The sequence below is a fragment of the Caballeronia udeis genome, from assembly GCF_044909315.1.
GTDB classification, from domain to species: Bacteria; Pseudomonadota; Gammaproteobacteria; order Burkholderiales; family Burkholderiaceae; genus Caballeronia; species Caballeronia udeis_A.
Genome location: NZ_JBIYEB010000002.1, coordinates 56531 through 171873, shown reverse-complemented (window position 1 = coordinate 171873; position 115343 = coordinate 56531). Strand labels below are relative to the sequence as shown.

General features: G+C 62.3%; 91 protein-coding genes and 1 pseudogene (2 of these 92 running past the window's edge). 53 read left to right on the top strand and 39 right to left on the bottom strand.

The genetic code is table 11. The features are described from left to right. On the top strand, window positions 1-936 hold the 3' portion of the coding sequence (locus ABH944_RS03560; protein ID WP_404604549.1) for a cytochrome P450. 282 nt of this gene lie to the left of the window's left edge; only the last 936 of its 1218 coding nucleotides appear in the window; its start codon lies beyond the left edge, outside the window; its stop codon occupies window positions 934-936. A 41-nt stretch (window positions 937-977) separates the two neighbouring features. Here the strand turns inward: ABH944_RS03560 and ABH944_RS03555 are convergent, their stop codons facing one another. From ABH944_RS03555 to ABH944_RS03545, 3 genes are all read right to left on the bottom strand, one after another. Then, window positions 978-1271 carry a BrnA antitoxin family protein gene (locus ABH944_RS03555; RefSeq protein WP_404604550.1) on the bottom strand — a complete coding sequence of 98 codons (294 nt, stop codon included), beginning with the start codon at window positions 1269-1271 and terminating at the stop codon, window positions 978-980. Then, on the bottom strand, window positions 1228-1524 hold the full coding sequence (locus tag ABH944_RS03550; RefSeq protein ID WP_404604551.1) for a BrnT family toxin: 297 nt from the start codon (window positions 1522-1524) through the stop codon (window positions 1228-1230). Before ABH944_RS03550 ends, ABH944_RS03555 begins: the two co-directional genes overlap by 44 nt. A gap of 227 nt (window positions 1525-1751) precedes the next feature. Then, window positions 1752-2711, bottom strand: a complete 960-nt coding sequence (locus tag ABH944_RS03545; protein ID WP_404604552.1) for a LysR family transcriptional regulator — start codon at window positions 2709-2711, stop codon at window positions 1752-1754. 132 nt (window positions 2712-2843) lie between these two features. On the opposite strand from ABH944_RS03545, the gene ABH944_RS03540 reads away from it, so the two are divergent. The 8 genes from ABH944_RS03540 (at window position 2844) to ABH944_RS03505 (ending at window position 15042) form a co-directional block, all read left to right on the top strand. After that, window positions 2844-3860 (top strand): zinc-binding alcohol dehydrogenase family protein, encoded by a 1017-nt coding sequence (locus ABH944_RS03540; protein WP_404604553.1) that lies wholly within the window; start codon window positions 2844-2846, stop codon window positions 3858-3860. Between the two features lie 176 nt (window positions 3861-4036). Beyond that, on the top strand, window positions 4037-4621 hold the full coding sequence (locus ABH944_RS03535) for a DUF6013 family protein (RefSeq protein WP_404604554.1): 585 nt from the start codon (window positions 4037-4039) through the stop codon (window positions 4619-4621). 212 nt (window positions 4622-4833) lie between these two features. Further along, window positions 4834-5751 carry a non-homologous end joining protein Ku gene (gene ku / locus ABH944_RS03530; RefSeq protein ID WP_404604555.1) on the top strand — a complete coding sequence of 306 codons (918 nt, stop codon included), beginning with the start codon at window positions 4834-4836 and terminating at the stop codon, window positions 5749-5751. A gap of 66 nt (window positions 5752-5817) precedes the next feature. After that, a complete protein-coding gene (gene ligD / locus ABH944_RS03525; RefSeq protein ID WP_404604556.1) occupies window positions 5818-8718 on the top strand; it encodes a DNA ligase D in 2901 nt (966 codons plus the stop codon). 613 nt (window positions 8719-9331) lie between these two features. Beyond that, window positions 9332-9931, top strand: coding sequence for a biliverdin-producing heme oxygenase (locus ABH944_RS03520; RefSeq protein WP_404604557.1), 600 nt, complete (start codon window positions 9332-9334; stop codon window positions 9929-9931). Next, window positions 9928-12429, top strand: coding sequence for an ATP-binding protein (locus ABH944_RS03515; RefSeq protein ID WP_404604558.1), 2502 nt, complete (start codon window positions 9928-9930; stop codon window positions 12427-12429). Before ABH944_RS03520 ends, ABH944_RS03515 begins: the two co-directional genes overlap by 4 nt. Window positions 12430-12500: 71 nt before the next feature. Continuing rightward, the gene (locus tag ABH944_RS03510; protein WP_404604559.1) at window positions 12501-12965 is read left to right on the top strand and encodes a response regulator; all 465 of its coding nucleotides are present in this window, start codon (window positions 12501-12503) and stop codon (window positions 12963-12965) included. A 136-nt stretch (window positions 12966-13101) separates the two neighbouring features. Further along, window positions 13102-15042 (top strand): hybrid sensor histidine kinase/response regulator, encoded by a 1941-nt coding sequence (locus tag ABH944_RS03505; protein ID WP_404604560.1) that lies wholly within the window; start codon window positions 13102-13104, stop codon window positions 15040-15042. A 40-nt stretch (window positions 15043-15082) separates the two neighbouring features. On the opposite strand, the gene ABH944_RS03500 is transcribed toward ABH944_RS03505, so the two are convergent. Both ABH944_RS03500 and ABH944_RS03495 read right to left on the bottom strand, forming a co-directional pair. After that, a complete protein-coding gene (locus ABH944_RS03500) occupies window positions 15083-15895 on the bottom strand; it encodes an ABC transporter permease (RefSeq protein WP_404604561.1) in 813 nt (270 codons plus the stop codon). Further along, window positions 15892-16572 (bottom strand): ABC transporter ATP-binding protein, encoded by a 681-nt coding sequence (locus tag ABH944_RS03495; protein WP_404604722.1) that lies wholly within the window; start codon window positions 16570-16572, stop codon window positions 15892-15894. The genes ABH944_RS03500 and ABH944_RS03495 overlap by 4 nt, the downstream gene beginning before the upstream one ends. 201 nt (window positions 16573-16773) lie before the next feature. Between ABH944_RS03495 and ABH944_RS03490 the strand changes: the two genes are divergently transcribed. From ABH944_RS03490 to ABH944_RS03445, 10 genes are all read left to right on the top strand, one after another. Next, window positions 16774-19152 carry an AsmA family protein gene (locus ABH944_RS03490; RefSeq protein ID WP_404604562.1) on the top strand — a complete coding sequence of 793 codons (2379 nt, stop codon included), beginning with the start codon at window positions 16774-16776 and terminating at the stop codon, window positions 19150-19152. 241 nt (window positions 19153-19393) lie between these two features. Further along, entirely contained in the window at window positions 19394-19666 is a 273-nt protein-coding gene (locus ABH944_RS03485; protein WP_062083854.1) for a helix-turn-helix domain-containing protein, read from the top strand. After that, window positions 19663-20940: a type II toxin-antitoxin system HipA family toxin gene (locus tag ABH944_RS03480; protein ID WP_404604563.1), complete on the top strand. Its 1278-nt coding sequence runs from the start codon at window positions 19663-19665 to the stop codon at window positions 20938-20940. The genes ABH944_RS03485 and ABH944_RS03480 overlap by 4 nt, the downstream gene beginning before the upstream one ends. A gap of 568 nt (window positions 20941-21508) precedes the next feature. Then, a complete protein-coding gene (locus tag ABH944_RS03475; protein ID WP_404604564.1) occupies window positions 21509-23134 on the top strand; it encodes a methyl-accepting chemotaxis protein in 1626 nt (541 codons plus the stop codon). 42 nt (window positions 23135-23176) lie between these two features. Continuing rightward, window positions 23177-23644 (top strand): chemotaxis protein CheW, encoded by a 468-nt coding sequence (locus tag ABH944_RS03470; protein WP_404604565.1) that lies wholly within the window; start codon window positions 23177-23179, stop codon window positions 23642-23644. After that, window positions 23641-25215: a CheR family methyltransferase gene (locus ABH944_RS03465; protein ID WP_404604566.1), complete on the top strand. Its 1575-nt coding sequence runs from the start codon at window positions 23641-23643 to the stop codon at window positions 25213-25215. Before ABH944_RS03470 ends, ABH944_RS03465 begins: the two co-directional genes overlap by 4 nt. After that, entirely contained in the window at window positions 25208-26062 is an 855-nt protein-coding gene (locus ABH944_RS03460) for a chemotaxis protein CheW (protein WP_404604567.1), read from the top strand. Before ABH944_RS03465 ends, ABH944_RS03460 begins: the two co-directional genes overlap by 8 nt. Continuing rightward, the gene (locus tag ABH944_RS03455; RefSeq protein WP_404604568.1) at window positions 26059-28437 is read left to right on the top strand and encodes a hybrid sensor histidine kinase/response regulator; all 2379 of its coding nucleotides are present in this window, start codon (window positions 26059-26061) and stop codon (window positions 28435-28437) included. Before ABH944_RS03460 ends, ABH944_RS03455 begins: the two co-directional genes overlap by 4 nt. A gap of 26 nt (window positions 28438-28463) precedes the next feature. After that, the gene (gene cheB, locus ABH944_RS03450) at window positions 28464-29480 is read left to right on the top strand and encodes a chemotaxis response regulator protein-glutamate methylesterase (protein WP_404604569.1); all 1017 of its coding nucleotides are present in this window, start codon (window positions 28464-28466) and stop codon (window positions 29478-29480) included. 34 nt (window positions 29481-29514) lie between these two features. Then, window positions 29515-30642 (top strand): diguanylate cyclase, encoded by a 1128-nt coding sequence (locus ABH944_RS03445; protein WP_404604570.1) that lies wholly within the window; start codon window positions 29515-29517, stop codon window positions 30640-30642. Window positions 30643-31910: 1268 nt separating this feature from the next. Here the strand turns inward: ABH944_RS03445 and ABH944_RS03440 are convergent. The 3 genes from ABH944_RS03440 to ABH944_RS03430 are packed head-to-tail and all read right to left on the bottom strand — an operon-like array spanning window position 31911 to window position 37770. After that, window positions 31911-33386, bottom strand: a complete 1476-nt coding sequence (locus ABH944_RS03440) for an efflux transporter outer membrane subunit (protein WP_404604571.1) — start codon at window positions 33384-33386, stop codon at window positions 31911-31913. Then, window positions 33383-36610, bottom strand: a complete 3228-nt coding sequence (locus ABH944_RS03435; protein WP_404604572.1) for an efflux RND transporter permease subunit — start codon at window positions 36608-36610, stop codon at window positions 33383-33385. Before ABH944_RS03435 ends, ABH944_RS03440 begins: the two co-directional genes overlap by 4 nt. Then, window positions 36607-37770 (bottom strand): efflux RND transporter periplasmic adaptor subunit, encoded by a 1164-nt coding sequence (locus tag ABH944_RS03430; protein ID WP_404604573.1) that lies wholly within the window; start codon window positions 37768-37770, stop codon window positions 36607-36609. The genes ABH944_RS03435 and ABH944_RS03430 overlap by 4 nt, the downstream gene beginning before the upstream one ends. 325 nt (window positions 37771-38095) lie before the next feature. On the opposite strand from ABH944_RS03430, the gene ABH944_RS03425 reads away from it, so the two are divergent. After that, complete coding sequence (locus ABH944_RS03425; RefSeq protein WP_404604574.1) at window positions 38096-38716, top strand: TetR/AcrR family transcriptional regulator; 621 nt, start codon at window positions 38096-38098, stop codon at window positions 38714-38716. A gap of 55 nt (window positions 38717-38771) precedes the next feature. Here ABH944_RS03425 and ABH944_RS03420 read toward each other — a convergent pair whose 3' ends face one another. The 4 genes from ABH944_RS03420 to ABH944_RS03405 all read right to left on the bottom strand — a co-directional run bounded on the left by ABH944_RS03420 (window position 38772) and on the right by ABH944_RS03405 (window position 43802). After that, the gene (locus ABH944_RS03420; protein WP_404604575.1) at window positions 38772-39014 is read right to left on the bottom strand and encodes a DUF2795 domain-containing protein; all 243 of its coding nucleotides are present in this window, start codon (window positions 39012-39014) and stop codon (window positions 38772-38774) included. A gap of 56 nt (window positions 39015-39070) precedes the next feature. Next, a complete protein-coding gene (locus ABH944_RS03415; RefSeq protein WP_404604576.1) occupies window positions 39071-39346 on the bottom strand; it encodes a hypothetical protein in 276 nt (91 codons plus the stop codon). Window positions 39347-39630: 284 nt separating this feature from the next. Beyond that, window positions 39631-41367, bottom strand: coding sequence for a ClcB-like voltage-gated chloride channel protein (locus ABH944_RS03410; protein WP_404604577.1), 1737 nt, complete (start codon window positions 41365-41367; stop codon window positions 39631-39633). Window positions 41368-41468: 101 nt separating this feature from the next. Next, the gene (locus tag ABH944_RS03405) at window positions 41469-43802 is read right to left on the bottom strand and encodes a heavy metal translocating P-type ATPase (protein WP_404604578.1); all 2334 of its coding nucleotides are present in this window, start codon (window positions 43800-43802) and stop codon (window positions 41469-41471) included. An 80-nt stretch (window positions 43803-43882) separates the two neighbouring features. Between ABH944_RS03405 and cadR the strand changes: the two genes are divergently transcribed. Further along, window positions 43883-44314, top strand: coding sequence for a Cd(II)/Pb(II)-responsive transcriptional regulator (cadR, locus tag ABH944_RS03400; RefSeq protein WP_404604579.1), 432 nt, complete (start codon window positions 43883-43885; stop codon window positions 44312-44314). An 87-nt stretch (window positions 44315-44401) separates the two neighbouring features. On the opposite strand, the gene ABH944_RS03395 is transcribed toward cadR, so the two are convergent. The 3 genes from ABH944_RS03395 to ABH944_RS03385 all read right to left on the bottom strand — a co-directional run bounded on the left by ABH944_RS03395 (window position 44402) and on the right by ABH944_RS03385 (window position 47218). After that, window positions 44402-45205, bottom strand: coding sequence for an aldo/keto reductase (locus ABH944_RS03395; RefSeq protein ID WP_404604580.1), 804 nt, complete (start codon window positions 45203-45205; stop codon window positions 44402-44404). A 44-nt stretch (window positions 45206-45249) separates the two neighbouring features. Next, window positions 45250-45984, bottom strand: a complete 735-nt coding sequence (locus ABH944_RS03390) for a glutathione S-transferase (RefSeq protein WP_404604581.1) — start codon at window positions 45982-45984, stop codon at window positions 45250-45252. 157 nt (window positions 45985-46141) lie between these two features. Next, on the bottom strand, window positions 46142-47218 hold the full coding sequence (locus tag ABH944_RS03385) for a YeiH family protein (protein ID WP_404604582.1): 1077 nt from the start codon (window positions 47216-47218) through the stop codon (window positions 46142-46144). A gap of 108 nt (window positions 47219-47326) precedes the next feature. On the opposite strand from ABH944_RS03385, the gene ABH944_RS03380 reads away from it, so the two are divergent. From ABH944_RS03380 to ABH944_RS03345, 8 genes are all read left to right on the top strand, one after another. After that, entirely contained in the window at window positions 47327-48217 is an 891-nt protein-coding gene (locus tag ABH944_RS03380) for a LysR family transcriptional regulator (protein ID WP_404604583.1), read from the top strand. A 214-nt stretch (window positions 48218-48431) separates the two neighbouring features. Then, window positions 48432-49235, top strand: a complete 804-nt coding sequence (locus tag ABH944_RS03375) for a sugar phosphate isomerase/epimerase family protein (RefSeq protein ID WP_404604723.1) — start codon at window positions 48432-48434, stop codon at window positions 49233-49235. A 65-nt stretch (window positions 49236-49300) separates the two neighbouring features. Beyond that, the gene (locus ABH944_RS03370; protein WP_404604584.1) at window positions 49301-50302 is read left to right on the top strand and encodes a sugar kinase; all 1002 of its coding nucleotides are present in this window, start codon (window positions 49301-49303) and stop codon (window positions 50300-50302) included. Window positions 50303-50375: 73 nt separating this feature from the next. Next, window positions 50376-51671, top strand: a complete 1296-nt coding sequence (locus tag ABH944_RS03365; protein ID WP_404604585.1) for an MFS transporter — start codon at window positions 50376-50378, stop codon at window positions 51669-51671. A 55-nt stretch (window positions 51672-51726) separates the two neighbouring features. Further along, entirely contained in the window at window positions 51727-52695 is a 969-nt protein-coding gene (locus ABH944_RS03360) for a 2-hydroxyacid dehydrogenase (RefSeq protein ID WP_404604586.1), read from the top strand. 78 nt (window positions 52696-52773) lie between these two features. Then, the gene (locus ABH944_RS03355) at window positions 52774-53844 is read left to right on the top strand and encodes a LacI family DNA-binding transcriptional regulator (protein ID WP_404604587.1); all 1071 of its coding nucleotides are present in this window, start codon (window positions 52774-52776) and stop codon (window positions 53842-53844) included. Window positions 53845-53864: 20 nt separating this feature from the next. Further along, window positions 53865-54692, top strand: a complete 828-nt coding sequence (locus ABH944_RS03350; protein WP_404604588.1) for a YhfC family intramembrane metalloprotease — start codon at window positions 53865-53867, stop codon at window positions 54690-54692. A 1-nt stretch (window position 54693) separates the two neighbouring features. Next, window positions 54694-55062, top strand: coding sequence for a DUF3022 domain-containing protein (locus ABH944_RS03345; protein WP_404604589.1), 369 nt, complete (start codon window positions 54694-54696; stop codon window positions 55060-55062). A 61-nt stretch (window positions 55063-55123) separates the two neighbouring features. Here ABH944_RS03345 and ABH944_RS03340 read toward each other — a convergent pair whose 3' ends face one another. Together ABH944_RS03340 and ABH944_RS03335 are read right to left on the bottom strand one after the other, a co-directional pair. Continuing rightward, entirely contained in the window at window positions 55124-55561 is a 438-nt protein-coding gene (locus ABH944_RS03340; RefSeq protein WP_404604590.1) for a PGDYG domain-containing protein, read from the bottom strand. A gap of 180 nt (window positions 55562-55741) precedes the next feature. Beyond that, window positions 55742-56269, bottom strand: a complete 528-nt coding sequence (locus ABH944_RS03335; protein WP_404604591.1) for a Spy/CpxP family protein refolding chaperone — start codon at window positions 56267-56269, stop codon at window positions 55742-55744. Between the two features lie 351 nt (window positions 56270-56620). Here ABH944_RS03335 and ABH944_RS03330 point away from each other — a divergent pair, with 351 nt between their 5' ends. Together ABH944_RS03330 and ABH944_RS03325 are read left to right on the top strand one after the other, a co-directional pair. Continuing rightward, window positions 56621-57082, top strand: a complete 462-nt coding sequence (locus tag ABH944_RS03330) for an Lrp/AsnC family transcriptional regulator (protein WP_097263371.1) — start codon at window positions 56621-56623, stop codon at window positions 57080-57082. Between the two features lie 173 nt (window positions 57083-57255). After that, window positions 57256-58365: a saccharopine dehydrogenase family protein gene (locus ABH944_RS03325; protein WP_404604592.1), complete on the top strand. Its 1110-nt coding sequence runs from the start codon at window positions 57256-57258 to the stop codon at window positions 58363-58365. A 44-nt stretch (window positions 58366-58409) separates the two neighbouring features. Here ABH944_RS03325 and ABH944_RS03320 read toward each other — a convergent pair whose 3' ends face one another. Continuing rightward, window positions 58410-59708, bottom strand: a complete 1299-nt coding sequence (locus ABH944_RS03320) for a cation:proton antiporter (RefSeq protein WP_404604593.1) — start codon at window positions 59706-59708, stop codon at window positions 58410-58412. A gap of 348 nt (window positions 59709-60056) precedes the next feature. Between ABH944_RS03320 and ABH944_RS03315 the strand changes: the two genes are divergently transcribed. Continuing rightward, window positions 60057-60953, top strand: a complete 897-nt coding sequence (locus ABH944_RS03315; protein WP_207912582.1) for a LysR substrate-binding domain-containing protein — start codon at window positions 60057-60059, stop codon at window positions 60951-60953. On the opposite strand, the gene ABH944_RS03310 is transcribed toward ABH944_RS03315, so the two are convergent. From ABH944_RS03310 to aldA, 4 genes are all read right to left on the bottom strand, one after another. Next, window positions 60920-62584 (bottom strand): GMC family oxidoreductase, encoded by a 1665-nt coding sequence (locus tag ABH944_RS03310; RefSeq protein ID WP_404604594.1) that lies wholly within the window; start codon window positions 62582-62584, stop codon window positions 60920-60922. The two genes, ABH944_RS03315 and ABH944_RS03310, sit on opposite strands and share 34 nt — an antisense overlap. A 29-nt stretch (window positions 62585-62613) precedes the next feature. Next, on the bottom strand, window positions 62614-63831 hold the full coding sequence (locus tag ABH944_RS03305) for a mandelate racemase/muconate lactonizing enzyme family protein (protein WP_404604595.1): 1218 nt from the start codon (window positions 63829-63831) through the stop codon (window positions 62614-62616). Beyond that, entirely contained in the window at window positions 63828-65159 is a 1332-nt protein-coding gene (locus ABH944_RS03300) for an MFS transporter (RefSeq protein ID WP_404604596.1), read from the bottom strand. Before ABH944_RS03300 ends, ABH944_RS03305 begins: the two co-directional genes overlap by 4 nt. Window positions 65160-65234: 75 nt before the next feature. Continuing rightward, window positions 65235-66659, bottom strand: a complete 1425-nt coding sequence (gene aldA, locus ABH944_RS03295) for an aldehyde dehydrogenase (RefSeq protein ID WP_404604597.1) — start codon at window positions 66657-66659, stop codon at window positions 65235-65237. A gap of 237 nt (window positions 66660-66896) precedes the next feature. Here aldA and ABH944_RS03290 point away from each other — a divergent pair, with 237 nt between their 5' ends. Continuing rightward, window positions 66897-68294, top strand: a complete 1398-nt coding sequence (locus ABH944_RS03290) for an FAD-containing oxidoreductase (RefSeq protein WP_404604598.1) — start codon at window positions 66897-66899, stop codon at window positions 68292-68294. 1 nt (window position 68295) lies between these two features. Here the strand turns inward: ABH944_RS03290 and ABH944_RS03285 are convergent, their stop codons facing one another. Then, window positions 68296-69039: an enoyl-CoA hydratase/isomerase family protein gene (locus ABH944_RS03285; RefSeq protein ID WP_404604599.1), complete on the bottom strand. Its 744-nt coding sequence runs from the start codon at window positions 69037-69039 to the stop codon at window positions 68296-68298. A gap of 321 nt (window positions 69040-69360) precedes the next feature. Here ABH944_RS03285 and ABH944_RS03280 point away from each other — a divergent pair. Further along, window positions 69361-69522 (top strand): annotated as a pseudogene (locus ABH944_RS03280) (CoA transferase); the annotation flags it as partial. Between the two features lie 57 nt (window positions 69523-69579). On the opposite strand, the gene ABH944_RS03275 reads toward ABH944_RS03280, so the two are convergent. The 4 genes from ABH944_RS03275 to ABH944_RS03260 form a co-directional block, all read right to left on the bottom strand. After that, on the bottom strand, window positions 69580-70860 hold the full coding sequence (locus ABH944_RS03275; protein WP_404604600.1) for an MFS transporter: 1281 nt from the start codon (window positions 70858-70860) through the stop codon (window positions 69580-69582). A gap of 14 nt (window positions 70861-70874) precedes the next feature. Next, window positions 70875-71960, bottom strand: coding sequence for a hypothetical protein (locus ABH944_RS03270; protein ID WP_404604601.1), 1086 nt, complete (start codon window positions 71958-71960; stop codon window positions 70875-70877). A 156-nt stretch (window positions 71961-72116) separates the two neighbouring features. Beyond that, window positions 72117-72683, bottom strand: coding sequence for an ankyrin repeat domain-containing protein (locus ABH944_RS03265; RefSeq protein ID WP_404604602.1), 567 nt, complete (start codon window positions 72681-72683; stop codon window positions 72117-72119). A 38-nt stretch (window positions 72684-72721) separates the two neighbouring features. After that, a complete protein-coding gene (locus ABH944_RS03260; RefSeq protein WP_404604603.1) occupies window positions 72722-72856 on the bottom strand; it encodes a hypothetical protein in 135 nt (44 codons plus the stop codon). A 316-nt stretch (window positions 72857-73172) separates the two neighbouring features. Here ABH944_RS03260 and ABH944_RS03255 point away from each other — a divergent pair, with 316 nt between their 5' ends. The 6 genes from ABH944_RS03255 to ABH944_RS03230 all read left to right on the top strand — a co-directional run bounded on the left by ABH944_RS03255 (window position 73173) and on the right by ABH944_RS03230 (window position 78565). Next, window positions 73173-73808 carry a DUF938 domain-containing protein gene (locus ABH944_RS03255; RefSeq protein WP_404604604.1) on the top strand — a complete coding sequence of 212 codons (636 nt, stop codon included), beginning with the start codon at window positions 73173-73175 and terminating at the stop codon, window positions 73806-73808. 388 nt (window positions 73809-74196) lie between these two features. After that, window positions 74197-75336 (top strand): Rieske 2Fe-2S domain-containing protein, encoded by a 1140-nt coding sequence (locus ABH944_RS03250; protein ID WP_404604605.1) that lies wholly within the window; start codon window positions 74197-74199, stop codon window positions 75334-75336. A 101-nt stretch (window positions 75337-75437) separates the two neighbouring features. Next, window positions 75438-75701: a hypothetical protein gene (locus ABH944_RS03245; RefSeq protein ID WP_062083764.1), complete on the top strand. Its 264-nt coding sequence runs from the start codon at window positions 75438-75440 to the stop codon at window positions 75699-75701. 599 nt (window positions 75702-76300) lie between these two features. Continuing rightward, window positions 76301-76597 carry a hypothetical protein gene (locus ABH944_RS03240; protein ID WP_404659288.1) on the top strand — a complete coding sequence of 99 codons (297 nt, stop codon included), beginning with the start codon at window positions 76301-76303 and terminating at the stop codon, window positions 76595-76597. A gap of 2 nt (window positions 76598-76599) precedes the next feature. Continuing rightward, window positions 76600-76914, top strand: a complete 315-nt coding sequence (locus tag ABH944_RS03235) for a hypothetical protein (RefSeq protein WP_404604725.1) — start codon at window positions 76600-76602, stop codon at window positions 76912-76914. 4 nt (window positions 76915-76918) lie between these two features. Beyond that, window positions 76919-78565, top strand: coding sequence for a PepSY-associated TM helix domain-containing protein (locus ABH944_RS03230; protein ID WP_404604607.1), 1647 nt, complete (start codon window positions 76919-76921; stop codon window positions 78563-78565). A 140-nt stretch (window positions 78566-78705) separates the two neighbouring features. Here ABH944_RS03230 and ABH944_RS03225 read toward each other — a convergent pair whose 3' ends face one another. Further along, window positions 78706-80961 (bottom strand): TonB-dependent receptor, encoded by a 2256-nt coding sequence (locus ABH944_RS03225; protein ID WP_404604608.1) that lies wholly within the window; start codon window positions 80959-80961, stop codon window positions 78706-78708. 373 nt (window positions 80962-81334) lie between these two features. Next, window positions 81335-82024 (bottom strand): FadR/GntR family transcriptional regulator, encoded by a 690-nt coding sequence (locus tag ABH944_RS03220; protein ID WP_404604609.1) that lies wholly within the window; start codon window positions 82022-82024, stop codon window positions 81335-81337. Between the two features lie 303 nt (window positions 82025-82327). On the opposite strand from ABH944_RS03220, the gene ABH944_RS03215 reads away from it, so the two are divergent. The 7 genes from ABH944_RS03215 to ABH944_RS03185 all read left to right on the top strand — a co-directional run bounded on the left by ABH944_RS03215 (window position 82328) and on the right by ABH944_RS03185 (window position 89345). Then, complete coding sequence (locus tag ABH944_RS03215; protein WP_404604610.1) at window positions 82328-83884, top strand: sugar ABC transporter ATP-binding protein; 1557 nt, start codon at window positions 82328-82330, stop codon at window positions 83882-83884. Continuing rightward, window positions 83877-84905 carry an ABC transporter permease gene (locus ABH944_RS03210; RefSeq protein WP_404604611.1) on the top strand — a complete coding sequence of 343 codons (1029 nt, stop codon included), beginning with the start codon at window positions 83877-83879 and terminating at the stop codon, window positions 84903-84905. The genes ABH944_RS03215 and ABH944_RS03210 overlap by 8 nt, the downstream gene beginning before the upstream one ends. Window positions 84906-84990: 85 nt before the next feature. Continuing rightward, entirely contained in the window at window positions 84991-85935 is a 945-nt protein-coding gene (locus tag ABH944_RS03205; protein WP_404604612.1) for an ABC transporter substrate-binding protein, read from the top strand. Window positions 85936-86168: 233 nt separating this feature from the next. After that, window positions 86169-86729, top strand: a complete 561-nt coding sequence (locus ABH944_RS03200; RefSeq protein ID WP_404604613.1) for a YceI family protein — start codon at window positions 86169-86171, stop codon at window positions 86727-86729. A 49-nt stretch (window positions 86730-86778) separates the two neighbouring features. Beyond that, window positions 86779-87363 (top strand): YceI family protein, encoded by a 585-nt coding sequence (locus ABH944_RS03195; protein WP_404604614.1) that lies wholly within the window; start codon window positions 86779-86781, stop codon window positions 87361-87363. Window positions 87364-87664: 301 nt separating this feature from the next. Then, a complete protein-coding gene (locus ABH944_RS03190) occupies window positions 87665-88531 on the top strand; it encodes an NmrA family NAD(P)-binding protein (protein ID WP_404604615.1) in 867 nt (288 codons plus the stop codon). A 61-nt stretch (window positions 88532-88592) separates the two neighbouring features. Further along, a complete protein-coding gene (locus ABH944_RS03185) occupies window positions 88593-89345 on the top strand; it encodes an SDR family oxidoreductase (protein WP_404604616.1) in 753 nt (250 codons plus the stop codon). Window positions 89346-89488: 143 nt separating this feature from the next. Here the strand turns inward: ABH944_RS03185 and ABH944_RS03180 are convergent, their stop codons facing one another. The 10 genes from ABH944_RS03180 to ABH944_RS03135 all read right to left on the bottom strand — a co-directional run bounded on the left by ABH944_RS03180 (window position 89489) and on the right by ABH944_RS03135 (window position 107246). Further along, window positions 89489-94360 (bottom strand): cellulose synthase subunit BcsC-related outer membrane protein, encoded by a 4872-nt coding sequence (locus ABH944_RS03180; RefSeq protein WP_404604617.1) that lies wholly within the window; start codon window positions 94358-94360, stop codon window positions 89489-89491. Further along, on the bottom strand, window positions 94354-95502 hold the full coding sequence (gene bcsZ, locus ABH944_RS03175; protein ID WP_404604726.1) for a cellulose synthase complex periplasmic endoglucanase BcsZ: 1149 nt from the start codon (window positions 95500-95502) through the stop codon (window positions 94354-94356). The genes ABH944_RS03180 and bcsZ overlap by 7 nt, the downstream gene beginning before the upstream one ends. Window positions 95503-95563: 61 nt before the next feature. After that, complete coding sequence (bcsB, locus tag ABH944_RS03170) at window positions 95564-98155, bottom strand: cellulose biosynthesis cyclic di-GMP-binding regulatory protein BcsB (RefSeq protein WP_404604618.1); 2592 nt, start codon at window positions 98153-98155, stop codon at window positions 95564-95566. A gap of 1 nt (window position 98156) precedes the next feature. After that, on the bottom strand, window positions 98157-100367 hold the full coding sequence (gene bcsA, locus ABH944_RS03165; protein WP_404604619.1) for a UDP-forming cellulose synthase catalytic subunit: 2211 nt from the start codon (window positions 100365-100367) through the stop codon (window positions 98157-98159). Continuing rightward, entirely contained in the window at window positions 100364-101152 is a 789-nt protein-coding gene (gene bcsQ, locus ABH944_RS03160; protein ID WP_404604620.1) for a cellulose biosynthesis protein BcsQ, read from the bottom strand. Before bcsQ ends, bcsA begins: the two co-directional genes overlap by 4 nt. Next, on the bottom strand, window positions 101149-102093 hold the full coding sequence (bcsP, locus tag ABH944_RS03155; protein WP_404604621.1) for a cellulose biosynthesis protein BcsP: 945 nt from the start codon (window positions 102091-102093) through the stop codon (window positions 101149-101151). The genes bcsQ and bcsP overlap by 4 nt, the downstream gene beginning before the upstream one ends. Before the next feature lie 186 nt (window positions 102094-102279). Beyond that, window positions 102280-102735, bottom strand: coding sequence for a cellulose biosynthesis protein BcsD (gene bcsD / locus ABH944_RS03150; RefSeq protein ID WP_062087248.1), 456 nt, complete (start codon window positions 102733-102735; stop codon window positions 102280-102282). Window positions 102736-103695: 960 nt separating this feature from the next. Beyond that, window positions 103696-104673 (bottom strand): alpha/beta hydrolase, encoded by a 978-nt coding sequence (locus ABH944_RS03145; RefSeq protein ID WP_404604622.1) that lies wholly within the window; start codon window positions 104671-104673, stop codon window positions 103696-103698. A gap of 358 nt (window positions 104674-105031) precedes the next feature. Then, window positions 105032-106360, bottom strand: coding sequence for a helix-turn-helix domain-containing protein (locus ABH944_RS03140; protein WP_404604623.1), 1329 nt, complete (start codon window positions 106358-106360; stop codon window positions 105032-105034). A gap of 454 nt (window positions 106361-106814) precedes the next feature. Next, on the bottom strand, window positions 106815-107246 hold the full coding sequence (locus ABH944_RS03135; protein ID WP_404604624.1) for a YqaA family protein: 432 nt from the start codon (window positions 107244-107246) through the stop codon (window positions 106815-106817). A 146-nt stretch (window positions 107247-107392) separates the two neighbouring features. On the opposite strand from ABH944_RS03135, the gene ABH944_RS03130 reads away from it, so the two are divergent. The 6 genes from ABH944_RS03130 to ABH944_RS03105 form a co-directional block, all read left to right on the top strand. Next, window positions 107393-107740, top strand: coding sequence for a YciI family protein (locus ABH944_RS03130; RefSeq protein WP_404604625.1), 348 nt, complete (start codon window positions 107393-107395; stop codon window positions 107738-107740). Between the two features lie 172 nt (window positions 107741-107912). After that, window positions 107913-108329, top strand: a complete 417-nt coding sequence (locus ABH944_RS03125; protein ID WP_404604626.1) for a YciI family protein — start codon at window positions 107913-107915, stop codon at window positions 108327-108329. Between the two features lie 45 nt (window positions 108330-108374). After that, a complete protein-coding gene (locus ABH944_RS03120) occupies window positions 108375-108782 on the top strand; it encodes a VOC family protein (protein ID WP_404604627.1) in 408 nt (135 codons plus the stop codon). Then, window positions 108737-110089, top strand: a complete 1353-nt coding sequence (locus ABH944_RS03115; protein WP_404604628.1) for an RNA polymerase sigma factor — start codon at window positions 108737-108739, stop codon at window positions 110087-110089. Before ABH944_RS03120 ends, ABH944_RS03115 begins: the two co-directional genes overlap by 46 nt. Window positions 110090-110222: 133 nt before the next feature. Beyond that, window positions 110223-114587, top strand: a complete 4365-nt coding sequence (locus ABH944_RS03110; RefSeq protein WP_404604629.1) for an Lhr family helicase — start codon at window positions 110223-110225, stop codon at window positions 114585-114587. A gap of 513 nt (window positions 114588-115100) precedes the next feature. Continuing rightward, window positions 115101-115343, top strand: the 5' portion of a protein-coding gene (locus ABH944_RS03105; protein ID WP_404604630.1) for a helix-turn-helix domain-containing protein. 825 nt of this gene lie beyond the right edge of the window; 243 of the gene's 1068 nt are visible here — the first part of the coding sequence; the start codon lies at window positions 115101-115103; the stop codon falls past the right edge of the window.

Below are 115343 nucleotides of genomic sequence, written 5' to 3'. Positions count from 1 at the left end.
CGCCACACGCGCGTGCGCAAACTGATCGCGGGGGCGCTGACCGCGCGTGCGATCGCGGCAATGGAACCGGGTCTCGTGAGTCTGGTCGACGGCCTTCTTGACCAGGCTGCGGCACGCGGCGAGATCGATTTGATCGATGATTTCGCTTCTGCAATTCCGGTTGAAGTGATCGGCAACCTGCTCGACGTGCCGCACGACGAACGCGCGCCATTGCGTGACTGGTCGCTGGCGATTCTCGGCGCGCTGGAACCTGCGCTGAACGTGGAGCAGGAAGCGCGGGGCAACCGCGCGGTGGCGGATTTCATCGACTATCTGGTGACGCTGGTTGCGCGGCGTCGTGCGCATCCTGGCGACCCGCAGCACGACGTGCTGACGCGGCTGATTCAAAGCGAAGCCGATGGTGAGCGCCTCGACGAAGCCGAACTGCTGCACAACTGCATTTTTATCCTGAACGCGGGGCACGAGACGACCACCAACCTGATCGGCAACGGCATTGTGCTGCTGGCGCAATGGCCGGAGCAGCGAACGCGGTTATTGGCCGATCCGGTGTTGATCGAAAGCGCGATCGAGGAATGCTTACGCTACGAAAGCTCGAACCAGCTTGGCAACCGGATAGCGACGGCGGATACGCAGATTGCCGGGATACCGGTGGCGCGCGGGACGCCGGTGACGCTGTGCATCGGGGCGGCGAATCGCGACCCGGAGCAGTTCGAGGCGGCAGACCGTTTCGATATCGCTCGCGAACCGAACCGGCATCTTGCGTTTGGCTTTGGGATTCACCAGTGCGCAGGGTTGTCGCTGGCGCGGCTGGAGGCGCGTATTGCGATTGGGAGGTTTGTTGCGAGGTTCCCGAATTACGGGCTTGCGGGGGAGCCGGTGCGAGCTTTCCGGGCGCGGTTTCGAGGATTTGTGAAGGCGCCGGTGAGGGTGGGGTGAGTTGAGGGCGCCCTTACCGGCACGCCTTAACTCACCTAGGTTCAGCGCATCAATCCATGCGATTTCGCGTAATCGCGCAAGGCCGCATTCATCCGCGTTTGCCAGCCTTCGCCTTGCGCTTTATAAGCGTCGACCACATCGGGGTCGATGCGCAATTTGATCGGCAACTTCGGGTTTTCCAGTTTCGGCCGTCCGCGCGGGCGCAGGATTTCCGTTGCCCGCTCGTGCCCATAAAGCTCTGGCAAAACCTCCGATGCCGGTCGTGCACGGGCGAATTCCGCCTCACCCCATTCAGGGTTCTCGTCCGGCACTTCTTCCTTGTTCTGCTTGTTCATACCGCTTTACCTCACGAAGGTTTGCCTTTCTTAAACTAATAACGTGAATCCTGTTGCCGCGTGGCGTGAAAACCAGCATGTGTAGCCGGTCGGCTATTAAACCGAGAGCCTGAAACCGGCGTTCGACATATATGCTGCGACAGTCTTCAACGATCAAAGCACTCGACATGACAAAGTCGCGGACCGCTTCGAACGACAGGCCTCGCGCCTCGATATTTGCTTCACTCTTTGGAACGTTATAGGAAATGCCCATGAATAATGTACCCCCAAAAAACGGTGAGTACAAGGATTATTTGTACACCCAAAATTTATAAGCGCTGCTGGCTGAAAAACCACAACCCTGAGGACAGCAAGAGGAGTTGCCGAAGGGCGCAGACGCGCCGGTCGAGCCTGCGGCAATTCGTCATTGCACTGCAATAGTCCCGCTACGCCAAAATTTTAAGAATACGCAAATTCTTATTTGCATTTACGGGATGGAGGCTACCGCATCACTCTCTGCGGATCGACATCCCAGTAAGGCGGATCGCCGAAATGCTCCGTCAGGAAATCGATGAACGCCGTTGTTTTCGGCGGGACGAAAGCACGGCTCGGGTACACCGCCCAGATCGCCACCGTTTCCGCGAGCGGGTAACTATCGAGCACAGCCATCAACTCGCCGCTGTGCAGGAACGGCGCCACGCTCCACGTCGATTTCAGCCCGATACCCATCCCGGCAAGCAATATGTCGCGAATAACCTCGCCGTTGTCCGTGTCGACCCGGCCGGACACGCGCACATCGATGATCCCGGCCGGCGTGACGAACGCCCAGTCTCGCTGTCCGGACAGGACGGCGCACTCGTGTTGCGCGAGATCGGCGGGGTGGCGCGGCGTGCCGTGCTCAGCGAGATACGCGGGAGACGCGCACAACACGCGCCGGTTGCTGGCGAGTTTTCTCGCGACGAGCGTCGAATCCTTCAATGCTCCAATACGCACAGCCAGATCAATGCCTTTATCGACGAGATCGACGATCTGGTCGGTCAGGCGCAAGTCCAGGCTCACACCCGGATAGCGGCGCAGGAATTCGGGAATGACCGGCGACACATGCTGACGCCCGAGCGACGAGGGCATGGTCACGCGCAAACGTCCCTGGGGTTGTTCGAACGCGCGTCCGACCGAGGCACGCGCGGCATCGGCGGCGTCGAGCAGGGCGCGGGCGCGCTCGACGAAAATTTCGCCTTCCTGCGTAACACTGATGCGCCGTGTCGTCCGATGCAAAAGCCGCGCGCCAAGCTGCCGCTCGAGTTGCGCGAGCCGGGCGCTCGCCACGGCGGCGGACAACCCGAATTCCCGTCCCGCCGCCGACAGATTCGATAGAGCCGCCGCCCGCACGAACAGTGCGACGTCCAGCAGGTCAAGCTGCGTCTTGTAGGGCAATTCGCTTTGCGCGTCTATTTTCGTCATTTTCTTGATTATCAATAAAATGTTTCAGCAATTATGAAGGTTTCACGAGAAGCTGAAATTCCTTAACATCGGGTCCATGCATTGCAATCCGACACCTACCGACGCCTGATACCCCCTTTGAGGAGCTATTTCATGAAAGCGATTGCCCTGACCCGTTACCTGCCCGTCTCGAACCCGGAATCGTTGACGGACGTGGAGATCGACAAACCCGCGCCGGCCGGCCGTGATCTGCTGGTGAAGATTGAAGCGATCGGCGTGAATCCCGTCGATACGAAGGTGCGTGCGCCGAAGGACAAGGTCGAAGAAACGCCGCGTGTCCTCGGTTGGGACGCGTCGGGCGTGGTCGAAGCGGTTGGCCCGGACGTGACGCTGTTCAAGGTGGGGGACCCCGTCTTTTATGCCGGCAGCATTACCCGGCCGGGTTCGAACAGCGAGTTCCATCTGGTCGATGAACGTATTGTCGGCGTGAAGCCTGCCTCGCTCGATTTCTCGCACGCAGCGGCATTGCCTCTGACCACGATCACCGCATGGGAGGCGCTGTTCGACCGAGTGGGCGTATCGGCGGAAGGGCATGACGCGGGTAAGTCCGTGTTGATCGTGGGCGGCGCCGGCGGCGTGGGGTCGATCGGCATCCAGCTCGCGAAGAAAGTGGCGAAGCTGAAGGTGATCGCGACTGCGTCGCGGCCGGAATCGGCGAAGTGGGCGACCGAACTGGGCGCGGATCATATCGTCGATCATTTCGGCGACATGCCGAAGCAACTGAAGGATGCAGGCTTCGAGCAAGTGGACTACGTGCTGATCTTCAATGACACGGACAAACATTTCCCTGCCGCTGCCACCGTCATCGCACCGCAAGGGGGCATTTGCACGATCGTCGAAAACGGCAAGCCGATTGCCGTCGAATTGCTGAAGGCGAAAAGCGCCGCGTTCCATTGGGAATTCATGTTCACGCGCTCGATGTTCGGTACGCCGGACATGATCGAACAACACAAACTGCTCACGGAAGTGGCGCGACTGATCGACGCAGGCACGATCAAGACGACGCTTGGCCGCGATCTCGGCAAGATCAATGCAACGAACCTGCGGGAAGCGCACCGGCTGCTGGAAGAAGGGCGCGCGATAGGCAAGCTGGTGCTGACCGGGTTCTGATTCGCCCGGCGTTTCGATCGGCCAATCCATTGCAGGTTGCACGCGCGCCACGGGTTTCCCATGAGAAGCCCGCGGCGCGCGTCGCGCTAGACTGTTCGCGCCACACGCGCGGCGAGGCCACCCCGGCGCCGTTGCTGTATGCCCGGCGTGACGGCTGCACACGGAGGGGTTTTCGCATGATCGATCGTTCGGGTTTTGTTCAGGTTGGCCGGTCAGCGCAAGGTCGTCTGATTGCCGCAAGCGCCGTGATGGCGCTGCTGGCTTGCGTGGTTGAACCGGTGGCTCATGCGACACCCAGCATCAAGGTGCTGTCGGAAGTCGCCTACGACGGACCGATCAAATACACGGTGAAGATGGCGTCGAAGAACTGGGGCAGTGCGCAGGAAACGCGCACGATCCGCTCAGGCCAGACGGATGACTTCTCGTGGCAAAGCAAGCCTGCCGGCGGTTCGCAGAACGTCCCGGATGCATGCCCGGACGTGGACGCCATCCGCAATGCAAGCGGCACGACGGTGCGTCAGGTGAAGATCCGTTTCGCGGCGGTGGTCGCGAATAGCGGGGACGCCGACGTCCAGTTGAGTTTCCAGGGCCACGCGCCCCGACCGGCCACCGCCATCACCGTGGGCGGCAAGAAGCTTCAATGCCCCACCGATAACTTCTTCAGCCAACTGGTCCATTTCACGATGCCCACCGGCGGCGCCGAAAAGAGCGTCACGCTCAGCGACGGTACCAAACTCACCATCAGCGCGAGCCGCAAGTAACGTCTCGTCCGGCGAGTTTTACGTTTCGCACCGGTGTTCGAGGGCGGGGCGGCGATAGTCCGCCGCCCCGCCTTGGTCGGCGCGCGCCTGTCCCATCTGGCACGTTTTCTGCAACGTAATAGCGGCCACGCGTTTATCTGCGCGTGTTAACCGGTGTTAGCCGTTTATCCCGTCACGCCGTCAGAGAGGCTCTCCGGCAAAGGTCATTCGCGATGCCACACATGATCTGGAAAGGCGCGATCAGCTTCGGGCTGGTCCACGTCCCCGTGCAGCTTTATCCGGCGACGCAGTCGGAGAAGGTCGGCTTTAACCTGCTCGACAAGCGCTCGATGGACCCTATCGGCTATAAGCAATTCAACAAGAACACGGGCAAGGACGTCACGCGCGAGAACATTGTGCGGGGTTTCGAGTATGAGAAGGGCAAATACGTCGTGATGAGCGACGCCGAAATTCGCTCGGCGAATCCCGAATCGACGCAGACCGTGGACATCGTCGCGTTCGTCGAAGCGCCCGAAATCTCGTTTCTTTCCCTCGATACCCCGTATTACCTCGCACCCGACCGCAAGGGCGAGAAGGTGTATGCGTTGCTGCGCGATGCGTTGAAGGCGTCGGGGAAAGTGGGCATAGCAAACGTCGTGCTGCACAACAAGCAGCATCTGGCCGCGTTGATTCCGGTCGGTCCGGCGCTGGCGCTCAACACCTTGCGCTGGGCGGACGAAGTGCGTCAGTTCGACGAGTTCAAGTTCCCCGATGAGAGCTCGAAGAAGGCGGGGGTATCGCCGAAAGAACTGGAGATGGCGCAGCGCTTGATAGACGACATGACCGAGACATGGGACCCGCAGGATTATCACGATACGTTCCGCGAAGACATCATGGCGCTCGTCAACAAGAAGGTGAAGGCAGGAAAGACCGAGGAGGTGTCGGAGGTTGAAGAAGGTGAGCCGCGCAAGGCGTCGGCGGAGATTCTCGACTTGTCCGAATTGTTGAAGCGCAGTCTGAAGAAGGACAAGCCCGCAAGACACGGCGCCAAAGGCAGCAATAGCGCCGTCGATGACCCGTCTGAAACCGAAGCCGCGGAGCCGGCGGCCAAACCCGCGCGCAAGACGGCAACGCGCCGCAAGCGTGCTTGACGTTGTCGTAACGCGTTGAGCCGGGCGTTAAAACACGACCCACGCACCAGGAAAAGCGATCCGCCGATGGCCGATAAACTGGAAACCTATCAGCGCATGAGGCGCTTCAACCAGACGCCCGAGCCATCCGGCCAGACGGCGGCGAGGGCGAAGCGCGCGTCGAAGAAGGCTCAGGCAAGCGCGCTTTCGTTCGTCATCCAGGAGCACGATGCCCGACGCCTTCATTACGATTTTCGTCTCGAACTCGACGGTACGCTGAAGTCCTGGGCGGTACCGAAAGGGCCGAGTCTCGATCCGTCCGTGAAACGGCTGGCCGTGCATGTGGAAGATCATCCGATCGACTACGGTTCGTTCGAAGGCGATATTCCCGAGGGAAATTACGGTGCGGGCAGCGTGATCGTGTGGGATCGCGGGACGTGGGAACCGCAGTCAGGGAGTATCGACGAGGCCCGCGAAACCTATGCGAAGGGCAAGCTCAAGTTTGTCCTGCACGGCGAAAAGTTGCGGGGCGGCTGGACGCTCGTGCGCAGCAACATGCGCGGCAATGGCGATAAGGAGCAATGGCTGCTGATCAAGGAACGCGACGACGAAGCCCGCAACGAAGCCGACTATGACGTGCTGCTCAAGCAACCCGGCAGCGTGATGAGCGATTCACTTGGCGCACGCACGAAGAGCGGTGAAGTACGCGAAAGGACCGAGCGCAAGACCGCTGCCAGGACGAGCAGGACCACGAAGACCGCGCCATCGCCAAAGCGGCCCGCCGTGAAGGATCAAGGCAAGAGCCCGGAGCGGCCGCGTCCGGATATCGTGGCGAACCGGAGCGCCGAATCGCTGCGTGCGCTTAGCCACAACCCTGCAATCCAGGACGCGGTACGCGCCAGGCTTCCTGCCACCATGAAGCCCCAACTCGCGACGCTCGTGGATACCGCGCCATCGAGCAATGATTGGTCATACGAAATAAAATTCGATGGTTATCGGATCCTGATGCGCATCGACCGCGAGGCCGCATCGAAAGAGAAATCCACGCAGATCTTCACGCGCAACGGCCACGACTGGACCGACAAGTTCAGCCGTCAGGTCAAGGCATTGGGCAAGCTTGATGTGGATACCGCGTGGCTCGACGGCGAGGCGGTCGTGCTTGACGACAACGACCTGCCGAACTTCCAGAAACTGCAGAACGCGTTCGACGCCAATCGTCCGCAAGACATCGCGGTCTATTTCTTCGATATCCCTTACCTCAACGGTTACGACCTTCGCAGCGTACCGCTGCTGCAGCGGCGAGCGATCCTGAAGGCGCTGCTGGAACCGGTTGATGACGACGCGCTGCGTTTCTCCGCGGACTTCGAATTCAACGTCGACGATCTGCTTAAAAGCGCTTGCGACATGGCGTTGGAGGGGATTATCGGCAAGCGGCGCGACAGCGGTTATACGCCGGGACGCAGCAGCGCATGGATCAAGCTGAAATGCCGGCGCAGGCAGGAGTTTGTGATCGGCGGATATTCGGAACCTTCGGGCAGCCGGGGGCAGTTCGGCGCGTTATTGCTTGGGGTATATGACGCGCACGGCAAACTGCAGTACGCAGGGCGCGTGGGAAGCGGCTTCGACGCGCCGACCCTGCGCGACGTCAAGAAGCAACTCGATGCACGCGAAGTCAAGACAATGCCCTTCGCCAGCGCGCCGAAGGAGCGTAGCCGGACGCCGGTGCATTGGGTCAAGCCGGAACTCGTTGCCGAGTGCAATTTCGCTGAATGGACGTCGGAGCGGATTGTGCGGCAGGCGTCGTTTGTCAGCCTGAGGGATGACAAGCCGGCGCGTGAGATTGTCAGGGAAGTGCCGAAATCCACGCAGGAGGCCGTGTTGGACGATACAGACGAAGACAACGGTAAAAGCCGGAAGCCCGCGAAGAAGACAGCAGCCAAAAGCGCGGCGAAGGCGACTCGCGCGGTGAAAGCGGCGACGAAAAAAACCACGGCGAAGACTGCCGATGCAGCGAAACCGGCCAGCAAATCCAAGCCGGCTTCCGAGAAGACTGCAACGAAGACCGCCACTAAAAAAGCCCAACGCGCTCCCGCTGGTACCGAGCTTGTCGCGGGCGTGAAGATCAGTCATCCCGATCGTGTGATCGATCCATTGGCGGGGACCAGGAAGCTCGATCTCGCCCTCTACTACGAGTCCGTTGCGCCATGGATGCTGCCGCATCTGAAAGACCGGCCCGTGTCGCTGGTGCGTGCGCCCGGGGACATTACCGGCGAGCTGTTCTTCCAGAAGCACAGCGAAAAACTGACCATTCCAAACGTCAAGCAGCACCCGGGCATCGACCCCGGTCACCCGGCGCTCATCACGATAGAAAACGTCGGCGCGCTGGTGGGCGCGGCACAAATGGGCACGATCGAGATGCACACGTGGAACGCGCTCGCGGCCAGAATCGAAAAACCTGACCGGATGGTCTTCGATCTCGATCCGGGCGACGGCCTCGGCTGGGACCGGATGCAGGAGGCCGCACGTCTCACGCGTGAATTGCTGACGGAACTCGGCCTTGAATCGTTCTGCAAGACCAGCGGGGGCAAAGGTTTGCATGTGGTCGTACCACTTACGCCGCAGGCCGGTTGGGACGAAGTAAAGGGATTCTCGCAGGCGGTGGCGCAACATATGGCGAGCACGCTGCCCAAGCATTTCTCGGCGAAGATGGGCAAGCAGAATCGCCGGAACAAGATATTCGTCGACTACTTGCGCAATAACCGCGGCTCGAGCACGGTCGCCGCGTTCTCGCTGCGTGCGCGGCCGGGCATGGGGGTGTCGGTACCTATCGGCTGGGATGAACTCGATGCCACCACAAGCGGCGATCAGTGGAATATCGGCAATCTGCATGAACGCCTGGACGCACTCAAGACCGATCCATGGAGCCAGTACGCAAAGACACGGCAGCGCATCACCGAGTCAATGAAGAAGCGGCTCGATATCAAGTGAACGAAGGGAAATATCGGTACGACGAGATTGTAATGATGCAGCAAGGCAAGACATCCCACGACGATGCCCACCAACATTCGGCACCGGACGGGCGAGGAGTGGAAAGCCAGGTATCGGGCGTCGCAAAAACGCGACGGCGGCGCGGTCGCATGAGACCGGTCAACGTCCCGCTTCACAGGAAGGGGACGAGCCGCACGAGGCAGTATGTGCGCGGGCCCCTCAGTCGCACAAGCCGTGATGCAACAGCGGCGGTTGCTGCCCGTGGTCAACAAAGCGCCTCTTGCGTAGAATGGGCGCGCGGTATCGGAGAACGTGCACGCATCGCGTGTGAGGCAAGCTGAGAAAGGCGTTCATCGATTCCACTGCAGTTGTTTCTACCATTTTTGCGGGCGTGCCGACGTGTGCATCGGTAATCGATGCCGACCCGGTGTGGAGTCCGGGACAGCGAATCGGCAGCGCTCGACGTCCCCGCCGGTCCGGGCGAGATGCCGGACCATGCCACAGCCACCACGAATTGCCACCACGCCGTGCGCCGGGTCCGGCACGGGTTCCGGCATTCGGTATCCGGATCAACATCGCGGCAAACCCGCGGCAAAATCCTATCGGATGGATCATGCAATACGATCTCCTGTCCCGTCTGAAAACCGAAACCGCCGAGTGCCACACGCGGCTGGAAAACGCACTCGACCTGATGCGCGCTGAATGGCCGCGTGAGGACTACGTGGCTTTGCTCGAGGGCTTTTACGGATACGTTGCGCCGTGGGAGGACGCGGTGGCGGCAGCCATGCCCGCGCCTCTGCGCGAATTCTTCGGAGAGCGTCGCAAGGCGTTGCTGCTGGCTTCGGACCTGGCGCTCCTGACCGGCGATAAAGACCGCGCGAACACGGTGACAAAAATTGATCGGCTGCCTGCGATGGACAGCATTGGCCGCTTGTTCGGTTCCATGTACGTCATGGAGGGTTCCACACTCGGGGGACGCTTCATAGCGCCACACGTCGCAATATTGTTCGGTCTGCAAAGCGGTTATGGAAACGCTTATTTTGAAGGCTACGGCTTGCGTACGGGCAGCATGTGGAACACGTTCCGTGAGACCGCGAGCGCGAACGTGCCGCCCGGGCAGTACGGTGTGGCCGTGGACGCCGCGATAGCTACGTTCGACGGGCTGCACGACTGGCTCGGCAACGTCCGCGCAAGCTCGGGGGCAACGGCATGAGCAGCGGGCCCGAGCCGCTGCCGCCCGATACGGCGGCCATGCGCACACAAAACGATCTCGGCGGCCTGCCGGGTTCAGGCCCGAGCGGAACAACGCCTGTGCTACCGCTACCGGGTGCAGCGCCGGCCGGCTCGGCACCCGTGGCACCCTCGGCGCTCACGGCGGACGGAGCGGAAGCGGCGGATGTGCCGTGCGACGCCGAGCCGATCCACATTCCCGGCAGCATTCAGCCGCACGGTTACCTGTTGTGTCTCTCAAGCACCTTCACCCTCCTGCAGGTCAGCGAAAATGTCGCGGCGCTCGTGGGTATCCCGGTGGAACAACTCCTGGGCGAACCGGTGGACGTGGTGACAGGTGCGGCCGCTGCGGCAAAGATCGCCCATGCCGCTGCCACGGCCATGCTCGACGAAGCGCCGCTTTATGTCGGCGCGATCGACAACCCGCTCTTCAGTCCGCGTGAAACCGCTCAGGGCCGGCTTTCCATGGCAACGGACGGTCCTGAACTCGACATCACGATGCACCGGCACGACGGCAACCTGATCGTCGAACTCGAAGTTGCGCGGCATCCGACCGCAGACGTGTTTGCATCGATGTATCCGCTGGTGCGCACCTTCACGCGCAGCCTGCAGGACGTGGCGACCCTCACCGGACTCGTGGAACTTGCCGTGCGCGAAGTGCGCGCGATGACCGGTTTCGGCCGCGTGCTGCTCTACAAATTCGACGACGAGGGCCGCAGCCAGGTGCTGGCGGAGCACATCGATGACGGCTACGCGTCGTTCCTGCACCAGTTGTTTCCCGCCTCCGACCTCCCACGGCAGGCGCGCGCGTTATACGTGAAGCAGCGCGTTCGGCTTGTCGCCAACGCGGACGCGAAGTCCGCGCGGCTCGTGCCGCCTGTGAACCCTGTGACGGGCCGCCCGACCGACCTCACGTATGCCGCGCTGCGCAGCTTCTCGCCGATTCATCTCGATTACATGCGCAACATGGGTACGCATGCGTCGATGTCGGTGTCGCTGGTCGTGCACGGGCAGCTCTGGGGCCTGATTTCCTGCCACGAGCACGACGCGCGTCTCGTGCCGTTCGAAGTGCGTGTCGCGATCGAGCATCTTGGGCAACTGCTGTCGCTGCAGATCGAGGCGAAGGAGGAGCGTGCGGAGACGGCCTATCTGCTGGGCCTTCGACGCACGATGTCGAAGCTCATGGGCACGCTTGCCGAGCAGGACGACTACCTCTCCGCTCTTGAGTCGGCGCCTGACGATTTGCTGTGTTTCACCGGATCGACCGGTGCCGCGATCGTGGTGGACGGCAAGGCCACGCTGGTGGGTTTCACGCCGGACCAGGAGACTGTGCTCGCGCTCGCGCAGTGGCTCGCGTCGATCACGTCGGGTGTCTACGCGACCGACGCGTTGTCGCAAGCGTGGCCGCGTGCGTCGCGTCACACCGACACCGCGAGCGGCATCCTGGCCGTGCCGATCTCACAGATTTTTCGCAACTACGTCATCTGGTTCCGTCCCGAAACAACCCGCACGATCACGTGGGCGGGGGAGCCGGTCAAACGTGTGTCGAGCCAGGACGGTGGTGTCTTGCCGCGCAAGGACTTCACGCCGTGGCTCGAAACCGTGCGCAACCGGTCGCTGCGATGGCACCCGGTGGAAGTGGAAATTGCGGGCGAATTCCGGCTGGGCATGCTCAACATCGTGCTGCGCCGGGCGGAAGAACTGGCGGAGCTCGCGGATGAACTGCGTCGCGCGAACAAGGAGCTCGAGGCGTTTTCGTATTCCGTTTCGCATGACTTGCGCGCGCCGCTGCGCCATATTGCCGGGTATGGGGATTTGCTGCGGGAAAGCGAAGGCGAGAAACTGTCCGAGCGCAGCAAGCGGTTCCTCGACAACATGCTCGAGTCGGCGCGTTTTGCGGGCGTGCTGGTCGATGACCTGCTCACGTTTTCACAAATGGGCCGTGCCGCATTGCGCCCGGTGAGCGTCGACCTGAACCAGCTGGTGAGATCGGTCGCGCAGGAATTTGGTGCCGAGACAGCGGGCCGAAAGGTGGAATGGGTCATACCGGAACTGCCGAGCGTCACGGGCGATCCGGCGTTCCTGCAGATCGCGCTGCGCAATCTGTTTTCGAATGCGGTGAAATATACGAGGACACGAGAATCGGCGAAAATCGAGTTGTCGGTCAATTCGACGGCCGATGAATACATTGTCAGCGTGCGGGACAATGGCGTCGGTTTCAATATGAAGTATGTGAACAAATTGTTCGGCGTGTTCCAGCGGCTGCATCGCGCGGAAGAGTTCGACGGCACCGGCATTGGCTTGGCGAACGTACGCCGGATCATCGAGCGGCATGACGGCCGGACGTGGGCTGAAGGCCGCGAAGGCGAGGGCGCCGCGTTTCACTTTTCGCTGCCGAAGGTGTTCAGGGCCGAGTCCGCCAGTGCCCAGAACACTGCCGACATGCGGCGCAAGCCAGGACCGTCGTCATCGTCGAGTTGAACGTGCCATGCCTGACTGATTGATCCCGCTATCGCGCTTGTTCAACCCCGTCAAACCCGTCATCCCGGACTATGCTGAAACCCATTTTGCTTGTCGAAGACGATCCCAGCGATCTCGAACTGACGCTCGTGGCGCTCGGCAAGAGCCAGCTTGCCAATGAAGTGATTGTGGCGCGCGACGGCCAGGAAGCGATCGATTACCTGCGTTGCGAAGGCGAGTGGAATGTACGCAATCCAGGCAATCCGGCGGTCATCCTGCTCGACTTGAAGCTGCCGAAAATAGATGGCATGGAGGTGCTCGAAACCATCCGCACCAGTGAGGCGCTGAAGTCGATTCCGGTTGTCATGCTCACGTCGTCGCGCGAGGAGCAGGATCTCATTCGCAGCTACGCGCTCGGCGTGAACGCCTATGTGGTGAAGCCGGTCGAATTTAATGAATTTGTGCAGGCAATTGCCGATCTCGGCGTGTTCTGGGCGGTGCTCAACGAGCCGCCGCCCGGTTCCACGCGAGTTCGCCGTCAGTCCGCGCCGGAATGAATCTGGTGCACACTGTCGTCTTCCTCCTGCACGGCGCCCGGCTTCGCGGCCTGGGCCCGCTGGTCCTTTCGTTGTTTTGCCCGATGCGACCCGCCCGGCAGTATCGCGTGCGCCGGTTCGCCTGAGTGCCCTGACCATGCAGCCCTTGCATCTGCTTCTCGTAGAAGACAACGCGCTCGACGCGGAACTGACCTTGACCCAGTTGGAGCGCGCCGACTATAAGGTCGACGTGCAAATCGTCTACACGGAGCAGGGTTTCATAGCGGCGCTGGAAGCATCCAGCTTCGATGTGATCCTCGCGGACTTCGTGATGCCGGTGTTCTCCGGCGTCGAAGCGCTGGCGATCGCTCGCGAGCGTGTGCCGCATACACCGTTCATCTTCGTCTCCGGCGTGCTGGGCGAAGAGCATGCAGTCGATATGCTCAAGCGGGGCGCCACCGACTACGTCCTGAAACAGCGCCTGCAACGGCTGCCGGCGGTCGTGCGGCGCGCGTTGACCGAAAGCACCGAGCGTCAGCAGCGGATAGCGGTCGAACGCGCGCTGCGGGAGACGGAAACGCACTTTCGCTTGCTGGTGGATGCGCTCAAGGACTACGCCGTCATCACGCTCGATCAGGAAGGCCGCATACGGACGTGGAATGCGGCGTCGGAACGGATTCTCGGGTTCGCGGCGTACGACGTGGTCGGGCAGTCCGCCGAAGTGTTCTACGGCCAGGAAGATCGCGACACCTGCGTATTCGCCCGCGAACTCGAAACGGCCCAGGCCGAGGGCAGTGCGAGCGACGACCGGTGGCTGTGGCGCAAGGACGGACGCTCGTTTTTCGCCTCGGGCGTGACGACGGCGATTCGTGCCGATAACGGCGAACTGATCGGCTATTCGAAGATCATCCGCGACGTCACCGAAGAGCACATGGCCGCCGACGCCCTGCGCGTGGCGAAGGAGCAGGCGGAGACTGCAAACCGGGCGAAGGATCACTTCCTGGCGGTGCTGTCGCACGAATTGCGCACGCCGCTGACGCCTATTGTCGCCGCCGTGCGTTTGCTGGAGATTCGCCACGCGCTGCCCGCCGACGCGCAGGCGACGCTCGAGCTGATACGGCGCAACGTGGAACTCGAAGCGCGCTTGATCGACGATCTGCTCGACCTGACCAGCATCGCGCGCGGCAAGCTGTCGCTGAACTTTGCGAATGTGGTGCTGGAGACGCTGATGTCGAGCGCGCTCGATATGTCGGAGTCCGATCTGCGCGGCAAGGGCCTGACGCTGGAAACGACCCTGGGCGCTACATCCACGCTGGTTTTCGGCGATGCCGCGCGCTTGCAGCAGATCGTGTGGAACCTGATGAAAAACGCGGTGAAGTTCACGCCGGCAGGCGGGCGTATCGCGGTGCGGATGTGGAATCCCGATGCGTCGACCATTGCGATTTCGGTAACCGACAGCGGTATCGGGATCAGCGCGGAAGCGTTGCCGCGAATTTTTTCGGCCTTCGAGCAAGCTGATGATTCGATCACCCGTGCGTTCGGCGGGTTGGGGCTGGGCCTGGCTATTGCCAGTACGCTTGCGTTGAAGCATGGCGGGACGCTGACTGCCCAGAGCGATGGGCGCGACAAAGGCGCGCGATTCACGCTGACACTGCCGCTCGTCAAGTCAGGGGCCGAGGACGAAACGTCGCCTCTCGCGGCAAAGGACCCGGATGAGATCGTGCGGTCGCTGAAGGTGCTGCTCGTCGAAGACAACGAATACACGTCGTCAGCCATGGCGCAGGTGCTGGAGGTGCTCGGACATCAGGTCGGCGTGGCCACTACGGTCGCCGAGGCGCTTGCCTTGGCCGGGAGCGAAACCTTCGATCTGCTGGTCAGCGATATCGGCCTGCCCGACGGCAGCGGGCTCGAGGTCGCCCGTGCGTGGACCGGGTTGCAGCCCGGAAAACCATCGGTTGCGATCACCGGCTACGGCATGGACGAAGACATCCGCCGATGCCGCGAAGCCGGGTTTTTGGATCACCTCACCAAGCCGGTCGACTTCGCCCGCCTGGAGTCACTGATTCACGCTTTGGCGCGGCGGCCGGGCGGCACGTAGTTCGCCGGCTCTCGCCGGGCCTTGCGTCTTGCGCGTTTTTTCACCCGCGCTTCGGCTTTTCCCGCTCCACCAGCTTCGCCGCCATGAACCGGTGTTCCGGCGAGAACAGCCGCCGGTAGGTCAGCAATACGGCGCCCACCGTTCCGAGGGCCGATGACGCGGCGATAAAAAACATGATGACGATCTGATAACGCACCGCCTGCAGCGGCGATTGTCCAGCCAGCACCTGACCGGTCATCATGCCTGGCAGGCTCACCAGTCCCACTACGGTCATCTGGTTCAATGTCGGGATCATGCCTGCGCGTACCGCCTGACGCGCCGGCCCTTGTGCGGCTTCCCACCGCGTCGCACCGAGCGCGAGCGACATCTCCACCGCGCCGCGTCCCGCTGTCAGTTCCTCCGTCATCCGCTCGATGCCCAGCGACACGCCCGTCAACGTGTTGCCGAGGATCATCCCGAGAATAGGGATGGCGTATTGCGGCTCATACCACGGATGAATCCGGATCACGACGAACAGTCCCACCGCGGCCACCAGCCACGAACTCACCCAGATCGACACGACGCTGTCCACGCGCTGTCCAACATACGTGCGCCTTCCGCGATTCGATGCCGACAGTCCCGCTATCAGCGTCATCAACGCCATCAACGGCAATACGACGTACCAGCGTGAAAACTGGAAGACCCAGCCGAGCACGTACCCGATCGCGAGGAGTTGCACGACCGTGCGCACCGCTGCCCATACCAGCTTGCGCTCCAGGTCGAGCTTCAGCGCAACCGACAACACCCCGTTCACCACGATCAGCGCCGCCGCGATCGCAATGTCGAGCAGGCTGAGGTTCTGATAGCCGCTCATGACAATGTCCCTGCGGTCATCACGAGCTGGCGCTCGCCCACGCGTTGCGCCTGCGCAGGATCATGCGACACCCAGATGCTGGCGCGTTCACCCTGTCGATCGTCGAACCAGGCACCGACGAGCGCTTCTATTTCCAGCGCGGAAGCCGGATCGAGCGATGCAGTCGGTTCATCGAGGAGCAGCACGTCGGGGTCCACTTGCAGCACGCGTATCAGCGCGGCAATTTGCGCTTCGCCGCCCGATAGTTCGCTCGCGCGTTTATCGAGGAAATCGGCTTGGCGGCCTGCCCGGCGCGCCAGTATGACGACCCGCTCGCGATCAAAGCGCACGTCGCGATAAACCTTCAGCGAAAACGGATAACGCAGGTTGTCTTCCACGCTGCCATCGAGCATGGCCGGGCGTTGCGCAATGTAAGCCACCCGCCGTCGGTACGCTGGAATAGCCGCCCGCGCGATGGTTTTTCCGCGCCACTGGATCACACCGTCGTCGACAGGATCGAGCTGCGCAAGCGCACGCAGGAACACGCTCTTGCCCGAGCCCGACGGGCCGGTGACTACCGCGCGCTGGCCGCCGGACAAGCTGAACGTGGTGGGATGCAGCAAGACCAGGTCGCGCACGGGATCGCGGCGGGTGAGCGCTGTCGCGCGAATCAGGGGCGTGTCGGCTGGCGTGGACATGGCGAAGACATGCTTGGGGAAATGATCTCGGAGCGCAATCATAAATCACGGTTCCTTAAGCGAGCCTTGGATCAGGTATCCGATACCCGGAGTGGGCGCGTTCCGATCGGGCTTTTCAGGCGTCGGGCCCGGCGGGACCGGTATCATCGCCGGGCACGGGATGTGCTGTGCGTTTTTTCAAGAAAAATCAATGGAGCTGCTATGGCGCTGGCCCGGAAAATCAGAACAACAGCCGCGTGGATCGTCGCAGTTCTGATCATCCTGATCACCGTGCTGGTGATCGTGTTCCTGACGTTCGACTGGAACCGGGCCCGTCCCTGGGTCGACGATAAAGTCTCGCAGGCAATCGGGCGGCAATTCCAGATTACCGGCGACCTGAAGATCGGCTGGCAACGCCCGCCGGGTGAAACCGGCTGGCGCCGCTGGGTCCCGTGGCCGCGTTTTTCGGCGGAAAAAATCACGGTCGCGAATCCCGACTGGACCAAACAGAAATATTTCGCGACCCTGGACGAGATCGATTTCCAGGTCGAGATCCTGCCGCTGCTCGCGCACGACATTGTGATTCCATCGATCAACCTGGTGAATCCCTCGATCGATCTGGAACGCCTCAAGGACAATCGCGATAACTGGACGTTCAAGTTCAAGCAGTCGACCGGACCGTCAACCTGGAACCTTCAACTGCATGACATCGCGCTGGACAAAGGCAATATCGCTTACGCGGACGAGATCACGAAAGCGGACATGCAGGTGGTGGTGAATACGCTCGGCCAGGTGATTCCTATCGGCGATGTCATGAAGGAGCAGGAAGCTGCGTCGCAGAAATCGTCGGCCCAGATGGTCGGCAAGAGCGGCGCGGCCAAGCTGAACCAGCAAGTCGGTGAAGCTACGGCATCCGAGGCAGCGGCCGCATCCGCCGCGTCGGCCGCTGCCGCTGTGAATGCGAGCGCGCCAAACCCGGCAAGCGTCCCGGCGAACACCAGCATTGCCACGAAGGAAGGACCGAAGCCGTCCGTGCAGTCTTATGGCATCGGCTGGTCGGCGAAGGGCAAATACAACAGCGTGGCGGTGTCCGGCGACGGCAAGGTCGGCAGCGTGCTCGCGCTGCGGGACGCCATGCGCCCGTTCCCTGTGCAGGCGGATGTTCGTATCGGAGACACGCATATTGCGTTTGTGGGGACCGTGACGGATCCGGCCCATCTTGCCGCGCTCGACTTGAGGCTGTGGCTGCAGGGTGTGAGCCTGGAGCATTTGTATCCGATCGTCGGCGTGCCGCTGCCGGCGACACCGCCCTATGCAACGGAAGGGCGGCTCGTCGGCCAGTTCCGGGCTGACGACAACGTCTTCAAGTACGAGAACTTCACCGGGCGCGTGGGCGGCAGCGACCTGAACGGCTCGCTGACGTTCACGGGAAGCAAGCCGCGGCCCCAGCTGTCGGGCGAACTGGTGTCGAACCTGCTGCAGTTTTCCGATCTCGCACCGATCATCGGGGCGGACTCGAACGCGAGCAAGGCGAAGCGCGGCGACACGGCGAAACAGCCGTCGTCGAAAGCGCTGCCGACCGAGGAGTTCAAGACGGATCGATGGAAGACGATCGATGCCGACGTGAAGTTCACCGGCCGCAAGATCATCAAGGACCCGGCGCTTCCGATCACCGACCTCCATACGCACGTCGTGATGACGGACGGCGTGCTGTCGTTTGAACCGCTGGCATTTGGCGTAGCGGGTGGGACGCTGTCGTCGGATATCCATCTCGATGGCAGTAAGGAGCCGCTCCAGGGCCGCTTTTCCACCTCGGCGCGGCATCTGAAGCTCAAGGAGTTGCTGCCGACCGTCAAGACCATGCAGTCGGCGCTGGGTGAAGTGAACGGGGACGCGGCGTTATCGGCGACGGGCAATTCGCCCGCTGCGCTCGCCGGCACCATGAACGGCGAGGTCAAGACGCTGATCACCGACGGCACGGTCAGCCGGTTGTACATGGAAGCGGCGGGGCTGAACGTGGCGAACGCGGTCTATGAAAAGCTCTTCGGCAAACACGATGTGAAGATCAACTGTGCCGCGGCGGATTTTGTTGCGACCAATGGCGTGCTGGAATCGCGCGTGTTCGCCCTGGATACCGACGACGCCGTGATCAACATGGACGGCACGGTCAATCTGAAGACCGAGGAGATGGACCTGAACATTCATCCGCACACGAAGGGTTTCCGGGTGTTCTCGCTGCGCTCGCCGCTGTACGTGAAGGGGACGTTCAAGGATCCCCATGTAGGCGTAAACGCCGGCGCGCTGGCGGCGCGCGGCGCGGCGGCGGTCGGGCTCGGTCTGCTCAACCCGTTTGCCGCGCTGATCCCGTTGATCGCGCCGAGTAACAACAAGCCGCTGCCGTGCACGCAAATGCTTGCCGACATGCGTGCTGCGCCGTCCGCACCGCCGCCGGGGCAGAAGGAGAAAGCGAAGGGCGCACCCGCGTATATGGAACAGGGCGTGGCGAATCCGGCGGCTGCATCGTCCGGTAGCGGCAAGGGTGGCGCGGCCCGGCCGGCGGCGCCTGCGCCGGCTAGCGCGGCGCTTTATCGCGGAAGCTGATAACCGGCGCTGCGATTGCCAACTACCGGCGTGTTTGCACGAAGCCCCGCGAAGCGGGGCTTCGTGCCTTTGGATGGCCGGTATCGGCGATTTCCAGATTTCAATTTGCGCATCTTGACGCGCATTTATGCATAAAAATATAATATTGCGTAGAATAATGCGCAATATCGAATGAGAATTCAGTGGATGTAAGTGCGCATAATAGTGCGTAAACAGGGGAAATATCCTATAATTGCGTATCATGACGCGCAAATATACGGACCCCATCAGCAATTTCGAGCGTGTGGCAGCGGAACTCCGTTCGCTGCGGCGCGAGCGTCGCATGAGTCAGCAGACGCTGGCTGATCGAGCTGGCGTGTCCCGGCGCACAATCACCAATGCGGAAGGCGGGCAGAACGTGGGCCTTCATGAGCTCTGCCGGATCGCCAACGCGCTTGGCTACGACTTCACGCTGCGTCCTAAAGACACCGTGGTCTTCGAAGATCTGGACTTCTTCTTCAGGGAGGACGAATGAGCACGCCGTCATCGCTCAAGCCTGCGCAGCCGTTCGACCTGGAACAGCTCTTCGACAAAATCCGCCGGCTCGACGTCCATACGCCGCAAGGCATGGCCGGCTTGCTGGCGAAGGAGAGCACGTTCGTCTTCAATTATGGTGAGGTCGAGCCGGACGCTGCTGTGTCGCTGACCATGCCCGTGCGCCGCAAGAGCTACAGCAGCGGCGCGCTGATGAACGTATTCGCAATGAACCGGCCGGAAGGTTACCTGCGGTACATCATCGAAGAACGGCTGGCGCGGTTCGGTACCCCCAGCGACATGTTCCTGCTGTTCCTCGCCGGGCGAAACCAGATCGGCAGGCTCACCTATGCGCTGCATGGCCAGACAGTGCCCGAAGGCGAGGGCGAGCGGCTGGACGAGCTGCTGTCCTCGCCTTCGGGACAATTGTTCGAGCGGCTGGTGAGCAAATATGCGCTGGGCTCGGGCATTTCAGGCGTGCAGCCAAAGACGGTGGTGCCGCTCGCGCCCGAGGTTCCCGCCGGCGTCGCAACGCTCGATGCCCACGCGACCTTGCCGCTGACCACGGTGATCGTGAAGGCTGAAGGCGATGACTATGCGGGGATTGCCCGCAACGAATTCCTGTGCATGTCGGTGGCGCGCGAGGCGGGCTTCGACGTGCCGGATTTCTGGCTCTCCAATGACGGCCTGCTGTTCGTGATGGCGCGTTTCGATCGTGCGCCGGACGGCACGCCGCTCGGTTTCGAAGACATGAGCGTGCTGACCGGCAACGACAAATACCGCGGCAGTTACGAGATGATCGGCCGGGCAGTGGAGGTCTACACCGGCGCCGATTTCCGTGCGCAATCTATCCGCCTGTTCGAGCGTGTCGCGCTGTCGTGTTTTCTTCGCGATGGCGACGCGCACATGAAGAACATCGGCATTATCTATACCGATCCCACCGGACCACGCCGGCTCTCGCCCATCTACGATGTCGTCTGCACGGGCGTCTATCCGTTGCTCGACGGCAAGATGGCGTTGAACCTGAACAAGTCGAAGGTTTTCCCTGTGCCCGGGCAGCTCATTGCGTACGGCGAGCGCCTGGGCCTGAAACGCGCTGAGGCGCAAGCGATCCTGCTGCGTATCGACCAGGCATTCGACACCGTTGCTGAACGGCTGAGCCAGGACGATCGATATAAAGCCGACGATCTGCTCACGCGTATTCAAGAGGTGATCCGCCGGACCGGCGCGATCCCCGTCGCGCGGGCGAAGCGGCCGGCGTTCCGTCTTCCGTGAATATCGGCGTGTGCAAGACGCTTTTGAGTCACGGAGTTTAAATCGTGCTGCATCAGTGACTTAAGCGTCGAGCCCCGGGCTTATCAACAAGCCTGCCCACAATTAGTGGGGATAACTCGCCAGCCGTTGCGCGGGCGGCAATATGCCGTCAGCAGCCGCTGTCGCGTGGTTCAAAACGGATCGATCCCGAACTACGCTTATTTATCAAAGGTTTAAGAAGATAACCTCACGCTTGTCCACAGGGCCTTCAACAGTTTGTGTGCACAACTTCGCTGCCGGAAACGATTCGATCCGCTTGGCCCGAATGCTTTGAAGCAGAGCCTGAAAACCGTTTCCATTCAATGCGTTCCGGGGTTTGTCAGAAGGTTGTCAACAGGGTGGTCCCCAATTTCTGTGCACAACTTTGGCGGGTGACGTCATTCGGCTAGCGCCTGTCGGACAAAGGCCTGTATTTATCCGCAAGTCGTTTCGTTTTCCGTCTTAAAATTGCGCCGCACCCCTTTTTTGAGATGGGTGCCGTGCGCCCGCGGCCGGCGCTTGCGCCCAACCCTACTGAAAAGGTTCATGCGTGAAGCAGTTAACCATTCGAAACCGGATTCTTGTGAGCTTCGGTGTGATTCTCGCGCTGATGCTGGTCATGGCCGCCTGTTCATACATCCTGCTTGGCGCGATCGATCGTGATGCGCGCAGCCAGGAGGAGGATTCGTCGCCGGGCGTCTATCTCGCGACGACGATCCGCTCGGCGTGGTTCGAAAACTACACGGTGGTCCAGCGGCTTATTTTTATCGATAACGATCCGGACCAGATCCGCCGCGACGCGCAGCGCATCGCGGAAACCCGTGACTCGCTCGACAAGCTGCTCGACCAGTACGCGGCCACGGTGTTTGAAGACACCGACCGCCGCCTCTTCAACGATTTCAAGCAGCAGCGCTCCCTTTATGCTCCGATCGCGGAGCAGATCCTGGCCGATTTGCCGGGGTCGAAGGCGGCTGCCGCAGCGGCCTTCAATACTCAACTCACGCCTGTCTGGGAAACCGGCCGGACCGTGGTGCGGGCGCTTGTCGAGCACAACAACGACCAGCAGACGGCCTCGTCGAAGAGCATTCGCGATTCCGTCCGCCAGGCTGAAATCACGTTGCTGGTGGTCGTCGTGGTGACCATTCTGGTGGCGGCATGGGCCGGCTTCCTGCTGCTCAGGGCGATCGCCGTGCCAATGCAGCGGCTGGTGGAAGTGGTCGATGCAATGCGCACCGGCGACCTGTCGCAGCGCCTGCAACTGGAGCGCGGAGACGAGTTCGGCGCACTGGGGGCCGGGTTCAACCGCATGACGGATGAGCTGACGGGCCTGGTCGGTCAGGCTCAGAAGTCGGCGGTGCAGGTCACCACATCGGTGGCGGAAATCGCCGCGACCGCTCGGGAGCAACAAGCGACCGCCAGCGAAACCGCCGCGACGACGACCGAGATCGGGGCCACGTCGCGGGAGATTTTTGCCACGTCGCGCGATCTCGTGCGCACGATGAACGAAGTGTCGAACGTGGCCGAACAGTCGGCGCTGCTGGCCGGTACCGGCCAAGTGGGCCTCACGCGGATGGAAGACACCATGCGGCTCGTGATGGAAGCGGCCGGCTCGGTGAACGGCAAGCTCGCGATCCTCAACGAGCGCGCGAGCAACATCAACCAGGTGGTGGCCACCATTACGAAGGTCGCCGACCAGACCAACCTGCTGTCGCTCAATGCGGCGATCGAGGCGGAAAAGGCTGGCGAATATGGGCGCGGTTTCGCGGTGGTGGCGACCGAGATCCGCCGTCTCGCAGACCAGACAGCCGTCGCCACTTTCGATATCGAACAGATGGTGAAGGAGATCCAGTCGGCGGTTGCCGCGGGCGTGATGGGCATGGACAAGTTCTCCGAGGAAGTCCGCCGCGGCATGACGGACGTGCAGCAGGTCGGAGGGCAACTGTCGCAGATCATCCAGCAGGTGCAGACGCTCGCACCGCGTTTCGTGATGGTCAATGAAGGCATGCAGACGCAGGCGACCGGCGCTGACCAGATCACGCAGGCGCTCGCCCAATTGTCCGAAGCCGCGCAGCAGACGGCCGAGTCGCTGCGCCAGTCGACGCAAGCGATCGACGATCTCACGCACACCGCCAACGGACTGCGCACCGGGGTGTCACGCTTCAAGGTGGCGACGTGATGACCCGCGCGCTTGCCGATTTTTCGTCCGGTTGCTGAGACCATGCTCTTCGTTCAGTTCACGCTCGATAACGACCGTTATGTGATCGACAGTTCGCAGGTCGAACGCATGCTGTCGCTCGTGCCGTTGAAGGCGATGCCCGGCGTGCCGGACTGGGTCGCGGGCGTACTGGATTACGAAGATTTGCCGGTGCCGGTCATCGATCTGGCTGCGCTTGCACTTGGCCGGCGTTCACATGAACGTTTGTCTACGCGCCTGGCGTTGGTCCATTACCCGCACGCGACGCTGACGGGCGTCGAGCACAGGCGCCTCGGCATCTTGCTCGAGCGCGCTACGCGCACGCTGACGCTCGATCGCGCCGCGTTCAGGCCCGCCGGTGTCGAGGCGGCGAACGCGCGTTATCTCGGGCCGCTCGCACGCGACGCGCAGGGCCTCGTTCAATGGGTACGGATTGAACACCTGTTGCCGGAACACGTGCAGGCGCAACTCTTCACCCAGAGCGAAGCATGAAGCAGGTTTCCACTTCCGATCAGGCCCATCGCGCGGCGCAGGCGTTCCACACCCTCCGGGCGATGAGTGAAAGCCAGCGCGAGCCGCTCCCGCACGCGCGGGTCATGCAGTTCGCCGGGCTGTTGCAACAGACGATGGGTCTGGACCCTACGTCTATCGGCGAGAAAGCGATCGAGCGGGCTGTCTCGGACCGGTTTGCCGCGTGGCGTGCAGCGGGTGCCGATGGTCTGGACGAGTCGCGCGCGAGCATTGACGCGTTCTGGCTTGTGGTGAATGGCATACCGGAGCAATTGCAGGCGTTGATCGAAGCGGTGGTCGTGCCGGAAACGTGGTTCTACCGCGACGCCGAGGCGTTCAACGCGCTGGCCAGACTGGCGCGTGTCCGGCTGCTCGACCAGCCGTTCAAGCCGGTGCGGATCCTGAGCATGCCGTGCTCGACGGGCGAAGAGGCTTACACCGCCGCCATGGCCATGCTCGATGCGGGAATTTCGCCCGAGCGCTTTTCCATCGATGCAATCGACATCAGCGGCCAAGCGCTCGATATCGCCCGCCACGCGCACTACGGAAGCAACGCGTTCCGTACCCGCGGGCTTGGTTTTCGCGAGCGTTTTTTCGTGCCGGCCGGCGACCAGTGGCGGCTTTTGCCGGCCGTGACGGAGCGCGTGCGATTCCGCCAGGCGAATCTGCTGACGCTTGATCCACTGACGTTCGAACCCTTCGATTTCGTCTTTTGCCGCAATGTACTGATCTATTTCGGCCGGGCGACGCAGCACACGGCCATGCGGGTGCTGGACGGTCTGCTCGCGCCCGGCGGGATGCTGTTTGTCGGGCCGGCGGAGACGGGGCTGATGATGCGTGAAGGCATGGCGTCGGCGAAGCTGGTCCTGGCATTCGCGTTCGGGCGTCCGGAAGGCGGGTTAGGGGACAAGCCGGCGAGTGGCGCGCGGCCGGCGCCTGGCGGTGCGCGCGGTTGGGACAAGCAGGGCTTTGGGCCGCGGCCGCGGGCGCTCTTTGCTGCTATCGCCAGTGCCGAGAGGGCCATGGAACTCGCCGCACGGGCAGCGATGCCAAAGGCGCCGATTGCCGGATCGAGCGGGGCTGCCAGCGTGACCAATACGGTCGGCCATCGGGCTGCGTTGGCGACGACTCTGAACGACGCACCCGGCCGCCCCTTCTCATTCGGCTCGCCCGCTACCGGTGCGCCGCGTGCAACGCCCGCAATAGTGACGAACGCGCCGGTTGCCGCCGAACCGGGCACCCTCAGGCAAGCTCAGGTACTTGCCGATGCCGGCGCTTTGCCCGAAGCCGCCGATATCGCGCGGAGGTATCTCGAGGCGCATCCGGCCAGCGCCGACGCGTACTACCTGCTCGGCGTGATCGCGGATGCCCGGGGTGAGCAAAGCGACGCAAGAGGCTTTTACAAGCGGGCGCTTTATCTTGCCCCTGGACATGGCGAGGCGCTGACGCATCTCGCCGCCGTGCTCCGGCTCGAAGGTGATCGTGCGGGCGCGCAATTGTTGCTGGCGCGGGCCGAACGGGCCGCACGTTCATCAGGGGGCCGCCATGAGTGATCCGCGCGACCCGCAATCTGCGAGCGTTGAAGCAGATGAAACAGCAGCGCATGTTGATTTGGCCTCAGCTTCGGGCGAACCATCGACGTGGCTCTTCGATGCCCCGATCGACGACTGCTGGAACCGTATCGGCGTTCGCGGCGACGGTTCGTGCCCGCGTCTGGCCGGTTACATCCATTGCCGCAACTGCCCTGTGCACGATGCCGCCGCGGCGCGCGTGCTGGACCGTGAAGAAGCCGCCGATGCCGTGCTCGGACACAAGGGCCTGCATCGCCAGACGGAGCAGTCGCTGAGCGAATACGCGGCCCGCGAGGCGGATGCCACGTCGTGGCTCGTATTTCGCATCGGCGATGAATGGCTGGGTTTGCCCACCACGATCTTCCAGCAGGTCGCCCAGTTGCGGCCGATCCACTCGCTGCCGCACCGGCGCCACCGGGCGGTGCTCGGCGTGGTGAACGTGCGCGGGACGTTGCTCGTATGCGCGTCGCTGGCGCGCTTGTTCGGAATTGCATCGGCGGTCGGGCAGGACGGACACAGACCCGAGCAACAGGGCCACCAGCATGGCATTGATGCCCGGGATCTTGCGCGCCTGCTGGTCGTTGAGCCGGGCGGCGAAGGCGGTGAGCTGGACGGCTCAGGCAACAACCCGCGCAACCCCATTGTGTTTCCCGTCGATGCTGTCGATGGCGTGCATCGGTTCGCTCGTGCGGATTTCCAGCCGGTGCCGGCGACCATAGCCAGCATGTCGGCGTCGCACGCGCTGGCGGTGACGGCGTGGAAGGGCGGGACGGTGGGCCTGCTCGATGCGGCCAAACTTTTCGAGACATTGAACCGGAGCCTCACATGAGCGGCGCTGAAACAGGCCGCGGCCAGCCGTCCCTCATCGACTTGTTTCGCGAGGAAGCGCGGGCGCAGGCGCAGATTCTGAGTGATGGCCTGCTCGCGCTCGAACGCGCTCCGCGCGATCCAGTGACGCTTGAAGCCTGCATGCGGGCAGCACACTCGTTGAAGGGCGCGGCGCGGATTGTCGGTGTGCCGGATGGTGTGAGCCTTGCACACGTGATGGAGGACTGCTTTGTCGGTGCGCAGCAAGGGCGTGTGGGAGTTGATGCCGGCATGATCGACTTGCTGCTGAGCGGCGTCGACCTGATCTTGCGGATCGGCCAGGCGTCGGGCGACGAAACCCTGTCGCAGACGGACGTGAACGCATTCGTCGACGCATTGAATGCACGGATGGACGGCGTTACCGCGGCGCCCCCCTCATCCGTTTTTGAAGCGCCTCAGGTTGATGCTGACGTCGATTTGTCGCATGAACTGACGCTCCCGGCGCCGGCGGTTGAGGAAACTCAGGAGGCAGCGGAAGCCGCAGAGGCCATGGAAGACACACCTCACCAGCCGGCCCGCTCGGTCGAGCTGCGTGAGCCGGCTCGCATGCTGCGCGTTCGTGCTGACACGCTTGACCGTTTGCTGAGCCATTCCGGTGAATCGCTGGTTGAGTCGCGCTGGCTCAAACCATTCGCTCAATCCATGTTGCGCGTGAAGCGGATCCAGCGCGACGCAAGCCGGGCGCTCGATTTCCTGCACGAATCGCTGCACGAATCGCTGACCGAGGCGGCGACTTTAGCCTCGACTTCATCGGCAGCTCCGACCGCGGCGCTCGACGCACGCACGCTCGATGCGCTGGATGAAGTCCGCCGTCTCAACGCGGAAGCGCATCGCCAGCTCGGCGAGCGGCTGGCCGAGCTGGAAAACTACGACCGGCGCTCGACGCATCTGTCGCAGCAACTCTACGACGAAGCGCTGGAATGCCGGATGCGGCCGTTCGTCGATGCCACCGGCGGTTTCGCGCGCATGGTCCGCGACGTCGCGCGTTCGCTCGATAAACAAGTGCGCTTCGTGATCGCCGGTGAAGCGACGGAAGTGGACCGTGACATCCTTGACCTGCTTGAGGCGCCGCTCGGCCATTTGCTGCGCAACGCGGTCGATCATGGGATCGAAGCGCCATCGCTGCGCCGGGCGCTTGGCAAACCACCGGAAGGCACGATCACGCTGGAAGCCCGCCATAGCGCAGGTTCGCTTTTCATCAGCGTCAGCGACGACGGCGCCGGCGTGGATCTTGACGCGCTGCGCAGGGCGATCGTTCAGAAGCGCCTGGCCAACGAGACCACGGCCGCACGTCTGACGGACACCGAACTACTTGAATTCCTGTTCCTGCCCGGCTTCTCCATGCGCGATACCGTGACCGACGTCTCCGGCCGGGGCGTTGGCCTGGATGCGGTGCAGGACGTCGTGCGGCAGGTGCGCGGCAACCTGCGTGTCACGCAGGAACCGCTCGTCGGCACGCATTTCGTGATGCAGTTGCCGCTGACGCTGTCCGTGATCCGCAGCCTGATTGTTGAAGTGGACGGCGAACCGTACGGGCTGCCGCTCGCGCACGTCACGCGCACGCTGGTGCTGCCGCGTGCATCCATCGACCTGCTCGAAGGGCATCAGCATTTTGCGTTCGAAGGCCGGCGGCTTGGCATCGTCACGGCTCACCAGATCCTGCGCTCAGGCACCTTCGATACCGTCATCGACACGCTCAACGTCGTCGTGATCGGGCAGGGTGCGGCGAGCTACGGCGTGGTGGTCGACCGCTTTCTCGGCGAACGCATGCTGGTCGTGCAGCCACTCGACAAGCGCTTGGGGAAGGTACCGAACATCGCGGCGGGCGCGTTGATGGAAAACGGCGATCCGCTGCTCATCGCCGACCTCGACGACTGGTTGCGAGCGGTCGAAAAGCTGGTCGTCGACGGTGAGCTCGGGCGTGTCTCGCCGGGCACGGCGCGCGTGGTCGCCGCGGCGAGAAAACGCGTGCTGGTGGTCGACGACTCGCTGACCGTGCGTGAACTCGAACGCAAGCTGCTGGCCGGGCGTGGGTATGAGGTGACCATTGCCGTCGATGGCATGGACGGCTGGAACGCGGTACGCAGCGAGCGTTTTGACCTGGTGATCACCGATATCGACATGCCGCGCCTCGACGGTATCGAACTGGTGACGCTGATCCGGCGCGATTCGCAACTGCGCGAGACGCCGGTGATGATCGTGTCCTACAAGGATCGCGCGGAGGATCGCCAGCGGGGACTGGATGCCGGCGCGGACTATTATCTGGCGAAGGGCAGTTTCCACGATCAGACCTTGCTCGATGCCGTGCGCGATCTGATTGGCGAAGCGCAGTCGTGAGAAAACACTAAAAAGAGAGGCGGGCGATGAAGATCGGGATCGTGAACGACATGCCGCTGGCGGTGGACGCCTTGCGAGGGGCGCTGGCGACCCGGCACGACTTCGAGGTGATCTGGGTCGCGAGCGACGGCGCGCAGGCGGTCGACTACTGCACCGCGCAGAAGCCGGACGTCGTGCTGATGGACCTCGTGATGCCGCACATGGATGGCACGGAAGCCACGCGCCGGATCATGCGCGAGACGCCGTGCGCGATCCTGATCGTGACGGTGGATGTAGGGGCGAACGCGTGGCGGGTCTATGAGGCGATGGGCGCGGGCGCGCTGGATGCCGTCGACACGCCGGTGCTCGCCGGCCCGGACGCGAAGCGCGGGATCGCGGCGCTGATCGCCAAGATTGACCAGATTGCCGCACAGCAGGCCACGAAGGCGGCTGCGAATCCGTTCGCAGCCGCGCCACGCATTACCTCGGGCACCGACCTGCTCGCGATCGGCGCGTCGGCGGGCGGTCCAAGCGCACTGGCCACACTGCTGGCTGCGCTGCCGGCTGACTTCGCGCCGGCCACGGTGATCGTCCAGCACGTGGATCAGTCCTTTGCAGTCGGAATGGCGGGCTGGCTGAACGAACAGTCGACACTGCCGGTACGCGTAGCGCGCGAGGGCGACCGGCCGGAGCCGGGCTGCGTGCTGCTCGCGGCGACCAATGACCACCTGCATTTTTGCGGCAGCGGCAAGCGGCTCGGCTATACGAAGGAGCCGCTGGCGACGCCGTACCGGCCGTCCATCGACGTGTTTTTTCAGAGCGTGGTCGCGAACTGGAGCGGTAACGCGGTCGGCGTGCTGCTGACCGGCATGGGCCGCGATGGCGCTGCGGGCCTCGCGGCCATGCGCGCCAAGGGTTATCACACGATTGCGCAGGACGAAGCGACATGCGCCGTGTACGGCATGCCGAAAGCAGCCGCAGCGCTGAATGCGGCGGTCGCCATCCTGCCGCTCCCGAACATCGCGAATGCCGTGCAAAAGGCGTTTGCATCGTCGCGCAAATGAGGCGCCCGAACTCGACTCAGAACAGGATTCAGTCATGGAACATCGAAATGCAGATCCGCTGGCGGAGCGCGCACGGCGCGAGCAGGCCGGCCCGGAATCTCGTCCGGAAAGCCCGGCGGCCCCTCTCGATACCGCAAAGGAGGCGCGTTCGGCCGCCGATCTGCTCGCCGATGCGCTGAATGCGCCCAGCGCCGCTGAGAGTGCGGTCATGGTGCTGCTGGTCGACGACCAGACCATTGTTGCGGAAGCGGTGCGCCGCGCGCTGGTGGATCAGCCGCGGCTGGATTTTCACTATTGCGCCAACCCCGAGGAAGCGTTGCACGTTGCGCAGGTCATGCGGCCGACCGTGATTCTGCAGGACCTGGTCATGCCCGGGGTGGACGGACTGACGCTCGTGCGTCAATACCGCGAGAATGAGGCAACGCGGGATATTCCGATCATTGTGCTGTCTACGAAGGAAGAGCCGCGCATCAAGAGCGCTGCGTTTGCCGCGGGCGCCAACGACTATCTGGTGAAGCTGCCGGACAGCATCGAGTTGATTGCGCGGATCCGCTATCACTCGCGCTCGTATCTGAACCTGCTGCAGCGCGACGAGGCGTATCTCGCGTTGCGGCAGTCGCAGCAAAAACTGCTCGAAACCAACCTGGAGCTGCAGCGCCTGACCAATTCGGACGGGTTGACGGGTTTGTCGAATCGCCGTTGTCTGGACGACTACATGAGCGCCGAGTGGAAACGCGCGGCGCGCGAACAGTCGTCGCTCGGCTTCCTGATGATCGATGTGGACAACTTCAAGTCGTACAACGACACCTACGGCCATGTCGCGGGTGACGACGTGCTGAAGCTCGTCGCGCGCGCGATTGAATCGAGCCTGAACCGTCCCGCAGATCTTGCCGCGCGTTTTGGCGGCGAGGAATTCGCGGTGGTGCTGCCGTCCACCGCTGCTGGCGGTTTGCGTCTGCTCGGCGAAAAGATCCGCATGGCGGTGGAGGCGCTGGCCGTGCCGCATACGGGCTCCGCCAGTGAGCGGGTGACGATCAGCGTAGGCGGGGTCATGCAGGTGCCGCAGCCTGGCGAAGACATGAAGCAATTGATCGAAGCGGCCGACCTGGCTTTGTATCGGGCGAAGCGTGACGGGCGCAATCGGGTGGAAATCGGCAATTGAGCGGGGCCGTCGGCAGCGGTGCCGTTAGCCTTGCCAACGGCGCTTTCACCGATGCCGCGCGCATGCGGACACCGATCGGCACCATGCGGGCGTTGGCGCTCTGGTGGCGCTTGCGCGCCTCCTCCCGGATGATCGGGACGAATTTGAACTGCTGTGAACAATTGCACGGGTCCGTCGATGCATCGGCCGGCCGGCTGCCAAAACCGTTGACGATGCCTCAGCACGTAAAGCCCCTGGAGCCTCGCTGACGCGCAACAGCCTGACGTGGGGCGTGACTACGAAACTCCAATGCGAGCCGACGCTGAAGGCAGCAGAAGAAGCCACCGGGGCAGGCGTTACAACATTGTTCGATGCAACGAGACCGGTCAAGGGAGCGCTCCACGGATCGGTCGGCTGAACCGGGGCGCTGACCGGCGCTTTCGCCGGTTCGCCTGGTTTAGCGACGGGCGAGGTGCGCTTGAACCACGCGTCATGAGATGCGATCAGACCGGGCGAACGGCCACGCGGTGTTTCGTTCCAGTCGGAGCGATCCATCGCGAGAGCGGAGGGTGCTTCCTGGACGGTTGTTGCAACAGAGCGTGGCGCACTTTCCGTTGCGGCCGGCCGCGGCTGCTGCGTTGATGCGGATGCCGGTGACGCTGGCGATGCAGGCAACGCAGCGTGGATTTGTCCGGACGATGTGAACCGATCGGCGGCCGGTGCGCTCCAGGCATCGTCAAGTGCGAGAGTGGGTGCTGCGGGGTTGCTCCACGGGTCGTCGGCAGCGAGTTGGGGCGCGGCGCGACTGCCCCATTGCTCACCTGGGGGCACGTCGGCGGAGGCGGATTCTCCCGCGCGGGCCGTTGCGTGCATCAAACCAAATGCAGCGCACGCCAGCGCGACTTTTTCCAGTCCTGAATGAACGAGCCGAAACAGGTCACGAAGCGATGGGCGAGACATGGCATTTCCCTTGAATACACGAAAGCCCGCAAGCCTATGGGAAAGTGCAGTCCGAAATAACGCGATTTATCCGAATAGTGGAAGGTTTCGGCAAAGAAGTTGCGTTGCGGGGAGGTTATGGGCGCATTGGAATGGCAGCGGGATGTTTCGCGACCCTGAATTGTGACATTTGATGTCTTTGATCCCTGGCTTTTTCCTGCGATGCGCGGGATTGTCCGGTTGTCCTGATGATGTGCAAAGGGCCGTTCCGACTCGCGTCGGAACGGCCCTTTGCTTGTGGCACTCGCTTCAGTTTCTGCACGTCGGGCTGGAATGCTGTCCGGCGGGGGTTATTTCTCTGGCTGCGCCGCTTTCGCCGCAGCGGCAAGATTCGCCGTACTGCCGGTTGGAGAACCCATGGCCTGGAACAGCAACGCGGTATCGCTCAGGCGTGCGCTTTCATAGCGGATCGCATCCAGGCGCGCATTGCGATATTGGCGCTCGCTTGCACGTGACGCCGAGGGCGGAATCGCCCCAAGCCGCTCACGCGCTGCCGAATCCGTGAATGCGCTCATTGCAGTGCGGCTGGCGGTATCGGAGAAACTGAGTGCCTGGTTATCCTGCTCGAGCGCTGCGAGCGAGTCCGCCACGTTGCGGAACGCGGTCAGCACCGTCTGCTTGTATTGCGCCACGGCCGCTTCGTAGCTCGCCTGCGCCGCGCGCTTTTGGGCAAGCAATGCGCCGCCATGAAACAGCGGCTGCGAGAGCGACGCGCCTATGCCCCAGATCGCGCCCGCGCCGGACAAGGCGGCCGGCCAGCTAAAGCCCGCTTTCCCCATGGATGCCGATAGCGTCAGGCTCGGGAACAACTGTGCCGTCGCGACGCCGACCTGCGCGGCAGCGGCTTTGAGCAGCGCGTCGGCGGCCCGGATATCCGGGCGGCTGGCAAGCAATTCCGACGGCACGACCACTGGCACATTGCCCGGCACGGTGAGCGACGCGAGATCGAGATCCGGCGGCGCCTGATCCGGTGTCCGGCCGATCATGACGGCCGTCGCATGACGCGTTGCAAGCCACTGGGCCCGTAGCGCCGGCAGCGAAGCCGCGAGCGCGGCGGCGTTCGATTGCGCGTTGAGCGCGTCCGAACGCGATGCCGAGCCCAGTTCGTAGCGGCGCTGGGTTTCCCGTGCGTCTTCGTTGGCGAGCACGATCAGCCGTTCGGTCGTATCGATTTGCGCGCGTAACGACGCCGCGCCGATCGCGCCCGTGACAATGTTCGCGGCGAGCGCGCGGCGGGCGGCATCGAATTGCCAGGCCTGGCTGTCTACCTGGGCGGCCAGCGCCCGGTCCGCAAGACGTGCCGCACCGAACAGGTCGAACGTGTATTGCGCCCGCACCTGCCCGACGAACAGGTTGTAGAGCACAGTGGGCGGCCCGAAGTTCGGCACACCGATCGCACGCTCACGGTTCGCCTGGCCGCCGAGGTCGATGCTTGGCAGCATCGACTCGCCGACTTGCGCGCGCAGTTGTTCGCGCGCCGCAGCGAGGGTTTTATCCGTCGCGGTGAGGCTCGGGCTGTTGCGCAAGCCCTCATCGACCAGTGCGTTCAAAGGCTCCGAACGGTACAGCTTCCACCACTCCGGCACCGGTTTTGCACCGGCGTCGAAACTTTGCGATACCCCTTCGGCCGTCACGGTGCGCACGGGTTGTGCGTCGGCGCCGTAATGGGCCACAGCGGGCATGACGGGCGGTTTTCCATCCGGGCCGAACGTGCAGGCTGCAAGGGCGGCGGTGAATCCGAGTGCAGTCAGATAAGCGCGGTTCATGACTGGCCTCCTTGACGGGTATCGGGCGTGGTGGACGCGGAGGGCGTGTCCGGATCGTCGAACCCCGCGCGCTCGTTACGCCGCACCCTGAACGAAGCCGCATACAACGCCGGCAGATAAAACAGCGTGAGCACGGTCGCGCTCGTGATGCCGCCCATCAGCGCGGTTGCCATCGGTCCGAAGAAGTTGCTGCGCAGGAGCGGAATCAGCGCAAGAACGGCAGCGGCGGCGGTCAGCGTGATCGGCCGGAAACGCCGCACGGTGGCGCCGACAATGGCGTCAAAGCGCGGGTGCCCCGCGGCAATGTCCTGCTCGATCTGGTCGACGAGAATGACCGAATTGCGCATGATGATCCCGAACATGGCAATCACGCCGAGCATGGCGACAAACCCGAACGGCTTGTTGAACAGCAGCAGCGCCAGGACCACGCCAATCAGCCCGAGCGGCGCGGTCAGCACCACCATCATCACGCGTGCAAAGCTCTGCAACTGGATCATCAGCAGCGTCAACACGACGATCGCCATGATCGGCATCTGTGCGTTGATCGACGACTGGCCCTTCGCGCTTTCCTCAACCGGGCCGCCCACTTCTATGCGGTACCCCACCGGCAAGCCGGCGCGCAACGGGGCGAGCTTCTTTTCGATCGCATTCGTCACGTCGATACCCTGCGCACCTGCCTTCACGTCCGATTGCACGGTGATGGTCGGCTGACGATCGCGTTCCCAGATCACGCCGTATTCCAGGTCGTTCACCACGTGCCCGATCGTTCCCAGCGGCACGGGTCCGTTCGGCGTAGGCATTGCAAGCGTAGCCAGCCTGGCCGGATCGACCCGTTCGCTTTTCGGCGCACGCAAGTCCACGCTGATGAGTTTGTCGTGCTCACGATACTGCGTGACCGTATAACCCGTCAGTTGCATTGCGAGGAAATCCGATACGTCCTGCGAACTGATACCGAGTTCGCGCGCCTTCTTCTGGTCGATATCGAAGCGCACCGAGCGCTCCGACGGTTCGTCCCAGTCGTACTGGACATTGGCCGTGCCACTGTCCGCTCTCATTTCGGCAAAGACCTTTTCAGCGATACCGCGCACCGTCGGCAGGTCGTCGCCGCTCACGCGGAATTGCACCGGATAGCCGACCGGCGGACCGTTTTCGAGCCGCGACAAGCGCGTACGAATGGATGAAAACTTCTCGCGCAGCACAGGTTCGAGCCAGCGCGCGAGCTTCTCGCGATCTTCGACTGACTTCGCCGTGATCACGAACTGCGCGAAATTCGGCACCTGCAACTGCTGGTCGAGCGGCAGATAGAAACGCGGTGCACCGGAGCCCACGAAGTTCACCACATGATCGATCTCGGGGCGTCTCTCCAGCACCTTCTCAAGACGTTTCGTCTCGCGCAGCGTGGCCTCGAACGAGGCGCCTTCCTGCAAGCGGACATCGACGAGCAGTTCAGAGCGGTCCGAGCTCGGAAAGAATTGCTGGGGAATAAGCGTGAACCCTGCCAACGCGATCACGAACAGCACGAGCGTGATGCCCAGCACCACGAAACGCCGCTCGATACACCATGTCAGCCAGCCACGCAGACGAGTGTAGAACTTGGTGTTGTAGATATCGTGTTCATGATCGTGGGCGTGATGCGCCTCACGCTTGCGTTCGGGCAAGAGCTTGTAGCCTAGCAGCGGAATCAGCACCACCGCTGCGAACCATGACGCGATCAACGCGATAGCCGACACCTCGAAGATCGAGCGCGTGTACTCGCCGGTGCTGGATTTGGCCAGCGCGATCGGCAGGAAACCGGCGACCGTCACGAGCGTGCCCGTGAGCATGGGGAACGCGGTGCTGGTGTACGCGTAGGCCGCGGCACGCGAGCGGATCCAGCCTTGTTCGAGTTTCACCGCCATCATTTCGACGGCGATGATCGCGTCGTCGACCAGAAGGCCCAGCGCGAGAATCAGTGTTCCGAGCGAGACCTTGTGCAGGCCGATATCGAAGAGATACATGAAGAGGGCAGTGACCGCGAGCACGACCGGAATCGAGATCACGACGACCATGCCTGTACGCACGCCAAGCGAGACCAAACTCACGATCAGCACGATGATGACGGCTTCGGCGACCGCTTCAAGAAAGTCATCGACCGACTTCGATACCGCATTCGGCATGCTCGATACTTCGTTGAGCACGAGGCCGGCCGGGAGCTGCCTGCGCAACTCGGCGACCTTCGCGTCGAGCGCCTTGCCCAACTGCACCACGTCCTGACCCGGCTGCATCGTGATGCCGATTCCAAGCACCGGCTTCTCACCCGAGCGCATCTGCGTGGCGGCAGGATCGAGATAACCGCGCTTGATGGTCGCTATGTCGCCCAGACGAAACGAGCGCCCGTTGACACGGATCAGCGTATTGGCGAGCGCGGCCATGTCGGTGATCTGGCCGCTTGGCCGCACGAACACGCGGTCGTCGGGCGTATTCAGCGTGCCCGAGGGCGCAACGGCATTCTGGCCGTCTATAGCCTGCGCAATCTGCTGCGGCGAGATACCCAGCCGCGTGAGTTGCGTATTCGCTATTTCGATATAAACGCGCTCTTCCTGGTCACCGAAGTAGTTGACCTTCGCTACACCGGGCACCCGCAACAGGACTGTGCGCAGCGAGTCGGCGTAATCGTGGAGTTGCACCGGCGAGAACCCGTCGCCCTCCAGCGTGTAGATGTTGGTAAAGACATCGCCGAATTCGTCGTTGAAGTACGGACCTTGCACGCCTCTTGGCAGCGTGTACGCAATGTCCCCGACTTTCTTGCGCACCTGATACCACTCTTCGGGCACGTCCTTCGCGGGCGCGCCGTCCTTCATCGAGAAGAACAGCAGTGACTCGCCGGGGCGGGAGTAACTGCGCAAGAAGTCGGTTGCAGGCGTTTCCTGCAATTTCTTCGCGATCTTGTCGGTGACCTGTTCCTGCATCTGCTGCGCGGTGGCTCCTGGCCAGAAGGTCTGGATGACCATCACGCGGAAGGTGAACGGCGGGTCCTCCGATTGGGCGAGCCGGGTGTACGCCAGGACGCCGAAGAGGGTCGCCATGGCGATCAGGAAGACGACCAGCGCCTGATGGCGCAACGCCCAGGCCGAGAGATTGAAACTGCCTTCTTCGTGCCGATAATCGCCTGAGGCTGCAGCAGCGGCGTTGGCAGCGGCTGCCGACGCCGCTGCGTCCGATGAATCTCGTTCGTGGTCGCTCATGACGCGAAATCTTCCGGATGCAAGGGTGCAACCACGCGTACTTTCTCACCGGCAGAAACTGTATGGACTCCTTGCCATACCACACGCTCCCCGGGCGAGATGCCGTTTGACACCGTCACGGTGCGCTCACCGTATCGAGACACATCCACGCGCCGCAATTCAAGCGACCCGTCCGCTTTCACGATCCAGACGGCGGGCAGTTTGCCCGCGTGGAAAAGCGCGGTGGAGGGCAGCGTGAACGCCTGCGTTGACGTACCCGATGCACCCGATGCAGACACCCGGGCGAACGCCACGTCGGCCGTCATGCCGAGCCGGACGTCCGGCGTGGGGGCTTCAAGCGTCATCCTGACGCGATACGTACGGCTTTGGGGATCGGCAGCGGGCGATACCTCGCGAACAACGGCTGCGAACTGCTTGCCCCCAAGCGCGGCGAGCGTCACGCTGGCTTTCTGGCCGACCGTGAGCGACCCGAGCGTGGTTTCCGGCACGTCCGCCACCACGTCGATCTCACCGCTCCATGCCAGGTTATAGACGGCTTGTCCCGCTGACACGTTCTGTCCTGTGTCAGCCTGTTCCGCGGTGATGACACCGGCGCGGTCGGCGACCAGCGTGGTGTATTTCAACTGATCAGCCGACAACGCCGCCTGGGCTTGTGCCTGGTTACGCTGCGCGAGCGCGGCTGCGTAGGCGTTTTCGGTTTGTTCGAGTTGCGCACGGGCGATCAGGTTTTCCTGTGCCTGGGCGCGGTCGCGCGTGAGTTGCTGTTCTGCATAAGTGAGCTGGTGCTGGGCGGCGGAGAGCTGCGCGGCCGTGCTCGCGGCGTTCTTGGCATTGTCTGCGGGGTCGAGCTTCGCCACGATCTCGCCGGCTTTCACGCTGTCGCCAAGACGCACGCGCCGCTCGATGATCTTCCCGCCTACGCGAAACGACAGCGGGGTCGAGTACCGTGCTTCGATGGTGGCGGGCAGCGACGACTGCACACTGTGCGTGTCGGCGACGGCCGCCATGGCGACCACCGGACGCAGCGCGACCGGGGGCGCTTCCTTCTTGCCGCATGCGCTGAGCACGACCAGGGCAACCACGCTGAGCGACCACGCAAGGGGGCGGCGAACAGGAGACGATCCGCGCTGCATGGAAACCTTGCCCGACCCGGCTGACATCAACCGCGATCGGAGTGATGACAATGACGATGAAGACGCCAACATGCGGCGACAGACTTGCAGAATCACGAATGACCTCGGCGCAAAGGCTTCCCGTGCTTGCAAGGCGGACTTGCACACACGGGTGGCGCGCAGCGTCAACACGTGCCGCTGCGCATTTTCAAGATGTGGCGCTATTTGGGGCGGGGCGCTGGAACAGGCGGCACACTTCGCCCATCATGCTTTCCAGCACCTCGCCGTCAGATACGCGATGAATTCTAATACAACTGTGAATCTGAAATCAAAGCCGTATCATAATTCAATTTTGAGATGCTAAACTCGGCAAATGAAACGAATTCGCCTTACCCGGGAGCAAAGCCGTGATCAAACGCGTCAGCGTTTGCTGGACGCCGCCCAAGCTGTTTTCATGAAGAAGGGGTTTGTTGCCGCCAGTGTTGAGGACATTGCTGCGGCGGCGGGCTATACGCGCGGTGCGTTCTATTCGAACTTCGGCAGCAAGTCCGCTTTGTTTCTGGAACTGCTCAAGCGCGATCACGACGGGATCATGGGCCGCCTGCATTCCATCTTCGATGGCGAGGCGAGCCGGGCGGACATGGAAGCCCGCCTGTTGCAGTATTACAGTGAGTGCTACCGCGACAACAAGTGTTTTTTGCTGTGGGTCGAAGCGAAATTGCAATCGAGTCGCGATGCGAAATTTCGCGCGCAATTCAATGCGTTCATCCGGGAATTGTTGCAACACACGACTGCGTACATTGTTGCGTTTTCAGAGCGGGCAGGGACACCGTTGCCCATGCCGGCGGAGCAGTTGGCGCTCGGGCTGACGGCCCTGATTGATGGCATGCAGTTTTTCTACACGTCGGATCCGCAGGCTTGCGGCAGCGAAATGTCCGAAGCCGTCCTGGCAAAATTTTTCAGCCGGGTGGTGTTCGGAGCCGACGTGGTCTGAGGCTCGTTCGTGCGAGCCGAACGCTGCTTATGAACGCTGCCTGAGCTAAACCCGCTTATATTGCGATTCCCGAGCCGCCATTGCTTCCCAGCAACTGCTCTACCGCGTCGGCATTCGCGTAATCCTGCTCAGGCAAACTATCGAACACGGCAATCACGTCGTTGCTTGCGCCCGCAGCGCGCGCCGCATCGACAATGCCATCCTTGTTGGTCGGATACGTCAGGTCACGCAGAACCTCTGCGATTTCGTCGTCGATCGGTTCGTCGTTCAAGCTGGCATTCACATGCGTATCGGTCATCGGTGCCCTTGGTTGTCATATTGGTCCATCCGAGTCGTCGCGCTCACGGCGGAACGTCAAGTCTGCACTTGTATTACCTGGCTTGCCATGCCGTGGCTGGGCGAGTGTGATTTCGGTATTTCCACTTGAAACCAGTGCGCGTGATCAAGTTCCTGTGCGCGTACGTCCGGGGCGGGCGGCGCGACTGGCGGGGCATTGGCGCGAATGGCAAGCTCTGCACGCATCGCTTCGGCTTGGCGAGCAGCGTAGATGCCCGCGTCGTCCGTACGGATAGGCGCGGCATAACACGACACGGATACCAGAACCATCGATAAAGCCGTTGAGGTTTTCATCGCTCAACCCTCCAGACACTAAGTCCACACGCATACGCGAGCGGTGCAAAAGCAGCAGAAATACAAGGTCGTACGGAGAATAGTAGCGGGGAATCGAGCAAACGCCATGCCAATCGATTTGCCCGATTTTCACGCGCTTCACCTGACGAATAGCACCTGCGTGCCAGGCCTTCTTTCAAGCGGAGCCGGCGCGCGTTCTTCAAGCGAATTCTAGAATCCGGTCTTCAGCGTGTGGTTCACGGAGTAAGCAGGTATTGCCGCAATTTTGCACGCACCGGGAAATTTCAACGCGACGCCGGGTTCAAACGGAAGTAGGCATCGAGAAGCGATGTCTTGTAGACCACGCCGAGTAACACGGGCCGGGTCGGGCAATCGATGACCGGCAAACGCTCGCCCTGGAACGCGAGGAAATGCTGCAGCGCTTCGCCCAGCGACATGTCCGGTGTAAGGACATCGAAATGAGCTTGCAGATAATCTTCAGCGGTTTTCACCTCGGTGTCGTGTTCCTCGAGCAGATCGGACGTGATGTCCTTGAGTGCCACCACGCCGCGAAACTGGCCGTCCGAATCCACGACGTAAAGGTACTTCACCGGATACTCGAGGAACACGCGGGTCATCGTCTTCACGTCTGCATCGAGCGGCACGACCGTGTCAGCCGGTTTCACGAGTTCGCGCATCTGCGTGGCGGCAAGCCGCGTGCGCTCTTTTTCATCGCGGTTGCGGCGCAGCGTGACCTCGTACATCGATGTCTGCGCCGACGCCCGCGCAATGAAAAATGCCACCACGCACGAGAGCATCAGCGGCAGCATGACCTGATAACTCAGCGTCATTTCGAAGATCATCAGGATTGCCATCAACGGCGCGTGCGTGGCGGCAGCGAGGAACGCGCCCATCCCGACCATCGCGTAAGCGAAGGGCGCGGACGTGGAGTGCGGCCAGATCGTGTGCGCCGCGAGCCCGAACAGGCAACCGACCACTGCGCCCACGAAGAGCGTCGGCGTGAAGATCCCGCCGACCGCGCCGGAACCCGCGGTTGCCGCGGTCGCGACGATCTTGAAGAACAGCACTGCAGCCAGCGCTTCCCAGGTCCACGAATGATGTAGCAGCGAGTTGACGACTTCATAACCGTTGCCCCAGACCTCCGGGTACCAGATGGAGATCACGCCGACAATCAGGCCGCCGAATCCTAGCCGGATCGGCAAGGGCAGGGGCAGCTTGGCGAAGCGTTGTTTCGATGCAGCCAGCAGGCGCAGGAAATACGGCGCCAGCACGCCGCAGAGCAATCCGAGCACGACGAACAGCAGCACTTCGACGCCGGCGACAGTGGGGAATACAGGCATTTCGTAAGGCGGCCGATAGCCGGCGAACTCGCGCATGGTGATGTTCGCGACCACCGAGGACACGACTATTGGCCCGAAACTTTCCATGGCCATGGAGCCGAGCACGAGTTCGGTGACGAAGAACGCGCCGGCGATAGGCGCGTTGTAGGCCGAGGTGATCCCGGCCGCGGCACCACAGGCCACAAGCAGACGCAGGCGCGGCGGGTCGAAGTGGACCCAGCGGCCAATCAGCGACGCGCACAGCGCCGCGAGTTGCACCATCGATCCTTCTCGCCCGATGGAACCACCGCTGGCGATAGTGAACAGCGACGAGATGCTGCGCCACATGCTTTGCCAGACCGGGACGACGCCGTCGCCAATGGTCACGGCCTCCATGTAGTCGGCATTCGCCTGACCCGAGTTGCGACGCCGCGCGATCAGCAGGCACACGCCCGCGATCAGCCCGCCCGCCGTTGGCAGCGCGACGCGCACGGGCCAGGGCAGGCGTGTCGCCATCTCGACAAAGTTACTGTTGGCGCCGCCGAAGATCCGCTGCAATTCGTCGATACCCTCGCGGAACGCCGAAGTCGCGAATGCGCCGGCCACGCCGACAATCACGGCCCACACGAGCATGGTGTGGGCTTCGGAGAAACGGAACCGGATCTGTGCCCGGGTGCGAAGTTTAAGCAGGAATGAAAGCACGTGAGCTTGAATGTCGGAGCGAGTCGGCGAATGTGCGGGCAAGGATATCATTCGCGCAGCAGAAAAAACGTCACAAACCCGACTGTCCATGTGCTTCGGCGTTACTTGCGCAACAGCCTGAGGCCGTTGCCGATTACCAGCAGACTGGCGCCTACGTCGGCGACCACTGCCATCCAGAGCGTCGAGGAGCCGGCGAGCGCCATGATCAGGAATGCGGCCTTGATGCCGAGCGCCAGCGTGATGTTCTGGATCAGAATGGAATGCGTCGCTTTCGATAGACCGATGAACACGCCCACCTTGCGAAGGTCGTCGTCCATCAGCGCCACATCGGCCGTTTCAATCGCAGCGTCCGAGCCCATGACGCCCATCGCAAAGCCAATATCCGCGCGCGCGAGCGCGGGCGCGTCGTTGATGCCGTCACCGACCATGCCGACCCGCGCGCCGTTTTCAGCAAGGACCGCTATGGCGCCGAGTTTGTCTTCGGGCAGTTGGTTGCCGTACGCTTTATCGATACCGACCTCCCGTGCGATGGCCGCAACGGCGCGTTCATTGTCGCCGCTCAGCATCACGGTGCGGACATCCAGCTTGCGCAGCGCGGCGATCGCGTCGCGGCTGCCCTCGCGGATTTCATCGGCGACAGCGAACTGCGCGAGCACGCCTTTTTCATCCATCAGCATGACGGCCGTCTTACCCTCGCTTTCCAGTACGTCCAGACGCGCGGCAGTGTTAACGCTCAGGAAGCCGCGCTCCGCGACGAGACGTCGGTTGCCAAGCGCATAGCTGCGCCCGTCCAGCACGCCTTGCACGCCGCGGCCGGGCAGCGCTTCAAACGCTTTGACCTTGACACGGTTCAATTCCTCGATGTTTGCCGCTTGTGCGACCGCTTTGGACACCGGGTGATCCGAGCGCCCCGCGAGACTGGCAGCGAGCAGGCCGCAAAACTGCGCGTCGGCGCCGCTCATGATGTGGACGTCCGTCTGAACGGGAACGCCACGCGTGATGGTGCCGGTCTTATCGAACGCGAGAGCGGTTAGCGTGCGTCCCATTTCGAGATAGACGCCGCCCTTGATGAGAATCCCCTTGCGGGCGGCAGACGCCAGGCCACTCGCGATCGTCACCGGCGTCGAGATGACCAGGGCGCACGGACAGGCGATGACGAGCAACACGAGCGCCTTGTAGATCCAGGTCTGCCATGCGCCGCTGAACAGCATGGGCGGTACGATCGCCACGAGCAGGGCGAGCGCAAAGATGACAGGCGTGTAGATACGCGCGAATTGGTCGACGAAACGTTGCGTGGGCGCCTTTGACGCTTGCGCCGCCGATACCGCATGAATAATCCGCGCGAGCAGGGTGCCATCGGCGCGGGCCGTGACGCGATAGTCAAGCGACCCTGACGCGTTCAGCGTTCCGGCAAAGACGGCGTCGCCGGGGGGTTTGTCGACGGGCAGGCTTTCACCGCTGATCGCTGCCTGATTGACCGCCGAGCGACCCGACGTGACGACACCGTCAAGTCCTATCCGCTCGCCGGGCTTGACGCGCACAATGGCGCCGATCCCGACCTGACGGGAATCGACGTCGCTCCACGTGCCATCGGCCTGTTGCTGGGTCACGCGATCCGGCGAGAGTTGCAGCAGTTTGCCAACGGCATTGCGTGCCCGGTCAAGCGATTTCGATTCGATCAGTTCAGCGAGGCTGAACAGCACCATGACCATGGCGGCTTCCGGCCACTGGCCGAGCATCAGCGCGCCCGTGACGGCAATGCTCATCAACGCGTTGATATTGAGATTGCCGTGACGCAGCGCGATCCAGCCTTTCTTGTAGGTGCCGAGGCCACCCACAATGACGGCGATCAGCGCAAGCGTTGCCGCCATAGCGCTGGGTAGCGAGGTCAGCAAACCCCATGAGGGCAGCCAGGCAGGTCTGAACTGCGGCAACCAGGCGGGAAGCCAGTTCGACATGGAAGCGCTAAGGGCGGCGAAGCTCAGGATCTCGGAACCCACTGCTGCGACGCCAGCCAGCGCAAGCGGCCACGTGCGACGGCGCTTCGGTGGAGGCTCATGCTTGCTTGTGCTATCAGGGTCGATAATCGTTGTGGACATACCCAGGGAGTGAATCGCCTGAGAGATGGATTCTTGCTGCCCGGGCGCGTGCCTGACTGTCACCCGGCGCTGCAGGATGTCGAAGTCCATGTCGCTAACGGCGGGCAGTGAGGACAGCTTGTTCTGGATCAGCGCGATCTCTGCGGCGCAATCCATCTCCTCGACGAGAAAGACGCTTTGGGTGTCCTCGGCCGCGGTAGAAGGTAATAAATTGTCGCCTGACGGCTCGGCCGGCGAGCGCCCCGCATTGTCGGCAACTTCAACGTGAGCATGCGTGCAGCACGCCGCGTCATGGTCCAGCGGGGCGGCTTTGATAGCAGTGAAACGATCAACCATGTGGCCTCCAGAGGCAATGTATGGTTGAGTAGACGCCCTGAAGTCACTTCAAGGTCAAGCGTTGACCGGGAGCGCAGCAAATGAGAATTGGTGAACTGGCGAAAATGGCTCAGTGCACGACTGAAACCATCCGCTTCTACGAGAAAGAGGGCCTGTTGCCGCACGCCAACCGGACGGATTCCAATTACCGGAATTACACGGAAGCGCACGCGGAACGGTTGCGGTTTATTCGCAATTGCCGTGCACTGGACATGACGCATGACGAGATCAGAAATCTGCTCAGCACAACCGATGCGCCTGGCGAACCGTGCGGTTCGATCAATTCGCTCGTCGATGAACACATTCTTCATGTGGACAGGCGAATTGAGGAATTGACGCAACTCAAGGCGCAACTGGTTGCGTTGAGGGGGCAATGCACGACGGAAGAATCAGCGACGGACTGTGGCATTGTCCAGGCGCTTTCTACGAACGAGGTTGCGCCCGCCCGCGAGAAGCGGACCCATTTGGGCTGAATGGGCTGAATAGTGACGCGGGGCGGGATCTGAAAACCCGGCCTCGCTACACCGAAGCCAGGGTGTTTTCCACGTTAAACCGCGAAGTCACCACTTCGGCGCAAATGGCGGCTTCGCGTTTCGTTGGCCTTCGTCGAGCGCATCGATCTTCGCGATATCGTCGGCGTCCAGTTTCACCTTCTGCGAATCCCAATTCACTTGCTGGTGCTCAGGATTCGTCGATGCCGACAGCACCACGATATCGCGTGACAGCAGCCATGCAAACGTCACCTGCGCGGGCGTCACGCCATGCTTCTTCGCGATCGCAACCAACGTGGGGTCTTTGTGTGCGCGGCCTTCACCGAGCGGCATATACGCGGTCACCTTCACGCCGAGCTTTTGCGTTGCCTCGACCAGCTTGCGGTTGGCCAGGAACGGACTGATTTCGAACTGGTTGGTCACAATGTCCTTGCCGCCGGGCGCGTTCAACGCTTCTTCGAGCAACGGCGCAGTGAAGTTCGACACGCCGAAATACCGGATCAACTGCTGTTTCTGTGCGTCCTGAAAGCCCGCGATGGATTCGGCGATAGGCACCACGCTATCCGGCGACGGCCAATGAACCAGCGCGAGATCGATCGTGCCGATATTCAGCTTCTTGTGGCTTTCGCCAAGGCTTTTAACGACATCGTCACGACGCAGCCGGTCGTGCCAGACTTTCGTGGTGACCCAGATATCGTCACGTGGCACACCCGAATCGCGCACACCTTTGCCGACGGCTTCTTCATTTTTGTAGAGCTGCGCGGTATCGATATGGCGATAGCCAAGTTGCAGCGCGCTTGTGACAGCCTTGGCGGTTTTCTCCGCGTCCACGCGAAAGGTGCCGAGTCCGAAGGCGGGAATTGTTTCGATCATCCGATGCTCCTTGTGATTACGTTTGTCCGGGACAGTCCGGCAGGTCAGGCGTCCTGGTCCAGTTCCGGGTAATGGCGGAAGATGCCGGATTCGTTGAAGGGAATCCGTCGTTCTGAATCGACATAAGCAGCAATATTCGGCCGTTCCAGCACCGCGTCGTGCAACGCTGTGACACGCGGATACAGGCTGCCGAACTTTTTCATCGCGCGGGGAAAAGCGTAGTGCAGGCCCTCGACCACTTGAAATATTGACAGATCCACATAGGTGGTCGTGTTGCCGATTATCTGCGTGTCGCCGTGGGGATTTTGCGCAAGCACCCGCTCGAAATAGCCGATGAACTTCGGAACCCGGTTCTCGATGAAATCCTTCGCGCGCTTCTTCGCGGCGTCCTTCTGGTCTTCGTAGTAAAGGCTGTTGGCTAGCGGATGATGGGTATCGTGGACTTCGCACACCATGTCCGTGATCGTCAACTGCAAGCCGTGCGCGACATAGCGCAGCCCCTCGTCCTTCGGTGCGAGACGCAGTTTTGGCCCCAGATATTGCAGGATGTTCGCGACGTGCGGGATGATCAGTTCTCCATCCTTCAGGAATGGCGGGGCGAACGGAATGTGCGGCTCGGTCTTGCTGTTCATGATGGTCAGCATGGCACCGGTGCCTTGTCCGTCCTTCTTCGCGCCGCGTGAAACGTCGACGTAGTCCGCGCCGGCGTCTTCCAGTGCAAGCCGGACGAATTCGCCCCGGCCTTGAAGACCGTCCCAGTAATACAGTTCGTAGGCCATCGGCAATATCCTCGCGGTGGTGATTGCTGGAAACCCAAAGACATAAGGGTAGCAACGTGCGTGCCGTTGCGCTTGCATGGCGCTTGCAACTTCGCTGAAAAGCAAAAACCCCGCACGGGCGGGGCTTTTGTTCCTGCAAGCAGCACCTCTGCGAACGTTACCCGAGCAGACGCTCGATGCCCATGGTTATCGCGAGTCCTCCCCCGATCAGCCAGGCATAGACGATGGCGCCGGTCACCAGCGCGCGCGGTCCGGCCCGGCGAATCTGCTCGATCCGTGTTTCGATACCCAGTGCGGTCATCGCCATGGTCAACGCGAAAGTATCGAGCGTGTTCAGCGTGTGCGTCGCGGTATCCGGCAAAACGTGCAACGAATTCACGATCACGAGTGCGAGGAAGCCGAGCGCGAACCAGGGAATGGCCAGCTTGCGCTTGGTGTTGCTACCGTCGGCCTGACCCTTGTTACGCGAGCGGTTGATCCACATGCCGATGACGAGCAGCACCGGCACGAGCAGCATCACGCGCGTCATTTTCACGATGGTTGCGATATGCGTCGCTTCCGGGCTCACATTGCTGGCCGCGCCCACCACCTGCGCCACTTCGTGGATCGTGCCGCCGAAAAACAGGCCGACGCCCAGCGTGTCCAGATGCAGCCAGCCGAGGTGTAGCGCGAGCGGGTAGAGGAACATGGAAAGCGTGCCGAACAGCACCACGCTGCCGACCGCCATCGCACTTTTATGCGGCTCGGACTGCAAGGTTGATTCGAACGCGAGCACTGCCGCGGCGCCGCAGATTGCGCTGCCGGCCGCTGTCAGCAATGCCGTGTCGCGGTCGAGCTTCATCAGCTTCATGCCCGCCCACGTGCCGATGGCGAGCGTGCTCACCACCATCAGCACCGACACCGTCAGCCCCGGCAGCCCGACCTGCGCGATTTCCTGCAGGCTCACGCGCAGCCCGAAGAAGCCGACTGCGATACGCAGCAGCTTGCGAGCGGAGAAGTTCACGCCTGACGCCCAGCTTTCCGGCATGCCGTCACGCAGCGCATTGCCGTAGATAGCGCCGGCAACAATGCCGACGATCAGCGGACTGAGTCCCAGATTTGCGATAAACGGTATCGCGGCCAACTGCGTGACGGCGGCGGCGAACAGTGCAACGAACAAGATACCGTTCAGTTGACCACGCGTCTGAGCGGTTGGAGCGGCGTGAGATGCGACAGGAGTGGCGAGCGAGTTCACGGGTTTTTCCGTTTCGATTTGATGTGTCCAATCCTATTCTGAATATAACGATATGAAAAATTGTCATTTAGGATGTAAACTATCCACTCAGCCGATAGTTGAACCACCATGACCTCAGACCAGCTTATAACTTTCGCCACCGTCGCCGAGCACGCGAACATCAGCCGGGCAGCGCTTGCACTGCATTTGTCGCAGCCGGCCGTATCGGGGCAATTGCGCCAGTTGCAGGACGAATTCGGCGAGCCGTTGTATCAGCGCGATGGCCGCGGCATTCGGCTGACCGCCGCCGGTGAACAGCTCGCGGTTTATGCCACGCGGATTCGGGAGACCGTCGGGCAGGCGCATGCGTACCGGAATGCGCTGCGGGGGCTCGAGCGCGGCACGTTGAGGATCGGCGCGAGCACGACGCCCGCGAGTTACCTGCTGCCTTACCTGATCGCGGAGTTTCATCGGCAGCATCCTGATGTGGCGGTGCACACGATCGACGGTAATACGACCGAGATCGTAGCTGCGCTGGGTTCGCTGGATATCGCAATGATCGAAGGGCCGGTGGGCGCCGATCTGCCGCCGGGAACCGAAGCCACGCCGTGGCGCGAGGACGAAATCGTGGCAATTGCGCCGCGCGGGCATCCGCTGGCGGCCGCCTCGGGCGGGGTGACGCTGGAAGCGGTGTGCGCCCACTCGCTGGTCCTGCGCGAAGGCGGCTCGGGCGTGCGCCAACTGGTCGAGCGCGCGTGCGCTCGGGCGGGTGTGCAGATGAGGGTCGCGCTGGAAATCGCGGGCGTGGAAGGCGTGAAGGAAGCCGTGCGGGCGGGCATGGGGATTGGTTTTGTATCGGCGATGTCGATGCGCCATGAGGACGGCGCGTTGCAGCGTTTGCGAATCGCACCGGAGCCGCTGACGCGGCGCTTTTCGATCCTGATGCCGCATGGACCGGCGGCGTCACGGGCAGCGGCGCGGTTTTACACACTGTGCATGGGGAACGGCGCTGAAAAATAGGCCTGAAGGCGGTTTACAGCGAGATTGACAGCGTGGTGTCGAGGCAGGAAGAAGACGCCCTAGGGAATTCCAGAATAGCGCGCCCAGCCTCCCGGGCGCATGATGCGAAATCACTCAGACGCGACACGCGTCTTTTTTGAAATTCGATCTTGGAACCGGTTCCATTGACCGGTTAAAGGTAAATTCCGCTGTGGAACACGGCAATTCTGGAAATCTGATCAAAAATACCCGGGCTGATGCGGCTGTCTCCGTGGTTATCGTGGCGAGTGCATTCGGCGCGGAAACGATCCGCCGCGATGGCCACGCAACTTGGGGCGAAGTCGCGGCAAAAGCAGGCGCGGCCGGTTTCGAAGTGCGCCGCGAATTGTTCTCCCGAAAGACTCAATCCCAGCCCGCTTCCCTGTACGAACTCGGCCAGCGAATCCGGTCGGCCGGCATCTGGCCCGTCTATTCCACCCCCGCGACCCTTTTCGACGATACCGGTGCCCTCGATGAGTGCTCGATAGAGGAGACCCTGGACGAAGCCGCCGCGCTTGGTGCGCGTATCGTCAAATTCCAGCTCGGCGGGTCAGAAAGCGCCGGCACGGCAACGGATTCCGCGACACTCGATCGCCTGATCGCCGGTATCCGCAATTCCAAAGCGAAGGTTGTCGTCGAGAACGGCCAACTGAAAGCGGGCGGCACGATCGATGCGTTCTCCACTTTGTTCGAAGCGCTGGAAAACCGCTCGCACACGCTCTCGATGACCTTCGACACCGGCAACTGGCAATGGGCGCAGCAAGATCCGCTGGAAGCCGCGAGGCGTCTGGCCAAATACGTGGGTTACGTGCATTGCAAGGCGGTGCAGGGTGAAGGCGCGCGACGTTCCGCGGCGGCTCCCGCAACCGACGACGCGCACTTCTTCGCGTTGCTGGCGTCTCTGCCGGCCGATGTTCCGCGCGGTATCGAATTTCCATTCGACCAGGACAATCTCGCCGCCGATGCTGCGCGCTACGTCAGACAACTTGCCTCGGCTTGAAATCGGCCTGAAACCAGCTTGAAAATTTGCCTGCACCCCCCTCAATGAATGATGAAGGACCGCTTATGAAAACCTCTCTCGATGTCGTGACCTACGGCGAAGCCATGACGATGTTCGTCGCCGCCGAGACCGGCGATCTCGCGAAGGTCGGCCAGTTCACCAAGCGCGTGGCCGGCGCGGACCTGAATGTTGCGATCGGTTTGTCGCGGCTCGGATTCCGGGTCGGCTGGATGAGCCGAGTGGGCAAGGATTCGTTCGGCCGATACGTACTCGACGTGCTCGCGCAGGAAGGAATCGACGCGGGTTGCGTGACCATCGACGAGCGTTATCCGACCGCTTTCCAGCTTAAATCGAAGAATGACGACGGCAGCGACCCGGCGATCGAGTATTTCCGCAAAGGGTCGGCGGCGAGCCATTTGTCGCTCGACGACTACGTGGCGGACTATGTGCTGGGCGCACGCCACCTGCACCTGACGGGTGTCGCACCGGCCATTTCGGCGACCTCGCGTGAACTCGGGTTCCACATGGCGCGGGAGATGCGCAAGGCGGGCAAGACCATTTCGTTCGATCCGAACCTGCGTCCCACGCTGTGGCCGTCGCGCCAAGCGATGGCGGAGTCGCTGAACGCGCTGGCGGCGCTTGCCGACTGGGTGATGCCGGGTGTCAGCGAAGGCAAGATCCTGACGGGTTTCACGAAGCCCGAGGACATTGCGCAGTTCTATCTGGATCAGGGCGCGAAGGGCGTGGTGGTCAAGCTCGGGGCGCATGGCGCGTACTTCCGGACGGCGGACAAGGACGAAGGCACGGTGCCGGCGATCCCCGTGAAAAATGTCGTCGATACGGTCGGCGCGGGAGACGGTTTCGCCGTCGGGATAGTGAGCGCGCTGCTGGAAGGGCGCGACGTGCGGCACGCACTGACACGTGGCAACCGCATCGGCGCTCTGGCGATCCAGGTGATCGGCGATAGCGAAGGTCTCCCGACCCGCGCCGAACTCGATGCGCTGGAACAAGCGGGCGGCAACGGAACGCAAGCCAGCGGCGCGGCAGCAGCCAACGCCGCCTTATAAGGGCGCTTCATAGCCGCTTCATAGCGGCGTCATAGCCCCTTCACAGAGCAAAGAGCCAAGGACGGAGACAACCATGCAACCAGCCAGTGCCAACACGATTCAGCCCAAGCTTGCGGTGCGCCGCTGGTGGACGATCATGCCGATCGTGTTCATCACGTACAGCCTCGCGTATCTCGACCGCGCGAACTTCGGCTTCGCTTCGGCAGCCGGTATCAATCACGATCTCGGTATCAGCAAGGGGCTGGCGTCGCTGATCGGTGCGTTGTTCTTCCTCGGCTATTTCTTCTTCCAGATTCCCGGCGCGATCTACGCCGAGCGTCGCAGTGTGAAGAAGCTCGTGTTCGTGAGCCTGATCCTGTGGGGCGGCTGCGCCGCGCTGACCGGCGTGGTCACCAACCTCCCCTCGCTGATGGTGCTGCGTTTCATGCTCGGTGTCGTGGAAGCGGCCGTGATGCCCGCGATGCTGATCTTCATCTCCAACTGGTTCACGAAATCCGAGCGCTCGCGCGCCAACACCTTCCTGATCCTGGGCAATCCGGTGACGGTGCTGTGGATGTCGGTGGTATCGGGGTACCTGATCAACTCATTCGGCTGGCGCCACATGTTCGTGGTGGAGGGCGCGCCGGCCATTATCTGGGCGGTGATCTGGTGGTTCGTCGTGCAGGACAAGCCGGCGCAGGTTAAGTGGTTGTCCGACCAGGAAAAGCGCGATCTGGACAACACGCTGCGCGCGGAACAAGCGGCGATCAAACCGGTCAAGAATTATGGCGAGGCGTTTAAATCCGCCGCGGTGATCAAGCTGTCCGCGCAGTATTTCTGCTGGAGCATCGGTGTGTACGGTTTCGTGTTGTGGCTGCCGTCGATCCTCAAGAACGCGTCAACGTTCGGCATGGTCGAGACGGGCTGGCTGTCTGCCGTGCCGTATCTCGCGGCGACCATTGCGATGATCGCGGCGTCGTGGGCGTCGGACAAACTAGAGCGCCGCAAATTGTTCGTGTGGCCGTTCCTGCTGATCGGCGCATTCGCCTTCGCGGGATCGTACCTGCTTGGATCGACGAGTTTCTGGGGCTCCTATGCGCTGCTCGTGATCGCAGGCGCGGCCATGTATGCGCCGTACGGCCCGTTCTTCGCGATCGTGCCCGAGTTGTTGCCGAAGAACGTGGCGGGCGGCGCCATGGCGCTGATCAACAGCATGGGCGCGCTCGGATCGTTTGTCGGTTCGTATGTGGTCGGCTACCTGAACGGCGCGACGGGCTCGCCGGCGGCGTCGTATGTGTTCATGAGCGCCGCTCTGGTGGCCGCCGTCATACTGACGCTGGTCGTGAAACCGCAGCCGGTCGTCGCCGCTAAACTGGCTACACGTGCTTGAGGCGCTGAAGAAACTTGTGACGCTCAACCGTATTTAATCCACAGGACCTGTTTCGATGAAAAAGAAAATCGTCGCATATAAGCCGTTACCGGCGGACGTGCTTGCTTATCTCCAGGAACACGCGGACGTTACGACCGTCGATCCGAAGCAGCACGACGCGTTCGTGGCAGCGTTGAAAGATGCCGATGGCGCGATCGGCGCGAGCACGCAGATCACCCCGGCCATGCTCGAAGGGGCGACGAAGCTGAAGGCGCTGGCGACGGTTTCCGTTGGTTTCGATGCCTTCGATATCGCCGACCTGAACCGCCGCGGCATCCTGCTCACGAACACGCCGGATGTGCTGACGGAATCGACGGCAGATACGGTTTTCGCGTTGATCCTCGCGAGCGCGCGCCGCGTGGTGGAACTTGCGGAGTGGGTGAAGGCGGGCCAGTGGACGAAGAGTATCGGTGACGAGTATTTTGGCGTCGATGTGCAGGGCAAGACGCTCGGTATCGTCGGGCTGGGGCGCATTGGCGGTGCGGTAGCGCGGCGCGCGTCGCTCGGCTTCCGCATGAACGTGCTGTACACCAACCGCAGCCCGAATGCACAGGCTGAACGGGACTACGGCGCGAAGAAAGTTGACCTCGACGAGTTGCTGGAGACCTCTGATTTCGTGCTGCTGCAAGTTCCGCTGACCGCCGAGACGCGCAACCTGATCGGCGCTGAGCAACTGAAAAAAATGAAGCGTAGTGCGATCCTGATCAACGCATCGCGCGGACCGACGGTGGATGAAGATGCACTGATTCAAGCGTTGCAGGACGGTACGATCCTCGGCGCGGGCCTCGATGTGTTCGTCAAGGAACCGCTGCCTGCGGACTCGCCGCTGCTCAAGATGAAGAACGTGGTGGCGCTGCCGCATATCGGCTCGGCCACGCACGAAACCCGCCACGCGATGAACAAGAACGCCGCGGAGAACCTGATCGGTGCGTTGAATGGCACGCTGACGAACAACATGGTGAATCCGGAAGCATTGAAGCGCTGAGCGGCTTGACGAGAGCTTGCTGCAAAGGACTAAGCGCGCCCTGGCGCGCTTTGTTTTTATCGGGTGTTGAACGAGAACATGGCAAGAGACAATTTTTCGAATGACCGGCGCGCGACGATCACCGACGTTGCGCGCGAAGCCGGCACCGGCAAGACCAGCATTTCGCGCTATCTGAACGGCGAGACGGGGGTGTTGTCAACAGAATTGCGCGAGCGTATAGAAGAGGCGATCGCGAAGCTCGATTACCGCCCCAACCAGATGGCGCGCGGGCTGAAACGCGGGCGCAACCGGCTGGTCGGGATGCTGGTCGCGGACCTGACGAATCCGTACTCCGTCGAGGTGCTGCAGGGCGTGGAAGCAGCCTGTCACGCGTATGGTTACATGCCGCTGATCTGCCACGCGGCGAACGAGCTCGATCTGGAGCGTCGATACCTGCAACTGCTGACCACGTATCGCGTGGAGGGCGTGATTGTGAACGCGCTCGGCGTGAAGGAGGATACGCTGGAATCGCTCACGCGCGGCGGCGTGCCGGTCGTGCTGGTGGATCGTGCAGTCGAAGGGCTCGTCACCGACATGGTCGGACTGGACAATACCGAGGCGGTGCGGATGGCGGTCCGTCATCTCGTCAGCCAGGGTTTCGATGAACTGCTGTTTGTCGTCCAGCCGTACGCGCAGGTCAGCTCGCGACGCGTGCGCGAAGCGGCATTTCGTGACACTATCGGCGCGCTCGGCGTTTCTACAGTCTCCGGCGCCACGATCGTGCTCGATCTGGATAATGACGAAACCCTGGCTGAAATCGATGCACGCGTAGACGCCGCCCAACGGCAGAACCGCCGCATAGCGCTGTTCGCGGCGAATGCGCCGGTCGCATTGCGGGTTGCGCTGCACCTGAAGGATCGTCATGGCGTCGACTGGCAGCGGCGGGTGGCGCTAATGAGTATCGACGACTCCGAGTGGGCCGAGCTGGCCGGAATGACGACCGTGCGGCAGCCGACCTATACCATAGGCGAGCGCGCCGTCGAGTTTCTCCACGAGCGCATAGAAGGTGCGGTCTTGGCAGCGCGAGAATGCCTGTTGCCGGGCGAACTGGTCGTGCGGGCATCGACGTCGATCACGGTACCGTCACCAACGAATCACGGCGGCACATAGTTCTTGAGGAAATTTAATTAATGGTAAGTGCTTTGACGCTGGTCTGCATCACCCTCGCGACGCTGCTGATTGCCGCGTTGCCTATCTGGCTGTATCGCAAGACGAAACCCCGGTTTGGTTTCGAGCGGCGTGACGTGATTGTCGGGATCGCGGTCTTTGCACTGTTTTCGATGGTGATCGAACGTGGCCTGCACTGGCTCGTGCTGAGCAATGCGACGACCGTCGGTCTGCTGATGAATCCGGCCATTTTCGTGATCTACGGCGCGCTTGCGACCGGTATTTGCGAGGAAGTCGGGCGCTACGCCGGTATGAGGTGGTTGATCAAGCGTGATCCCACTTCGCTGCAGCGCCCCGGCACGGCATTGGGTTATGGGATTGGCCACGGCGGCGCGGAGGCGTGGCTCGTCGGCGTGCTGGTGCAACTGCAGTGGATCCTCTACGCGTTGCTCGCCGATCGCGGCATGCTTGATCAATATTTCACGAGTGTCCCGGCCGAGTCGCTGCTGCGGCTGCACGCCGTGCTCGGCAGTCTCGCGCCGGAAACTGCCGCGATGTTCCTGGTCGAGCGGGCGGCTGCTTTTGTGTTCCAGGTGGGATTGTCGGTGGCAATGTGGCACATGCTGCGCGAGCGTTTCCGTTTCACGCTGCCGTTCATGATCGTTGCGCACGCGCTGATCGCGTTGCCGGTTGCGCTGTATCAGGCGCGGTTGATTCCGCTGCTTGCCGCCGACGCCGTGTATCTCGTGTTCGGCCTGATCGTGATGCGTGCGCTGCGGCGCTATTTCCTGGGCGTGGCGGCAGCCGCGACTCGAGCGGCGCGTACGGCGCGTGCAGAGGCCGGAGACTGAGATGGACGACGAATATCAATACGACTGCCCGAGTGCCGATATCGAATTGCTCGCGCGTGTGGTCAGCGACCTGTTTCCGGAGCAGACGCAATTCGCCGAGCGCCCGGGCGACGACGGCAGGCTCTCACTCGTGATTCATTACGTGGCGATGCGCTTCGGGGCGGCGGCGCGCCGTATAGCCATTGATATCCGCTTCGATCCCGCCGCACTCGCGCGCTACAGGGCGATGCCGCCGCGTCTGCACGCGCGCAGCTATGCGGTGCTGCGTGCGTATGTAGAAGCCACGCTCGGCTCGCTCGAGGAGATGTACGCAGCCGGGGAAGCGGTGCCGCGTACGGTCGAGATCGATATAGGCGAGGATTTTGCGTAAGCGTCAAGTCTGGCGCGCGCAGAGTGGTCCGACCTTGCGCTGCCTGGTGACGCGATAGAGGCTATAAAACGCGCTTATAAACCTTGGCGAAACGGGCGGCCTTGACTACCCCATAGTCTCCCGGCGCGTATTGCATGACCCAGTCGCCCGCTTCACCGTGAAGCACATCGCCGGCTTCCGAGCGCGCGATTGAAAACGCTTCGTGCATTTGCTTGGCGAGGACCGCGACCGGCACGTTGCGGTATGTCCCGGCATGACCATGGGTGAGGCCGTCGTGCGCGGCGTACTTTGCATCGAACCGATCCCGCGATACCACCCAGCGCTCGCCGGTCGCACCGGTGATCAACGCATCGCCGGGAGCATAGCGGTTCGGACCTTCCAGGCTCATCAGCGAGCCCGGTTCTTCAGCAAACTGGACCGCGACGGTTTCGTCTTTCACCACGCGATGCGCGGCGGGGTCAGCGGTAAGGTCGAGGTGGGTGAGGGTGATTGGTGTCATGCGGATGTCATGGAGACGCTGAAACGTGAATAATCCGCGATCGTAACGCCAAGCTCCCCGTTGTGCATACCGCAATGTGAAAGCGCCCGCATCGAAACCACGATGCGAGCGCTTTTTACGGGTTTTAACTGGAAAACCCGTGTGAAGTCCAGTCTTCAGATCAAGCCGTTACCGCAAGGCTCAGGGCTTTGTGGTCGAAGCGCCATCAGCCGCTGCGGCTGCCGGCGCCTTGCGATGCGGCCCACGTCCCTTGTGCTCGCCCTGCTTGCCCGACTGGTGGAAGCTTGCGTCGGCGAGTTTCTTCTGCTCGGGTGAAAGGCTCGCATAAAGCGGCTCGAAGGCCTCGACCAGGTGCTTCGTGCCGTCCGCGTGCGCCTGGGTGATCTGCTCGTACTGCTTCATGTCGTCGAGCGCGCTCGTGTTGTCTCCCAGCGCCATGCGTTGACGGTACAGCTCACCCATGGTGTGGCCGTTGTCGCGCATGACGTCGGCAAACTTGTTCCATTGCCCGTCCTGGGCCGGGGTGATCTTGAGCTTGGCATGCAGTTCCGAAATGCGCTGCTCGACGCGCGCCTCACGTGCCTGGGCGTGCGCCATGGCCGGTGCCGATGCGCCTGCCGGCGCAGCAGGTGCTGCCGGAGCGGACGATTGGGCGAACGCCGTGGAAAGGGCCAGCGAGGCAGCCAGTGCAACGAATGTTTTTTTCATGAGTGACACCTTGGGTCCATTAAGAAGGGGCAAGCAATACACGAAAAGATAACGTGTGATGTTTGGCCGACGGCGCTATTAATATCACGTTAGCGCGTGCCGCTGCCTTGGTTGCCACAACTGCTTACAACCGATACGTCTGCGAAAAAAACGTGTTGAGAGAGCAAGCCGGGTTCGCAGGGGTAGGAGTTTAACCAACAAGCGGGGGCGGACGCAGTTTGATGCTGCCGTGTTTTAATGTCCCTCTGTTTCATGCTTTTGCCTTATGCGGGATGTCGTGCGGGAAGTCGTGCATGATTTCATGCGGTACTTTCACGGATTTAGACAAAACTAACAAAAGGATCACGCTTTATGCGACCGCCGCGCCTCGATCAGCTTGACGACATCGACCGGAACCTCGTCGCGTCCTTGCAGGTGAACGCCCGGGAAAGTGTGTCCGAGCTTGCGCGTCAGCTCGGCGTTGCGCGCACTACGGTGATCGCACGGCTTGCGCGGCTTGAAAAAACCGGCGTGATAGCAGGGTATGGCGTGCGGCTCGGACAAGACGTGCTCGACGCCAGCATCCAGGCCTACGTGGGCATCAAACTCGCGCCGAAATATGGCCGCGACGTGCAGAAGCGCTTCGCCAGGATGCCCGAGATGCAACTGCTCTGCGCCGTGAGTGGCGAGTTCGACTATGTTGCGTGGCTGCGTGCGGATTCCCCGGACCGGCTGAACGATCTGCTCGATGAAATCGGTGGCCTGGAAGGCGTTGAACGCACGACGACATCGATCATTCTTGCCCGCAAGGTGGATCGTGGCGGCCTCGGTTAAGAGACCCTTTCGGCAGGCTTGCCGAGCGATTTCATGCAATTTGTCGTAAATACTCGTCAAAACGTCGAAATTGATGGTCGATCCGCAGCATTTTGCGTCTTTTATCAATATTCATGCGCTCCTAAACTGGTGGTCGGAGATTTGCCCATTGACCGCCCATCAAGGAGATAAACATGAAAATAGCCCTCATCGGCGCCGGCCTGATTGGCCAGAGCATTGCTCATTTGCTGCGTGAAACCGGCGACTATGACGTGGTCGTTTTTGACCGCGACGCCCACGCGCTCGAGTTGCTTGAAGCGCAGGGTATTTCCACCCGCCGTGTCGATTCCGCCGATGCCAATGCGTTGCGTCTTGCGCTCCAGGGCTTCGACGCGCTCCTCAATGCGATGCCGTATTACCTCGCCGTGACCGTGGCGACAGCGGCGAAAGCGGCCGGCGTGCATTACTTCGACTTGACTGAAGACGTGCGGGCGACGCATGCGATCCGCGCGATTGCTGACGACTCGAGCCATGCGTTCATGCCGCAATGCGGCTTGGCGCCGGGGTTCATCGGCATTGTGGCGCATGACCTGGCCAAGCGCTTCGCCGAGGTGCGCGAGGTCAAGATGCGGGTTGGTGCGTTGCCCGAATTCCCCACCAACGCGTTGAAATACAACCTGACCTGGAGCATTGATGGCTTGATCAACGAGTATTGCCAGCCGTGCGAGGCGATCCGTGACGGCAGTACGCAATGGGTGCAGCCGCTGGAAGGACTGGAGCATTTTTCGCTCGATGGTACGGAGTACGAGGCGTTCAATACATCGGGTGGGCTCGGCACGTTGTGCGAGACGCTGGCCGGCAAGGTGGAGACGCTGGATTACAAGTCGGTGCGTTATCCGGGGCATCGCGAGCTGATGAAGTTCCTGCTGGACGACTTGCGCATGTCGAGTGATCGGGACGGATTGAAGGCGATGTTGCGGCGTGCTATACCGGCGACGGCGCAGGACGTGGTGCTGGTATTCGTCACGGCAACGGGTATGCGCGATGGGCGCCTTGTGCAGGATGTCTTCACCCGCAAGATCTTCGCGAAGAACGTATGCGGCGTGGAAATGAGCGCGATCCAGATCACGACCGCCGGTGCGATCTGCGCGGAACTGGATCTGTTCCGTGAAGGCGTGTTGCCGCAGAGTGGGTTTATCCGTCAGGAACAGGTGCCGCTGGAAGCGTTCCTCGCGAACCGGTTTGGACAGTTGTACGAAGGGGCGAGCACGCTGGGCGTTGTCCGGCAACTCCAGGCGGCCTGACCTTGCGCGGGTAGTTGTTTGCCCGGGAGCGGCACACTGACAAGCTACTCGCTATATAGATTCATCAGCGGCGTCGACGTAATGCCATGCAGGATTACCGACGCCGCGATTACCCCCAGCACCAGCGGCGCAAGCGGTTCCGCGGCGCTGCGAGGCGCATGCTCCAGCGCGTACATCAGGTAATAAAATGACCCGACACCGCGAATCCCGAACCAACTGGTGAGCAGCCGTTGTGAACGCGTCGCCGATGACCCCAGCAACGAAGCCTGCACCGACACCGGCCGCGCCACGAAGAACAACAGCCCGACTACGGCGGCGCCTTGCCACGTAAACAGCCGGTCCCAAACGTTGGCAAGCGCGCTGCCCACCATCAGCATGACCGCAACTTCCGCGATTCGCTCGAGCTCGATCGTGAAACCGAGTATCCGTTCCGCGACAAACGCATGGGCACGATCGGGATCGGAGGCGGTTGCGCCGACGTCCTCGGTATCGATCAGGCCCACCGCTTCATGCGCCGACTTGCCACCGCTGGCTTTCTGCTCAACGCGCCGCATTGCCAGACCCGCTGCGAACACGGAGAGGAACGCGTACGTATGGATCAATTCGGCCACCCCGTACGCGAGTGCGATCAAGCCCAGCGCATAAAAACCTTCGGGCCCGAGAGCCAGGCCGTGGCGACTGCGCAGCCACGCAATCAACCGCACGGCAAGGTCTCCCAGCAGCCAGCCCACGGCTAATGCGCCGGCGACGCCCCAGAGGGCATCGGTGGCGAAATGCCAGCTCAGCGCCTGCTTCGGCGATGCCTCGTAGTTGCATACCGCGATGCCCAGCAACGCGAATGGCAGGGCGATACCGTCGTTCAGCCCGCCTTCGCCTGTGAGCGAGAAGCGCAGCAGGTCGACATCCCCTGGAACCTGGACTTGCACATCGTGGGCGAGTACAGGATCGGTGGGGGCGAGCATGGCGGCAACCAGCAGCGCGGGTCCCCAGCTCATGTGCAGCAGAAAGACTCCCGCCAGCGTCATGATGGCGACTGTCGCTACCATGGCGACCAGGCCAAGGCGCACGGGCAGAAGCCAGATGCGGTCGGTGGGCGGCACGCGCAGGCGCAGTCCGATCGCGAACAGCGACACGAGCATGGCGACTTCGGTAATCCGGCGCAGCAGGGCGGCGTCGCCCAGCAGGTCGAGTTTCAGCAGGCCGATGCCGGCCGGGCCTATGCCGAAACCGATGGCCAGATACACCATGGCGCTGCTGATCGGCAGTTGCTTGAACGTCGAGCTGGCAAGCCCCATGAAAATGAGCACACCGCCAACGACGAGAAACCATATCGTTTCGGTCATGAGGGCCTGAGGTGGATGCAGCGTACGCGTTTAAGAGCAAGGGACATGCCACCCAGCCTGCCGGCGAGGTTTTAAGGCCCGGCGGGGGACTCGCATACGATCGCCGTTGATGACCGGGTTTCGCTGCGTGCAACGCACCAGGCTTTACCCGTCAACCCGCGCGTACCAGCTTGCCGCGTTATGCCCTGGCTCGGGCACAATGATGCGCCTGCAGGGCGCCAACCCGGTGACGGAACCATCATTGAACACAGTCCGGGTTGCCGGCTAAGTAGAATCGCGCGCACCCGCTCGCTGCACGCCGGCACGTCGCGAGCCAAACGAACCGTCCAGATCATCGTGAAACGTAAAATGCCCGCGCTGAACGCGCTCAAAGCCTTCGAGGCGGCCGGTACCACCGGCAGCTTCACCCGTGCAGCGGAGCTGCTGAACGTTACGCAAAGCGCGGTCAGCCGGCAGGTCCGGCAACTGGAGGAGCAACTCGGCGAGACGCTGTTTTCGCGCCGTCACCAGCATCTCGTCCTCACGCCCAGCGGCCGCGTGCTGCTGCGTGCGCTGCAGCAATCCTTCGACAAGATCGAACTGACGGTTCGCGCGATCAGCCAGAAAAACGACGTCAACCGCCTGCGCATCAACGTCCCGCCGACCTTTGCCGCGCGCTGGCTGGTGCCGCGTCTCGGGCGCTTGCGCGAAGCGTTTCCGCAACTCGACCTGAGCATCACGACGCGCGTGAACGACGGCATCGCGGATTCGAACCGGCTCGATTGCGCGGTGCGTTTCGGCGATGGCGAATGGAACAACCTTGAAAGTACCCTGCTTATGCACGAACGCCACATTGCAGTGGCGTCGCCGGCATTGCTCGATCGTGAAGGAGTGGACGTGCCGGTGGAGCTGAACCGCTTCACGTTGCTGCACGTTCTGTCGGGCGAGGATCAGCGGTACCTGACCTGGCAGCACTGGCTGGACGCTGCGCGCATAGAAGGCGTGGACACCGACAACGGTCACGAATTCGACCTGCTTGATTTATCGATACGCGCTGCCATTGACGGCATGGGCATCACCATTGCCGATCGCCACATGATCGCGGCCGAACTGGCGTCGGGGCAATTGCGGCAAGTGCTGGACGTGGAGGTGGAAGGGCGGCAATCGTACTGGTTCGTGCTGCGTCCCGAGCAACGCGCAAGCGGGACGCAGCGGCTATTCCAGCAGTGGCTTCAGGCCGAAGCAGCGGCAAGCGCTTCGCGTTGAACGAAGGTGGGTTCAGCGGCATCGGCGAGAATCATTTGCGCGCCTTTTTCCGCCACCATCATCACGGGGGCATTGATATTGCCGGACGTGACGTTCGGGAAAATGGACGCATCGACAATACGCAAGCCTTCGATGCCATGCACGCGCAGACGCTCATCCACTACCGCGGTCTGCGGGTCCGGACCCATCGCGCAGGAACCGCACAGGTGATAGATCGAGCCGCTGTTCTCGCGGAAATAGTGCAGCATGGCGGCGGCGTCGCCATCGGGCACGACTGACGCGCCCGGCAGCGTTTCCTCCACCGTGACCGCGCGCAACGCCGGGGCCTGCATGATCGAACGGATCAGCCGGCTGCCCTGGATCACTTCGTCAATGTCCTTTTGCGTCGTCAGGTAGTTGGCGTGAATCAACGCGGCGTCCTTCGCATCCGGCGATGCGATCTCGATCGATCCGCGGCTCGTCGGCCGGCACGGATTGAACGCGAGCAGGAAGCCGGGATACGGTTCGGGCGTGAGCTGCGAGCGGTTCGATTTCGGAATCCGGTACGACAACGGATTGAAGTAGAGCTGCAGGTTCGCAAGCGGGCTGGCCGGGTCCATGCTGAAGAATCCACCGGCCTGATTCACGCTCATGGCAAGCGGCCCCTTGCGCGTCAGCAGGTACTGCAGACCCAGTTTCAGCTTGCCGGGAAGCGAACCGAAGTCGCCGTTCAGCGTAGGCATGTTCGCGCGATAGTAGTAGCTCGCGCAGAGATGATCCTGCAGGTTCTGGCCGACAGCGGGAAGCGCATGCACGACGGGAACGCCGTGGCGTGCGAGCAGTTCCTTCGGGCCGATGCCCGAGAGTTGCAGCAGTTTTGGCGTGTCGACCGCACCCGCGCACAAAAGCACTTCGCGCCCGGCATGGAATGTTCGCTTGACACCGTTCTGCGATACCTCGACCCCTGTCGCGCGCAGTCCGTCGAACAGCACCCGCGAAGTCAGCGCGTGATGTTCGATATGCACGTTCGAGCGTTTCAACGCCGGTTCCAGATACGCCACGTTGCTCGACTCCCGTTGACCCTTGTGCGTATTGACGTCGTAGACGCCGGCGCCTTCGATCTTCGCGCCGTTGAAGTCGTCGTTGCGCGGAATGCCCATTTCATCGCAGGCATCGAGGAAGTGACGCGTGATGGCGTGGATGCCGCGTTTCATCGATGTCACGTGGATCGGGCCGCTCGCGCCATGCACGGCGGTGTCGCCGGCCTCGTGGCTTTCCAGTTGACGGAAAAACGGCAGCACGTCCTTGTACGACCAGCCCGCGTTGCCCGCGGCGGCCCAGTCGTCGAAATCGCGTGGCGCACCGCGCACGTAGATCATCGCGTTGATGGAGCCGGACCCGCCTTGCACCTTGCCGCGCGGCGCATAGATCTTCCGGTCCGCCAACTCTGCTTCCGGCTCGGTGTAATACATCCAGTTGCAGCCCGGATCGTAGTAGGTCTTGGCAAACCCGACTGGAATCCTGAACCAGAACGAGTCGGCCTTGCCGCCCGCTTCGAGCACGAGCACAGAGTGTTGTCCCGACGCGGACAGCCGCTCGGCGAGAATGCAGCCGGCCGATCCTGCGCCGACGATGATGTAGTCGTAAGTCATGGCTTGTAAGTCATGTTATGTACTCGGCCTCAGCCTTTGGCCGGAGAGGAATCCCGGACATCGGCAGGCCTGGACGCCATCTGCAGGTGCAGACGTTCGCCGGTGTAAGGAGAATGGGCACGTACCACGTCCATGTTCAATTCCACGCCCAATCCCGGCGCCTTGGACGGCACGATGTAACCGTCTTCCCATTGAATTGGCGTCTTGAGAATCTCCGCGTGAAAACCGTCCCATGTGCCGATGCTTTCCTGGATCAGGAAGTTAGGTGTACAGGCGGCAAGCTGGATGCTCGCAGCGGCCCCAATGGGTCCGTTGTACAAATGCGGGGCGATCTGCGCGTAATAGACTTCGGCAAGCGCGGCGATCTTCTTGCCTTCGAGCAAGCCGCCGCAGCGCGCTACATTCAATTGCAAAATAGACGCTGCGCCGGCTTGCAGCAGCTTGAAGAACTCGTACTTGGTCGTGAGCCGTTCACCTGCCGCGATAGGAATGCTGGTATGCCGCGAGACTTGCGCCATCGCCTCTTCCTGGCCGGGCGGCACGGGCTCTTCGAACCACAGCGGATCGTACTTTTCCAGGCGTTGGGCGAGGCGGATAGCGGACGACGGGACCATCTGGCCGTGCGTGCCGAACAACAGGTCGCACCGGTTGCCAACAGCTTCACGGATGCGCTTGCAGAAGGTCTCGCAGCGCTCCAGTACGTCGAGCGAAAGCTGGTGACCCGAGTACGCGGTGTACGGGCCGGCGGGGTCGAACTTGACCGCGGTGAAACCGCGATCCGCGTTCTGCACGGCGCACTCGGCGGCGAGATCGACATTGTCGTAGTCGTATTCGCCCGCGGCGTTCTTCGGATAAAGATACGTGTATGAGCGCAGCCGTTCGTTGACCAACCCGCCCAGCAACTCATACACCGGCTTGTCCGCCGCCTTGCCGATGATGTCCCAGCACGCCATCTCAAGCCCGCTGACAACGCCCATCATGGTGAGGTCGGGGCGTTGCGTGAAGCCGCTCGAATACGCTTCGCGGAAGAAGCGCTCCACGTGGTGCGGATCGTGGTCTTGCAAGTAACGTCCGAACACGTCCTCAATAATGTGCGCCATCGCTTTCGGATGGAACGTCGCTGAATAAATTTCGCCCACGCCTTCAATGCCGCAAGCGGTTTTCAGCTTCACGAAGATCCAGTACATGCCGCCCAGGTGCGGTGGCGGCACAGCGACAAAATGCGTTTCGAGAGAGACGATTTTCATTGGAGGGCTTCCTTTGCAACGGTCGTGCGCATGCGCTTGAGTGCGAGTGCGGCGATGCCGCCAATCACGCTGATCGCGGCGATGTAAGAGAAGTAGAACTGGTAGCCGGGAAGGCCCGGGAAATGCTCAGTAGTCCAGCCGTTTACGAGCGGCAGGAACACGTCGGGCGAATAACCGACCAGTGAAACCAGGCCAATGGCGAGGCCCGTGATACGCAACGGAATGCCGCATTCGTCGAGCAGCGACCAGTAGAGCCCGCGAATGGCGTACGTCAGGATACCGATCACCAGCACCACCACGGCGATCATTGCAACGCCGGCACGCGGATCAATATGACCGAGCGTGGGCAGCACGACCAGCGCGACCAGTCCGAGCGCCGCGAGAAACAGTGCGCTGGTCAACACGCCGAGCGTGGAGAACCGATCGCCGAGATAACCGCCGCCAATGCCGCCAATCGGGCGCATCCAGAGCTTGAGGGTGGTGAGCGTACCGGCCATGACCACGCTCATCTTCAGGTCGCCGACTTGCAGGTAAGCCGAGAAGCTATAGGTGGCCCAGAAGATCTGATAACCGCAGAACACGATGGCTGCCATCAGCCATAGTTGAGGAATACGCATCAGCGTGAGGAGATCGCCCCACAGCGTGTGATGCCCCTTGCGATTCTCCACTGCCTGCTCTTGCTCCTGCTGCGTGGCGGGCGGTTCTTTCACCAGCGCCATCAGCAATCCCAACGCAATGCAGACGGCCGAATACAGGTAGACGACGTATTTGAAGCCGATGTTTGTCGGCAGGCCGTGCTTTTCCGTGGCGGTCGCGAAGATCACCAGCGCCACAGTCGCAAGCAACGCCTCGATCAAGCCGCGTCCGCCGTCGAGCAAGCCGAAGAACCGGCCTTGTTCGTCGTGTGCGGCAATGGTCTTTACCCGCTTCAGGATGGAGGCCCAGAAGGTCAGGCCCGTGGTGAGTCCCCAGCAGCAGAAAACGGCGAGCAAAACGGGGAAGGTCGGTGCGGTCGAATAGACGAGCCCAAGTCCACCGGTCGCAATCAATGAAAAGCAGATGAGGAAACGCGGCGCGATACGGTCGGCAAGCCAGCCGCTCGGCAAGTAGCTGATCAGGAAAACGGTGCCGAGTATCGAATACAAATAACCAAGCTGGCTATTGTCGATGTGAAAAAACTCGAGCATCGGCGTCTGGTAGACCTGACGCAAATACAACAGCGGATAGATCGCGCCCGCGGCAATCACCAGCAGCATAAGCTGCATGTATCGTTGCGCACGCGTTGTATCGGCGATTGGCGGCGTGATGCCGGTTAGTGTTTTTTCCATAATAAGTCTCCTGCGGCTGCTCGCAATGAACGCCGTTTTTATAAATGTTTGCGTGAGGGTTGAAGTGTCGAGGGCTCAGTACTTCATGATGACGAGACGCGTCTGCGTGAATTCGAGCATGCCGTGCTTGCCGTCATCGCCGCCGAGGCCCGAGCGTTTCCATCCTGCGTGAAAGCCCTGGTACGGATCAGCAGGCGTGCGGTTCACATACAGTTCACCGGCTTCAATCTCGTTGGCCACGCGCATCGCGGTGCGATAGTTCTCGGTGTACAGCACGGAAGACAAGCCGTACTGGTGATCGTTTGCCATTGCGAGGGCTTCGTCGAGCGTGTCGTATGAGATCACCGGCAGCACCGGCCCGAAGATTTCCTCGCGCACGATTTCCATGTCATGGCGGCAATTGACCAGCAGTGTCGGCGGGTAGAAATAGCCGGGGCCTTCGGGCAACACGCCACCGGTGGCGATAGTCGCGCCTTCGGCAACGGCGCGTTCAACCATTGCGTGAATGTTGCGTTGAGCCGAGCGGCTGACGAGCGGACCCATCTTCGATGCATCCTGCGCGCGATCGCCGAAACTCACTGCACGCATCTTCGTGCGCAACAGTTCGACGAAACGGTCATGCACGCCGGCGTGGACGTAGACCCGTTCCATGGCCGTACACAACTGCCCGCAATGTGTTGTCTTCGACGCCACGACGGCGCTCGCTGCCGCTTCAAGATCCGCATCGGGCTCAATAATCGCGGGCGCCTTGCCACCCAGTTCCAGCGAAGGCTTGGCGATATTCGCCTTGCAATAGTCCAGCACGATGCGCCCGGCATTGACGCTGCCGGTCAGCGTGATCATGCCTACTGCCGGATGGGTGCAGACCGCGCCGGCGGTGGCATGGTCCATTGCGAGCACGTTGAAGACGCCCGCGGGCAGGTCGGCTTGCTGAGCGGCTTCGGCAATTTCAAATGCCGACGCCGGCGTGTTGTTGCTCGGACGAACAACCACCGTATTACCCGTGATCAACGCGGGCGCGACCTTGCGCAGCAGGGTATACACGGGGTAGTTGAACGGGATCAGGCAGGCCACCACGCCAATTGGTTCACGATGCAGCACGAGGTTTTCGTTCGGGGTATCGCTGGGAATGACTTCGCCTTCAATCCGGCGGGCCCATTCAGCGTGATAACGCGTGATGTCGGCGGCGTAGCGGGCTTCGTTCTCCGAATCGGCTATGCTCTTGCCGGACTCCAAAGCGAGCGCCGCGCCAATCTTCGGGGCACGTTCGACGATGGCATCGGCGAAACGGCGCAGATGCTCTCCGCGCTCGATCGCGGTCAGCGCGCGCCACGTCTTCTGGGCACGCGAAGCGGCTTCCACCGCGCTCAGGGCGTCGTCCTGCGACGCCAGCGTGACACGTGCGATGACAGCCGAGGTGGCGGGGTTGTCGACATCGGCGAACGAGTCGGATTGCGGCTCGACAAAACGGCCATCGATGAAATTACAGTAAGTGCGCATCGTGATTGCCAGGAAAGGTGAAGCGCCGCGGCGGTCCGCGACGTGAATGGCGGTAGTTTTATCGGCGCGACAGTCGGCCACAAGCGATTAAAACTCGACCCGCGCATGCGAAAAACGCACTGAAAGGCGGGTGTATTCGCGCAGCGGGATGGTCCATGGAGAGCTACCATGCGAAAACGCCACATTTGTTCACTGATCCGCTTTGATCTGGCCTGATATTTCACCAGGGAGACTCGCATGTCACAGCACTTCGACGCTATTGTGATTGGCACCGGACAAGGCGGTGGGCCGCTCGCCGTCAAGCTGGCCGAGAGCGGCCGGCAGACCGCCGTGATTGAACGGCATCTGTTCGGCGGCACTTGTGTGAACGTGGGCTGCACGCCGACCAAGACCTACGTGGCGAGCGCGCGCGCCGCGCACGTGGCACGTCATGCAGGCGACTACGGGGTGATCGTGGAAGGCGAGGTGCGGGTGGATCTGGCGCGGGTCAAGGCACGCAAGGACGGCGTGATCGCGCAGTCGCGCGATGGCGTGGAGAAGTGGTTGCGCAGCACGCCGGGAGTGGTTGTGTTCAATGGCCACGGCCGTTTTACGGGCCCGCATTCGATCAGCGTGACGGGTCCCGACGGCCAGCAACAGGCGCTCGACGCGGACGCGATCTTCATCAATACCGGCACGCGTGCAACCGTGCCGGAAGTCGACGGGCTGGCCGGCGTTTCACATCTTACGAATTCCACCATCCTCGAATTGACCGAGTTGCCGGAGCACCTGGCGATTGTCGGCGGAAGTTATATCGCGCTCGAATTTGCGCAGATGTTCCGGCGGTTCGGCAGCCGTGTGACGGTGCTTGTCAGGGGGGACCGTGTGCTGGCGCGTGAGGACAAGGACTTCGCTGAACAGGTCCAGAAAATCATGTCGCGGGAGGGCGTGGAATTTCTGTTCAACACCGAGGCGTCGAAGCTGGAACCGGCAGGCAAGGGGATTCGGATCACGCTGAGGGACCCGATGCAGGATCAGAAAAGCATCGAAGCGTCGCATTTGCTGTTTGCCACGGGACGCACGCCGAACACGGACGACCTCGGTCTGGAGCAGGCGGGCATCGTGTTGAACAAGCATGGTCTGGTCGATGTGGACGGAGCGCTTCGCACCCGGGCCGAAGGCGTCTGGGCGCTTGGCGATGTCAACGGACGCGGTGCATTCACGCATACGTCGTACAACGACTATGAAATCATCGCGTCGAATGTGGTGGACGGGGAGGCGCGCAGCGTGGATTCGCGCATCATGTGCTACGCCGTTTTCATCGATCCGCCGTTGGCGCGCGTGGGGATGAGCGAAGCGGACGTACGCAGGGACGGGCGGCGCGCGCTGATCGCCACCATGCCGATGTCGCGCGTTGGCCGGGCCCGCGAGCGCGGCGAGACTGACGGGTTCATGAAGGTGCTGGTCGATGCTGAAACGAAAAAGATCCTCGGCGCAGCCATGCTCGGTATTGAGGCTGATGAGGCCATCCATACGTTCATCGACATCATGAATGCCGATGCGCCGTACACCACGCTACAGCGCGCGATGCATATTCATCCGACCGTCAGCGAGTTGATTCCCACACTGCTCGGCATGCTTGAACCATTGAAATGAGTCAGGCGCGGCGTTGCTTGATGCGCTCGGCGATGACCGGACTTTGAAGCGAACGCTCGTAGGCGGACCGGTCCGCGCTGAGCGTGGAATCGCCGTTGGCGACAGCGTTCAGTTGACGCTTCATTGACCGCACGGTGTCTGGTATGCAAGCGCGAAGTGCATCGATATATTCCGCCGTGCGCGAACTCAGTTGCCCGGGTTGGACAAGCTCGGTCAGGAAGCCGATGCGCAGCATCTCGGGCGCGTCCAGCGTCATGCCGGTAAGAAAGAGCCGTTTCGCCTGCGCGAGTCCTAGCTCGCGCACGTACCGACGCATGCCGTCGGGGTAATAGTGCAAGCCAATACGCGCAGCCGGCATGAACATTCGCGTGCCCTCCACGCCGATGCGCACATCGCAGCACAGCGCAAGATCCGTTGCACCGCCATAGACGCTGCCGTTGAGCGCGCAGACAGTAGGCAGGGGGCAAGCTTCCAGCTCGTTCAGGAAGCTTTCGAACGAATCGTCGATATTGCCCTCGGCCAGGGCGGACAACGTATAACCCGAGCTGAATGTGGTCACGCCGGTGCCGGTGACGACCAGCGCTATGACGGTTTCATCGTTCGCCACCGATGCAATCGTGTCCCTGAGTCTGGCAAGATCGGCGGGATCGATACGGTTGTGTTGCTCAATGCGCGTGAGCTGGATCGTGACAACGCCCTCGTGCCGCGAACAGGAAAACCCTGGAGTGGTACCGGTATTCGTCATGTTTTTTCAGTGTGCCAAAGATCAGTCGCGCAAGGGTGCGCCGCGTGTTTCAACCGCCCATCGCAACGCAATGATTCCAACAACGAATATGCACGCGGTCATCGCAATCGGCGTGCCGAGCGTTCCAAAATGGCTCACGGCAACGCCCAGGCAAAGGCTGACGCCCACTGCGAAAAATCGTCCTGTCGATGTCGAGAAGGCAAACGCGGTGGCACGGATCGAGGTCGGATACTGCTCGGGTAACCATAGCGCATACGTGGCCGCGTTACCCCCGCCCAGGCCGATGAAAAACGACAGCACCATGAACGGAACCAGCCCTGCATGAAGGTAGAACGCCCAGCCGAATCCTGCAATCAGGAACAGCACAGGGAGGCGCTCAAGGAGGTCATCGATACAAAACTGCGCACGCGCACACGCGCCGAGTGGACCACGGATCTGAGACGGATCGGCATTCCTGCGGGTCCCATCAATAACCTCGCGGACGTGTTCGCCGACCCGCAGGTGATGGATTGCGGACTGGTCGAGGGAGTCGCACACTCGTCAAGCCGCCGGGGTCGCTTCCTTCTGCTTGGCGGCTTCTTCATTGGCGGCAGCATCGCGGGTTTCCGGCATTGCCAGCCACACCAGCGCCACGGCCAGCGCACCGGCTGCCGCAAGTCCGAAGAAGCTGGTGTTCACGCCGAACTTGTCCGCCACGAACCCGGCAATCGCCGTGCTCAGCGTCGCCCCAACGCCCGCCGCCAGCCCGAAGAATCCAATACACAAGTTGTACCGGCCCTTGCCGCCGGCCACGTCGGCGGCAATCAGCGGCAGCATCACGCCGAACACGGCAGCGCTGATACCGTCGAGCATCTGCACGGGCACCAGCAGGTAAGGACTGCTCGCGCTGCTGGCGGCTGCGAACAGCAGTGCGCGTAACGGCAGTGCCGAGAAGCCGAGGATCAGCACCGGCCTGCGTCCCCAGCTTTGCGCCTGCCGCCCGACCCACGGCGACAACCCCGCCACGATGAACTGCGGCACGATAATGCACGCCGCGATCACGAGTTGGACGTTGTCGCCCATGTGCGCCGTGACTTCGCCTGCGGCGAGGTTCAGCATGGCCGCATTCGACAGGTGGAACAGCACCACGCATGCCGCGAAGGTCAAGAGCCGCGGATCGCGCACCAGGTCACGCAGGCTTTCGGGCCGTTCTCCGACCGCGCTTACCGCTTCAGCAATGCTTGCCCCGGCTTTCGCCGCGGCCTTTTTCATGCGCGGCACGACGGGCGCCATCTCGTGATGGATCATGTTCAGCGCGACGAGCGCGGGCAACGCCAGCGCCGCGGTCAGGAAGAACACCGACCGCAGCGACAGGTACTCGCCGAACACGCCCATCAACGCCGCGGTGAGCGCACTGCCGATCGACGCCCAGCGCGCATTTCGCCCAAGCCGGTTGCCGAGATCGGCGCGCGAGACGAGGGCGAGCGAGATAGCGGCCATGGCTGGCACGAGCATGCAGCTCGCGAAGCCGTGCAGCACTTCGGCCGCGAACACGACGACAAACGTGGGGCTCGCGCCGAGCAGCAATGCACTCACGATGATCGCGATGATTGCGGCGGCGGCAGCGCCTTTCTTGTTGCGCAGCGCATCGACGAGCGCGCCGGCCGGCAATTGGCTCGCCATCGCGCTGATCGTGCCGACGCTCAGCATCAGCCCGATCTCGCCTTGCGTCCATTTGTTCGCGGCGAGATAGGAAGCGATGAACGGCCCAAAGCCGGTCTGCACATTCGCGACAAAGAAGTTCAGCCAATCGAGCGCGCGCAGACTTCGTGCAATTACCATATTTCAGATCGTCCTCATTGTTTCGAGGGGCGCGCAACGGCCGCCGATCCGGCTTTCGCAGCCGACCCCGGGCCGGAGGAGGCCGCAGCCGCAGCCGAAGCTGGCTCAGGCGACGCGGCCGGTTCCGGTGGCGGGACGACAGGCGAAACGATCTTGATCGGCTGATCGGGCGAGTACGTCGGAGCGGCTTTGATCTGTACGTCGGTGAAGTCCAGTTGCAATTGCATTACCTTGTTGCGCGAGACCACGTGCAGGTCGGGCCAGTTCGCGGCGACTTGCCGCTTGTCGGCGGCGAGGGAATCGGAGAGATCGATCACGAGCGCCTGGGGTTGCGCATCGGCATCGATCAGCACGTCGACTACGCGGCCCATCCGCGCGCCGCTTTTCTGCAAGACAGTGGAGTCGATGAGTTGAGCGAGCGTCGGCGGAATGTCGTTGACCGAGCCCGGCCTCGCCGATGCGTCCTGAGCTTTCGCCTTTGCCGCGTTCGACGCACCGTTGCTGCCGGGCGTTGGCAGTGCGAACGTGATGGGCGCTTTTTTCGTGGCCGGATTGAAGCGGAACGCGGTCCACGGGAAGGTCACCTTACGGTCTCCCACACCCAGGAACCCTGCCAGGTTCACGATCATGATCTTCGGTTTGCCGGTGGCATCGGCATACATGTCCACCGCGCGGCCGATCACCTTGCCGTCCGGTCGCTGGATCTCGCTGTCGAGCAAACCGCGGATCTGCTCGTGCTGCATGATGCGCGTGGTGAGCAGCGGCGGCGGTGTGGGCGGCGCTTTTTCCTCGACGGGCGGCGGCGGAGGCGGCGGCGGTTTTTTCGGTACGACTACACGCCGTTTGGGCGCGGGGCGAGGCACTTTGGGCTCGACCGGGGGTTGCGTCGCGACTGGCGCCGATGCAGGCACTTCTTCCGGCTCCACGACCTCCGGCTCGCTCGCCGGCTGCGGAGTCGACAAGTCGACGATCGGCGCGGGTGCTTGAACCGGGAACAGGCTGCATCCCGACATGACGGCCAGGACAAGGAGGATTGCAAGCGACCTGGCCACTGTTCGCCAGTGCCACTCGTACGCTCGAAGCGGGAAACCGCCACTCATCACAAGAGCTCCATGTTGCGGGACTGCCTTCAGTAAGTTCGTGCGCCGTCGCGCGGGTTATCGACGGCGCTTGGGGTTGGGGGAGAGGCGATCAGGAACGTAAGGATCGGACGACCGGCGCGCGAGAGCGGCTGCGCCTGCGTCGTCCGGCTTCGCTCAAACGCCCGGCGGACGCAACTTTGCCTCGGTCGCCTGCGCTAGCCGCGCGACGGTATCGGGTGCGCCCATCTTCGCGGCGGCGTCGCGGGCGGTGAAGCCGTTCGCGTCTTTCGCGTCGGGGTTCGCGCCTTTCCCGATCAGGAATTCAACCATCTCCAGGCGGTTGAACATGGCCGCGATCATCAACGCGGTACGTCCGTCCGGCGATGCCCCTTCCACGTCCGCGCCATGTTCCAGCAATGCTTCGATAACCGGCTTGTAACCCTTGAACGCCGCGCCCGCAATCGGGGTCTGGCCGTTGTCGTTGCGCAGGTCCGGGTCCGCCTTGTGTTCGAGCAGCACACGCACCGCATCGGCGTGGCCGTGATAGCTCGCGAGCATGACGAGCGTGTCGCCCTTGTCGTTGCGCAGGTTCGGCGGCAGACCCTTATGCAGCAAGGTTTCGAGCATGGCGGCGTCGCCGCGGCGGGCTACGTCGAAGACCTCGCTCGCGAAATCGATGAGCTCGTCGCTCAAGGGTTCCGCGCTCTGACCGGGCTTGCCGGCGGATGAATCGGGTTGCATGGGAGGCTCCACTAGGATTGCATGGACGGGTGCGGCCGCTATTCGATGCCGGGATTGATGCGGCGCGCCGGGTCGGGCGATGTCCGGCTGGTACTGCGTGCAGCGTTCGATTGGCGTTCGAGGGCAGGCGGTGCGTTCGGTTGCTTCGGTTCTTTCAGTTCCCTGGGTTCCATTCGGCAGCGGTCCTGCGGTCGTTCGCGGTTTCGATCAGTGCGTCAGGATACACAGGTTTGCCGGCAGGCCGCACCGGGATAGCAGGATTCGCGCCTTCTCCGGTCAGCCTTGCTTCCTGTCCCGACAGCGTGTCCGGAGCGTCATTCTAAGGGGTGCGTCTTCATCGGCGGGCCGATCAGGCTCGCGTCATTCGCCATTCGCCATTCGTCATCGGCAGTTTTCCTCGTGTTCGCCGGCAAGGCGGCCGGTTGCACTTTGCTTGACCTGGGCCTACCGCGCGCATACGCTCGCCAGCACTTCATCTGGAAACGCACCGTGAGCCCCGACAACGCCGATAATTCCGATACCCTCCGCCGCTCGGCGCCTGCTGCCGAACGTAATCGTGAACCTATTCTCGAGGTACTGAGCCGTGTCCTGCCCAAGGCCGGCGTGGTCCTGGAAATCGCGAGCGGCACGGGGCAGCACGCCGTCCACTTCGCCGCCGCGCTGCCTGGCGTCACCTGGCAACCGAGCGATCCCGATGCGGCTTCGCGTGCCTCCATCGAAGCCTGGCGCAAGCACGCTTCACTCGCCAACCTTAACGCGCCGGTAGCCCTGGATGTCCGCTCGACGCCCTGGAACGTGCCGGATTCGCTTGCGGCAATCGTATGCATCAACATGATCCATATCGCGCCGTGGGAGGCAGCCCAAGCGCTTTTCCAGGGGGCCCGCGAGCGCCTGACAAGCGACGGCGTGCTCTTTTTGTACGGACCCTACAAGCGCGACGGAGCGCATACCGCCCCGAGCAACGAAGCCTTCGACAACCAGCTTCGTGCCACCAATCCCGCCTGGGGCGTTCGGAATATGGAAGACGTAGTGGAGCTAGGGCGCGCCGCGGACTTGTGGATGGAACAAGCCGTGCCCATGCCCGCGAACAACTTCTGCCTGATATTCAGGCGCACCGGCATCTGACGAATCCGATGTATCGAGGCTGAAGCCGCCGGACTTCGTGGACAGATTCAGGCGGCCGGATCCAACACAGGGCGGTTCGATCAGGAGCTCGCCTGAATGGTTCCGCAACGGCGGATGGACGGTGCAGGGGACCCCGCAAAGGGCGTTGCAAAAATATCATGGGAATGTGCTCCGGCCGGGTGGCGAAGTGCTGCAAAACCGCCGCCGCAGCGCCTGCGCAGGCCCGTCCGGCCCGCTTCCGGTGCCCGCAGCCACCCCGTGTCGCGCCTCAATTGTGCTCTGGCGTGTAGACTGCGTTAGGCCTTTGGTTGCAACGTCTCCTCAAGGCACCTTTTTCGTCCGTTTTTTGGTCCATTTTTGCCGATACCCTCAAGCGGAGGCATCGTACATGCATGTAGCGCTGCAACAGGACGTCGCTGAAAGCGAACTTCCGTCACAACAAATTCAACCGCCGGCGCGCGATCTGCGCCGCGTCGATATTCACCCTGATCACTGGTACCCGGTTGCCTGGTCGCGGGAAGTAAAACGCGGCAAGGCGCATGGCGTCCGTTTTGCGGGCGATCCCGTCGTGCTCGTGCGCACGGAAACCGGCAAGGTGTTCGCGCTGGAAGACCGCTGCGCGCATCGGCAGGTGCCGCTGCACGCGGGCGTGGTCGACGGCGAATCCATTCGTTGCTGTTATCACGGCTGGACCTACGACTGCACCGGACGCTGTATCGACGTCCCGTATCTCGGGCGCGAACGCCTGCCGAACGGTGTGCGCTCGTATCCATGCCGCGAAGAAGCCGGCCTGATTTTCATTTTCCCAGGCGACCCGCTGCTTGCCGAGACCACGCCGTTTCCCGCACTCGGTTCGGTTGGCGATAAAGCCTACAAAACCCGCCGCTTCGGGCGTGAAGTGAAGTGCCATTACACCTTCATGCACGAGAACCTGATGGACATGAATCATCAGTTCCTGCATCGCAAGCAGATGGGCCAGATGAAGGCGCGCTCGGTCGGGCGCACCCGCGGCGAAGACTGGGTGGAAGTGAACTACACGTTCGCGCGCGAGGAGGGCAAGCAGCCGATCGGCGAGGCGCTGGTGTTCAGCCAGAAGCGCGGCACGAAGCCCGACGAGAACAACAAGGACGTGATGACGATCCGTACGGAGTACCCGTACCAGACGCTCCGGATCCGCACCAAGGACCAGACCATGGTGATGGACCTGTGGATCGCGTACGTGCCGCTGGACGCCGAGCAGCGCACCAACCGCACGTTTGGCCTGCTGTCCATCCGCCGGCCGAAAATACCGGGCATCCTGGATGCCGCGTGGCCGTTGCTGGTGTGGTTCACCGAGCGTATCTTCAAGGAAGACCGATGGATTGTGGAGCGCGAGCAGGAAGCGCATGACCGGCAAGGCGCCGATCATAACCACGAGGTTTTCCCGGTCATCCTCGAACTGCGCAAGCTACTCACTGAATGCGGCGCGCCGGTTCGGGAACCCGCGACGGAGCGTCGTGTGCACATGATCCAGCCGATCAGCGACTGACACCCGGCGGCCGATGGTTGTACACGACAAAACGCCGCAGTAACAACGTCTTAGTCAAGACGTCGCAGTCATGAAGTATTAACCAGAAGAGGTCGACCATCATGGAACCCAACTCGACAGAGAACCCGGTCAAGCCCGCGGTGAACGAGCCCCCCGAACAGGACCACTTCGATGCCGCCATCAGCCACGTCGATCATTCCTACGCGTCGGGCGCCATGGCCGCAGGCGCGGCCAAGGGCATTCTCTACAGCGTGATCGAGACACTGGGCACGCTTATCGGCGATCCGGATTTGCCGGAGCACGCACGGTCCGGCTATCAGGCGTTGAGAGTGAGCGCGCAAGAGCTGCGCTCGAAAATCGACTAAGCGTTTTAGCTTTGTTTTGGTTTTAGCCTCGAGTCGTGCAACCGGTCCCGGCGATGGATTTTTATGTCGCTCATGTTCCAAAGCGTAACGGCTCGGGCAATAATGCAAGGTCAACCACGGAGCACATCATGAGTAAGAGCCAGGACGCGAAGAAAACCGAGAAGAAGGTCGCTGTCAAATCGCCGAAAGAAAAGAAAGAGGCGAAGAAACTGAAGAAGGAGGCGTCCAAGCGGCAGTAATGGAAGCGGCGGATTGGAAGTGACGCAGTGACACAATGACGCAAGGCCTGCAGACGGGCGCGTTCAAACGTCCGCTCGTTTGATCTTCACCTCGCTTCGGCTTCCGGATTCCTGTTTCCCGCAGCACGTTTTGGTCATCCACGGCCCGCTTCAAGCGGGCCGTTTGCATGGTGAAGGCGTGATGAAGGCACGGACATTCCCGCTGTCCTTCCATGCTTTTACGCAGCATCGTTCAGACCGGCGATCGCCCGTGAAGGACGGCGATGCCCCGCGCATCGCAAACTTCTGTATGATAATGATTCTCAATAACACATCTCAATCCGTTTTCGCAGATTGGGACCGCACCTCTGCACGCTCTCCATGCAAGATTTTTTCATGCCGGCATCCGTGCTGTTCGCGATCGCCGGAGCCCTCGCGTTTTATCTCGCCGCGCCTGGCCAGCGCTGGCTGCGCGCTCCGTTGCCGTCGAGGCTTTTCAGAACGCTCGCGGCGATTTCCAGCCTTGCGGCGTTTGTTATCGGCGCGAGCGGGCTGCATCCTGCCACCTCGCTTGCCATTGTGTTCACGGCAGCCATGGCGTGCCTGACTGCGTGTCCGTTTATCGGCGTGATGGTCGATCGGGTTCGGGTTGGCGGCGCTCCGCGGGTGACACGTTGATCGTGAAGGCAGGGCGGCCTGCGAAAGAGCGCAACGCGCTGTCGCGGGACTGGTTGTCAAAGACGCTGGCGGGCGTGGCCGGCGGTTTCGGTCTCGGCATAGCCGCGAGCGGACTGCTTGCCTGCCTCACGCCCGGCGCACTCGATATACAGAACAAATTCCAGGTCGCGATGTGGCTTGTGCCGCCGGTATGGATCGGCATAATGAGCGTCAGTTTCGTGTTCCGAAGCGGCCTGCGCGCGTGGGCCTGGCTTGGCGGCGCCAATCTCGCGGGCTTTGCGTTGCTCGCCCTTGCACGTCATTTTTTCACTCGATAACCCCATGCGCAGCGACGTTATTCGCGTCTATAAGACGGTTCATACGTGGACGGGCATTGTTGCCGGCCTTGCGCTTTTTATCGCGTTCTATGCCGGCGCGATCACCATGTTCAAGGACACGCTCGACGACTGGGTCACGCCGCCGTTGCCGGCGTTTGAGCATGCTCAAACATTTCCGCTCGAGCAGGCGTCTGCGGTGATCGAGCAGACGCTGGCCGCGCATCCGGCGGCGCGGCGGCAGTTCACGCTGCGGCTGGAGGCCGCCGGAGCGGCGAGTCTTTCATGGCGCCCGCGTGGCCAGTCGCAGCGTGTCACCGCGACACTGAACGCCGGCGGCAAGCTCGAAACCCATGCGCGGGTGACATCGAATGCCGCGCGTTTCATCGATATCCTGCACATGACGGCGGGCATTCCCGGCGGCTTCAGTGTCGGCATGGGCGTGATGGGCGTTGTGTCGTTGCTTTACGGGCTGGCGCTGGTGTCGGGTGTGATCGTGTTGTTGCCGAGTCTGGTCAAGGACTTGTTCGCGCTGCGGGTGGGCAAGAACCTCAAGCGGATGTGGCTGGATGCGCACAACGTGATCGGCATCCTGAGCTTGCCGTTTCACGTAGTGATGGCGTTGTCGGTGGTCGCGTTCGGGTTGAACGACTATATCTTCGCTGTACAGGATCGCGTGATCTACAACGGTGCGCTCGATGCCACCATGACGGCGCAGAACCCGTATTTCGCGAAGGCGCCGGTGGTGCCGGGCGGCTCCGTAAGCTTGCTTCCACCGCTTCAGATCCTGGCGGCGGTGAAGCAGCGTGCGCCGGGGTTCGAACCGCAGGAGTTGAGTTATCGAGGGGCGGGTGCACCGGGCGCGACCGTCTTTGTGCGGGGCGATGATCCTCGCTATCTTGCTCGTAGCGGCGGGTTTGCGTTGCTGGACCCGGTGACCGGGCGTTTCCTGAATGCCCAGTTTCTCCCCGGCGCCGCCGATGGCAACGCGTGGTCTGCCGCGACCAGCGCGTTCTTTGCGTTGCACTTCGGAAGTTACGGCGGAGCGCCGGTTCAATGGGGATATTTTTTCCTTGGACTGGCGGGCGCGTTCTTGTTTTACTCCGGCAATTTGCTTTGGATCGAGAGCCGCCGGAAGCTTGAGCGCCGTGCTGACTCTGCACGCGGTGAAGCGGTTGCGAATGGCGATGTAGCTTCCGGTTCGGCACCCCCAAGGCAGCGGCGTGCGGCGCATTTCATGGCGGCGCTGACGGTAGGCGTAACGCTTGGGTGCATCGCGGGTATTTCCGCAACGTTCGCGGCGGGCAAGTGGCTGAATGGGCGCGTCGCCGATATGTCTGCGTGGCACGCTTGGATCTACTACACGGTGTTTCTGGCAAGTATTGCCTGGGCGTTCTTGCGCGGCGGGGCGCGAGGATCGGTCGAATTGCTCGCGCTGGCGACGGGGACGACATTGCTCGTGCCGCTCGCCTCGGTTATCGGCTGGCTCGTTCCATCGACACGTTTGTGGTTCGAGCCTTCTACGGTCGGCGTAGACATTTGCGCTGCGATTGGAGCAGGGTGTTTTGCCTGGATGTGGCGTGCGACTGCGCGGCGGGTGGCAGCAGGGCGGCGGGATAGTGTCTGGGCCGCCGGGCTGGCCGTCGATAAATGAAGCCGGGTGGGTGGTCTCGTTTCCACCTTGGTATGAAGCGGGATTCTGCCTTTGCTAAAAGCAGGTTGATCCCGGGGCCGCAGCGCCCGGGATCACCGCCACCCGGCCACCGGCGCGAGCGGCCCACTGCGTGCAACCGTTCAGAAATCGGTCGTCATCGAGAACAACACCGTGCGGGGTGCGCCTTGCGTGATGTAGCCCTGTCCGGATGTTGATGCCGTCGCCCAGTAGGCCTTGTTGGCCACATTGATCACGCTGGCGCGGAACGTCGTACTCCTGCTGAACAGGTTCGTTGCATACCGCGCACCCACGTCAAACCGGTTCCATGAAGGGATCGACGCAGTATTGGTGACATTGAAGTATTGCTTCGCCGTGTGCAGGAAACGCGCCGTCAACGTCAGGCCCGGCACCACCGGTACGTCATACTCGCCGCCCAGGTTAAACAGGAAGTTCGGCACGCCGGTCGGATGGTTGCCATCGGTCAAGCCTTGATAGGTATCGAGCAATTCAGCCTTGATCACCGATGCACCCGCCAGCAGCCGCACGCCCTTCAACGGCTCGCCATACACGGAGGCTTCCAGCCCGCGATGCCGCTCCTTCCCGTTCTCCGCAAAAATTCCGGCAGGATTCGTATAAGCCGAAGGCTCTTCGATCTGATACGCCGCGAACGATGCGCCAAAGCGATTCACATCGTATTTCACGCCCACTTCGTACTGCTTCGAGCGCGCCGGTGCGAGCTTCGTGCCGTAGTTCAACGCGGTCTGCGGCGCCTGCTGGCCCGCAGCCAATGCTTCGCTGCGGTTCGCATAAAACGCGACGTTTTGCCAAGGCTTTACGACCAGTCCAAGGATCGGGGTAGTGATTGCATCCGCGTACGACGATGTCAGCGCGCCCGTCGCCGTCGCGTAGTTGTTCGTGTGCAATTCCTGGCGGCGAGCGCCCAGCGTGAAGAGCACCCGGTCGTTGAGAAAACCCAGCGTATCGGATACAGCCACGCTTCGGATCAACGTGCTGTCGGTCTCGAACGGATTCGCGAAATTGCCGACCGGCGAGGCCGTCGGCCGCGGCACCTGGATGGTGTCGTAGAGGCTCGTCGAATAGCTGCCGGAATAGTCGTACGCCGAACTGTCTTTAATGCTCGTGATCGACCCGCCCGCCGTGACGAAATGCGTCACCGGACCGGTCGCGAACCGCCCGTGCACGCCGGCTTCGGCCGAGTACGCATCGGTCTTGCGCGGCACGCCCAGGCGGGTGGCGGTCGTCAGGCCGGTGTCGCCGTTATAGGTCGGCGACGAGTAGTCGCCATGCTCGTTCGCGTGATGGACGCCACCCGCCACGTAAGCCGTCCACCCGGGCAGGAAGTCGTATTCCGCCCGCGCGATGCCGACTGTGTCCTCCAGCGCCGTGTATGACCACGTTTGCGCATAGTTATAGGACGCCGAAGGCACCGCCGGGATCACGATGTTCGTGCCCGTCAGGTTGACCGTCGGACGGCCGTCGTTCACGCGCTCGCGCTGATAGAGGAAGTCGCCGTAGAGGCGCAGCTTGTCGCCGCGATAATCGAGCGACACGGACGTTGCGGTGCTGCGTTTGTGTTCATCGTCGACACTGGTTTCGCCGTCGCGGACCATGCTGTTCACGCGAATCCCGAACTGGCCTTCGCTGCCGAAACGACGCCCCACGTCGACGTGCGTACCTAGTTCGCCCGACGCCGATCCTTCAACCGTCACGCGCGTAAGGGGTTTGTCGTCGGCACGTTTGAGCTCCAGGTTGACGCCGCCGCCAATAGCCGAGCCCGTTGGCGACGCGCCATTCAGGAACGCGTTGGCGCCCTTGAACACGTCCACACGGTCCAGCGTTTCGGTCGCCACCAACTGGCGCGGCGTGATGCCGTAGAGGCCGTTGAGCGAGATGTCGTCGCCGGTAAGCTGGAAACCGCGGATCACGAAAACCTGCGCCTGATTGCCGTAACCAAGACCCGAGCGCACGGCGGGGTCGTTATCGAGGACATCCGCCAGCGTGCGCGCCTGCTGGTCTTCAATCAGCTTCGCCGTGTAGGTCGTCATGCTGAACGGCACGTCGATCATCTTCTGTTCGCCCAGCACGCCGAAGCTGGCGCCGCGTGCCACCTGACCGCCGCCGTAGGCGGGCGCGCGATCGCCGGGAAGGACGTCGGCCGTACCCTGGACCTTGACGGCCGGCAGGGTCTTGGCGGTATCGGCCGATTCCGCCGGCGTGCCCGATGAGTTCGGTTTTGCGGCATCGGCGCTTTGAGCCCGCGCGTTACCGCTCGTGGCAAGGCCGAGCGCAAGCGGCATGGCCGCGCAAAAGAACAGGTGGCGGGCGGCGGCGGACATCGGCCGGACGCGAAGCGAGTGCAGGTTGATAGCGAGCATGTGAAGTAGCAAGAGAGGGTCGTGATTGCACCCCGTAATGCCGTCATCAGAGGCGGCGAACGGAGCGTTGTTGTAGATTTTTTGGCTGTCAGACAGGTGACGGATGTTTGTGAAGTAGCTGACTAATTATACACAAATGCGAATCGTTATCATTTTCAATCGCAAAAAAATGATAACGATCTCAGCGAACCGGGGATTTGGCGGGAGGCTTGCTGGATAAGGATGCGACGCGGCCGGACGCATGCCGGCCATTGCGGCGGCGGGGCGTGTTTCATCACGCGTTGGGCGAGTCTTCGAGTTGATTTTCCAGGGCCGGAGCGGGCCGGGAAGGGGCGCGGAGATTCGATTGAAAGCTTGAACGTCCTTCAGGTCATCAAACGCCGCCAACCCAGCGTTCTTCCGACGCCTTCAAATGCGACCGCATGGCGGCCTGTGCGGCGATGGGATCGCGGGCTTCCAGCGTCCGCAAGATTCGCTCGTGCTCGGAGAGCGCGACGCCCCATGTCGTGATGTTTTCCGCGAGTCCGCTCACCTTGGCGGCGATCGGGTCGTTGCGGCCATCGAATAACTCGCCGACCAGCCGGGTCAGCACTGAATTTCCCGCAATGTCAGCCAGCGTCATATGGAACTGCCGGTCCGGTTCGAGCGGCGAGCGTCCTGCCGCGATCAATTCACGCATCGACTCCACGCTCTTTTGCAGCCGCGCCGTTCCGTCCGGCGTCAAGCGCGTGCAAGCCAGCACGATCACGCATCCTTCAATGGCCGCACGTGCCTGCATCAACTCGGTAGGGCTCTCGCCCATGGAGGTCAGCGGCGCCTCGGTGCCGCCGCCGCAGACGTACACCCCGGAGCCCATCCGGATCTCGACCTGACCGCGAATTTCGAGCGCGATCAACGCTTCGCGCAGCGATGGCCGCGACACGCCCAGTTGCTGCGCCAGCTCACGCTCGGGCGGCAGGCGCGCACCCGCCGCGAAACTGCCGTGGCGGATCAGCATGTTGATCTGATCGGCGATGGTTTGATACAGCCGTCGCGTTTCAACCGGTTTTACAGATGTCGTCATGGGGAGTGGGGGCATCGTGCCGGGATCGGAGTGTAAGGTGGCTTGACCAGTAAGGTGGCTTGACCAATTGCTTTCAGCATCGCTCGGCCAGCATGCCAATGAATATAAGGGTAAATACCGCGATTCCAGAGTGGGCATAACGCCATTATCATTCGCAACAGGTAAGGCCAGATGCTGAAATGTAAAATTGGCTTGACCACTTTGGTGCCTGAACAATGATCGGCGCCAGCCCCCCACGACCCGTGACCCTGCCGAGGAGACAACGCCGGTGCAAATGCTCATACGAGTCGACGAGACCCAGCGATGAACGCGGCAGCCCAACAGCGCGCGCCACGTACCGCCGCGCCGCACGCCATGCCGGACGAGCCCCTGCTGCGCCTGAACAGCGTCGGCAAGCGCTTCCCCGGCGTGATCGCGCTGCAAAACGTCAGTTTCGATGTCCGCGCGGGCGAGGTGCATGCCATTTGCGGTGAAAACGGCGCGGGCAAGTCGACGCTCATGAAGATCGTCAGCGGCCAATACCGGCCGGACGAGGGCGAGATCTACATCGACGGCCGCGAGCACCATTTCGCGTCCACGCTCGAGGCGCAGGCGGCGGGCATCGCGATCATTCACCAGGAACTGAACCTGATCCCGCATCTGTCCATCGCGGAAAACATCTTTCTCGCGCGGGAGCCGAAGCGCGGGTTTTTCATCGACCGGGCGCGGCTTGCTGCGAATTCCCAGGCGGCGCTTGATCGCATTGGCCTGTCGCTGAAGCCGCGCACGCTGGTTGGATCGTTGTCGGTCGCGCAGCAGCAGATGATCGAGATTGCGAAGGCGCTGTCGCTCAACGCGCGCCTCCTGATCATGGATGAACCCACGTCGTCGCTGACTGAATCCGAGACCGTGCATTTGTTCCGGATCATCAAGGAGCTGCGCACGGCGGGCGTGGGCATTGTCTATATCTCGCATCGGCTGGACGAGCTCGCGGAGATCGCCGATCGCGTCACGGTGCTGCGCGACGGCCGCACCATTTCCACCGATGACTTCGCCGCCACCACCATCGAGCAAGTGGTCTCGCATATGGTCGGCCGCGATCTGGACGATGTCTTCCCCGAACGCAAATCGCAGCCGACGAATGACGTGCTGCTGAGCGTGAAAGGCCTCACGCGCCGCGACGTGTTCGGGCCGGTGAGCTTCGAGTTGCGTCGCGGAGAAATCCTGGGGTTTGCGGGATTGATGGGCTCGGGGCGCACAGAAGTGGCGCGCGCCGTGTTCGGCGCCGATCTGGTCGAGGCGGGCGAAGTCCAGTTGCAAGGCAAGCGCTTGTCGATCCATTCGCCTATCGACGCGATCCGCAACGGCATTGCGTATCTTTCGGAGGACCGCAAGGGCAATGGTCTCGCGCTGCAGATGACGGTCGCGAAGAACATCACGCTCGCGAACGTGGAGGCCGTGTCGGGCGCGGGCGGCTTTATCCGCTTCGATGAGGAGGCGAAGGTCGCGCGCAAATATATCGATGCGCTGGGCATCCGTACCCCGGGCGTGAACCAGATCACACGCAATCTCTCGGGCGGCAATCAGCAGAAAGTCGTGATCAGCAAATGGCTGTTTCGCGAATCGAAGATCCTGTTCTTCGACGAACCCACGCGCGGCATCGACGTCGGTGCGAAATACGCAATCTATGAACTCATGGACCGGCTCGCGGCGCAGGGCATCGGTGTTGTTTTGATCAGCTCGGAGTTGCCCGAGATCATGGGCATGACGGACCGCGTGGCCGTGTTTCACGAAGGCCGGATAGCGGGCGTGCTCGAGACCCGCAAAACCAATCAGGAAGAAATCATGCACTACGCATCAGGACGGATCACCCATGCTTGAGATGACTACCGACCCGGCGCACGCCGACCGTGCCCGTGCCCGTGAACGCCGCAAGGACCTGATCCAGAAGTTCGCGGCGCTGGGAAGCCTGGTGATGCTCGTGGTCGTGTTCTCGGCGACCAGCAACGCGTTCATGTCGCTCGGCAACGGCATGACCGTGGCGTTGCAGGTGACGTCCATCGCTTATCTCGGACTCGGCGCGACGTGCGTGATCATTACCGGCGGTATCGACTTGTCGGTCGGGTCGGTGCTCGCGCTGTCGGGCGTGGCCGCCGCGTTGCTCGTGAAAGCCGGCGTGCCGGTGCCCATAGGCATGCTCGGCGGCGTGATCGTGGGTGCGATCTGCGGCGCGTTCAACGGCTTGTTCGTGACGCGCATGGGCTTGCCGCCGTTTATTGCCACGCTGGGAATGATGCTGGTTGCGCGTGGCGTGGCCTTGCAGATTACCGGCGCGCGGCCGGTCTCGGGGCTTGGCGATTCCTTCGCCGAACTCGGCAACGGCTCGCTCTTTCGCGTGGTCCGCATGGCCTCGGACGGGTTTCCCGACATCGTGTTTCCCGGCATTCCGTATCCCGTGATCATCATGGTCGTGCTGGCGGTGCTGGTTGCCATCATGCTCAGCCGCACCTCGCTCGGGCGGCACATCTACGCGGTCGGGTCGAACGCGGAGGCGGCGCGGCTGTCCGGCGTGAACGTGAATCGCGTGAAGCTGTTCACCTATGTGCTGTCCGGCGCGCTCGCGGGGCTGACCGGATGCGTGCTGATGTCACGGCTGGTGACGGCGCAGCCCAACGAAGGCGTGATGTACGAACTCGATGCCATCGCGAGCGCGGTGATTGGCGGGACGTCGCTGATGGGAGGAGTGGGCACGATCTCCGGCACGGCGATTGGCGCGTTCGTGATCGGTATTTTGCGCAATGGGCTGAACATGAACGGGGTATCGAGTTTCATCCAGCAGATCATCATCGGCCTGGTTATCTTGGGGACGGTGTGGATTGACCAGATCCGGAACCGGAGATGAGTTTCATCGAACGCGTCTGGAGCGTTCGCGATGCAGAAGAGAGCAAGGGGCCCGCGGGGTCTTACAAAATCAACAGGAGCGAGACATGAAACTGACTACGAAGGCGATGTTTACTGCGGTGCTTGCCGTTGCTGCGAGCAGCGCGTTTGCGGCGGGCGGCGAGATTGCCGTGATCGTGAAGAGCGCCGATTCGAATTACTGGCAAAACGTCAACAAGGGCGCGACCGCGGCCCTGGTCACCGAGAAGGGTTACACGATGACCTTCCAGGGCCCGGCCGCCGAATCCGACATAGCCGCCGAAGTGAACATGGTCGAGAACGCTGTGAACCGGAAAGTCGCAGGGATCGTGCTGGCGGCGTCGGACCCGGACGCGCTGGTGCCGGCCGTGAAGAAGGCGTGGGAAGCGCATATTCCGGTGGTGATCATTGATTCGGCGCTGTCCGATTCGGGCAAGCCGTATTACCAGGCTTTCCTGTCCACCGACAACGAAAAGGCCGGCGAGATGTGCGCTCAGGCGCTGATCTCGCGGGTGGGGCAGACGGGCAAGATTGCGTTGATGTCGTATGTGGCCGGCGCGGGGTCCGAAGTGGGGCGCGTGGGCGGGTTCCGCAAGTATCTGGCGGCGCATTCCAAGTTGCAGGTGGTCGGACCGTTCTACTCGCAGTCGCAAATGGCGAACGCGCTTAACCAGACGACCGACGTGCTTGCCGCCAATCCCGACCTGAAAGGAATTTTTGGCGCAAACGAGCCGACGGCCGTGGGGATGGGCCGCGCGCTGGCGCAGTCGGGCAAGGCCGGCAAGGTGATTGCGGTTGGATTCGACGGCAATGCGGATCTGCAGAACTTCGTGAAGGACGGAACGATCCAGGCAATAGCAGTGCAGGGGTCGTATCAGATGGGCTACAAGGGCATTCAGACGGTGATTGGCGTCATTGAGAAGAAGTCGCCGCCGAAGTTTGTCGATACGGGCGTGGTCATGGTCGACAAAGGCAATATTGATCAGCCGGTGGCGAAGAACGTGTTGTATTGATCGCCGGCCCCTGCATGGGGGCGGTGAGGGTCATGCGCAGTGCGAAGGGATTGCAGGGTAATCCTTTCGTGCTGCGCTTTTTTTGCCCGTTGGTTCTACCTGACACCGGCTAAGTTCGTGTTGCCCATTCCTCCATTATCTTCACCCGTAGAACAATCTGTTCCCGCCGCGTGGCTATCCGCCGCATATCTGCTCGCATACCATGCTGCATCGATTACGATCCTAAGCCTGATATGCAGACACCCTTGTACCGATGGTTATTAGCGGCTTGCGCCGCCACCGCTCTATTCACCAGCGCCGCTCAAGCCCAGGTCGACACGGCCAAGAGCACGGTCACGGCGACATCGAAGCAAATGAACGTGCCGGTTGAAGGCAAGTTCAAGAAGTTCACCGCGCAACTCGACTTCGATCCGGCCAAGCCGGCTGCCGGCAGCGCGAGCATCAGTATCGATACCAGCAGCTACGATCTCGGCGATGACAGCTACAACAAGCAGGCGACCGACAAGGACTGGTTCGATACGGCGCACTTCCCGACCGCCACGTTCACGTCGACCGCCATTGCGCCGGCCGGCGGCACGAAGTTCAACGTCAGCGGCAAGCTGACCATCAAAGGCAAGTCGCAGAACGTCACCGTGCCGGTTACGGTCACGAGCCAGGGCGCAACGCAAACCTTTGACGGCTCGCTGCCTATCAAGCGCACGCAGTTCGATGTCGGCTCGGGTGAATGGAAAGACACCTCGGTCGTGGCCGACGAAGTTGTCATCAAGTTCCACCTCGTGGCAGCCAAGAAATAAGCCATAGAAACGAGCGTTCATCGCTTTCAACATTCATCCAGGAAAACTCATGAAAAAGAACCTTCTGATTGCAGCCGCAGGCGCGCTTTTCGCGGCCGTTTCGTTTAACGCGATGGCTGAAGAAGTCACGTATCAGCTCGACCCGAACCACACGTACCCGAGCTTCGAGGCCGACCACTTCGGCGGCATCTCGGTCTGGCGCGGCAAATTCGACAAGAGCAGCGGCACGGTGACGCTCGATCGCGCGGCCAAGAAGGGCACGCTGGATGCGACTATCGACATGACATCGATCGATATTGGCAACGACAAGCTGAACGGCGAACTGAAGAGCGCGCAATTCTTCGACGCCGACAAGTTCCCGACAGCGACCTACAAGGGAACGTCGATGAAGTTCAAGGGCGATGTGCCGGTGGAAGTGATTGGCGAGCTGACGCTGCATGGCGTGACGAAGCCGCTGAACCTGAAGATCGAATCGTTCAAGTGCTTCACGAACCCGATGCTGAAGAAGGAAGTGTGCGGCACGGAATCGACGGCAACGTTTGACCGCGGCGACTTCGGCGTGGACTACGGCAAGGCGTACGGTTTCAAGATGAAGACGACGCTGCATATTCAAGCTGAAGGCGTGAGGCAGTAAATTTATTGATGGATGCCGGCGTGAAGATCGTCGCGCCGGTCGTTCAGGAAAGAGAGACCGTTCCAGCTTATGCGGGGACGGCTTTTTAGTTTCTTGTAAGCTCCGCTCGAGTCCGCGCTTGGGGCCACGTAGTCCGTCCCGTGACTACAATTCGGCGCTACTCGCATGTCATTGCCGAATCCAAGATCAATGCTCCTATGTCATGAATGAAATGACATCGGGGCTATCGTCAAACCGGGTCCCGCCTCGCACAATCCTCTCCAACGCAGCGCTCGCTGCCTAATTTCCTGGAGAGAAAACCATGTATGCAGTGACCGGAATCACAGGGCAGGTTGGGGGCGTTGTTGCGCGTTTGTTGCTGGCCGCTGGCCACGATGTTCGCGCCGTCGTTCGCGACGCAGCAAAGGGCGAGGTTTGGGCGAAGCAGGGCTGCGAAGTCGCACTCGCCGACGTCAACGACCAACAGGCATTGCAACACGCATTCGAAGGTGCGGAAGGCGTGTTTGTTCTGCTCCCGCCGACGTTCGACCCTACGCCGGGCTTTCCCGAAGCGCGCAAGACTATCGCCACGTTGCGGGCCGCTCTCGCGGCTTCGAAGCCGTCGAAAGTCGTCGTGCTGTCCACCATAGGCGCACAAGCCACGCAGCCGAATTTGCTGAACCAGTTGCAAATCCTCGAGCAGGAACTGGGCACGCTGCCCATGCCCGTGGCTTTCCTGCGCGCCGCGTGGTTCATCGAAAACGCTGCGTGGGATGTAGCGCCTGCCCGCGATTCGGGCATCGTGCCGAGCTTCTTGCAGCCGCTCGACAAACCCGTGCCGATGGTCGCAACCGCGGATATTGGCCGCGTTGCGGCGGAGCTGCTGCATGAGTCGTGGACGGGACGCCGCATTGTGGAACTGGAAGGGCCGCAGCGTATTTCACCCAATATGATCGCCGAGAGCTTTGCTCGCCTGCTCGGCCGCGACGTTCGCATGACCACCGTACCGCGTGACACGTGGGAAGACTTGTTTCGTTCGCAAGGGATGAAAAACCCGACGCCGCGCATGCAGATGATCGACGGCTTCAACGAAGAGTGGATCTGCTTCGAAGGCGCTGAAAACGAAGTGCGCAAAGGCCGTGTGCCGCTCGATACGGTGTTGCAATCGTTGATTGAAAAAGCTTCGTAGAAGAGCATCGATTTCCAAGGATTTCGCTTGCGGTATTCATCTTTATCAAGGAGTACAACCCATGACCAGGGCGGAAGAAAACACGGCCTCCAAAGGCCGCCTCGGTGGCAAGAAAGTGATCGTGCTTGGCGGTTCATCGGGTATCGGCTACGCGGTGGCGGAGTATGCGCTGGCGGAAGGTGCACATGTTGTGATTGCATCGAGTCATGCGGGCCGTGTCGAGGCTGCCGTCACAGCACTCGGATCGAATGCCGAGGGCCACGCGCTCGATCTCACCGATGAACACGCTATCGAAGCGTTTTTCAACGCGGCTGGCAGCTTCGATCATCTGGTGTTCACCGCAGGCGATTCGCTGCGGCTCGGTGAGATTGCATCGACGGATTTATCGCTGGCAAGGCGAGCCTTCCATATCCGCTATTGGGGCGCGCTCGCCGCGGTCAAATATGGCGCGCCGTATATCGCGGCAGGCGGTTCGATCGTGCTGACAACGGGTATCGCGGCATTGCGTCCGCGCAGCGGCTGGGCGTTCGGCGCGAGTGTGTGCGGCGCGATGGAAGCGCTAACGCGCACGCTTGCCGTCGAGTTGGCGCCGTTGCGCGTGAATGCAGTGTCTCCAGGAATGCTCGCAACGAACCTGTGGCAGAACATGTCAGAAGAGGACCGGCAGGCAATGTACGAACAAGTCGGCAAGCATCTTCCGGTCGGGCGAGTGGGTGAAGCGCGGGATGTCGCGGCGGCGTATCTGTTCCTGATGGAAAGTGGATTCGCGACGGGACAGACGCATGTGGTGGATGGTGGGGCGGTGCTGGTTTAAGCGAGCGTCGCGGCGACAGGGGCGAAAGCGGAGACAAGGGATGTCGAATGCCCCGTTATCTCAGTCATTTGGCGATTAACTTGCCGCGGCAATGAAGGGGACTCGGACGATCTGCGCCCGAGTCCCCTCTTCGATCACACTCGTCAATTCGTGACCGGCAGATACGGCGACGTCAACGTGGTCGGTGGATATGTCACAGCGCCCAATTGCTTCGTGAAGCTGTACCGCACATAAACAGCGGCCATGTATTCCCGATACTGGTAAGCGTTGCCGAGGGACGCCGATCCGCCTACGAAGAGTTGCGGTGCGAGTTGGTATTCGGCGCTTGCGTTGAACGAGTACGCGACACCCGTCTTGCTGGTGGCGGCATACACGCCGCTCGTGGTGTACGGTGACGCCGTCTGAGCCGAAACCACTGACTGGAGACTACTGCTAAGAGCATCGCCGTTCGGGAAATAATTCGACGCATCCTGACGGTAATGCTGAACACCGAGCGACCCCTTCACGTCGTACGTGAAGGCACCGTTACGGCCCTTGTACTCGACCGGGATGTTCAAAATCACATATTGTTGCGGGCTGAAATACCCGCCCTGACCATACGTGAAGTACGACAGGTTCTTGTTGTAGTGCATCAGGGTCGTGTTCACGCCAACGGTGAGCGTCTGGTTTGCGTCCGTGAACAAGCGGGTGTAGACCCCGCCGCCGCCCTTGGCTGCTGTATTGCTCGCCACGTTTTGCCCATCGAAGTATTCGTACGATGCGTTTACGTACGCGCCGCTCATGCCGTCGTCCCAGCCGAGCGTCGCACGGCCTCCGTTGGACGTGACGCCACCCCAAGTCAGCTTTCCCTCGTTCACCAGGGTTTGGTAGTTTGCATCGCCAACGAGCGCTTTCAAGGCGGCGGCGTTGTTTTGGGCATACGTGCTGATGCTCGAATCCTGCGTGCCCGCATAGGACAGCAAGCTGTCCGTGACTGCGCGGCGCGCAACGGCGAGTGAGTACGAAACCTTATCGGTTATGCCACCGGTGTATTGAGCGCCACCAACCCAGTTAGCCTCACGGAAACCAAACGGCGTTCTGCCGACGTCGGCCTTGATGCTGTCGGTTTCATATCCCACCGATAACCCGACGCCACTCGCAGTCTGGTCGCCGGAAAGATTTTGCCCCGTGAGGCCACCGACGATGCTCGCCCCAAAGCGCGCCAGCGTGTTCGCGTCGTTCCCGGCCGTACCCGCATCCAGCGTGACCGGCGTCGCCGTCACGACAATATGCCCGTTCCCCGCGGCGATGCGGCCCTGAACCGGCGCCTCGATATCTGTCAGGTTCGACAGCCCGTCTTCGCCTGTGCGTTGGCGAAAGATGATCCCGCCAGACACCGTGCTCGACTGGGCGCGGTTGATTTGCGCGAGTTCATCGGCGACGCCCAGCGTTTGTGCGTTTGCCACGGTCGTCGGATTGTTGCCCGCCATGCCGGAGTAGGCCTGTGCCGGTTGAGCCGGCGCGTAGGCTTGTCCGTAACCGGCGGGCGGTTGCGGAATGTAGGGCTGCCCGTAGCCTTGGTTCACGTACGGTTGCTGCTGCTGCGGATACCCATAACCCTGTTGCGCGTACTGCTGTTGTTGCTGTGGGTAGGGCTGCTGCGTGTAGTCGGTTTGATCGGCCTGGCGGGAATTACGCGCCGTGGCCTGCTTGCGTGTTGACGTATGTTTCGACTTTGCAGCCGGCGCGCTGGAATATGTGCGGGATTGCGGTTGCTGAGCGTTCGCCTGCGCCTCGCGCGCAGCGGGCGACATCGGCCAGGGCGAGCTGACCGCCGGGTTATACGGCTGCTGAGCCTGCTGATATTGAGGTTGAGCCGGATAGGGTTGCTGCTGCTGGTACGGCTGCTGATATTGCTGCTGATACGGTTGCTGATTGGCCTGCGGCTGATATTGAGCCTGCCCCTGAGGCTGGTATTGACCTTGATACTGCCCTGCATCCTGAGCGGGTGCTTGCCCCGGATAAGGCTGCAGCGGTGCCGCGTCCGGACTGCCAGACTGACTTGAACCGTAGGTATCGGGACCATATCCACCGTCTGTCGCTACCGGGCGAGCGACATTGCCCGGCGTCGAATAGGGTGCAACATACGGTGTCGAATACGGTGCGGGTTGAGGCGGAGGCAAATAGTTCGGCACGTTCTGCGTCGGTGAAGAAGACTGGGGATAAGGGGGCAGTCCGGGCATCGGCGTGGTCGAGCGCGAGAACAGTCCGCTCAACGGACCGGTTGGCGCACCCGATGCGCCCGCCGACGTATCCACGGCGGTCTTGCCTTCAAACGGGTTGGTGCCGGGAAGCGGCATCGACCCAATGCGCTGCATCGCGGATTCCCAGCCACGCGGGACATTGGGTTGCGCACCCTGGCTGGTGCCGGGCGCCGTTTGACGTACGGGCGTATTCGCTGCGATCAACGCCTGCTGCAAATAACGCGATGCCAGCGAGAGTTTGCCCTCGGCGTGGTACATCCGGCCGGTCGCGGCGAGCACACGGGGGTCCTCAGGTGCTGCCCGCAGCGCCTGGTTCGCCGTTGCTTCGGCAAACGAAAATTCCTTCGCGCCGGACGCCGCGCCAATCGCTGCAACCTGCAAGTCGATGTCGTCAGGCCGTCGCGCCAGCGCCGCGCGATAACTCGCGAGCGCGCTGCGGTCATCGCCGGCGGAGGTGTACAAACGGGCCAGCGCGCCTTGCAGATCGGGGTTGTCGGGCATGGCGGCAAGCCAGGGCGCGATCACGTCGTAGGCGCTGGCCAGGTCCCCGCGCCGGCGCACGGTATCGGCCTGTTTCACCACAATGCCGATGTTCAAGTTATTGAAGTCGATGCGTTGCTGCGGCGTGAGCTGCGAAGCGGCCAGCCGCCGCATGACCGAACTCAGCTCGGCTTCCTGCTGGGGATTGGTTTGTCCCGCGGCAACGGGAACGGCAGTCAGGATACTTGCGTACTGCAGCAGCAAGCCGGTGTCGTCGGGGGCGGCGGCCATTGCGCCGCGCACCAGCGACAATGCGCGCATGGTGTCGCCCGCCTGCAGATAAGACGAAGCCAGCACGCCGATCAGTTCCGGGCTGCCCTGGGCAGTCGGCGTAGCGGCCTGCAAGACCGCTTCGGCTTGTTGCGTCTGCCCGGCGCGCGACATCCGGTTCGCGAGCTCTGCCTGGGTGTGAACCCACAAGCGGTGTTGCAGCACGGTCATGGCGGTGGTGCGCTGGTTGACCGGAATGCGTTCCAATTGCGATAACCCCGTCGCCCAGTCCTGGGTCTCGGCCGAGAGCAGTGCGCTTGCATAAAGTGCATCGGTCATGTCAGGGTGCGTGGCGAGCAAGCCGTCCATCATGCTGCGTGCATTGCCGACCGCACCCTGACGCACATAAATGCGGGCGAGGTCGAGGCGCATCCAGACATCGTCGGGATTGTTCAGCAGCGCATCTTCGAAGAGGCTGCGCGCGGTGCCCAGGTCGCCGCGCGCTTCGGCCGCGCGCGCCTGCGCCGCCTGCGCTTCGCCGCGCAGCTTGTTGATGCCGCCGGCCTTCGCTTGCTGCTCAGCGTTCAACTGGTTCGCGAAGCTGAGCGCTTCGTCGCCGCGGCCTTGCGCGGCCAGTGCTCCGACCAGTCCGCGGATCGCGTCGGGGTTGTCGGCCTGCCGGCGCAGCGCCATCCGGTACGCCTGCTCCGCGCCGCGCGGGTCACCGCTGTTGAGCAACGTTTCCCCAAGCATGGTTTGCGCGGTGGTGTCGGACGGATTCAGCGCGATCGCGCGCTCGAACATCGACTTCGCTTTCGCGATCTCGCCATTGCTGCGCGCGCCAATACCCGCGCTCGTATAACTCCAGTAGGTCGCGCTGGTGAGCGCATCCTTCCAGCGGGCCGGATTGCCGTTACGCGATGCCCGCTCCAGATAGGTGCGCGCTTCGTCGAATTTTTCCTGCTTCAACGCGGCGATACCCATGCCGCCGAGTGCATCGCCGTCGTTCGGGCTGTTCGCCAGCACCGCCGAAAAACGGGCGCGCGCCGTGACGATATCGCCACGATCCAGCGCCGCGAAGCCATCAGCTACCGCGCGGCCGCGGGCATCGACAGCCGCATTCTCTTGCGCGCGGTCGCGAGCCTGTTTGTCCTGCTGCACCATCGAATCGAAACGCGCCTTGACCGCGGGATCATCCGGCGATGCCTGCAAATAAGCCTGATAGAGCGGGGCGTCGGACGCACGTGCGCCGAGCCACAGGAGTGCCTGGCGCCAGCTCTTCTTCGCCTGCTCACCGACCGTGCTGTCAGTGCTCAACTGCGCAAGACGCGCGATGCCGTCGCGGCGGGTGGTGTCGCGGTAAGTCAGGTGCTGCGCGAGCGCGAGCGCGTAGCGCGGGTCGTTGGGGTTCTGGCGCGCGAGCTGCGTCAGGCCCTGACGCGCCTGATCCCAGCCTTGCGGCGTGGCGGCGAGCGCCTGGTAATACTCGAGCGTGAGTTCGGGCGTGGCGGGCTTGCCGTCGATCGCACGTTGATATTCCTGCACCGCCGACGCGTTCTGCCCGCTTTGCGCGAGCCGCCGGGCGTCGTTCACGGTCTGGTCGCGCGGACTGGTTTCGCCCAGCCGCCGGCCGAGTTCATCGATATCCGGATACTGCGGCGCAGCTTCCCGCAGCCGCTGCAGATACTGCTGCGCCCCGCTGCCGTCCTTGCGGTCCGCGAGGATCATGCCCATGCCATAGAGCGCGTCGGGCTGCTTCGGATCAATGCGCAGCACTTTTTGCCACGCCTGCTCGGCCAGGTCACCCCGGCGATGCGTCTGCCAATAGCGGCCCTGATCGATCAGCACGGTCATCGGCGAATTGGCGCCGGTGCCTGTGGCAGCCGCCGCGGTGGCCGCGCTGCCGGCGGCTTGCGCGAACGCGGTCAATGGCACGTTGGCGACACAGCCCGCCGCGAGGCTCAGCGCAATCGCCCGCGCGCCGGCGTGCGGTTTCAGGGGGAACAGGGGCCGTTTCAACATGCGCTTCTCCAGCTCGGCACGAGTCGGCCGGCTTCGTCGAAACGGTACCGGCCTTCTATAAATCCGGCGCCGAACAAGCCCAGCACCCGGTCGTAATAAACCGGTTCACGGTTGGAACTTGCTGGCGCGGCGCCCGAAGAGCTTGCCGCAGGCGCGTCGAGCACAGCGAGATGCGTGCGGGCAAGGCCCAGGCCACGGTCATCGCCGAGCGCCTTGAAGTACGGTGCAAGCGCGGCCCAGTAACTGAGCGGGCCTTCGCCGCTCGTGACGCCGGTCGACACCTTCACGCGTTCCGGCGGATAACCGTTTTGCGCGACGGCCTGGCGCATGCCGCCGAGCGCCGCAAGCCAAGGTTGGCCAAGCGGATCGGCGCTGGATGTCAGCCCGGCCCACAGATACACGCGAATGGCGTCGTAGCTGCCGGTGTCGGCAGTCTGCGGATCCATGACGAACTGCCCCGACTTGTACGCTGCCCAGTCCGGCGAAAAACCGTGCGGCGCGGTAGTTGTCACGAGCTTGTAGCTGTTCTCGGCAAGCTGGTTCCACGGGCCGTCCGGCATCTCGCGAGCAAGGCCGCGTAACACCGGCAGCGGCGAGTAGCTCGGATTCAGGCGCGTTACGTCACCGGTCTTGAAGCCCTGCGGTCCGGGCAATAGCATGGGCCCCAGGCCCGCGAGATTCGTCACTTCCTGGCGCACGATCTGAGCGGCCAGCGCCATGCCCAGTTGCGTGTAGGTTTTCTCGTTCCACAGGCGGCCGGCTTGCAGCAGGTCGTAGGCGATCCACAGATCGGAGTCGGAGGCGGAATTGGGATCGAGCACGCCGAACGAGCCGTCCGCTTTCCTGCCCCATTGCCATGAAGGCAACCGGACGTTGCCCGGCTCGAACTGGTTCGCCGCGAGGTTCGTGCGGGTCCAGCCGAGCAGCCGGTCAAAGGTCGCGCGGTCGTTGGCGACCAGCGCGAAGAACATCGCGTAGGACTGGCCTTCGGAGGTTGTCTGCTGCGTCGGCGTGGAGTAATCGATCACGCGGCCGTCAGCCTGCACAAAACGCGCGGTGAAAGTCCGGTAAGCGGTCCAGTCGGTGCATTGCGCGGCCGCCGCGGCCGCTGAGGACGCATGAGCGCTGAACGTGGTCCCCATGCCGGTCAGCGCCAGCGCAAGAATTGCAGTCTTCGATCCACGTCTGAAACCAGCCTGCATATCAATCCCTCAAACGGCGCGCAGCGATGGCGCGCAGCGTACGGTAGAACAGCGCCGCGATAATCACGGCCGCGAGCAAGCCGCCCAGCACCAGCAAGAGCGGGTGCGACGACAACGCCCAGCGCATGTATTCGAACGGTGACAGATAGCCGACGTAATACGCCTGGCCATTCGATGTCACCGTCACGTCGCGTCCGTGAATCACGGCCATGGCGCCCTGGATCTCGGGCAGCACGTCGTTGTCGAGCAGGGCTGCGGACAGGTCGGCGTCGGACTGTCCCGCCGCGCTGATCAGCGCCACCGCGCTGCGATTGCTTTTCAGCGGCGACTCGAAGCCGGTGATGAGTGCGTCGCCGTTGGAGCTGACGAGCGACAGGTCGGCTCGCGCCGGCAGGCGCTCCACGCCGTGCGCGCCGTGCCACCAGTCGACCACCTTGAACGCCACGTCGGAGAGTTCGAAGTTGCGCGACTCGCCGTCGCCCGAAAAGGGCATCTGTTTCGCCCAGCGTTGCAACAGAGGCTGGCGGCCGGGCGAGCCCAGGATCAGCAGGTCTTTATCGGCGAGATTGTCGATCTGGTCGGCCTGGGCGACGGTCACGCCGGTCACCGGATATCCCGTCGATGCCCCCATGCGTCCCATCTCCAGCAGGTACAGGCTGAAGTCGGCGGAGTTGGCGTCGTTCGGCATGATGACCGCTGTCTCGGAGAGGTCGGCCATGCGCGTGAACGGGAAACCGCCATTCGCAAAGGCTGCAAGGTCGGGCAGCGCCATGTAGTGCGGGAAGCCAGACAAGTCGATGGTCGAGTTCGGGTCGATGGCACCCACCACGTTATCCAGCACGCGGCCCTGGCATTCGCCGGTCTTCGGGTAGTCGTAGTAGAAGTGCAGGCGCAGCTGCGAGCGCGGCGTGAGCAGCAGCGGCGGCACGTAGATCTCATGGCGCGCGGCGGCCGTCTTGTCGGGCAGGACCTGATTGAAGTAGCGGCCGAGATCGAAGGTGGACGTGGCGACAGCGGGAATCCGCAGCGACTGCACGAAACCGTCGTTCACGTTGATGTTCAGCGTGGACCGGTCGAGCGCGGGACGCACCGTATAGCGATAACCCAGATCGATCGGCACGCCCTTCGTTTGCCACATGAAGAGGTCGGGTGGCACGCGCATGTTCACACGCACGGCGTCGGCGTTATAACCCGTTACCGACAGGTCGCGCGCTTCCGCCAGTTCACCGAAACGCACCGGCCGGTCGGTCGGCAGCCAGTTCGGTGCGTCGTACGGTTTGCGCGGAGCGAAGTCGTTCAGTTGCGTGATCGTCGCGGCCGCGCCGGACAAGGTCTTCTGGCCAATGCCGAGCGCCTTCGCGGCGATCTTCAGTTCCGCGTCGTTGCGGCCCATCACGAGCAGCAAGCGGCCGCGCAGCGGGGTGTCGTGATCATCCGTGCGATCCACCACGGCGATCGTCGGGCCGGATATCTCTGGGATTTTCACGCCGGCCGGATGCTGGTCGCTGGTGGCGAACACCACGGCGTTGCCGGACAGCGGCACGTTGTCGATTTGCGCTGGAAACAGGGCGCCGCGATACCCGCTAAGCGATCCGAACCACGACGCCACCGTGCCCGCTGCTTCGAGCGTCGCGGCGCTTGGTTTGTCCGCGAACACGAACGGCAGCTCGAGGCGGCGAACGTCGCGGCGATCGAAGAAAGGTGCGGGCAACGCAGCCAGGTCCGGCTTGCTGTCAAGCGATGCATACGTGAGGTCGAGCGAGCTCGCGTTGCTGACGGTCGCCCAGAGCGTGGAGTTCGACGGATCCTCGCATTGCTGCGTGTAGTGGCCGATCAACTGCACGTTCAGGTGATTGAATTCCGTGATGAAGCGCGGGTCGATGGAGATGTCGCGCGCGACCAGGATGCCGGCCTGCTCGCGCGGCACCGGCAGCGTGGCGGCGACTTCGCCGTTGACCAGCACCTTGAGTTGCGAGATCGACGGCAGCAGCGAAGGCGAGTAACTGTAGATCAGGTGCAGCACCGCGCTGGTCACGACTTCGTCGTTGCGTACCGAGAACGGCACGCCGTTCTGGCCGTCCGTGCCACGCAGTTGCAGCGGATCGAGCGCGCCGAGGTCGGAGAACGTGAGCGTCTGGCGGCGGCCGCCCGGCACCAGCGTGCCCGGCTCGGCCGTGGTCGGCGTCTTGGGGGTGAGTGTGTGCGCGGCCGGCCCGGTCGACGTTCCCAACGGGCTTGAGGCCGTCTGCGCGAACGCCGGCACGGGCACGGCGAGCTGCGGTTGCTCGATGGTTGCGCGGTTGAACGGCATGGCGGGACCGGGGGGCGGCACGGCTCCCACGCCGGTGGCGACCCGGTTCGCGGACGCGCCGGCCGTATTGGTCGTACCGGTCGCACTAGTCGAGGCGCTGACCGCCGCGGCGCTTGCCAGCGACGCCAGCGGCACCGCCAGTGCTGTTTGCAACGCAAGCCAGCAAGCGAGGCTGCGCATCAGGGCACGGGGAACGGGGCGGGAGCTGAACGGGATAAAAGCCGTCGTGTCCGGTTCGCCTTGTTCATTACCCGGGCGCAGCATCGAAATTCCCTTACCCATGTCAGTCTTTGGTCTTCAGTTTTTTAACGTTGGGTGAACGGGTTGTCAGCCAGTTCTTCGCGTCAGTGAAAAGATGCTCGAACAACGCGCCGATACCGCCCATGCCCACCACCAGCACATGCCGCAAGCCGCGCAACGGCGCGTCCGGGGTACGGCCTTCCGACCATTGGGTCCAGGCGTCGGCACGGGCGAAGGTGGTCTTGACGAACTCGAATTCCTGCTCGCGCGTGAGGGCGGAAAAGCGCAGCCCGACGCGCCCGGCAGCGGTAAAGCCGACGGTCGCCGGAAACGCATATTCCTCGTCACCGCGAAATAGCGAGACGGTGACCTTTTCGTGCAGCGGCACTTCCAGGTCGCCGGGCAGCTTCACGCCCACACCGCCTTCCGAGTAGTCCATGGTCTCGCAGGCGAGGGTGCGGCCGGTCGAGAACTTGAGCATCACGGGCATCTTCATTTCCACGCGGTGCGTCGTGCGCACTTGCCGGCGTTCGCTTGCGGCCGCCACGCTCGCACCCAGGATCAGCATGTTGTAGGTGGTCCACGCGAGGTTCAGCAAGACGGTGTTCACTTCGCTGCTGACATCCCAATGCAGGTAGATATTCACGAGCCCCGCGATAAATCCGAGCAGGTTGAGCACCAGCAGGATCAGGTACGGTCGCGAGATGGCGTAGTCGAAGTAATCCTTCGCAATCTGCCCGCCCTTCGCCGTCACGTTGAACTTGCCGAGCTTCGGGTTAATCAGCGCGAGCAGGGTAGGCGCAGTGATGTACGACGCCAGCACGGACTCATACACTTCGGCCCAGAACGAATGCCGGAACGAGCGCTGCATGCGCGAGTTCGTGATGCTCGCATGCATCATGTGCGGCAGTGCAAAGATGGCGATCGTGCCGGCCGCCGCGTGGATCACGTGCGCGCCAAAAAACAGGTACGACAGCGGCGCGGTGAGGAACACGAGGCGCGGGATGCCGTAGAAGAAGTGCATCATCCCGTTCAGGTAACAAAGCCGCTGACCGATCTTCAGGCCTCGGCCGGTGAGTGGGTTGTCGATCCGGAAAATCTGCGTCATGCCGCGCGCCCAGCGAATCCGCTGGCCGATGTGGCCGGACAGGCTCTCGGTGGCCAGGCCCGCTGCCTGCGGGATCGCGAGATACGCGGTGGTGTATCCAAGCCGGTGCAGCTTGAGCGCGGTATGCGCGTCTTCCGTCACCGTCTCCACCGCGATACCGCCAATCTCTTCCACCATCGTACGGCGCAGCAGCGCGCACGAGCCGCAGAAGAAAGTGGCGTTCCAGAGGTCGTTGCCGTCCTGTACCAGCCCGTAGAACAGCTCGCCTTCGTTGGGCACCTTGCGGAAGGTGCCGAGGTTGCGTTCGAACGGATCGGGCGAGAAGAAGTGGTGCGGCGTTTGCAGCATCGACAGCTTCTTGTCGCGCAGGAACCAGCCAAGGCCGATCTGCAGGAACGAGCGTGTGGGAATGTGATCGCAATCGAAGATCGCGAGGAACTCGCCCTTCGTGATCTTCAACGCTTCGTTGATATTGCCGGCCTTCGCATGCCGGTTGTGCGTGCGGATGGTCCACGTGACGCCGACCTCTTCGCAGAACGCCTTGAACTCGGGACGGCGGCCGTCATCGAGTACATGGATCGAGATCTTGTCCGCCGGATAGTCGATGGCAAGCGCCGCGTAAATGGTCGGCTTGACCACGCCGAGCGGCTCGTTGTAAGTCGGGATGAAGACGTCGACGGTCGGCCATTCATCGCGGTTTTCCGGCAGGGGCAGCGGCTTTCTCTGCAGCGGCCAGGCGGTCTGGAAATAACCGAGCATCAGCACGATGGCCGAGTAGACCTCGGCCGAGACCAGCAGCAAACCCCAGGCGGCGTCGAGTGGACGGTCCCAGACGGTTGTCTCGGTCAGCCGCCAGTACATGTAGCGGCCAGTGACCGCCACAGACAGCATGATCATCACCAGCGTCGCGTACTGGCCGCGCAGGCGCCGGAACGCGAGTGCGAAAGCGAAACAGCAGCACGCGAATATCAGTTGCTGGGTGAACTCGAGCGGCACCGTCCAGACGAAATACATTGTCGAGAGGGCGAAGAGCGTGAGGAGCGTCGTGAAGATCCGGCTGTTCCAGATTCTCGAATCGACGAAATTTTCCATCCGCGACGCAATTTCGTCGGCCTCGGACAATGCTCGTGCGCGTGGCTTGCTCATGCGACGCTCCTCGGCGAGAGCTGCTTGGAATCGACCTGGCTGGTGAGCCATTCGCCGCATGTGCGCAGATCGGCGGCGGCCTGGCTCAACGGGTCGTAATGGATCAGCGTGGTGTCGCACGCGAGCGATTCGCTCACGCCTTCGTCCAGGTGGATGACACCCGGGAACAGCTTCTCGCCGAGCAGGTTGCGCAGCACCTTGAGCACGTCCTTCGTCAACTGCCGCGACTGGTCTACCTGATTGACCACATAGCCCGTGCCCACGAAGTTCGCCCGCGGGGCGGCGTAGGCCTCGATCATGCGTTCCATCTGCGGGATGGCGGCGTATGAAGCGGCGTCGGCCAGTACGACGTTCAACGCGAAATTCGACGCGCACAGCGCCGTGCGGGTATAGACCGAGGAACCCGGCGGGGTATCGACTATCACGATATCCGCGGCATCGAGTCCCAGCGTGTCCAGCGATTGCACGAGCCACTGCGGGTCGCGGTCGATGTGCGATTCGAAGCGGCGGCGATCGTCTTCGACCACCGCGCCGTAGGGCAGGACAGTGACGCCGTCGACGCCATCGAACATCACGGTTTGCCACGGGTCGCCGGCGAGGGTGGCGCGTGACAGTCCGTCGATGCTGTCGAGCGGAATGCCGAAATGCAGGCGCAGGGCGTTCTGTGGATCCAGGTCGAGCGCGATGACGCGCCGCCCGCGTGCGGCGAGCACCGAGGCCAGGTTTGCCGCGAGCGTGGTTTTACCGACACCGCCCTTGGCAGAGACGACGGTGATGACTTTCATGTCGGTGAGTTGCGCTTGGCGAGCCACGAACCTGCGCCCGGGACCGGTGCGCTCGGCGGCGGGTTGAGGGGTGCCCGCGCCATTGCCGGCGCCGGCGTTGGCGCCACGGGTTCACGCAGACGCTGGAACATGCACTGCAGCGAATCCGGCGGCGCGCCGGGTTGCGGCGCAGCCTGAGCCTGCACTTGCGGACGGAACAGCTTGCCGAGGATCGACTGGTTTTTTGGTTCAGGCGCCGGTGCAGGCGCCGGCGCCGCTTGAGGTGCCGGCACGCGTGGCAGCGACAGCGGTTTCGCAGCAGTGTTCGAGCGTTGCAGGGCCGCCGCGAAACCCGTCGGTTGGGCCGGCGCGCTCGCAGGCGCCGGCGTGGCGAGCGGCTGCGTGCGCGGTTGCGGTTGGGCTTGCGGTTGCGGTTGCGTTTGTTGAGCCTGCTGCGGGAGCTGCTCCTGTTGCGTGTGGAACGGCCGAAACAGCGGCTGCGGCAGTCGTGCCGGCTGCTGCGGTTGCATGGCGGCTGGCGGCACTGCCTCGGTTTCCACCGCGTTCGATGTTTCTTCAACCGCTTCGACCAGCGCCGAGAAGCGCTCCGCGCCAACCGGCGCAGCCGGCAATGTCACGTTGGCGACGGGCGGAACCGTCTTCCTGTGAGCGCGTGCAAAAAGCGGCGGTTTGCCGCGGTTGACCGGCGCCGCGCCCGATGGCTGCGTCAGGCTGTTCGGCGTGTTGCGATGCTCGCCGGAGCGATCGTGCGTCTGGGGCAGGTGCGAATCGCGGCGAGGCGCGATATTCGGGATCGATGGCTGCGAGAGGTCAAGGGTCGCGAGCAATGGCCAGCGCGTACGAGCGTGGATCGCTTCGTTTTCGCGGCCGATTTCCTGGTACTTGCCGGCGTCGCCGCCAAATTTGTCGAACAGCTTCTCAATATCGCGCGAAGGGTTCATGTGCTGCGTCCTCGTACTCTCGGTTGTGCTTTGGGCCTTGCCTCGACGATCACTGGCCAGTGACGTCTTGCGCGCTCGTGAGCCTGGTAAGCGCTGATGCGGGCAATGCCTGATTGACTACCTGGTTGCCTGCCTGATCCTGTGATGGACCCGTACTGCTTGGGGTAATGCGGCGCCTAAGTTGCTTCAGTTGCTATAGCGGCCCAGCCTGAATTCGATGGCAGCGCTTTCGTCGAACTCGCCCGCCTGTACCACCGACAGACCCTGCGCGCCGAGTGCGCTTAACCACTCCTGATAGGCGCCTTCCAGAAACGCCGGACTCCACGGAAGCGCGTTCGCGCCGAACGCGAGCAAGGGCGGACAGCAATGAACGATGCGCAGATAGTCCTGCTCGTCGCCTACCTCGACAAATCCCCAGTCGACGTCATTCCAGATCGCGTTCAACGCGGCGCCGAGTTCGGGCGTGGTGCTGCAGGGCGGCAGCGGATGAGCGGCTGCAAAACGGCGTCCTACCCGTTGCATTAACTGACGCAGTTCGTCCCGGCCAATCTGTGTATCGAATTCTTCCGCCAGGGCAACCAGTACGCCTCGCCATTGCGAGGAAATTTGCCGGTCCAGCAGATAGTCGAGGGTCATGGCCATGTTGTCAGAGAGGAAAGCTTTCAGCTGAGTGAACGCAAAAATAACAATGCCGACGTAACCAGTAGTAATTACACTGTGCCGTCATGCGAAAGACGGTAATAACGATGCGGCTTACCTTGTAAGCCGGGAGTCTACTTCAAGGCGATTTGTTTTTGCCACATAACTCACATTAGCAAATAGTTGTGTGGTTTAAGCCGCAAACAGAGGGCAAAAAATTCGCTATGTCCAGCTTATGCAGCATCCGGACAATTGACGCAAACGTTTAATCACCTAAATCATTTGTCAGTTTAATCTTGCGTCACGCGCTTGTGTCGCAAAGTTGGGGTCAGGACGGCCACGGCATTCAAGCTGCGCGAGTCGCAGTTAGCGATTACCCGAACGACTTCGCATATTCTTGAGCGCGTTTGACTGAGACTGCGGATTTGCGCCGTCTGCCGCCCAACGTGAATGGGGAAACCGCCGCTGTCGTGCAGGGGCAAATCCTGACGGATTAGGGATAACGGATTACCCATTACGGATAACGCGATTCTTCAGCCGTCGTTCGCAGGAGTGTTCCTGGCGGGTATCGGCAGGCGAGGTGGCTGGCTTTGCCAGGCGGCCGGTTGCGGGGAATGGCGCGCGGTCATGTATAACGGGAAGCCGGATTGTCGAATAGATGAAAGTGCGGCGATCGGGTGTCCGGACGTGTTTAACAATCGCTCAGCGGGCCGTCTGCGCGTTTCTTGAAGTGGGGGCGTTTTCTGGTTGGTCCGGCAGACATGGCCGTTCGGTTTGGGTGAGCAACGGTGGAGCGCAACGGCCGGCAGCAACACACCGTTCGACGTTTTGCTTTTGGCAACGACGCTACTCGATGTACTGGTAGCGTCGCCGGTTAGCATTCGACTTCCGGGCGTCTCTGGTCCTGAGACGCTATGGACTCCATCACAAACAATGTAATTCCATCAATTATCAGGCCTCGTATCAGGCCTCGTGGTCCCGAAACCAGGCGGCAACGTGACCGGCGGTGCGATCAACCACGTCGGGCTGTTCGTAATACTGGAAGTGGTTGGTCCCATTTTCCCAGATCAACTTCTTGTCGGATGTGGGGATCGATTCGAAGTGCCGTCGCGCCGCGGCCGGGTTCATGCAGGTATCCGAGTGGATCACCAGTGCAGGCTTCCGGAGCTTCGCCACACCGGGCACGGTTGTGTAATCGAAGTGGTCAAGATCGCTCATGACCGCGTAGCGATTCTCCCATCCCTTCAGCGTCCAGGGCCCGTACCAGCTCCACACGAGCGGGCCAGGCAGGCCGGCGTCCGATCCGGCGACGGGGTCCCCCAGATCGGGTGACACCAATGGCCGGTAGACCACTTCGCCAGTGGCCTCATAGCGCGCCTTGGCGTCTCGTGCACGTTCGAGCCTTGCAGCCAATAGCGCTTCCAGTTGGTCGGGAGTCGGCGCGGTTGCCGGATCGAACGGGTTTTCGCATACGCCTGCGGCGATCATGAACAGATCGGTCTCGCGATCGCGGTAGTAGCCAGTCACCGCGGCGACCGCTTTGACGCGATTGTCATACGACGCGATGTCCAGCATTTCCGGCCCGCCCTGGCAAATACCCAGCAGAAACAGGCGCGCCGGATCGACATCGGCACGGGTGCGGATGTAGTCGAGCGCTGCGACCACATCCTCGTTTTTCATTTTCGGATTTTCGAGCCGGCGGGGCGTACCGCCGCTTTCTCCGACCGTGCGCGGATCAAAGGCAAGCGCCACGAATCCTTCATCGGCCAACCGCGTTGCGTACTGCGTGGGTGCCTGTTCCTTCTGGAACGAATAGGGGCCGAGTATCACTACGGCGGGAAACGGGCCTTCCCCCTTCGGGCGGTAGATGACACCTGCCACGTCGTCACCGTGCGATACGAAGCTTGCCTTTTCAGCGATGTAGTTTCCGTGATTCGACATTACATTCTCCCGGTTGTCTGCGATGCCAGGCAACTCGACTCCGGTTGCCGCAGTCGCTCCATTCGCCAGTACGGTAGTTGGGAAGGAGCCCCCGTTGTTGTATTTTTCTCAAGGGAATTTACTGAAAGATCCACGGGTTTTTTTGCCGGTCTTATCCGATCCGTTACGCTGGAACGCTGCCCTGCTGTCGCGGCTTGTTCCTGATTTTCGGCGGGATGAACATGATGTCGCTCGCGGGGAGCGCAGATTCAATCGTGATGGTGGATATAGGGATACGCAGCGCTCGAATCACCGGGCCACTGTATTGACGCCCGGCGGCTCAGCAACGATAGAGCCCGTTCGAGCGAGCGTCACCTCGTTACGCCGTCGGCCCTGGCGTGCGACCGGACAAGCGTAGCTGGCGAGGTGTTACGCCATAGTGTCGCTTCACAAGCGTCGTCAGATAGCTTTGACTGCCGAACCCGCATTCGAGAGCGATCGACAGAATACTGACGGACGTGTTTTGCAGCAGCGATTTGGCACGCTCCAGACGACGCGCGATCACATACTGCATTGGCGTGCACGAGAACTGCTCCTTGAATGCCGAGATCGTGGCGTGCTCGCTCATCTCGACGAGTTGCGCGAGATCTGCCAGGGTGATCGTTTTGCCGAGGGACGCGTCGACGAACTCGCCAATCGTACGTTCGCTTAGCGTGTCGCGAATCGAATGACCGGATTGAATGACGTCGATCGCATTGGGATTCCCGCGGTAAGTGGTACTCGGCAGCTCGCCAAAACGCTTTCGGTACGCTCGCACGAACCGGTCCGACAAGGAGAAGCCGTACTTGCGCAGCGTCGCGATGAAGCGATGATTGCCGTCCGTACCCAGCGTCCGTTTGACGCAATCCAGTCGCGCTTCGTAGAAAAGTTCGGCCGACTTCTTGCCCGTGAGGCGCAGGATGCCGTTTTCGAGTTCGCTGGTCGGGCAAGCGAGCCGGTGCGCGATCGCACTGAGCGTCTTCCACTGCATCGGATCTTGCCGGATCAGTTCGATCGCCGTGCGTGCCGTGCGTTCCTGCGCATATCGCTCGCTTGTCAACAACGCGCTGTGGTTGCTGGGGTGGCGGGTCGCGAGCAGCTTGAACATGTGCTCGAGCAGCGCGTGCGCGGCGATATCGGGCGTTGAGTTCATCGACGCCATGAGGCGAAGACAGGATGCCGCGACATTCCATTCCGACGCTACTTCAGGCGACAGCGGGCGAAGCTCGAATTGAACCGGCGTGCTCAACGGTTTCCCGACCCATTGCGCGAGGAAGCCATTGAGCTCATCCGCGTCCACTACGAGGGAGAGATGACTGAAGCCTTGACTGCCTGAGACGCTTTTGGCGACGCCCATTGAAGAGGTCGGCACGACGTCGCCGGAAGCGCACTCTGTAGTCCGCTTGTGGCTCGAACGAGTGGCATTACCGCTAGTGCATGAAAGAAAGAGATAACTCGAGCGTATTTCCTCGGTCACGAAGCTGAATGGCAACTGGCTGTCGAATTCATAGAAGCCAATGCCGTTCCACGTCTGTCCGATGATGCTGATGTCCTGCTTCAGCGCGCGGTGCGGGAGAAACTGGTTGCCGGAATAGATCTGGCCGATGAACGTGGATATTTCATCGGGATCCTGGCTATGAATACCGTGATTGCGAAAGGGATCAGTCATGACACGTTCCCAACCAGTAGTCTGATGCGTTAGGGTCAATCAACCGATGAATGCTCGGCCAGGGCCACCGGTGAGCGGGGCGGTGATCCCTGCCCGAATGCTGTTTATCCGCGTTCAGCGTCAATATGACGTGAACCTCTGCCGTCGATCCGCGGGGTGTTGCCGCAGCAGATATCGGCTCGCTGCCTCGTCACGCGCTGGTGCGAATGTGTCGTCAAGGTGGCGGTCATCTTAACCCGAACCCTACGAAACTGAGCGGCCATCCCGCCTGACAAAACGGCTCGCGGGAATTGCCGCGGCGGGGCCTTCCGCGTTCTTTTACTCGCGCCGGCATGGCTCGAAGGCAGGCGTTGTTGCGATGCGCTTTGCTTTCTCAAGCGAATCATCACGCGCGCCAGCGCCGGTTGAGCCGGGCTGACGCAACGTAAGCCGGATGCCGTTGCAGCCGGAAGCGTCAAAGTGTCAGCAACGCGGCAATCACCGTATAACGCGCCGTTTTTGCAATTGCTACGATCAGCAGGAACGACCAAAGCGGTTCGCGCAGCACGCCCGCAATCATGGTCAGAGGATCGCCGATCACTGGTGTCCAGCTCAACAGCAGCGTCCAGCGCCCGAAGCGCCGGTACCACTGTTCCGCGCGCTCGAGTGCACGCTGCCTGATCGGGAACCAGCGGCGCTCGCGCAGCTTTTCGATCGATCGTCCCATTGCCCAGTTGACCGTCGAGCCCACCACGTTGCCCACGCTCGCCACCGCGACGAGCATCCAGACCGGCTGCTTGCCGGCGATCAGCAAACCCGCCAGCAATGCCTCGGATTGAAGGGGGAAAAGTGTCGCTGCGACCAGCGCCACCGCAAAAAGCCCGCCATATATAGATAAATTGACCATGAGCGCGCGCGGGCAACCGTGAGAGAGGGCGACAGCTTAGCCGTTTTCTGGCGATGCTCCGCCTGGAGCCGTTGCATAAGGGGATTGAAAGCGTTCTCCACAGTTGATACCTTGGAGGCCGGTTGAACCTCAATCCAGGAGATGTCATGTCTTATATGCTGCTCATCGCCGAACCTGTTGGACAGCGGGCCGAGCGCTCGCAAGCCGAAGGCAAGCTGCTCTATGACCGTATGGTCGAGTTCGGCGCGGAATTGAAAGAACGCGGCCTGCTGATCGCGAGTGAATCGCTGGGAACGGGCGGCGTCCGTATTAAGAAACGCGATGGACAGGCGAGTTTGACCGACGGCCCGTTCGCGGAGGCGAAGGAAATGATCGGCGGGTTCTACCTGCTCGATTGCGCGACCAAGGAGCAAGCCATCGAGATTGCATCGGCATGCCCGGCGGCAGAATGGTGCGAGGTCGAGGTGCGCAAGGTCGGTCCCTGCTGGGAGTGAGTTTTTCAGGTCGGCTGGATATGCCTCGGTCCGATTCGGTAGGTTTTAGTGCGCGTTAACCCTCGGTGCTATAAAAATTGTCGATTTCTCCCGGTGTGGTTCGTCGTGGGAATGAAGGCGCAACCCGCGTTTTCGTTTTCACAGCGCGTTTCACACCAAGAGGAGAACAACAATGCGATTCATGATCATGGTCAAGGCGACCGAAAAAACCGAAGCGGGCATCCTTCCCGAGGACGCGCTGATCATCGCAATGACGACCTATCACGAAGAACTGGCGAAAGCGGGCGTGCTGCTGGACGCGAACGGTCTGCAGCCGAGCGCCAAAGGTTGGCGCGTGCGTTATGAGGGCGGGCGTCGAACCGTGATCGATGGGCCGTTTGCGGAGACCAAGGAACTGGTCGCGGGCTACACGCTGATCCAGGTGCGCTCACGCGAGGAAGCAATCGAATGGGCGCGCCGTTTCCCTGCGCCGATGGGCGAGTACGAAAGCGGCGAAATCGAGGTGCGGCAGTTGTTTGAACTGGACGAATTCGGCCCGCGCGAATCGATCGAGCGTTTCCGCGCACTGCAAGCGGCGCGCCGCGTTTGAACGCGGCTTACGCCAGCATCCCACTATCCTTGAAGGGCAATAAAAATGCATAAGCAAATCTACGTGAACCTGGCCGTGGCGGACTTGCCGAAAGCGCGCGCGTTTTTCAGCGAACTCGGTTTCAGCTTCAATCCGACGTTCAGCAACGACCAGGGCGCGTGCCTGGTCGTCGGCGAAAACATCTACGTAATGTTGCTGGTCAAGCCGTTCTTCCAGACCTTCACCGCGAAGGCGATCATCGACCCGAAAGAGCAGGTCGAAGCCCTCACGTGCCTGTCGTGCGAGAGCCGCGCCGAGGTCGATGAAATCGTGGCCAAGGCCGTGCGGGCGGGTGGCACGACGCCGCGGCCGGCGCAGGACCATGGGTTTATGTATGGCCACGGCTTCGACGATCTCGACGGCCACGCATGGGAGTTCGTGTATATGGACCCGAACGCGGCGGGCGCACCGTGAGCGGATCTGCCGGCGTGTCCGGGAGCCTGGAACTGGCCACTCATCGCGCAATAGAGGCGGTGTGGCGGATGGAGTCGGCAAAGGTGATCGCGGTCGTGGCGCGTATGGTGCGCGACGTGTCGCTTGCCGAGGAGTTTGCGCAGGACGCGCTGATTGCGGCATTGGAGCATTGGCGGGTGGATGGCGTGCCGGACAATCCGGGCGCCTGGCTCATGACCACGGCGAAACATCGTGCGCTTGATCGCTTGAGACAGGATGCATTGCACGCCCGCAAGCACGAGGAGTTGGGGCTCGACATGGATGCGCGCGAGGAGCACGTCACGCCGGATTTCGTGGATGCGCTGGATGCCGCGCGTGAGGACGATATTGGCGACGACCTGCTGCGGCTCGTGTTCACCGCGTGTCATCCGGTGCTGTCCGTCGATGCGCGGGTTGCGCTGACGTTGCGCCTGCTTGGCGGGCTGACCACGGACGAGATCGCGCGGGCGTTCCTGCAGCCGGAACCGACGATTGCGCAGCGGATTGTGCGGGCGAAGCGGACCTTGTCGGCTGCGCGCGTGCCGTTCGAAGTGCCGAAGGCCGATGCGCGGGCCGCGCGGCTGGCGTCGGTGCTGGAAGTCATTTACCTGATCTTCAATGAAGGGTATTCGGCGACCGCGGGTGACGACTGGATGCGTCCATCGCTCTGCGACGACGCGTTGCGTCTCGGGCGGATTCTCGCGGGATTGACGCCTGACGAGAGCGAGGTATTCGGGCTGGTCGCGCTGATGGAGATACAGGCATCCCGTACCCATGCACGCACCGATACGAATGGCCGGGCGGTGTTGTTGATGGACCAGGACCGCAGCCGGTGGGACCCGTTGCTGATTCGTCGCGGGCTGGCGGCATTGGAACGGTCGGAGGCGCTGAACGGCGCGCGCGGGCCTTATGCGCTGCAGGGCGCGCTGGCGGCTTGCCACGCGCGTGCGCGACGGGCGGAGGACACGGACTGGGCACAGATTGTCGCGCTCTACGATGCGCTGGCGATGGTGGCGCCGTCGCCGGTGGTGGAACTCAATCGCGCGGTGGCGGTGGGCATGGCGTTTGGCCCGGCGGCAGGGCTGGAAATAGTCGACGAGCTGGGTTCGAATCCGGCGCTCGCGAATTACCATTGGCTGCCGAGCGTGCGCGGCGACCTGCTGGCGAAGCTGGGCCGTCGTGAAGAAGCACGGGCGGAGTTCGAGAAGGCCGCGGGCATGACGCGTAATGGGCGTGAGCGGGAGTTGTTGCTGGAGAGGGCGGCGGAGATGACGGGGATGCGGGAGTAGGGGGCATCGGAACATGTTGGCTCCATCGCTGAAATCAGCAAGAAATACTCGTTGCTGGGCCGCTGCATCGTACGGTTCCTGGCGCGCCGAACGCGATCAAACACGCTTTCCCGCCCGCTAATAAACTAGCGGTATGACCGCTGCAAAACCATCGACTCCAAACCCGCTCGACGGCTTCCATCCGGCCGTCGCGAGCTGGTTCAGCCGGCAGTTTCCCGCGCCCACAGAGGCGCAGGCGCGCGCCTGGCCGTTGCTCAAGGCGCGCCGCTCGACGCTCGTGGCCGCGCCGACCGGCTCCGGCAAGACGCTGACGGCCTTCCTCGCCGCGATCGATGACCTGGTCCGGGAAGGCGTCGCAAGCGGTCCCCCGCTGCCCGACGAAACGACCGTGGTTTACGTGTCGCCGCTGAAGGCGCTTTCCAACGATATCCGGGTGAACCTGCAGGAACCGCTCGCCGGCATCTCAGCCGAGCTTGGCGGGCTGGGCCTGCCGCCCGTCGAGATTCGCGCGGCGGTGCGCACCGGCGACACCACGCCACAAGAGCGCAACGCGGTCAAAAAGCGGCCGCCGCATATTCTCGTCACCACGCCGGAATCGCTGTATGTGCTGCTGGGTTCCGATTCCGGCCGCGCGATGCTCTCGACTGTGCGAACGGTGATCGTCGATGAAATCCATGCGGTCGCCGGCAACAAACGCGGTGCCCATCTCGCGCTTAGCCTTGAGCGGCTGGACGCGTTGTGTATCGAACATAAACGCCAGGCGCCGGTGCGGATCGGTTTGTCCGCAACGCAAAAACCGATCGAACTGGTCGCGCAATTCCTGACCGGCAACCGGCCATGTTCGATCGTCGATGTCGGCCATGTGCGCAAGCGTGATCTCGCGCTCGAACTGCCGCCCGTCCCGCTCGAAGCAATCATGTCGAACGATGTGCGCGAGCGTGTCTACGACCGCCTCGCCGAGCTCATCGCGCAGCACCGCACCACGCCCGTGTTCGTGAACACGCGCCGGATGGCCGAGCGGGTCGCACGCCACCTCACTGAGCGGCTCGGCAAACCCGCGGTTGCGGCGCATCACGGCAGTCTCGCGAAAGAGCAGCGGCTGGACGCCGAGCAGCGGCTCAAACGCGGCGAGCTGCAAGTGCTGATTGCGACGGCTTCGCTGGAACTGGGGATTGATATCGGCGATGTGGAGCTGGTCTGTCAACTCGGTTCACCGGGCTCGATCGGCGGTGTCCTGCAGCGGGTCGGGCGCTCGGGGCATCAAGTGAGCGGCACGCCGAAAGGGCGGCTCTTCCCTGAATCACGCGACGATCTCATCGAATGTGCGGCGCTGATCGATTGCGTCGCCCGTGGTGAACTCGACGTGTTGCATATTCCCGAGGCGCCGCTCGACGTGCTCGCCCAGCAGATCGCCGCAGACGTGGCGTGCCGCGAGTGGAGCGAGGACGCGCTCTTCGAACGTGTGCGTAGCGCGATGCCGTATGCAGCGCTCGACCGTACGCAGTACGACGCAGTCCTGCGCATGCTCGCCGAGGGTTATACGAGCCGGCGCGGCGTGCGGGGAGCCTACGTGCATCGGGACGCGGTCACGCGCAGCTTGCGCGGCCGGCGCGGCGGCAGGCTGACTGCGGTGACCTCGGGCGGGGCGATTCCCGACAATGCGGACTTCGCGGTGCTGCTCGAACCGCAGGGCTTGCAGATAGGCACGGTCAACGAGGACTTCGCGGTCGAAAGCCTGGCGGGCGACGTGTTCCAGCTCGGCAATGCGTCGTACAAGATCCTGCGCGTGGAGGGTGGGCGAGTGCGTGTGGAAGATGCGCATGGACAGCCGCCGAACATTCCGTTCTGGCTCGGGGAAGCACCGGGGCGCAGCAACGAATTGTCTGCGGCGATCGCGCATATGCAGGCACAAGTGGACGCGTGGCTGGGCGAATTCCCGCTCGACATCACCATCGCCAAGCTGGCTGGTCAAACCGGTATCGGCGAGGAAGCGGCACGGCAGATCGTGGATTATCTGGCGCGCTCGCGGGCCGCGCTTTCTGTCCTGCCGACGCAGGACGTGCTGGTCATGGAGCGTTTCTTCGACGCCTCCGGCGGCACGCAGCTTGTCATTCACTCGCCGTTCGGCAGCCGCGTGAACCGCGCGTGGGGTCTCGCGTTGCGCAAGCGTTTTTGCCGCACGTTCAACTTCGAATTGCAGGCGGCCGCGACCGAGGACGCGATCGTCCTGTCGCTGACAGGCAACCATAGTTTTCCGCTCGATGAAGTCTGGCGTTATCTGCATTCAAATACCGCGGAACACCTGCTGATCCAGGCGTTGCTCGACGCGCCGCTGTTCGGCGTGCGCTGGCGCTGGAACGCGACCAACGCGCTCGCGTTGCCGCGCTACGCGCGCGGACGCCGGGTCGCGCCGCAATTGCAGCGCATGAAAAGCGAGGACCTGCTGGCGACGGTGTTCCCCGACCAGGTGGCGTGCATCGAAAACGTGGTCGGCGAGCGCGACGTGCCGCGTCATCCGCTGGTCGATCAGACGATTGATGATTGCCTGCACGACGCGATGGACTGCGACGCGTGGCTCGCGCTGCTAAGGCGTATAGAGAGCGGTGACGTACGGCTTGTGACGCGCGATTTGCCCGCGCCGTCGCCGTTGGCGGCGGAGGTTTTATCGGCACGTCCGTACGCTTTTCTCGACGATGCCCCTATCGAGGAACGCCGCACTCAGGCCGTGCTCGCGCGAGGCTGGACCGATCCGCAATCGAGCGACGACCTGGGCGCGCTCGACGCCGAGGCGATTGCGGGCGTACGCGAAGAGGCGTGGCCAACGGTGCGCAACGCCGATGAAATGCACGAGGCGCTCTCGGGTCTTTCGTGCATCACCGAAGCCGAGTGCCAGGCGAACGATGGCTGGCCGGCGTGGCTGCAGCAGCTCGCCGCGTCGGGGCGAGCGACGCGTTTGCAGGTGACATCGGCGGATGGCTTGTGGGTGCCGGTCGAACGCCTGACGTGCGTGCGCGCGATACACCCGGTAGCGCCGATGCAACCGCCGCTCGACGCGCTGCCCGGTTTCGACGAAGCGTGGACCGAAGACGACGCGCTCGTCGATATCGTGCGTGCACGGCTGAGCGGCTTTGGTCCATTGCCCGTGCCGGTCATCGCTCGTGCTTTGGCTGTGCCGGTCTCGTCGGCCGCGCTCGCGCTCACGCGCCTCGAAGCGGAGGGTTACGTGATGCGGGGCCGTTTCACGCCGGGCGCAACCGGCGAGGAGTGGTGCGAACGGCATCTGCTTGCGCGTATCCATCGATACACCGTGCGGCGCTTGCGGCGGGAAATCGAGCCGGTCGAGTTGCAGGATTTCATGCGTTTCCTGTTCGACTGGCAGCACGTCAGCGTGGACGCCAAAGCCGATCCTCACGGCGACGGCCACGACGCGCTGATGCTCGCAATCGAACAACTCGAAGGTTACGAAGCGCCCGCGGTCGCGTGGGAAGACGAGATCCTGCCCGCACGCCTGAGCGCGTATTCCATGACCTGGCTCGACGATCTGTGCCGCTCGGGCAAGGTGGTCTGGAGCCGCCCCGGCGCACGCTCGCGCAGCTCGGGCGGCCCGGTGCGCACCACGCCGATCGTGCTGCTGCCGCGCCGCAACCTGGCGGCGTGGAATCCACTGATGCAATCGATACAAACGCCCGAACCGTCATCGCGGGCGCAGCTTGTCTTCGACGCGCTCACGCAACACGGCGCCATGTTCTTCGATGAACTGCGCTCGGATGTCCGCCTGCTGGATACCGAACTTGAAAATGCGTTGGGCGAACTGGTGTCGCTGGGACTGGTGAATGCCGATAGTTTCGCCGGCCTGCGCGCGTTGCTCGCACCGGCCGCGCGCCGCAACAGTTTCGGCCGGCGGCCGCGGCGCGGCGGCCGTTTTATCGGCGGGATGGATGACGCCGGGCGTTGGGCCTTGCTACGCCGCGCTGACAGCAGCGCCGCGCCCGGCACGCCGGGTCCTGAGTCGCTCGAGCATGTGGCAATGACCCTGTTGCGCCGATACGGCGTTGTCTTCTGGCGCTTGCTGGAGCGCGAGCCCGACTGGCTGCCGCCGTGGCGGGACTTGCTGAGAGTGTTTCACCGGCTGGAAGCGCGCGGCGAGATTCGCGGCGGCCGCTTTGTCGCGGGGCTGGCGGGCGAGCAGTTCGCATTGCCGGAAGCCGTGCCGCTGTTGCGCACCATGCGCAACCGGGCCGCCCAAGGCAGTTTCTTGGCGATAAGCGCTGTCGATCCCTTGAATCTTGCCGGAACCTTGCTGCCCGGGGAGAAAGTGCCGGCGCTGCCGGGTAATCGCCTGCTGTATTGCGATGGTTTGCCGGTGGGGGCGGTTATTGCGGGGAAGACACGCTTCCTGGTGGAACTGGACGCGCAATCGCAAGAGCGGGTGCGCTGGCATCTTGTCCGGCGCAGTTTGGACCGTATGCCGGCTTCACCGTTAATGACGGGCCGTTAATGATCGGCTGTTCAGGTGAACGGTTGAAAAATCCCGCAAAGTTTAACAATTAAGCGCTGATTTTCTTGCTAAAAGTTACGCGGGCAAAACGAATTGTTAAATCTCTCATGCGCAAGACAAATCCGTCCCTTATTAATGAAAGCGGAATGCAAGTTATGACCGTGGAGTTCTGAACCGCCTCTGTGCAAAACCTATAAGCCATGCGTACAATCCGGCGCGCGTCGCATTATCGGCTTCACTGACTTTTACCAGTGCTCACTCAGTCTTACCGGAGGCCAATCGGTGGATGGCGGCAACGGGAAAGCCGCTGTCCGGAATGGGCCGGCCAGCAAAAACCAAATGCGGATATAGCGATAACTCCCGGTTCCCTTCAGATCGTTTTAAACACATGCTAAAGTTTTATCGCTAAAACGCCGTTAATTCTTTGAGATGCCGGGTTAATGGAGTAAAGCCGAACCCGGCGGATCTTGAAAATCATGTCGAACCCTGCTGTTATGGAGGCTGAGTAACGCCATGTCCACACCCATCAGATTCGACAGCACCGATTTCCCGGAGAACGATGCCGAGGAAATCTGGCGCGAAGGACTCAACGCCGTATTTGAGATCCAGCGGCCGAAAGATCCGCCTGTGCCATTTCGGGCAAAGATGGAAAGCTGGCCTTTGGGTTCAGTGCTGCTCATGTCGCACGTCGTGGGCGGTGATGTCGAATTTCAGCGCACCCGCCGCCGGATAGCGACTTCCGGTATTGACCATTAC

Coding starts and splice junctions, on each gene's coding strand:
- ABH944_RS03555 (WP_404604550.1), bottom strand. CDS start 1,271: ATGAACAAGCAGAACAAGGAAGAAGTGCCGGACGAGAACCCTGAATGG.
- ABH944_RS03550 (WP_404604551.1), bottom strand. CDS start 1,524: ATGGGCATTTCCTATAACGTTCCAAAGAGTGAAGCAAATATCGAGGCG.
- ABH944_RS03545 (WP_404604552.1), bottom strand. CDS start 2,711: ATGACGAAAATAGACGCGCAAAGCGAATTGCCCTACAAGACGCAGCTT.
- ABH944_RS03540 (WP_404604553.1), top strand. CDS start 2,844: ATGAAAGCGATTGCCCTGACCCGTTACCTGCCCGTCTCGAACCCGGAA.
- ABH944_RS03535 (WP_404604554.1), top strand. CDS start 4,037: ATGATCGATCGTTCGGGTTTTGTTCAGGTTGGCCGGTCAGCGCAAGGT.
- ku (WP_404604555.1), top strand. CDS start 4,834: ATGCCACACATGATCTGGAAAGGCGCGATCAGCTTCGGGCTGGTCCAC.
- ligD (WP_404604556.1), top strand. CDS start 5,818: ATGGCCGATAAACTGGAAACCTATCAGCGCATGAGGCGCTTCAACCAG.
- ABH944_RS03520 (WP_404604557.1), top strand. CDS start 9,332: ATGCAATACGATCTCCTGTCCCGTCTGAAAACCGAAACCGCCGAGTGC.
- ABH944_RS03515 (WP_404604558.1), top strand. CDS start 9,928: ATGAGCAGCGGGCCCGAGCCGCTGCCGCCCGATACGGCGGCCATGCGC.
- ABH944_RS03510 (WP_404604559.1), top strand. CDS start 12,501: ATGCTGAAACCCATTTTGCTTGTCGAAGACGATCCCAGCGATCTCGAA.
- ABH944_RS03505 (WP_404604560.1), top strand. CDS start 13,102: ATGCAGCCCTTGCATCTGCTTCTCGTAGAAGACAACGCGCTCGACGCG.
- ABH944_RS03500 (WP_404604561.1), bottom strand. CDS start 15,895: ATGAGCGGCTATCAGAACCTCAGCCTGCTCGACATTGCGATCGCGGCG.
- ABH944_RS03495 (WP_404604722.1), bottom strand. CDS start 16,572: ATGTCCACGCCAGCCGACACGCCCCTGATTCGCGCGACAGCGCTCACC.
- ABH944_RS03490 (WP_404604562.1), top strand. CDS start 16,774: ATGGCGCTGGCCCGGAAAATCAGAACAACAGCCGCGTGGATCGTCGCA.
- ABH944_RS03485 (WP_062083854.1), top strand. CDS start 19,394: ATGACGCGCAAATATACGGACCCCATCAGCAATTTCGAGCGTGTGGCA.
- ABH944_RS03480 (WP_404604563.1), top strand. CDS start 19,663: ATGAGCACGCCGTCATCGCTCAAGCCTGCGCAGCCGTTCGACCTGGAA.
- ABH944_RS03470 (WP_404604565.1), top strand. CDS start 23,177: ATGCTCTTCGTTCAGTTCACGCTCGATAACGACCGTTATGTGATCGAC.
- ABH944_RS03465 (WP_404604566.1), top strand. CDS start 23,641: ATGAAGCAGGTTTCCACTTCCGATCAGGCCCATCGCGCGGCGCAGGCG.
- ABH944_RS03460 (WP_404604567.1), top strand. CDS start 25,208: ATGAGTGATCCGCGCGACCCGCAATCTGCGAGCGTTGAAGCAGATGAA.
- ABH944_RS03455 (WP_404604568.1), top strand. CDS start 26,059: ATGAGCGGCGCTGAAACAGGCCGCGGCCAGCCGTCCCTCATCGACTTG.
- cheB (WP_404604569.1), top strand. CDS start 28,464: ATGAAGATCGGGATCGTGAACGACATGCCGCTGGCGGTGGACGCCTTG.
- ABH944_RS03445 (WP_404604570.1), top strand. CDS start 29,515: ATGGAACATCGAAATGCAGATCCGCTGGCGGAGCGCGCACGGCGCGAG.
- ABH944_RS03440 (WP_404604571.1), bottom strand. CDS start 33,386: ATGAACCGCGCTTATCTGACTGCACTCGGATTCACCGCCGCCCTTGCA.
- ABH944_RS03435 (WP_404604572.1), bottom strand. CDS start 36,610: ATGAGCGACCACGAACGAGATTCATCGGACGCAGCGGCGTCGGCAGCC.
- ABH944_RS03430 (WP_404604573.1), bottom strand. CDS start 37,770: ATGTCAGCCGGGTCGGGCAAGGTTTCCATGCAGCGCGGATCGTCTCCT.
- ABH944_RS03425 (WP_404604574.1), top strand. CDS start 38,096: ATGAAACGAATTCGCCTTACCCGGGAGCAAAGCCGTGATCAAACGCGT.
- ABH944_RS03420 (WP_404604575.1), bottom strand. CDS start 39,014: ATGACCGATACGCATGTGAATGCCAGCTTGAACGACGAACCGATCGAC.
- ABH944_RS03415 (WP_404604576.1), bottom strand. CDS start 39,346: ATGAAAACCTCAACGGCTTTATCGATGGTTCTGGTATCCGTGTCGTGT.
- ABH944_RS03405 (WP_404604578.1), bottom strand. CDS start 43,802: ATGGTTGATCGTTTCACTGCTATCAAAGCCGCCCCGCTGGACCATGAC.
- cadR (WP_404604579.1), top strand. CDS start 43,883: ATGAGAATTGGTGAACTGGCGAAAATGGCTCAGTGCACGACTGAAACC.
- ABH944_RS03395 (WP_404604580.1), bottom strand. CDS start 45,205: ATGATCGAAACAATTCCCGCCTTCGGACTCGGCACCTTTCGCGTGGAC.
- ABH944_RS03390 (WP_404604581.1), bottom strand. CDS start 45,984: ATGGCCTACGAACTGTATTACTGGGACGGTCTTCAAGGCCGGGGCGAA.
- ABH944_RS03380 (WP_404604583.1), top strand. CDS start 47,327: ATGACCTCAGACCAGCTTATAACTTTCGCCACCGTCGCCGAGCACGCG.
- ABH944_RS03370 (WP_404604584.1), top strand. CDS start 49,301: ATGAAAACCTCTCTCGATGTCGTGACCTACGGCGAAGCCATGACGATG.
- ABH944_RS03365 (WP_404604585.1), top strand. CDS start 50,376: ATGCAACCAGCCAGTGCCAACACGATTCAGCCCAAGCTTGCGGTGCGC.
- ABH944_RS03360 (WP_404604586.1), top strand. CDS start 51,727: ATGAAAAAGAAAATCGTCGCATATAAGCCGTTACCGGCGGACGTGCTT.
- ABH944_RS03355 (WP_404604587.1), top strand. CDS start 52,774: ATGGCAAGAGACAATTTTTCGAATGACCGGCGCGCGACGATCACCGAC.
- ABH944_RS03350 (WP_404604588.1), top strand. CDS start 53,865: ATGGTAAGTGCTTTGACGCTGGTCTGCATCACCCTCGCGACGCTGCTG.
- ABH944_RS03345 (WP_404604589.1), top strand. CDS start 54,694: ATGGACGACGAATATCAATACGACTGCCCGAGTGCCGATATCGAATTG.
- ABH944_RS03340 (WP_404604590.1), bottom strand. CDS start 55,561: ATGACACCAATCACCCTCACCCACCTCGACCTTACCGCTGACCCCGCC.
- ABH944_RS03335 (WP_404604591.1), bottom strand. CDS start 56,269: ATGAAAAAAACATTCGTTGCACTGGCTGCCTCGCTGGCCCTTTCCACG.
- ABH944_RS03330 (WP_097263371.1), top strand. CDS start 56,621: ATGCGACCGCCGCGCCTCGATCAGCTTGACGACATCGACCGGAACCTC.
- ABH944_RS03325 (WP_404604592.1), top strand. CDS start 57,256: ATGAAAATAGCCCTCATCGGCGCCGGCCTGATTGGCCAGAGCATTGCT.
- ABH944_RS03320 (WP_404604593.1), bottom strand. CDS start 59,708: ATGACCGAAACGATATGGTTTCTCGTCGTTGGCGGTGTGCTCATTTTC.
- ABH944_RS03315 (WP_207912582.1), top strand. CDS start 60,057: ATGCCCGCGCTGAACGCGCTCAAAGCCTTCGAGGCGGCCGGTACCACC.
- ABH944_RS03310 (WP_404604594.1), bottom strand. CDS start 62,584: ATGACTTACGACTACATCATCGTCGGCGCAGGATCGGCCGGCTGCATT.
- ABH944_RS03305 (WP_404604595.1), bottom strand. CDS start 63,831: ATGAAAATCGTCTCTCTCGAAACGCATTTTGTCGCTGTGCCGCCACCG.
- ABH944_RS03300 (WP_404604596.1), bottom strand. CDS start 65,159: ATGGAAAAAACACTAACCGGCATCACGCCGCCAATCGCCGATACAACG.
- aldA (WP_404604597.1), bottom strand. CDS start 66,659: ATGCGCACTTACTGTAATTTCATCGATGGCCGTTTTGTCGAGCCGCAA.
- ABH944_RS03290 (WP_404604598.1), top strand. CDS start 66,897: ATGTCACAGCACTTCGACGCTATTGTGATTGGCACCGGACAAGGCGGT.
- ABH944_RS03285 (WP_404604599.1), bottom strand. CDS start 69,039: ATGACGAATACCGGTACCACTCCAGGGTTTTCCTGTTCGCGGCACGAG.
- ABH944_RS03275 (WP_404604600.1), bottom strand. CDS start 70,860: ATGGTAATTGCACGAAGTCTGCGCGCGCTCGATTGGCTGAACTTCTTT.
- ABH944_RS03270 (WP_404604601.1), bottom strand. CDS start 71,960: ATGAGTGGCGGTTTCCCGCTTCGAGCGTACGAGTGGCACTGGCGAACA.
- ABH944_RS03265 (WP_404604602.1), bottom strand. CDS start 72,683: ATGCAACCCGATTCATCCGCCGGCAAGCCCGGTCAGAGCGCGGAACCC.
- ABH944_RS03260 (WP_404604603.1), bottom strand. CDS start 72,856: ATGGAACCCAGGGAACTGAAAGAACCGAAGCAACCGAACGCACCGCCT.
- ABH944_RS03250 (WP_404604605.1), top strand. CDS start 74,197: ATGCATGTAGCGCTGCAACAGGACGTCGCTGAAAGCGAACTTCCGTCA.
- ABH944_RS03245 (WP_062083764.1), top strand. CDS start 75,438: ATGGAACCCAACTCGACAGAGAACCCGGTCAAGCCCGCGGTGAACGAG.
- ABH944_RS03240 (WP_404659288.1), top strand. CDS start 76,301: ATGCAAGATTTTTTCATGCCGGCATCCGTGCTGTTCGCGATCGCCGGA.
- ABH944_RS03230 (WP_404604607.1), top strand. CDS start 76,919: ATGCGCAGCGACGTTATTCGCGTCTATAAGACGGTTCATACGTGGACG.
- ABH944_RS03225 (WP_404604608.1), bottom strand. CDS start 80,961: ATGCTCGCTATCAACCTGCACTCGCTTCGCGTCCGGCCGATGTCCGCC.
- ABH944_RS03220 (WP_404604609.1), bottom strand. CDS start 82,024: ATGACGACATCTGTAAAACCGGTTGAAACGCGACGGCTGTATCAAACC.
- ABH944_RS03215 (WP_404604610.1), top strand. CDS start 82,328: ATGAACGCGGCAGCCCAACAGCGCGCGCCACGTACCGCCGCGCCGCAC.
- ABH944_RS03210 (WP_404604611.1), top strand. CDS start 83,877: ATGCTTGAGATGACTACCGACCCGGCGCACGCCGACCGTGCCCGTGCC.
- ABH944_RS03205 (WP_404604612.1), top strand. CDS start 84,991: ATGAAACTGACTACGAAGGCGATGTTTACTGCGGTGCTTGCCGTTGCT.
- ABH944_RS03200 (WP_404604613.1), top strand. CDS start 86,169: ATGCAGACACCCTTGTACCGATGGTTATTAGCGGCTTGCGCCGCCACC.
- ABH944_RS03195 (WP_404604614.1), top strand. CDS start 86,779: ATGAAAAAGAACCTTCTGATTGCAGCCGCAGGCGCGCTTTTCGCGGCC.
- ABH944_RS03190 (WP_404604615.1), top strand. CDS start 87,665: ATGTATGCAGTGACCGGAATCACAGGGCAGGTTGGGGGCGTTGTTGCG.
- ABH944_RS03185 (WP_404604616.1), top strand. CDS start 88,593: ATGACCAGGGCGGAAGAAAACACGGCCTCCAAAGGCCGCCTCGGTGGC.
- ABH944_RS03180 (WP_404604617.1), bottom strand. CDS start 94,360: ATGTTGAAACGGCCCCTGTTCCCCCTGAAACCGCACGCCGGCGCGCGG.
- bcsZ (WP_404604726.1), bottom strand. CDS start 95,502: ATGGGGACCACGTTCAGCGCTCATGCGTCCTCAGCGGCCGCGGCGGCC.
- bcsB (WP_404604618.1), bottom strand. CDS start 98,155: ATGGGTAAGGGAATTTCGATGCTGCGCCCGGGTAATGAACAAGGCGAA.
- bcsA (WP_404604619.1), bottom strand. CDS start 100,367: ATGAGCAAGCCACGCGCACGAGCATTGTCCGAGGCCGACGAAATTGCG.
- bcsQ (WP_404604620.1), bottom strand. CDS start 101,152: ATGAAAGTCATCACCGTCGTCTCTGCCAAGGGCGGTGTCGGTAAAACC.
- bcsP (WP_404604621.1), bottom strand. CDS start 102,093: ATGAACCCTTCGCGCGATATTGAGAAGCTGTTCGACAAATTTGGCGGC.
- bcsD (WP_062087248.1), bottom strand. CDS start 102,735: ATGGCCATGACCCTCGACTATCTGCTGGACCGGCAAATTTCCTCGCAA.
- ABH944_RS03145 (WP_404604622.1), bottom strand. CDS start 104,673: ATGTCGAATCACGGAAACTACATCGCTGAAAAGGCAAGCTTCGTATCG.
- ABH944_RS03140 (WP_404604623.1), bottom strand. CDS start 106,360: ATGACTGATCCCTTTCGCAATCACGGTATTCATAGCCAGGATCCCGAT.
- ABH944_RS03135 (WP_404604624.1), bottom strand. CDS start 107,246: ATGGTCAATTTATCTATATATGGCGGGCTTTTTGCGGTGGCGCTGGTC.
- ABH944_RS03130 (WP_404604625.1), top strand. CDS start 107,393: ATGTCTTATATGCTGCTCATCGCCGAACCTGTTGGACAGCGGGCCGAG.
- ABH944_RS03125 (WP_404604626.1), top strand. CDS start 107,913: ATGCGATTCATGATCATGGTCAAGGCGACCGAAAAAACCGAAGCGGGC.
- ABH944_RS03120 (WP_404604627.1), top strand. CDS start 108,375: ATGCATAAGCAAATCTACGTGAACCTGGCCGTGGCGGACTTGCCGAAA.
- ABH944_RS03115 (WP_404604628.1), top strand. CDS start 108,737: ATGGGAGTTCGTGTATATGGACCCGAACGCGGCGGGCGCACCGTGAGC.
- ABH944_RS03110 (WP_404604629.1), top strand. CDS start 110,223: ATGACCGCTGCAAAACCATCGACTCCAAACCCGCTCGACGGCTTCCAT.